The following is a 115,343-nucleotide window of genomic DNA, read 5'->3' as shown; positions in this document are numbered from 1 at the left end:
GTGCAGGCGCTGTTCGCGCTGAACGAGCGCTACCTCTCGAACGAGAAGGGCGCCCTGCCGAGGACGCGGGCGCTCTCGCGGTGCCCCGAGGGCTTCGCCGACAGGGTGGAGGCGACGCTCGCCGCGCCCGGCGAGGGCGCGGACGCGCTGCTCGCGAGCCTCGGGCGCATGGCGGCGATCGCGCGCGAGGTGCGCGAGCTGTGCCGCGGCGACGGGCCGAGCTGGTAGCATCCGCCGCGACGATCGCGGTGGGCGCCGCGGGGGCGGGCCCGGCGGCGGCCGCGCATGAAGCGAGGACGAGGAGCCATGGAGTCGATCAAGCTGGAGCACGGTCCGTCGGAGGAGCAGCTGGCGAAGCTCGGGGCGCGCGGCTGGCCCATCTGGACGAAGGAGGTGTCGACCTTCTCGTGGCACTACGACGAGCGGGAGCTCTGCTACCTGCTCGAGGGCGACGTGATCGTGACGCCCGCGGAGGGCGGCGGCGCGCCGGTGCGGATCCAGGCGGGGGATCTGGTGACGTTCCCCGCGGGGCTGAGCTGCACCTGGGAGGTGCGCTCGCCGGTGCGCAAGCACTACCGGTTCGGCTGAGCGGCGGTTTCACGGCGCCGGGGCGCCCCCGCGATCGCGCTCCTGTGCGCACGGCCGAGGGAGGCCGGGGAGGGGCCGGGGATGAGCTGGGAGCGAGGAGCGCAAGCGGACTGCGGGCGAGCGCTGCCGGGTGGCATGCCGCTCGGATCCATGTAGTTGAGCGCGTTGTCGAGGACGAAGCTGTACGGATTCCAGCTCTGCACGGGCAGCATCGGCCCGTCTCCAACCCCGCGCGAGCTGCTGTCGAGTCGCGACGCCGGCATTACCCGCCGCCTGCGGCCGGCGGGGCCGCCTCGTCGTCGCCGAAGAGCACCCCTACCTGCAGATCCAGCTCGGGAAAAGGCTCCGCGTGCCCGCGCTCCCCGCGCTGGGCGACCAGGATCTCCAGATACCCCCGGGCAGTCCATTGCAGCACTGTCAGGCTCTCATCACGAGGATCGATGAGCCAGTAATAAGGCACCTGGTGCGCGTGATAGATTCGCTTCTTGCGGATCCGATCGTGGGCGGCATGGCGAGGCGAGATGATCTCGCAGACCCAATCGGGCCGCACCCGCACCACCGCATCGTCGTCCTCCGGCGGCTCGGACAGCCGCTCCCTGTGCCAGCCGGCCAAGTCGGGGCGGAGAATCTGGCTGGGCGAGAAGCCGACGAGCTGCTCGGTCAGGAACCACCAGCCCCCGGAGCCAGCGCCGCCGCCTCCACGGCGATACGGCGAGAGCAGGCCCGCCAGATTGAACTGGGCGCGACCGTGGCGGAAACCGGCCTGTTTCTCGACCAGCTCGCCGTCGACCAGCTCGAACCCCCGCCCCTGCTCGGGCAAGCCCAGCAGGTCGGCCTCGGTGGCAGGCGCCGGCTCGTGCTTGCGGGCCGTGGTGCTCATGCGGCATCTTATCACGACGCCGGTGCGGTGTTGCGAGTACCTCGCCGCCCACGTTCGTCTCGTGCCCCGCACCTGGGTGGTGCGGTCACTTGCCCCGACAGGGGCCACACGAAGACCGGAAGGCGGGAAGATTATTCAGGTTTTCTTCCGGCCTTCCCGCCTTCATGTTTGAATGAGCGCACTACCCGACCGTCCAGAAGGGCGATTTGGTGAGAATTTTGGGGCGCGATCTGCAATGCGTTCGTGAGGGCGAATTCGGCCTGTGGGGGATTCAAAGCGCAGGCAGAGCTGTGTTAGGGCATGTCTGCCCGAGGGATGGACGCCGCTCCGGCCGATGCCGAGGCTGAGCTGAAAGGCGGTACCGCGCCGGATTGGGCCGGCGCGGCACCGGTCCCCTTGGTAGGGCCGAGGTGTGCTTTGCTGCGTTCTGCGCTGGTCATCTGTTGGTCGCACGTGGCGGCCGTCGCGATGTTCCTCCTCGCGCTCGAGCCAGCGTTCGCCGCGCAGCCGCCGCCACGGTCGCCGCGCGTGATAGCCATGATCAAGGAGGCAGAGGCCGCCCTGGACCGGCTCGACGTCGCGCGCGCTCGCGACCTGTGGGCGCAGATCTACGATATCGAGCGTTCCACGGTGGGGATTTGCCAGCTCGGGCAGCTCGATCGCCGACTCAGGCGCTGGGTGGACGCCGTGATGGAGCTCACGCAGTGTGTGCAGGAGATGCGCCCGCCGGCCACGCCGAGGGAGCGGCGGCTCCACGACACGCGGCATGCGGACCTGGCGGCGGCGCGGCTCGAGGTGGCGCAGCTCCACGTGTTCGCGCCCGCCGGGGCGGCGCCCGTGATCGTGGACGGGCGCCTCGTGGACGAGAGCGGTCAGATCTACGTGGCGCCTGGGCAGCATGAGGTCGCGGCGATGTTGCCGGATGGCCGCAAGGTACGCTCCACGGTGCACGTCACCGCGAGAGAGTCGCGCGTCGTCCTTCTGAGCGCCGAACCGGCGAGCGTGCGCTCGGTCGCTCCGTTGAAGGCGACGCCGGCGGGCGCGCTCACACGACCAGCAGGTCCCCCAGCACCGTGGCTTCTTTATACAGGCTCCGCTGCGTCTGGCACGCTCCTGGTGTCTGGGATTGTGCTGCACATCGTGGCATCGACTGAGAACAGCGCTCTGAGGGCCGAGATGTGCAGGCTCGAGTGGGAGGAGAACAGCGAGACGCGAAGCGCGATGCGCGCTATCGATGTAGAGCAGCACCTCAGCACGGCAGCCCTCGTCGCTGGTAGCGTGCTCGGGGCCGCGACGCTGGCGATCGCGGTGCTGCCGAGCGGCCCTCAGGTCCGCGCAAGTGCGGGCGGCGCGGAGGTGCGGTTCTCGTGGTAGAGCCTGGTACCGTCTGGGAAGGGCACCGGATCCTCAGCGAGGTTCACAACGGCATGGTCCGCACGTTCCTCGCCCAACAGGTAGGCGGTGAGGGCGCCGCCGTCTGGCTGCACCTGCGCGAGGGCCAGACGATCGACCGGACGGCCTTCACTTCGGAGCTCCAGCGCTTGCAGGAAGTCGGACGAGCGGTCCCGCAGGTCGAGCCTGTGCTCTACGGAGATGCGGGCGGCGTCTCTGCCTGGGTCGCGTGCAAGCGAAGTCATGGGATCAGCATCAGAGATGCCACGCGCGGTGCCGATCTCGGATCCACCGCGCTGCACATGGTGATCGAGATTGCTCTGGCGATCCAGCGGTGTCACGCGCTGGGCTGGTGCCATGGGGCGTTTGGTCCAGACCGCGTGTTCATCACGTCGAATCGGGATTACAGCATCAGCCAGTTCGGCCTCGTCCGGCTGTTCCGGATCGAGCCGCACGAGGCCGCGCTGGAGCCGCTCGTGGCGCCTCCTGAGCTCCTTCGCGGCGACCGGGTGGGGCCCCGGGCTGACGTCTACGGCCTCGGGACCCTGCTGTACGAGCTCGTCTGTCGTCGCCCGCTCGACGTCGGCCACTCAGGTGTGTTGGCGGCACAACGGCACAAGCCTGCGATCCCCATCGACATTCCGCGTGCCGTGGCTGCCGCCATCGAGATGGCTTTGGAAGAGGAGCCGCGCCGTAGGTACAGGAGCGTCGACCACTTCATCACGGTGCTCGAGGGCCTCGCGGATGCATGGCCCACGCTGGACCGGGCACCGTGCCGGAGCGAAGAGCACGCCCCTGTCACCGGCGCGGCGCCGTCGACCTTACGCAGCTCCCATCTGGAGAGTCCGTGTGCGCCAGGGCCCGTGACAGAAGCGTCGGGCACCCGGCCGTCCGAGAGAGGGCCGTTGGCGGCGCCATCGAATGAGGATGAGCTTCTGCTGTTGCAGGTCCCTCCGCTTGACGTGCCATCGCCGACGGAGCCTGCATCGAAGGAGCCCGTCCTGCCGCCCCTCTCGCTCGGCCGAGAGCCAGGGCGAGAGATCATGATGGCCGGGAGCGGCCCTGGCGGTACGCCGCCCCGGAAGCTCGCGAGCCGCGTCGCCGTTTCGCTTGCTGCGACGGCCGCGCTATGCGCAGGCGCTCTCTGGCTTGCGCGCCCGACTACGATGGCGCTCCGCGCGGAGAAGCTGGAGACGGTGCTGGCGGAGCGGGTATCGCCGCTGCGTGAGCAGCAGCGTTTACCGTCGCCGGAAGGTGCGGCGAGGGCCGCCCCGACGGAAGCGGATAGCCGCCCGCGTGTTGCGCTCTCGCAGCGAGCAGGCGCGACGGTGAAGGCCGAACGGCGCCGGCCGTACTGCGAGGACGGCGATTTCAGCTGTGGTCCTGCGTTGTATTAGGAGGGCTTCTGTCGATGCGATGCGTTCTTCTGTTCATCGCCGTGAGCGCTGGGGTAGGTTGCGCTCCAGATCGCGACTGCCCCGGCCGAGGTCCCCGCGAGGGATACCCAGCCGTGTGGCTCTGGAAGGGTGCGCAGAACGAGGCGCACGACTGCGCGGAAGATACGGATGTCCTATGGGACGGATGGCAGAAAGATACCTCTACCGCGTCGGAGTCGCCGACGTTCGCACGTGCTTGTGCCGGCGTTGTTCGAAGCGATATTCCGGAGGGCTATACGCTCTGTGTGATCCCCAGCCTGGTGGACGATGTCTGCTGGGAGGGATACGAGGACAGAACAACGTATGTTGAAGAGGATGGAGAAGAACACGAGATGTGCTGCACCCCCAGGGGGACGCCGCCGACGGTGACCGCTCAAAGCTACGACGGATGCACGACATGAGCGATGGGGGCGCTGGTGTCCTCAGGCGTGCTTGCCGGCTCCTGTTCTGGGGTGCCGTCAGCGCCTCGAGCAGCGGGTGCATCCCCGATCCCGAGGTTGCGGGGAAGGTCACCGTCTCACGGGGCGGCGAAGCGCTGGTGATCGACACCGGCGACGACGGCACGAGGGCCGTGGACGCAAGCGACGATGTTTCAGGGTGGTGCATCGTGCGCGATCAAGGTGAGCTGAGCGTGGCGGTCGCGAAGGATGGCGCGCCGCTTTCCTTCTTCGACGTGATGGACGAGCCCGGCTCGCCTCACACATCCGCGAAGATCGACGGAGAACTGTACCAGGGGGCTTGCGAGATCATCATCGAGGGTCTGCAAGATGACCCGTACGAGGCCGACGTGTCGGCGGGGCCGTGCGACCTGATCCGGCTCTTCGACGGTGCAAAGGCGCGCCTGGAGACGGCGGTATTTCACGTCGCGGACTGCAGCGGGGCCGATTAGGCGGACGGGCTCTCCCGGGGCTATTGCGCCAGCGGTGGCGTCCGTTGGCGGCGGTTGACTACCAGAAGATTCGACCCGCTGCCGCCGGCTCCACGCTGACGCCGGACCACGCGAGCGTCCTGACGAAGCGGACGCCGCACGTCGCCACGATCGCCACATGCTGTGTCGATAGATAGGCCGCGCCGGCCTCCATGGCCGGGAAGAATCCAAGATAACGCAGGCACAACCCCCATGCGTTGCACACAGGGATGCGCCCGAAGTCGAGCCGCGCCGCGAGCTCGAAGGACACCGGCGCACGGAACGGCCTGCCCCGGACGGCCGCGGTGGGCCCGGTCAGCACGCCGAGCCAGCGCGCGTCGCCGCCCAGGCCGAAGAGGCCCACGTCGGCGCCGATGCCGATGTCCACGGCGTTGCGGACGGGCCATCGGCGCAAGCCGGTGACCGACGGCATGATGCCGCCCGTTGCGCGCGTGGCACGCGACCCCAGCACGACGTAGGTCGCCTTGACGTCGATCTCCCAGCGTGGCGGCGCGCTCTCTTCCGCCCGCGCGACCGCAGGCAGGAGCGACAGCGCGACGAGCCCGGCGCGCGACCCCGTTCGAGCGCTACCTGCCCATCGCCGGCGGACCATCGTCGGCCTGCGCCTTCCTTCGAGCGGCGCGGACCGCCGTGAGCCAGTGCGCCCGGTCGGGGTTGCTGTCCCACGGTGGGGCGTCCCGGTAGAGCGCATCCCAGTATTCCCATACTGCTGCCTCGGCCGTCGCCTGCTCGCTCTCGCCCTCGGGCGCGTCCTCGACACGGTCCACGAGAGAGTACCAGGGTTCCTTGGCGAAGGTGTCCACGCTACGCCACGGTCCAGCAGGCCCGCTGCCGAAGCGTCCATCGCTGCTCTGGAGATAACCTTCATAGGCGCTCTGCGCCAGGGCACTTCGCCGACGGTTGTTGACCCACAGCATGCACGTTTCGCGGTACAGCGCTGCCCAGAGGCGGTCCTCCTCCGGCACGTCATCTCGCCATGCGCTCGCATACAGCGCTCTCCGCTCCTGCGTGCGTGCCGCAAGCTCCTTCGGATCGTCCGGAACCGGCAGCGCTCTGAGGGCCCGCTCGCTCGCGGCGCTCGGACCGGGAAGCGCGGGCGCCCCGATCTCCCAGGTCGCAGGAGGCTCCAGCATCGGGGGGATGGGCCTCGTTAGCGTCCTCGGCCTTCCGCGACGTCCGATCCGAAAGCCCCTCTGGAAGGCGCGGAGCGCGTCGACTCGGTGCTCCTGGGCCGTCTCGTCGGAGGTGAGCGTCTGCCAGAGATAGGTCTTGTGGAGGCGCGACATCGGGTCGACCGCAGCAGGCTCGCTTGCGCCGGGGCGCTCTTTCTTGAAACCCTCTAGCATGGCGAAGAACGCGCTCTGAACGGCTTCCAGCAGCATGGGCCAGGGCGACGCGGGCTCTCCGCCGAAGCGGCCATGGCGGCTCCGGAGATACACCGCACTCGCTTTGTGGTCCATGTCAGCGTGTCCAGAATCGTCAATCCACGTGCTGAATTTCTTGCGATACGGCTCTGCCCATGCGCGGTCTTCCTCGGGCAGGCTATCATCCCACGCTTCGGCGCACAGCTGGCCGAGATTCTCGAGGTGCCACTTCCAGAGATCGGGGCTCTTGGTCGTAAACAGGCCGTATCCGTAGCCTGCCTCCTGCACTGCGAGTCTTCCAGGGAGCTTCGCCAGCCACCTCATGGCCGATCTCCCGGCTGTCCGCCCGTCGGGTCCGTGGGCTGTCCGCCTGTCGGGTCCGTCGGCCCGGGCGGGCAGCCCCACCCCGGTCCAACGCCGAGCGGGCAGAGGAGAGGGACGAGCCGAGGAAAGGCCCATCCAGGAGGCGGCGCGGGTAGCGCGATCAAGGTATTGATGATGTCGTCTATGTCGACCGCGTCGGGGTCCGTCAGCTCGGCCGGTCCCTTCTCAGGGTCGTAGCGGAAATCCCACACGAATCGGCACTCGACGATCGCCCCACCGGGGATCGGTAGACTGTTCTCGAGGTCGGTTTTTCTGAGTTGACGCTGCAGCGCTTCCCATTCGTCCTTGCACATTAGGTAATTTACCAAGAAAGGTCGCTTGATGAGACAGTCGCGCATATCGTCGACAATAAACGACGGTTCTTGGTCAGCCCAGTTGGTCCACTGACCGCCTGCCTGGTAGCGGCACTGGATTTTGCCCATTTGATCCCCCGGTGGCCTGCCTTTGAGCCAGTTGATCGCCGCCGAGTTCATCCCCAACAGCCTGAGCCTCGATATTTCGTCGAGCGGCATTGACGCGATCTGGTGTCTCAGCTCGTCGCGATCGCTGGGATCCACGATGGAGCAGCCGCAGGCAAACACGACGAGCAGAACGCCGCGCCGATGGTTCATCGGTTCCCCCCTTGATTCACCGATCCACGTATCCGTAGACGGTGGCCGACCTTACTAGCGGTCGCCGCCGCCGGTCAAGCCGCGACCGACCACCTGGAGGACGGTGATCGGCGCCCAAGCGCCGCCGCTGACCGGGGCCTCGCCTTCGAAGCAGTGGGAGTGACGGTGCCGAACAATTTGCCCAACATCGCTGGGTCGAGGAAGCCCGTCCGAGCCGCCCTTCACCAGCAGCGCATAGTTGCGCCGTTCTTTCGAGCGCGGCTCCGCGAACACTCGCGCCGCTCGACCGGGGTTGAGAGGGCACGAGCTCGGCGCCGTCCACCGCGGAACTCCGGCATCTCTCCGATGCGGGTCTCGACTAAAATATGACCCCATGGGCATTTTTCATCGGTCCGGTCTCTGACGATATCGTCCCAGGCGCAAGCGTCGGGTTTGGGGCGGTGACGCCGCTCTGGCGCGGGGGTGAAGCGCGGTCCTCTCTCTCGCCCGTGCGAGCTCGCTCGAGACCAGCGATGCCCGCAGGTACGCATCGGGAAGGCGCGGCGCGGGGACTGGACGCGCGCATGGCTTGATGCTCACCGCCTCTCCATGGAATCTTGCGCGCGAGCAACCCACCGATCCGACAGGCGGTGAGCCAGGGGATCATCCATGAAGCTGAAAACGTCGCGCGTGTGGTTCTTTATGCGGCGCAACGATGTCGAGGCGGGCACGGCGAGTCACCTATTTTCGCCCCAGGATGCCTTGGGTCGGAACATGGACCTCGAGACCCTGGGCAGGCTGTGCGCCGAAGCATGGCACGACGACCTGCCCGAGGCGGACCGCGCATGGGCCGAGGCGCATCGCGAGAAATTCGGGAGGTGGGTCGACGATTCGCGGCCCGAGGCCATCCGCCCGAGGGTGGATGCGGGCTCTCCCGAGAGCCTCACGGGCAGGTTCGACAAGGAGCCTGCTCCGCCGTGGCCGATGCTGCTCGAAGCCGTCAAGAGCGCGTTTTTTACCTTCGTCGTGGACTTCGGGCAGACGGTCGCGGGTGAGGGCGAGGGCGCGACGGGCGATCCGGCCGCGCGCCTCCACCGGACGTCCGTATGGCGGGCGCTGACGGTCGACGACGCCCCCGAGGTGGACCGGCCCTCGGCGCTCCGCGCCTTTCGGAGGGGGTTTCGGCGCGGGCGCCGCGGGCTCCCGAGCTCCATGACGAGGCCCATCCCTCAGAGGCTGGAGCCTGCGCGGTTCTGGCCGATGAATACGCTGCTCCGCCTCCCCGGGCCGAGCGCGGCGCGCAACCGAGCCCTCTGGGACGCGTCGAGTCACTGCACGGATACCAAGGAGTACCGGGCGCTCCAGCAGGAGCTGCGCGATCTCTATGCGAGCGCCTGGCGAGATGACGTACCGGAGGAGGACCGCGAATGGGCCGAGTCCTACCGGCACTCCTGCGTGGACGAGGTCAACCGTCGCCGGCGAGACGCCGTGGCCCAGAGCGCGTACGAGGGCTATCTCCAGAGCAGCGACGGGCTCTTCGACGGAGAGCCCGCAAGGCCGTGGTCGAACCTGAGAGGCTACGACTCGGACCCATGGCGTGCTCTCGTGGATGCCGTCGAGGACGCGCCCGAAGGCGAGAGCGAGCTCGCGACCGCCGAGGCGGCAGCGCGCGAATTCTGGGACTCGCTCTACCGGGAGGCCCCGCCGTGGGACAGCGACCCGGCCAAGGAGCACTGGCTCGCGGCGGTCCGCGCCGCGCGACGAAAGGGGCTGTCCAGCGATGCTCCGCCGGACGGAGGGGCGTAGCGCTCACGGGCTCCCGTTTGCCTTTGGCACGGAACTGCCGCTCCCTCCGCCCCGGGTCTCGACTAAAATAAGACCCCATGCGCTTTTTTCATCGCTCCGGTGGGATCGTTTTCTTCATGAAGAGCGCTCGCACGCTCGCGCGCGCCGCCGGGGTGCTCGGCGCCGTGCTCTGCGCGGGGTGCGCTGCAGACCCCGAGGCCCCGCCGCCCGAGATCTCGGTCGGTACGGTCGACGGCACGGACGCCGTGCTCGCCCTCGTGCGCGGCGAGGGAACGGTCACGCTGTACGTCTGCGGCGGCGTGAGCAGCTACGCGACCATGACCCGGTGGTTCGAGGGACCCGAGGACCCGAGCGGCGCGTTCTCGCTCGCGAGCGACGGGTGGACGGCCACCGCCGATCCGGGCGGCGAATCCGGCCGGCTGCGCACGCCGGAGGGCGCGGAGCTCGCCTTTCGCGCGCGCCCCGCGGCGCTCGACCGCATCGAGGGCCTCTACGCGGCGGTCGACGGCGGATGCCGCACCGGCGCTGTCGTCTTCACGCCCGACGACGCCGAGGCGCCAGCGCTCCAGGGCACCTGGTGCGGCGCCGGCGATCTCTATGCCCAGGTGACGCCGATCCGCCCGCTGTCGGTGCTCGATCGGCGCGGGATCGAGGTGCAGGTCGAGCTCAGCGGCGCACGGAAGAAGCTGCTCGTGACCCCGCTCGTGCGACCCTGAGCCCCGCCACGCCTCCGCCGTCCCGCCGCAGCTCCGCCGTCCGCCCGCTCTGGCGTTGAATCCAGCCCCCGTCCGATCGAAGGTCGGCCCATGGCGGACGCAGCCCGGTCGCGGAGGCGGCACCTTGCCCTGCCCGCGTCGCGCTTCATCGGCCGGGAGGGCGAGCTCGTCGCGATCGCCGAGCTGTTCCGGCGCGGCGAACGGCTCGTCACCCTCTGGGGCCCGGCCGGCATGGGCAAGACGCGGCTCGCCCTGGAGCTCGCCAGCCGCTGGGCCGAGGCGCACGCCGGCGAGGCCGTGTGGCTCTGCGAGCTCACCGCGTGCCGCGACCTGCGCGCCGTCTGCGGCGCGGTCGCGCGCGCGATCGGGGCGCAGGTCGCGGCAGGGCGCCGGGAAGCGACGCTCGTCGAGCGGATCGGCCGCGCCCTCGCGACCGAGGGGCCGGCGCTGCTCGTGCTCGACAACCTGGAGCACGTGCTCGAGCAGGCCGCGCCGGCCCTCGACGCGTGGGTGCGCGCGGCGCCCGAGCTCCGCTTCCTCGCGACGTCGCGCGAGCGCACCCGCCTGGCGGGGGAGATCAGCTACGAGCTCGGCTCCCTCGGCCTCCCCGCGGAGGGCTCGACCGAGCGCACCGCGGCCGTGGCGCTCTTCCTCGATCGCGCGGCGGCCCACCGCGCTTCCGCGCCGCCGCCGCCGCCCGGCGGCGAGCACCTCGCCGATGTCGCCGCGCTGGTGCGGCGGCTCGAGGGCATCCCGCTCGCGATCGAGCTCGCGGCGGCGCGCGAGGGCGTGCTCGGCGTGCGCGGCCTGCTCGCGCGGCTCGGGAGCCGGCTCGACCTGCTCGCGGGCGCGGCGCGCGGCAGGGAGGCGCGGCAGGCGACGCTGCGCGGCGCGATCGAGTGGTCGTGGGACCTCCTCGACGACCGCGAGCGACGGGCGCTCGCCTGCTGCTCCGCCTTCCACGGGCCGTTCACGCTCGCGGCGGCCGCCGCCGTCCTCGTGGAGCCCGACGCGGCCGCGATCGATCGGATCGAGGCGCTGCGCGACAAGTCGCTGCTCCGCGCGGCGCCCCCGAGGAGCGACGGGGCGACGCGCTTCGCGCTCTACGAGGTGGTGCGAGAGCTCGCCGCCGAGAAGCTCGCCGAGCGCGGGGAGCGCGAGGCCGCGATCGAGCGGCACGCGGCGTTCTACCTGGCCGCCGGCGAGGCCGCGGCCGCGGACTTCGAGCGGCGCGGCGCGCTCGACGCGCTCAACCGCATCGCCGGCGATCTGGAGGAGCTGCTCGCCGTCGCCGAGGGCGCGCTCGCCCTGGCGACGGCGCCCCGCGCCGGCGCCGAGGCGGCGGCCGAGCGCGCGCTGCGGGCGCTCTGCGCCGTCGAGCCGGTGCTCAGCACCCGGGGGCCGTTCGGGGCGCAGCTCGAGCTGCTCGACCGCGCGCTCGCGGCGGCCGAGGCGCTCGCGGCCGATCCGCGCGTCGTGGCCCGCGCGCTCGCGGCGCGGGGGCGCGCGCGGCGGCTCCGAGGGCAGGCGGAGGCCGCGCTCGAGGACCTCGAGCGCGCCCGCGCGCAGGCGGCGGCGCTCGGCGCAGAGGCGCTCCTCTCGGGGATCCTCGCGGATCTCGGCGTGCTCCACCACGGCCGGCGCGACATGGAGCGCGCGCGCGACCACTACACGCAGGCGCTCGCGCTCCACCGCGCCCTCGGCGACCGCCGCGCCGAGGGGCGGGTGCTCGGCAACCTCGGGGCGCTCCACCACGACGAGCGCCGCGAGGGCGAGGCCGCCGCCTACTACGCGCAGGCGATCGCGATGGCGGCGGAGATCGGCGACGGCCGGATGGAGGGCATCTTCTCGACGAACGCCGGCCTGCTCGAGCAGGAGCGCGGGGCGCCCGCGCAGGCGCGGCGGCGCTACGAGCGCGCCGCCGCGATCCTCGGCGAGGTGGGCGACCTCCGGCTGCTCGCGATCACGCTCGGCAACCTCGGCGCGCTCCACCACGAGGAGGGGCGCCTCCCCGACGCGCGCGCGTGCCACGGCCGCGCGGTGGGGCTGCTCCGCGAGGTGGGGGACCGCCGCTCCGAGGGGATCGCCCTCTGCCGCCTCGGGGCGGCGCTCGCGTCGGTCGGCGAGGTGGAGGAGGCGCGGCGCGCGATCGAGCCCGCGGAGCGGCTGCTCGCGCAGCTCGGGGACGAGCCCGACGTGGAGCTCGCGCGGGTGGCGTCCGGCTTCGTCGACCTCGCGCTCGCCCAGGCGGCGCGCCGCGCGGGGCGGGGGGAGGAAGCGGCGGCGCACGCGGGCGAGGCGCGGCGCAGGATCGGGCGCGCCCGGGAGGGATCGCCGTCGAGCGCGAGCCGATCCGACGACGTGCGGCTGCTGCTCCGGATCCTGGAGCGCAGCCTGGCGGCGCTGGGCGGCCTGCCCGAGGCGCGGGCGGAGGGCGAGCTCCTCCTGACCGAGGGGGCGCGCTTCGTCCGCCCGCCGGGCGGCGGCTGGCACGACCTGCGCGAGCGCCACGCGGCGCGGCGCCTGCTGCACGCGCTGGCCGAGCAGCAGCGGTCTGCGCCCGGCCGAGGGCTCTCCCTGGCCGCGCTGAAGGAGGCGGGGTGGCCCGGCGAGCGGATCTTGCCGGACGCGGCGGCGAACCGGATCTACGTGGCGATGAACCAGCTGCGGAAGCTCGGGATGAAGCCGTGGCTCCGGAGAGACGCAGACGGGTACTCGCTGGATCCAGCGCTGCCGGTCCACTACGTCGCGGTGGAGCCGGCCGCGGGGGGAGGGGGCGAGTCGCGCGGGGGGGAGACGGGCGAGGGCGGGGGGGAGCGGCGGTAGGGGGCCTGCAGAATGGATGGGAGAGCAAGGGCGGGGGAGCCGCGGGAGGGCGCGCGAGTCGGTTTAAGGGGGGATTAAGGGGTGGTCCTGCGGCGGGGACGTAGCCTGTTCGGCGGAGGTCGCGCCATGCGTATCATCGCTTCTGCTCTGCTGCTCTTTGCCCCTGCCATCACCCTCGCCGCGTGCGGTGAGATCCGTGTGCTCGATCCGGAGGTCGATTCGAGCAGCGCCCCAGGCGCGGGATCGGGAGGATCCAGCGGCGATGGCGTGGGGGCCGCAGGCGCGGGTGGCGGCGGGAGCGCGGGTGGCGGCGGGAGCGCGGGTGGCGGCGGGAGCGCGGGTGGCGGCGGGAGCGCGGGTGGCGGAGGCGCGGGTGGCGGCGGGGGCGCGGGTGGCGGCGGGGGCGCGGGTGGCGGCGGGGGCGCGGGTGGCGGAGGCGCGGGTGGCGGCGGGGGCGCGGGTGGCGGCGGGGGCGCGGGTGGCGGCGGGGGCGCGGGTGGCGGCGGGGGATCGCCGCTAGCGGAGGCCTGGCACCAGCAGATTTCGGGACCCGGGACGGAGGAGGCCACGGCCCTCGCGATCGATAGCGAGGCAAACGTCGTCCTGGCCGGCTGGTCGGGGGGAGCAGCCGATTTCGGCGCCGGCGCCACGCCGCTCGTCGGCGACGCGGACATCTTCGTCGCCACGTATGCAGACGACGGCGCCTTGCGCTGGGTCCGGCGCTTCGGCGGCGGCAGCCGCGTGATGGCCACGGGGGTCGCGGTCGACGGAAACGACGGCATCGCCGTCATCGGCCACTACGCGAACGGTCCGCTCCAGGCCGGCGACCTCGTCCTGGAAGAGCTGGAACGAGACGACCCGAGGACCTCCTCGAGCGACATCTTCGTGCTCGCGCTCGATCGGGACGGCGCCCCGCGCTGGATGCACCGCCTGGGCGGCGGCGGCTTCGACTTCGGAGGCCGCGTGGCCGTCGGTCCCGGAAACAACGTCAGTGTCGCCGCTCAAGCCGGGGGCCGCCTTACCCTCGCCAGGTTCGCCGCCGACGGGACGACCCGCTTCGCGACGGACGTGGGAAACCTGAGCGGATCCATCACGTACGCGATCAGCGGGATGGCCGTGGATCTCCACGGCGACATCCTCGTCGCAGGGACTTTCTCTGGTGACGCCGACCTCGGCGGGGGCTCCACCACCGGGCTGAGAGGCGCTCAGGCCTGGGTGGCGAAGTACTCGGGGGAGGACGGCGCCCACCTCTGGTCGAGGCACTTCGGCGCCCCCCAAGACAGTAGTGAGATCAGCGGCGACGTGGCGAAGGCGCTGATCGTGGACGAGCACGGCGACGTGCTGATCGCCGGCCAGTTCGCGCGGGGCGCCGATCTCGGGGAGGGGCGAATCGACGGTATACGGGGCAATTTCCTCATGAAGCTCGCCGGCGAGGACGGCGCGATCCGCTGGGTGAACGCGCTCCCGGGCGCACAGTACTTCGGCTCGACCAGCCTCTCGTTCGCGCCCGACGGCAGGGTCGCGCTCATCATCTCGCTCGCGCCACCCTTCGACTCCTTCGACCTCGGCGGCGGCTCGGTGAACACGCGGGGAACCTACATCGCCACCTACGAGCCAGGCACCGGGGCGTTCGTCGCGCAGCGTCGGATCGTCGAGCTCGGCGAGGAGTTCGGGAACATCAGCCTCGCCGCCTCCGTGCTCGACGCGAAAGGACACCTGTCGTTCGTGACGAGCTTCAGTTTCTCCGGGCCGACCGGCTTCGGCGTCCTTGAGAGCGAGGGCTGGGCGACCGACATCCTCCTCGCGCACGTGCCCCTCTGAGACGACATATCCTGCTGCGCGGCGCTGGCGCTCCGCTGCGCGGTTCAGGCGCCGCTGCGGCCCGGCACTGGCGCTCTGCTGCGCGGGCCCGGCGTTCTCCTGCGCGGCCTCCGCACCCCTCCTGCGCGCCCCTGGCGCCCTTACTGCGCGGGCCCGGCGTTCTCCTGCGCGGCCTCCGCACCCCTCCTGCGCGCCCCTGGCGCCCTTGCTGCGCGGGCCCGGCGTTCTCCTGCGCGGCCTCCGCACCCCTCCTGCGCGCCCTCTTGTGTGTCCTCTGTTACGATCGCGCGGGTCCTGCGCGGCTCCGCCGCCCCTCCCGCGCGCCCTCTTATGTGTCCTCTGTTACGATCGCGCGGGTTCTGCGCGGCCCCGCCGCCCCTCCTGCGCCGCGTCAGCGCCCTCCTGCGCGTCCGACGTGCCCTCCTGCGCACCCCCATCCCGCCCGGCGAACACGCTCTCCGCGGGCCTGCGGAATGGATGAGAGAGCAAGGGCGATGGCGCCGCGGGAGGGGCGCGCGAATCGCTTTAAGATGGGATTAAGGGGCGATCCTCGAGCGGGGACGTAGCCTGCTGCGCGGAGGTCACGCCATGCGCATTATCGCTTCTGTTCTGTTGATCCTTGTCCCTGCCATCCTCCTCGCCGGATGCGGTGAGGGGGAGGGCCGTGACGCCGATCCAGCCGTCAATTCGAGCGGCGCTTATAGCGCTGGATCGGGAGGATCCGGCGGTGACGGTGTGGGGGGTTGGGGCGGCGGTCCGGGGCAGGGCGGTGGTCCGGGTGAGGGCGGCGGTCCGGGTGAGGGCGGTGGCCCGAGTGAGGGCGGTGGCCCGAGTGAGGGCGGCGGTCCGAGTGAGGGCGGCGGTGGAGCAGAGCCGTCCGGCGAGCCGGTGGAATGCGCGAAACCACCCCACTTCGCGGCTGGCAAGCAGCCGGTGGTGTTCCTCCACGTGGCTCCCGGAGGGACGGACGCCGCGGGCTGCGGGACGGAGGAGGCGCCGTGCTCGACCGTCGCCGCGGCCGTGAGCGCGGCGACTCCGGGGACGGCGGTGCGGATCCACGCCGGCACGTACGAGCCCGAACAGATCAGCGACGTCGCCGGCACCGCCGAGGCGCCGATCTGGATCGGCGGTGCGCCGGGGGAGGAGCGGCCGGTATTCGCCGGTGGGACCCCGATCCTGCACTTCTCGCGGCTGCGCCACGTGGTGGTGCACGACCTCGAGCTCGCTCATATCGCACCTTCGGGAGAGGATATCCCCGCGTTCATCGTCGATGACGGCGAGGTGTACGCCGATCCGACGGCGACGCAATTCGTCGCCGTCGAGCGCGTGTCAGTGCGCGACGTCGACACATATAACGCCGCGGCTGTGCGCTTGGCCGGGGTCCACGACTTCTGGCTGCTGGACAGCGAGATCGTCGCCCTGGACACGTCTGACGGGCTCGAGATCATCGGCTCGCACCGCGGCGTGGTCGCCGGCAACGCGGTCAACGGGACGAGCGGCGCCGCCGTCGTGCTCGGGGGCGGAAGCTCGGACGTCGAGATCCGCAACAATCGCATCTTCGATACCATCGGGGGCTACGGGGTCAGGCTCGGCACGATCGTGTCGCCCGAGGAGTTTCGCCCGCCGCTCGTGCCGGGGGTCGACAACATCGAGGTGCAGGACGTACGCGTGCTCGGAAACCTGATCGTGGCGCCCGGCGTGGGGGTCTCTTTCAACGGCTGTGTGGGGTGCCTGGTCGCCAACAACACCATCGTGTTCCCGAACCACAGCCTGCTGTCGTACTTCCGCGGGATGGCGGACGAGCTCGGAGGGTACGTGTTCCGGACGACGGAGGACAATCGCTTCGTCAACAACATCACGTACTATCGCCGCAGCGACGTCGGGGCGGTGGAATTTATCCCGTCCTCCACGCCGTTCCCGACGCTGATGACGAATTCATTGCAAACGAACCTATGGTACGCCGTCGACGATCCGAAGGCGTCGAGTCCGGTCGGGTCGCCGCTGACGGAGGAAGGCTCGATCGCGGGGATCGATCCGGGGTTCGTCGACGTCGCCGGCGGGGATGTTCACCTCAAGCCGGACAGCCCCGCCGTGAGCAGCGGGACGCCGCTCGCGGCGCTGTCGACCGATCTCGACGGAGCTTGCTTCGACGACCCACCTTCGCGCGGCGCGCTTCAATAGCAGCAAGGGCGAACCTCGCCCGCAGACGATCGAGAGCCCTCAGAAACGATGGGAGGCGCGGTTCCCCGGAGGCGCCGGGTACGGACGCGAAAGGACACCTGATGACCGTGATGAGCCTCACCGAGGCACAGGAGCGTGAGGGCTGGCTCGGCTTCCTCCTCGCGCGCCTGCCGCTCTGAGACGGACGGCTCGCCTCGAGCGTCACCCGTCCTCCTCCAGCTCCTCTCCTCCACCCTCCGCCTGCCCCTTCTCGGCAGCCTCTCGCGCGAGCGCACCCGCATGAATCGCCCGCACCTCGTCGATCGTGCTGGCCTCCCCTGCAGCCTTGTCAGGCCGGTATCTCCTCACCCGCGCAGACCGCAGCGCGACCCCCCCAGGGTACCGCGGACTCGCCTGCACGCCGTCGAAGGCGACCTCGACGACGATCTCCGGCCGCACGTACACCGTGTCTGCGTCGCGGCCGATCTCGAGCTCCAGCAGCCGCTGCGTCTGCCACGCGAGCACCTCGTCGCTCATGCCCTTGAACGTCTTGCCGAGCAGGACGAAGCCCCCGGCCGCGGGATCGCGCGCCCCGAGGTGGAGGTTGCTGAGCAGCCCCCGGCGCCGGCCGGTCCCCCAGTCGGCCGCGAGCACCACCAGGTCGAGGGTGCGCGCCCGCTTCACCTTGAGCCACGAGCCGCGGCGCCGCCCCGCCTCGTAGGGCGCGGCGAGCGACTTGGCGATCACGCCCTCATGGCCGCGGGCGAGCGCGTCGGCGAAGAACGCCTCGGCCTCGGCCGCCGTCGGCAGCTCGATGCGCGGGACCCGCAGCGACCGGTCGAGCACCTGCCGGAGCGCGGCCGTGCGCTCGCTGCCGGGCCGGTCGAGCAGATCCTCGCCGTCGAGGTGCAGCACGTCGAAGAACAGGGCGCGCAGCGGCAGCTCGGCGCGCAGCGCGGCCGCGTCGTGCGCGCGGCCGAAGCGGCGCATCGTGACCTGGAACGGATGCGGCCCGCCGTCCGCACGAAAGGTGAGCGCCTCGCCGTCGAGCACGACCGAGCGGACCGGGAGCGCCCGGACGATCTCGACAATCTCGGGGACCGCCTTCGTCACCGGGCCGAGGCCGCGGCTGAAGACGCGCACCTCGTCGCCGGCCTTGTGCGCCTGCACGCGCACGCCGTCGAGCTTCCACTCCAGCGCCATCGCGCGGAGCTCGCTCAGCGCCGTCGCGACGTCCTCGGCCGACTGCGCCAGCATCGGCTGCACGGGGCGGAGCAGCTGCAGCGAGAAGCGCTGGAGGCCGAGCGCCCCCTCGAGGAGCGCGGTCTTGGCCACCTCCGCCGCGTCGCCGGCCAGCATCACCGCGCGCCGCAGCGAGGCCGGCGGCACCCGCGCCGCGCGCGCCACCGCGTCGACCATGACCGGCTCGAGCCTCTCCTGGCGGAGCTCGCCGGCGAGGAGCCGCGCGAAGAAGTCGCGCTCGCGATCGGTGGCGCGCGCGAACAGCCCCGCCAGCGCCGCGCGGCGCTCCCCTCCGGCCCCCGGCCCCGAGGCGCGCGCGATCTCCGTGAAGACCGCGTCGGCGTCCCCCAGGGTGAGCGCAGGCTGCGCGACGGAGGGAGAGGCCCGGCGGGCCTCGGCGAACACCGAAGGCCCGAGGCCGAGCCGCCCCTGGCGCAGCCGACCGGTGAGCCAGTCGACGCCGATCTGCACCTCCGCGGGCGAGAGGCGGCGCAGGAGCGCGGCGAACGCGCCGATCTTCTCGACACGGCGAGAGAGCGCGGCGACACGCTCGGTGGTGGCGACAAGGTCGGAAACGAGCACGCGGGCAACCCTACCCTGGCACCTCGAGAGCTCACGCTCGACGGGTCTTTTGACGAGGCCGCTGCAGGTGTCCTCCGCAACCGAGCCGGGGAACTCCGCAGGATCGAACCTGGCCCATGGGCGCCAAGTGTTCTCCGCATGGGCCGAGACAGCCTACCAAAGGGTGTAACGCGCCGGAGCAGAAAAGCGCTCTCCCGCGCCGGAATGACGGTCACTCCCGCTTGCAACCACTTGCGGGGAGGGGCGAAGAATTATCATGTCATCTGCAGGCGAGTGCCTCGCTCGGTCGCCGCCGGCGCCGCGAGCAGGCGAGAGCGCGGTCGCCTTTCAGAGGATCTCGCGCGCCGGATCTCGGGTGCTGCGCCGTCGATTCGCCAGGTGCGAAGCGCCCGACGCGCCTGCGCCGCCGCGCGGGGGGGAGAGCGCGCGCGGAGCTGCCCCGCCGTGGCCGCGGACTGCCGAATACGCCGCGAGATGGCCCCAGCCGCGCCCGTCTCCCTCGACGGCGTGATCGCTCCGTTTAGTTGACCTCCGCCGCCGGCCTTGATACCGGGTTGGCGGTCGGCACGCCGTGGGCAGGTGAACACGGCGGGCGGGCGCGGTTTTCCTCAACCACAGCTCAGGAATAGCGCCCTCCGCTGACAAGGCCGCGGATTTTGGCCTTGGGAGCAGCTGGCTTGATTTTTGCGCAGCACCTCTCCGGCAGCTGGACTGTACTGGAAGGAGCTGACGTGGTGTTGGTGTCCGCACGGGAAGGCGACGGAGGTTCTTCGATGGTGGAGCGGCAAGTCCGGAAGCGGGTGGGCGTCGTGATGGGCGGCTCGTCGGGTGAGCGCGACGTGTCCCTGCGCTCGGGCGCGGCCGTCGCCGAGGCGCTCGAGGCCCGCGGGTACGATGTCGTGCGGATCACACTCGGGGACAGGTTCGGCGCGGAGCTCTGCGCGACGCTGCAGCGCGCGCGGCTCGACGCGGCGTTCCTGGCACTGCACGGACGTCTCGGTGAGGACGGGTGCGTGCAAGGCGTCCTGGAGCTCGCCCAGATTCCGTACACCGGGTCGAGCGTGCTCGGGAGCGCCCTTGCGATGGACAAGCTGAAGGCCAAGGAGATGTTCCGGCTGCACAACGTGCCGACGCCTCCCTACTACACTGTGGGTGCGAATCAGGACCTCGAGGAGCTCGATGCCGTCCATGGCTCGTTCGGGTTCCCCGTCATCGTCAAGCCGCGCGGCGAGGGGTCGAGCCTCGGCGTGACCAAGGTCGGGTCGCTCGAGGAGCTGAAGTCGGCGCTCGCGCTGGCGTTCGAGTTCGACGACGCCGCCATCGTGGAGCGGTTCGTGGCGGGGACCGAGGTCAACGTGGGGATCCTGGACGGGAAGGTCCTTGGCGCGATCGAGATCGTCCCGAAGAAGGGGCTCTATGACTACGAGGCCAAGTACACGCCGGGCATGACCGAGTACCACATGCCGGCGCGCCTCCCGCCGACCCGCTACCGCGGCGTCCTGAACCTGGCGGAGCGGGCGGCCCAGGCGCTCGGGTGCACGGGCGCGGTGCGGGTGGACCTGCTGGTGACCGGCGGAGAGAACGAGTACGTGCTCGAGGTGAACACCCTGCCTGGCATGACCCAGACAAGCCTCCTGCCGAAGATCGCGGAGGCCGCAGGCTACGAGTTCGGCGACCTGTGCGAGGCCATCCTGGCGAGCGCCAGGCTGCACCAGCCGGTGCGGCGCCGCGCGCCCGCCGCCTCGGAGCTGCGGCTCAGCGAGCGGGGACAGGCCGAGAAGCGGCTGCGCCTCGTGAAGTCGGCGATCTGAAGCGCCCGCTCGAATTTTTCGGGAAAATTCACAGGGAGGCGAGGAGACGGGGAGTAAAATCCCGCCGATCTCCCCGTCTCCCTGTTCAATTTCCGCAATCACAGCGAGGACTCCTCGCCGCGTCTGGCGCTGCACCCGACCTCGGCCGCCTGGCTCGGTCCGCCCTGCCCCGGGACAGGCGCTAAGGCACGCGCTTCATCGTGATGAAGTCGGTCGCCATGCCCTCGACGATGGGCTTGAGCTTGAACACGTCGCCTTCACAGCGGTACTCGAAGAGGGTTCCGGGGCGGTCCATGCCTGAAAAGGCGTTGGTCGCGGGCACGGGCATGTCGCGGCCGCCGAGCGTGGCCTTGGTCTCGACGCGCAGCCCGCTCATGTCGGCGCGCGTCGTCTTCCAGCGGCCAGGGCCCGCGGGCTCGTAATCCGCGCTGGAGCGGCCGTTCATCTTGAGCGTGATCCTCAGGGCCATCCCGGCCGTGGGCGCCTCGAATACGTTCTCGACGCCGCCCTCGCTCGTCTCGCACACGTAGCTGCCACGCTCGTTGCCGTTGAACGTGCAGATGTACTTCCCGCGCTCGCTGACGACGCGCGCGCCCGACGAGCTGCGCGCCAGCGTCTCGAGGAACATATCGGCATAGTCGTATTCCCACTTGCCCGCCGGGCAGCTCGCCGCCGGCGCCGCGGCGGACGCGCCGCTCGGGGCAGGCGCAGCCGGCGCGGCCGCGGCGGTCGCGCCTGCGGACGCAGGCGTGCTCGCGGACTCGGAGCGGTCACAGGCTGCGAGCGCAGCGATCGACACCACGGTGAAGGGGAGCAGGTGAGGACGTGCCATGCAGCGAGAGTACGCGTCCAGGCGCGCAGTTGCACGCATCCTCCCCGGCGGGGGCGTGTTGTCCTCGATGTAGGCCCCGAGCCCGTCGCGGTGGGGAGCCGCTCGAGACGCTGAAAGAGCGAGGTGCCGGCCGGCGCCTCGTCGTCACGCTGGAAGCGAGCCGAAGAGCGACGCCCATACGGCGCGCGTCCGGACCGTCAGCGCGCTGCCCGCCGGCACCTCGATGGCGTCGTCGGAGACGAGCACCTTGGCGTAAATCGCCTCGTACACCCGCTTCACCTCACCCGGCCGGACCATGTCGCGATCGTGAGCCGGCATGATCCCGACCAGCGTGTATCTCTGCCGTTCGGCCAGGACCTGCTGATGGGGTGATTTCAACGTCGCGAAGTAGAACGCGAGCTCTGCTCCGATCGCGCGCCCGAGCCTCTCGAGCAGCATGGGGCCGAGGAGCGCGAGGGACGCGCCGCGATGCGCCGGAGCGATCGCGCCCATCCGGCAGGTGATGGTCCTCGCGCTCGGGTTCTTCTCGAAGGTGGTCATCGCCACGATGGCGCCCTGGTGCTTCGCGACGATAGGGAGGATCGGCCGGTCCTCGGCGACGTCCGCGAGCATCGTCTGCTCGTAGTAGAACTCCGGCGTCAGGTGGCATGACTCGGCGCCGACGACGATGTCCGGGTACCACCCGCGGAGGTCCTCCACCAGCGCGGGGACATCGGCTCGCCGGAGCTGCACCAGCTCGTAGCCGCTCGGTGCCTTCGTCTCATTGAGCGTGGCGCGCGCTCCATCCCAGTTCATGTGACATGCCCCTCGGTCAAGTGAGCCGTTCGTTGTTGAAGGAGATACGATTCCGGCTGGACCCAGCCGGCCACGCGAGCGCCCCGCGCCTGTCGAGCTCTTCCCTCGCGCCGGAGCTGCCCCGCGGGTAGAAGCGCGGGCGCGATGCGGAGTCAAGCGCCTCGCCCGGCCGCGGTCCCGGCGCGCCGGTTCGCGGGAGGGCGCCCGCGTGCGATGCACCGCCGCTTCGATGAGCTCCGAGAGCGAATCCGTCGGCGCAGGCCGGCCGTTCACCGCCGCCGAGCTCGACGCCTGCCTGAAGGCGATCGAGTCCCTGGTCGCCGATGGCGCGCTGCTCGCGTCGGCCAGCGCGGAGGCCTGGGTCGCCGTGCTCCCGGCCGTGCTCCCGCGCAGGGGACACCGGCGCCAGGTGTGCGCCACCGGAGGACGAGCAGCTGTTCGCTGCGGAGCCGCTGACCCACAACGACGGCGGGAGCGGGCGCCCTCGCCCACGGGAAAGTCGAGGCGCGCACCTTGCTGGCTTTGCTCTGGATTCAAAAGGCGCTCTGCTCGGAGCCCGGGTGGCGCGGGCGAAGGCGACCTACCTGGCCGCGAGGCTCGCCACGGCCTGTGCGATACGCGGCGCTGCGTTGGGGCGGGCGTACATTCGCTCCATGTAAGAGATAAGTTTGGGGCAATCGCCCAGCAGCTTGACCTCGTTTCCCCAGTCGAGCGTGTAGGCGAGCACGAAGTCGGCGACGGTGACGCCGTCGCCCACAACGAATTGGCGGCCCTGCATGTGCCCCTCGAGCACCGCGGCCATCTCTTTGAACTCGCGGCCGGCGAGGTCGACCTCGGCAGGCAGGCGCAGCGCCTCGGGGTAGATCGACGTGTGCCTGACGATGCGCTGGAGCGGCTGCTCGAGTTCGGTCACGGTGAACAAAAGCCAGCGGTCGACCTCGGCCCGCTGCCGTAGATCGGTGGGCAAAAGGCGCTTTTGCGGGTACTTCTCCGCGAGATAGAGCGCGATCGCCACAGACTCGGTGACCACGAAGTCTCCGTCGACGAGCGCGGGCACCTTGCCGGCGGGGTTGATCTTGCGAAATTCGGGGCGGTTATGATCGCCCGTGACGAGGTTGACTTCGATGGCTTCGAAGTCGACCCCCAGCTCTTGCAGCGTCCAGCGGGCACGAATTGATCGGGTCGGTGCAAATTCGTACAGTTTCATCGTCGGTGCTCCCGTCGAGGTGGGTGCCCCATGCTTCGAGGCACGTTCCCCTTGAGACCGGGTCGGCGGCGAAAACTCATCGGTCGCCCTCGTTTTTTTGACGCGGCCCTGCCTGCCCTCAGCCGGGCAGCAGCGCCGGCGCGCCGTAGCGCTCGAGCTCGCCCGCCGGCAACCATGAAGACGTAAATGGCCGCCACCCCCCGGGCGAGAGCGACGGCGCATGCAGCCCGATGGGGCGGAAGGCGCGGTCGCTCTCGCCCGGTAGACCACGAAGGCCGGCGCCCCGTTGGCACGCACGGGCAGAAGGCGCAGCCGGTCTGCTCCGCCGCAAGGCTTGTGCGCGGCGAAGCTCACGATGGCCTCGCGCCCGCGTACCAGGTTGGCAGGGGTGGCATGGTCAAGAAGGCGTCGTCGCGCAGCACGGCCGCGAGCAGCGTCAGATCGTTGGCCTCCTACGCTTGCACATAGCGCGCGAGCAGCTCGGCCGCCTCACTGTCGGGCGGCTGCCTGGGCGCCTCGCGCGCGAGAGGGGCCTCTGTCTCGAACGTCGCCCGGGCGGTCATGCCGATGACGATCACGTTCTGCTTGGCGCGCTCCCACTGGCAGGTGCCGAGCGCGCGCGCAACGGACTTGTCGAGGCCGCGGGCGGGGTCGCACCACAGGTCCTCCACGCAGGCCTGCATGCCGAGCTTCGCGTCCTTGATGCGCCGGCCGATGCGGCGATTCTCGCGCTCGGTCCATTCGCGATCGACCAGGTAGGGCCTGTCCCCCGACGGCTCCGCCGCCATCGCCTGCTGGTATTCGGCCCACAACAGCTGCCGCGTCACGCCGGCGCGCCGCAGTTCCATGTGCACCCAGTTGAGATCGATCGGCGCCCGGGCGGCCGGCTCTTTCCCGCCGACGCACCGGAACAGGCGCTGCTCCACCTCGGCGTCGCCCGCGCCAGGTACTCGCCCACCGTGCTGCGCGCGATGCCCACCGCCGCCGCGATCTGCCGCTCGCTCCGACCGAGCTCATGCTGAAACCGCAGAACCTCCCGCACTTTTCGCATCGAATGCCGCTCCGGCTGGCCCGGGGCGACGCTGCCGCCCTCGCCGACGTGGGCGCTGAACAGGCCCAAGGGGGCGCCGATTGGGCCCGCGTTGGGCCACACGGGAAGAGGGCCCGGCCGAGGGGCAAGCCGACGCTATTGATACTGCTGATGTTTTTTTTTCTCCTCGTGCGCCGTTGCCAGGAAAGAGGCCCAAGTTCGTCCCTGGCTGTGCGTGAGCGAGGCATGACCGAACCGCCCGGGAGCCTGCCGGACGCGCACGACCCGCGAGAACTCGGTGCGCGGTGGTGGATCAGGCTGCCTTGCGGAACCCCCTGGAGCGCGCGGCGAGCAGCGCGGCGAGGAGGAGCCAGGGCGCGGACGAGCCGCCCGGGTCAGTATCGGCGCTGCGGGCCACGGCGCAGCCGTTGCCGTGCGCGCGCGGCGGGGCGCTCCCCTCCGGAGCAGGCGCCGGAGGCGCGCCGCCGGCGTTGCCGCCGGTGCCGCCGGACCCGCCAGAGCCGCTCGCGGCGTCGTCGCCGCCCTGGCCGCCGCCGCCCTGGCCTCCGCCGCCGTCACCCTTGCCGCCCTGGCCCTCGCCCCCCGCGCCGCCTCCGGAGCCGCTGGCGGCCTCCGCGAGCAAGCAGCCCCCGGCGATGCACTCGCCGCCTGGACAGGGCGCGCCGTCGAGCTTGTAGCGCCTCTCGCAGGCGCCGGTGGCCGGCGCGCAGACGGCGCGCCTGCAGGTGGAGGTGTCGGGCTGCGGGCACACGAAGCGATCGCCGCCGACACAGGCGCCGTTCTGGCAGGTATCGGTCTGCGTGCAGGCGTTGCCGTCGTCGCAGGGGCTGCCGTCGGGCTTGCGCGGGCTGTCGCAATCGCAGGCGTCGCCGACCCCATCGCCGTTGACGTCGGCCTGGTCGGGGTTCGCGACGAGGGGGCAGTTGTCCACCGTATCGGCGACGCCGTCGGCGTCGTCGTCGTCGTCGCAGGCGTCGCCGAGGAGATCGCCCGCCGGCAGGCCACTATCGGTGTTGGCCTGGAGCGTGTTCGGGACCAGAGGGCAGTTGTCCTCGCTGTCGGCGATGCCGTCCTCGTCGGTGTCGAGCTCGCAGGCGCCGGCCCTGCACTGCCCGCTGAGGCACTCCTTCGGGAGCGAGCACGCGGCGCCGACGGGCTTCTTCGGCAGGCAGTCGCCGCCGGTCGCGGCGCAGTAGGCCGAGTCGGCGCACTGGGTGTCGAAGGTGCAGCCCGTGAGGCAGGCGCCGGCGACGCAGCGGTACTCGGCGCAAGAACGCGTGTCGCCCTCGGCGCAGACCCCGCGGCCGTCGCAGAGGGGGGCCTCGACGAGCTCGGAGGCGTCCCTGCACGAGGCCGCGCCGCAGGGGGCGCCTTGCGCCTGCAGCTGGCAGCCGCCGCGGCCGTCGCAGAAGCCGGTGGTGCCGCAGGAGGAGACGGGCTCCGCGGCGCACTCGTCGTCCGGATCGGCGCCGGCCTGGATGGGCCCGCATGCGCCGTCGGGGCCGGCGCCCTTCTTCGCGGCGGAGCAGGCCATGCACGCGCCCGCGCAAGGGGTGTCGCAGCAGACGCCGTCGACGCAGGAAGCGCCGGCGCAGTCCTTGTCGGTGTCGCAGGGAGCGCCGGGGAGGGCAGGGACGAAGAGCTCGCCGCCGGCGAGGATGCCGCCGGGCCCGTCGCCGCCGGTGACCAGGACCCTGCCATCGCTCAGCAGCGTCGACGCGTGGCTGGATCGCTGGAAGTACATCGTCTCTGCCGGAGACCAGCTGTCGGTGGTCTGGTCGTACACCTCCGCCGTCGCGCTACCCTCATAGCCGTAAGTGCCGGCGATGCCCGCCACGATGAGAACCCGCCCGTCCTGGAGCCGCGTCGCCGTGTGGTTCTGGCGCGCGGTGCCCATGGGAGCCCGCGCCGTCCAGCGATCGGTCGCCGGATCATACGTTTCCGCGGCCGCGATGTTGACGTAGTCGGCCCCATAACCGCCTGCGACGAGGACCTGGCCGTCATCGAGCAGCGTGGCCGTGTGGCTCTGGCGCGCGTCGTTCATCGGCTCCGTCGCCGACCAGGTGCCCGCGTCGGGGTCGAAGATCTCCGCGCTCGAGAGGTTGGAATAGTCGGCGCCGACGCCGCCTGTGACAAGGACCCGCCCGTCGCGGAGCAGCGTGGCCGTGTGGCTCTGGCGCGCGGTGCGTAGCGGCTCTGTCTTCGACCAGGTGCCCGTGTCGGGGTCGAAGATCTCCGCGTTTGAGATGTTGGTATAGTCGGCCCCATAACCGCCCGCGACGAGGACCCGCCCGTCGCTCAGCAACGTCGCCGTGTGAAGCTGGCGCGCCGTGATCATCGGCTCTACCGCTCTCCAGCCGCGCGTGTCGGGGTCGAAGATCTCCGCGCTCGAGAGGCTGACATAGTCGATCCCTTGGCCGCCCGCGACGAGGACCCGCCCATCGTTCAGCCGCGTCGCCGTGTGCGCGCTGCGCGGGTCGCTCATCGCCTCCGCCCCGCCCCAAGCTTCCCGCGCCGGGTCGAAGAGCTCCGCGCCCGAGAGGCTGACATAGGAAGTTCCGTAGCCGCCCGCGACGAGGACCCGCCCGTCGCTCAGCAACGTCGCCGTGTGGTCGTAGCGCGCGTCGAACATCGGCGCTGCTTCCGACCATGGGCTCACGCCCGTCAGGTCGTAGAGCTCTGCGCTCACCTCGGACTCCTGGTTGCCGCCCGTCACGAGCACCTCGCCGCCCGGGAGCAGCGTCGCGGTGTGAGCGCTGCGGCCCGCGACCATCGCCGGCACGTTCTTCCACGAGCCTGCCGCCGGATCGTAGATCTCCGCGCCCGCCAGGGGCCCGGACTCGGACGACGCGGACCCGCCCGTGACGAGGACCGATCCGCCGTCCAGCAGCGTCGCGGCGTGGCGAGTGCGCCCGACGCTCATCGGCGGCGTGAGCGCCCAGCTGTCGCTCGCCGGGTCGTAGATCTCCGCGCTCGAGCGCTCTCCCTCTTCCTCCTCCTCCTCCTCGCCCTCGCCGTACCGGCCGTTCGTTGAGCGACCCGTGACGAGGACGCGTCCGTCGTTCAGACGCGTCGCCGCGTGCTCCTGGCGCGCGACGCGCATCGGCGCCGCGGCGGTCCAGATGTCCTCGGCCGGGTCGTAGATCTCGGCGCTGGCCAGCGCGCCCTCCCACTCGGCTCCGCCTGTGACGAGGACCCGCCCGTCGCCGAGCAGCGTCGCCGTGTGCTGGTAACGGCCAACGCTCATCGGCGCCGCGGCGGTCCAGATGTTCTCGGCCGGGTCGTAGATCTCGGCGCTGGCCAGCGCGAGCTCCCCGTCGAGGCCGCCCGTGACGAGGACCCGCCCGTCGCGGAGCCGCGTCGCCGTGGGCCCTTCGCGCGGGGCGCTCATCGGCCGCGTCGGCGTCCAGCGGTCCTCCGCCGGGTCGTACAGCTCTGCGCTCATCAACACGCCGTCGCTGCCCCAGCCACCCACGACCAGCACCTGCCCGCTGGCCAGCAGCAGGGCGGCGTGCCGGCTGCGCGCCTCGCTCATCGGCTGCGCCGGCGCCCAGCTGTCGTCCGCCGGGTAGTACAGCTCCGCGCTCGCGAGATAGCTCTCGCCGCCATAGCCGCCGGCGACCAGGACCCGCCCGTCGTCGCCGCCCAGCAGCGTGGCCGTGTGCCCGGCGTCCCGCCTCGTGCCCATCGCGCCGATGGGGCGCCACAGCGGATCCACGAGCAGGAGCTCATCCGACGCCTCGACAAGCAGCGCGATCGCCGCCCCGCGCGCCTCGAGGCGCGCCGCGATCGGCCGCCCGCTTTCCGCGAACGCTCGCGGCGCCGTGACGCGCAGCCGCGGCGTGCCTGCGGCGTCCAGCACCTCGACGGCCTCGCCGCGCTGCCGCAGCGCCGCGCCGTCGACCTCCCAGACGGCCGCGGGCTCACCCGCCGGCACGGCGCCCGGCGCCACGGTGAGCCATTCCTCGATGCCCCCGGCGGCCGCCCGCCAGAACGACGCGCCGCCCGCGCGGCCGTAGATCAGCGCGCCGTCGACCACCGCCCCCGGGCCGGACGCGCCGGCCTCGCGCACCCGCACCTCGAAGCCAGCGGCGACCGAGAGCCGCATCCAGCCGCCGCCGTCGCGCGGCAGCTCGGCCTGGAGCCGCGGCGCGCGCCCCGAGAGGCCAGGCGCGCCCAGCGCGAAGCCGCCGCCGGTCGCCACAGGCGCGCCGGGAGCGCCGCTGCCCAGCACCTCGGCGGCCTGCGCCGGGAACCGGCGCTGCACGAGCGCCGCTGCCGCCGCGCCGTCGTGCCCTGCCGCGCACCCGAGCGCGCCAATCCACCCCACAACGGCCAGCACCAGGACGGCCATGACCAGCACGCGAAGACCCACGCGAAGACCCGACCCAGCTCGCATGCTGGTGAATGTCTCACGCGGGTACGCCCGCAACAACAGCGCCGCGAGCGCGGCTCACACGAGCGACGTGCAGATCCCGAACCGGGGATGATAGACCCCGATTCGGCGCTTGCCGCTCCGCGTCTCGGGCGTCACGAGGACCACAACGCTCTTGTCGAGCGGCGCGTTCGCGCGAATCCGCACGTGCTGGCCGGCGACGACGACGTGCCAGATGTTCACCGTCCCGTACCTCGTCACGACGGCTCCCTCGTAGATGTGCGCCGCCGACGGCGCGCCGCGGAGCGCCAGGCGGCACGCGGCATAGCTGCCCAGCGCCTGATACAGGAGCACGACCGGCATGACGGCGTACGAGAAGCCGAGGAGCATCGCGACGAGATCGATGTGCCGGAAGAACGAGCCGATCCCGACGAACCCCGCCCAGAAGAGCAGCGAGTACCCCACGCCAGCCAGCTGATGCCGGACGTGCCGCAAGGCCGCCCAGGGGCGCGGGGGCGGCGCGCGGAGCTCCTCGGGCAACTGGCTCGCGTCGGGCGGCTGCATGTCGTACCGCTCCGACATACCCGGGGCGGCTGCGGAGCTCAATCGGACAGCGCGGGAGTCGCCGCGTCCTCCCGCGCTCGTCCAGGCGCCTGGCCGCTCCCGCTGCGCCCGCGCTCGCCGCCGCAGCCCGCTCCCGCCGGCCTGCCAGCGATCACGGCGCGAAGATCACCGCCCCGCCCGGCGGGACGCTCATCGAGAGCACGCCGGTCGCGGAGACGACCTCGCTCGCGCCGCCGAGCGCGTCCCTGAGCTCGGTGCCGGGCGGGAGCCCGAGCGCCTGAGCGACCTCGACCGAGATGAGCTGCTCCGTCCCCGCGCGCGTCAGTGCCACCACGGCGGACTCCCCCCGGCCGTGCCGGCGGCCGAAGACCAGCGTGTCCTCCGTGGCGGTGAGGTTCACGTAGGCGCCGCGGCGGAGCGCGGGGATGTCCCGGCGCGCGGTCCCGAGCGCGCGCACGAAATCGAGCGTCTCCAGCTCGTCCGCCGTGAGATCCTCCTCCGGACGCCACAGGCTGCGGTTGTTCGGGTCGGCGCCGCCCCACTCGCCGTACTCGTCGCCATAATAGAGCAGCGGCGCGCCCGGGAGGCCCAGGAGCCACGCCATCGCGAGGCGCGCCCGCGCGTACACCTCGGGCGACTCGGGCGCTCCCGCGGTGTCCGACCACTGGCGGCCCGGGACCTCCCGGCCGCGAGGCCCCGCCTCGTCGCGGTAGTCGGCGATCGTCGCGAACCGGGCCGTGTCGTGGCTGCCGAGGTACGGCGTCATGATCGCGCCCTCCGGCCACCGCCGCTGCCCGTGCTCGACCCAGTACGCGGCGTGCAGCATGCCCTCCTCGCCCCAGCCGAACGTCCGGTACGAGACCCCGTGATAGAGGACGAAATCGAGCTGGCCGTCGAGCCCCTGAGGGCCGATGTACCTCGCGATCGTCCCGTAGTTCTCGTCGTTGCACGGGTCGGCGCAGTCGCTCCAGCCCATCGCCGTCTCGCCCATCAGGAAATAACGTGTGCCGGCCGGCTCGAACGCCTCGCGGACCTCCGCGGCGAGGTTGCGCGTCGCGATCTCCTCCACGTGCTTCACGGCGTCCACGCGGAGCCCGTCGAGATCGAACGCGTCGAGCCAGTGGATCGCGTCCGCCACGAACGCGGCGTTGGCCTCGGGCACCGTGTGGTCCACGTCGGGGAGGTAGCTCGCGAACATGCAATCGAGCGCGTGCGACGTCCAGTCGCACCCGTCCGTCCCGCAGACGCACCCCGTCCTGAACCACTCCGGGTGAGACGAGACGTACTCGTGATCTTCGTGGACGTGGTTCACCACGAAGTCCTGGAGGACGCGGATCCCGTGCCGGTGCGCCTCGGCCACCACCGCGCGGAGCGCCCCGGCGCCGCCGAGCCGCGGATCCACCTCGCGCGCCTTGATGGGCCAGTAACCGTGATATCCGGTGACCTGGTGGACTCCATCGCTCGCCGGGTAGGCGCCGGCGGGGTTCTCCTGGAACGGCGTGAGCCAGATGGCCCGCACGCCCAGCGCGTCGAGCGTGCCGTCCTCGATCGCCTGCCGCAGCCCCTCGAGATCCCCGCCGGCCCAGTCGCCCCGCGGATCGGCGCCCGGCGTGGCGGGCGGGTTCAAGGCCGGATCGCCGTCGCGGTAACGATCGGTGACGACCATGTAGATGAGCGCGTCCTCCCAGGAGAACGGCTCGGCCTCGACCCAGAACACAAGCCGGAGCGGCTCACCGGCGCGGCCGCTCCGGGTCGCCCCGCGGAGGGTGACGCGGTATTTGCCGTCGCCGAGGCCTCCCAGCTGGATCCGCACGTCGCCGCGCGCGTCGACCGAGAGCTCCTGATCCGTGAGCGGGCGCGCCTCGCCGTCCTGGTCCTGCAGCACCGCCTCGAACGCGGCCGCCTCGGGGCCCGCGCCCTCGATGCCGTCCCGGTAGACGAGCCGGGCCTCGAAGGCGCCCTGTCCGGCGGCAGGCCGCGTCGCCTGGCTGGACGCGACCGAGAACGACGGGAGGCGGCAGTCAGGGACCTTGACGGCCGAGTTCTCGACCCCGTCGACGTACTTGCGGCGCCCCTCCGCCGGGTCGAGCACCCACGAGATCTCGCCGCCGGACCGATAGACGATCTTGTAGCCGTGGAGCCCCGGCGGCAGGTCGACGGTGGCCGTGAGCCGGCCCTGCGTACCGCCCTGCAGCTGCGGGGCAGCGCCGAGATCGAAGCCGCTCCACTCGCCGGCGACGCGGACATCCGTGGCCCCGGGAGGCGCGTTGAACGTGAACGAGGTCGGACAGAGCACGTTCACGTACTGCGCACCGCCGCCCGCCCCGCCAGCGCCTGCCCCGCCAGCGCCTGCGGCCTCGCCGCCAGCGCCTGCGGTATCGCCGCCAGCAGCACCGGCGCCTGCCGTCCCGGCGCCGCTCGTGCCCTTCCCCTGGCCCGCGTCGAGCGCGCGATCGCCCCCACACGCGAGCGGGACGGCAGGGAGCATGACGGCGGAGACAGCGGCGATCATGACGGCAGAACGGCGGCGCGACATGGCCTCGAGCAGTATCCGATCGCGAGAGGCATGTCAGCGCGCGCGTCGCCCTGAACCACCGCAGCCGCTGCGGAGAACAGCGATGCTCCGCCCATGTTGTCGCGTCGCTAACAGGCGCGCGCAGGTTCCGTCGGGGCTCCGCCCCGCACCCAGGCGTTCGCTTCGCGCCTTCTCGGGTCGAACCGCGTGAGCTCACGCGCTCGGAGCGGCCTGGTCTCGCGACCCGATCAAGGCGTGTACCGATAGAGCTCGATCCAATCGTAGGTCGCGCTCGCCGTGCCCGTCTCGGCCGTCACGGCGCCGGCCCAGGCCGCGCTCGACGACGCCCAGATCGTCATGAGCACGTTCTGCGGCAGCACCATGAGGTCGATGCGCTCCGTCCACTCGTGTCGGAGCACGTCGTCGACCGAAAAGCGGGCGCCGGACGGTGTCCATTCGATCTGGTACGTGTGAAAGTCCTCGCTCGGATCGAAGCCGAGGTCCACCTTCTGCGGATGCTGGGTCGGACTGACGGATTGCGTCACCGGGGGCCGTACCGGAGCGCCGGTGTACACCATGGCGTTGAACTGCACGTCATTCGGATCGGCCCCTAGGCACTCGATGTCGAGCTCGTTCCAGTTGTCCGCTGGCCAGGGGGTGTAGATCGTGACCAGGGACGAGATGACCGCCGACCCTCGGGCCAACTTGACGCGAGCGCGCACGCGCCCGTACGTGAGCGAGTCGACGGAGCGAACCTCGGCGCCCAGGAAGGACTTGGCGGCTCCGGAGCTGTCGGTGGTGCCCTGAGGGGCCGGCGTGAGCCGGAGCACCAGCTGACCACGTTCGATGGTCGCGGCGGATCGCGAGAACAGCGCCAGATTCTCCGTCCAGGAATGTGTCATCAGCTGCCAGCGCGCTGCGTCCAGCCGATCGAAATCGTCGCGGAAGAGCAGCGTGAAGGCCTCTTCGGCCGGGGGAGGGCCGCCCGCTGAGCCGCCGTTCCCCGTGGCGCCTGCCGCTGCTGTGCCACCCGCCGTGCCGCTTGCGCCACCCGTGCCGCTTGCGCCACCCGCGCCGCTTGCGCCACCCGCGCCGCTTGCGCCACCCGCGCCGCTTGCGCCACCCGCGCCGGCTCCGGCGCTGGAGGCGCCATCCGCAGCCCCAGCCCCCGCCACGGAGCTACCCGTTCCGGCGCTGGAACCACCGCCAGCCCCCGCGCCGGTGCCGTCCCCACCAGCCCCCGTCGCCGAGCCCGAAGGCTGGCTGGAGTCGTCACAGGCCAGCGCGGTGAATGCGGAGAACAGAAGCAAAGCGACCGTGCAGCGCGTCGAAGACATCATGAGCTCCACGTGGCGCACCGGGTGCGAGAGCGCTTCGCATTTTTTGCTTCCTGTCCGCGTCCCCGCTGCCGCACACTGACCTGGCCTTGAGCGCTCGGCCCGCGTTGTTCCAGCCCTTTCCGATGCTCGCCGGCCGGCGCGCCCAGGTCTTCCGTCACCAGCCGCAGTACCGTCGGCCCCGACATTTTCACGAGGAGCCGGAGATCAACCTCGTCGCTCGCGGCACGGGCATCATGGGCGTGGGAAAGCGCGTGGTGCCGCTCGTGGCGGGCACGCTGCTCTATTTCGCGCCGGGGCAAGATCACGCGCTCCTCGAGGAGAGCAGCGATTTCGTTCTGTACGTCGCGGCGCTCCGCCCCGAGCTGGGGGCTCGCGTCGCGGGGGCCGCGTCGAAGGTCGCGCTCGACGCTGTGCAGCTCGCGCCGGCCGTGCTCGCCGGCGAGCTCGCGCTCCTCGGCGCGCTCGACCGAGCGCGCGACATCTCGGTCGTGGAGCATCGCCTCGCGGAGCTCTTCGAGCGGTCGCTGTCGAACGTGCCGCTCCCCCACGTGGTAAGCCGCCGTATCTTCGAGCTCTTGCGGCTCGATCCGAATCTCCCCGGGGCGGCCCTCGCGGCGCGCCTGCGCACGGGCGAGAGCGGGATCAGCCGGCGTTTTCGCAAGGACGTGGGCGTGAACGTCGTCGAGTACCGCGCGCGGCTCAAGCTGATGCAGTTCATCGCCGAGGTGGATCGCGGCGCGAGCTTCGCGCGCGCGGCGTACGCCGTCGGGTTCGGGAGTTATGCGCAATGCCACCGCGTCTTCACGCGCGCCCTCGGCTGCGCGCCCCAGGACTATTTCGGCGGCCAGCGCGCGGTGCTGACCGAAATGACCGTGTAGATGCACGGAGGGTAACGGTGATATGCCAGGTGACCTGGCGGACTCCATCGCTCGCCAGGGTTGCGCCGGCAGGTTCTCCTGGAACGACGTGCGCCCGATAGCCCGCACGCCCGGGGCGTCGAGCGTGCCGGCCTCGATCGCCTGAGGCGCGTTGAACGCAGCGGCTCTCGGCCGAGGCGGCCTGGCGGCGGCGCCTCGGGCCCGCGCGCGGCCGAGCCCGCCGGCTGACGCGGATCCGCGCCGGATCGTCCGCGACGCTGGCCATGATGCGGGGGCGGGGAATGGTATACGTTGTCCGGGAGAGGGCTTCTGCCGCCGCTGCCGAGGCTGCCTTGCCCATCGCCCGCATGACGAGCCCGTCCCCTCCCTTTCCGTACACGATCTCCGAGACCATTCACGAGGGCCGCGGCACCGCCGTGTACCGCGCTGTTCGAAACGCCGATGGCCATCCGGTGGTCCTCAAGGTGCTCGACCCGAGGAGCTGCCGGCCGAAGGACCTCGCCCGGCTCAAGAGGGAGTACGAGACGGGCAAGATGCTCGACGTGGCCGCCCTCGTCAGGCCCCTCGCCCTCGAGATGTACGACGGGGCGCTCGCCCTCATCATGGATGACCCAGGCGCTGAGCCGCTCGATCGCCTGCTCGGCGCGCCGATGGCGATCGGCAGGTTCCTCGAGCTCGCGGTCCGCATCGCGGATGCCGTCTTCGACATCCACCAGCGAGGCGTCGTCCACAGAGACCTCAAGCCCGCGAACATCCTGGTCATCCCTGCCACCGGCGAGGTGAAGATCGCCGATCTCGCGCTCGCCTCATGGCTCTCACGCGAACAGCACGCCGTGGGGCCGGCGCGCCTCATCGAAGGGTCCCTCCCTTACATGTCGCCCGAGCAGACAGGGCGGATGAACCGTGGGATCGACAGCCGCAGCGATCTTTATTCCCTGGGGGTCACGTTCTACCAGATGCTCACGGGGAAGCTGCCCTTCGACGCCCGCGACCCGCTCGAATGGATCCACTGCCACGTCGCCCGCGCGTTCGCGGCGCCGTCCGAGGTGGTCCCCGACGTGCCGGAGGCGGTCGAGCGCATCGTGATCAAGCTCCTCGCGAAGATGCCCGAGGAGCGCTACCAGACGGCCCGCGGCCTCGGCCATGACCTGAAACGGTGCTTCGACGCATGGCGCCGCGACGGCAACGTCGCGCCCTTCCCGCTGGGCGAGCAGGACGCGTCGGGCCGCCTGCGCATCCCGCAGAAGCTCTATGGGCGCGACGAGGCGATCGCGGCGCTGCTGCGCGACTTCGAGCGCGTGGTCGACGCCGGATCCCCGCAGCTCGTGCTCCTCTCGGGCTACTCCGGCATCGGCAAGTCGACGCTGGTCCACGAGCTGGACAAGGTTGTCGCCGGCGAGCGTGGGTTCTCCGCCTCGGGGAAATTCGATCAGCACAAGCGCGATATCCCTTACTCCACCATCGTGCAGGCCGTTCAGGAGATCGTGCTCGAGCTCCTCGCCGACAGCGAGCGGATCGCGGCCTGGAAGCAGCGGTTGCTCGAGGTCCTCACGGTCAACGGGCAGCTCATCGTGGACTTGATCCCGCAGCTCGAGCTGGTCATCGGCCCGCAGCCGCCGGCTCCCGAGGTGCCGCCGGTCGAGGCGCAGAACCGGTTCCGCACCGTCTTCCGGCACTTCATCGGCGTGTTCGCCCGGAAGGAGCACCCCCTCGTCCTCTTCCTCGACGATCTCCAGTGGGCCGACTCGGCGAGCCTCGCGCTCTTGCAGGATCTGGTGACGCACCTCGACACGGGCCACCTCCTCGTCGTCGGCGCGTACCGCGACAACGAGGTGACCCCCTCGCACCCGCTCATGACGGCGCTGCACGAGGCGAGGAGGGAGGGCGCGCACGTCCAGGAGCTCGTGCTCGGCCCGCTCTCCCGCGAGCACCTGTCCATGCTCGTCAGCGATATGCTCCAATGCCGCCCCGAGGACGCCGCGCCGCTCTCGGCCCTGGTCCACGAGAAGACGGCCGGCAACCCCTTCTTTGCGATCCAGTTTCTCCTCGCCCTCCACGAAGAGCAGCTGATCGAGCTCGACCCGCGCGCGGGCGCCTTCCGGTGGGACATGGCGAAGATCCGCGCCAAGGGCTTCACTGACAACGTGGTCGAGCTGATGGTCGACAAGCTCGCGCGGCTCCCCGCTGGCACCCAGGAGGCGCTGAAGCAGCTCGCCTGCCTCGGGAGCGCCGCGGAGGTCGGCGTCTTGACGATAGCGTGCGACCGCTCGGAGGAGGCGCTGCACGCGGAGGTCTGGCAGGCCATCCTCGCGGGGCTCGTCCTCCACCACGAAGGCACCTACAAGTTCCTCCACGACCGCGTCGAGGAGGCGGCCTATTCGCTCATCCCGGAGGCCCGGCGGGCCGCCGTGCACCTCGAGATAGGCCGGCGCCTCGTGTCTCGTTTGCCCGGCGGCGCGGTCGAGGAGCGAGCCTTCGACGTCGCGACCCAGCTCAATCACGGCGCCCACCTCATCACCGATCCACGCGAGAGGGAGGCGCTCTGCCGGCTCAACCTCCTGGCAGGGATCAAGGCGAAGGCCTCGGTCGCCTACGCCTCCGCGCGCAGCTACCTGGCGCAGGCGACGTCCCTCTTGCCGCAGGACGCCTGGAGCGCGCGGTACGAGGACACGCTCAAGCTCCACCTGGAGCTCGCCGAATGCGAGTCCATCGCCGGCAATTTCCAGCCGGCCGACGAGCTGTTCGATCTGATCCTCCAGAACGCCCGCTCCAGGCCCGACCGGGTCAGGGCCCACCGGCTGCGCATGCGGCTCTACCAGATCGCCGGACGGCACCGCGACGCCATGACGATCATGATCGAGGCCCTGCGGCTCTACGGGGCGACGCTCCCGGACGCTGACGAGGAGATCCAGGCGGCCATGGAGGCCGAGATCCGGCAGGTCCCGATCTCCCTGCGCGGGCGGCGCATCTCCGATCTCGTCGACGCGCCCGTGGCGACCGACGAGGACGTGCGGGCGTTCATCGCGCTTGTCGCCGAATCGAGCCCCCTCGTCTACGGTGTGCGACCGGCGCTCTGGCCGCTGATCACCGCCAAGGGGGTGAACGCCTCTCTGCTGCACGGGCACGCCGAGGAGTCCTCGTTCGTCTACAGTTGTTACGCCGGGGTCATGGTGTCCATCCTCGGGGACGCCCCGTGTGCGTTCCAGTTCTCCGAGATGGCGCTCAGGCTGAATGAGAGATTCAAGAGCGTCACCGCCGTGCTGAAGGGGAGGCTACTCTTCCACCACGCGGGCGTCATCAGCATCTGGCACAGGCACTACGCGACGAGCCTGCCGCTCATGGACAGGGCGTTCCTCGATTGCCTCGAGGTCGGAGACTTCATCTTTGCCGGCTACCTGACGTACAACATGGTGTGGGTCGTCCTCGAGAACGGCGATCCGCTCGACCGCGTCATCGAGGTCGCGCGGAAATACACCGCCTTCGCCCGCCAGACCCACAACGACGTGGTGTACAACGTGGTCCGGCTCGAAGAGCAGCTCGCCGCGAGCCTGAAGGGAGCGACGCGGGCGCCCACGAGCTTCGACGGCGGCGACTTCGACGAGGCGAGCTCCCTCGCGGTCCTCCAGAAGGCGGGCTTCGGCCTCGGGATCGCGATGGTTCATATCATGAAGCAGGTCGCCGCGTTCACGCACGAGCGTCACGCCGAAGCGCTGGAGTCCGCGGCCACCGCCGCGCTGATGCAGGGGCAGGCGGCGTCTCTGGTCATGGAAGCGACGCACCACTTCTACCACGCGCTCACGGTGACGGCGCTCCACGCGGAGGCGCCGGCCGAGCAGCGGCAGCGGTTCGCCGAGACGCTCGAGCAGGCGCTCCGGAAGCTGAGGCGCTGGGCCGAAAGCTGCCCCGAGAACTTCCGGAGCCGCTATGTCCTGGTGTCCGCCGAGGCCGCCCGCATCGAGGGCCGGGACCTCGACGCGATGCGCCTCTATGAAGAGGCCATCCGCGCGGCGCGCGAGAGCGGCTTCGTCCACGTCGAGGCGCTCGCCTACGAGCTCGCGTCTCGGTTCTATCGAGCGCGAGGGTTCGAGCGCTTCTCCGATGCGTACCTGCGCGAGGCCCGCTCGTGCTACGTGCGCTGGGGGGCTGACGGCAAGGTGAAGCAGCTCGAGCAGCGGTATTCGCAGCTCCTCGAGCGGCGGCCGCTCGAGCCGACCGCCACCTTCGCGGCCCGCACGGAGCTGCTCGACGTGCTCGCGGTCGTCAAGGCGTCGCAGACGATCTCGGGCGAGATCCTCTTCGAGAAGCTCCTGCGAACCCTGCTCGAGTTCGTCCTCGAGCAGGGAGGCGCCCAGAAGGGCTGCCTCATCCTGGTGCGGGACGGCGACCTGACGATCGAGGCGGAGGCCGCGATCGAGGAGCGACAGGGCACCGTGACCAGGGTCCTCCAGTCGTTGCCGGTGTCGTCCTCTCCGCTCCTCCCTGCCTCGCTCCTCCATTATGTGCGGCTCACCAAGGAGCGCGTGCTCCTCGATGACGCCGCCGCGAAGGCGGGCAGGTTCTCGGGGGACGAGTACATCGTCCGGCACACTCCGAGGTCGGTCCTCTGCGTCCCCATCTTGCGGCAGGCCGAGGTGCTCGGTCTACTGTACCTCGAGAACAACGTCACCACACACGCGTTCACGCCCGAGCGGCTCCTCGCCCTCGAGCTGCTCGCCACGCAAGCGGCCATCTCCCTCGAGAACGCGCTCTTGCTCGCCAGGGAGCGCGAGGCGCGGGCGGCGGCGGAGGCCGCGGAGCGGCGCACGGCGTTCCTCGCCCACGAGCTGAAGACGCCGCTGACAGGCCTCCATCTGAAGCTCGACGCGCTCGCGCGATCGATCAAGCAGCAAGAGACGGTCTCCTCGTCCTGGCTGTCGTCGTCCCTCACGTCGTTCAAGCGCCAGCTCGGCCGGCTCAACCTGCTGATCGACAGCCTGCTCGACCTCTCGCGCGTCCAGAAGGGGCGGCTCGCCCTGACGCGTGAGCCGGTGGACCTGGCGGGCCTCGTGCGGGACGTCGTCGGGCGGCTGAGCGAGCAGGCCGAGCTGGCTGGATGTGCGCTCCACGTGCAGGCGGAGCGCGCCGTCGTGGGCCAGTGGGATCGGCTGCGGCTCGAGCAGGTCGCGACGAACCTGCTCACGAACGCCATGAAGTACGGCGCCGGAAAGCCGGTCCTGATCGTCGCCGACGGGGACGGGGCCGTCGCTCGCCTCTCGGTCTCCGATCAGGGCATCGGGATCTCCGAGGCCGACCAGCGGCGCGTGTTCGAGGCGTTCGAGCGCGCGACGGGGCTTCATCAGGCGCAGAGCCTCGGTCTCGGGCTGTACCTCGTCCGGGAGATCGTGCGAGCGCACGGAGGGCGCGTGGATCTGCGCAGTCAGCTGGGCTCAGGGACCACGTTCATCGTGGAGCTGCCCGTCGATCCGGAGGGAGAGCTCGGCCCCGCGCAGCCGTCCTGAGGAGGGAGGCGCGCGGGACGAGGGATAGCTGTCGCGCATGAAGATCGACTCGCTTACAGGCACGCTCGAGCTGGAAAGTGGTCTGGTGTTGTCGCCGGCGCTGAGTCGCTCCCAGTTCCTTGCGTCATGCTCGGCGCCCACGCGTGTCCAGAACACCGATCCGCTTGGCAACCATGAGAATGGGACGCCAGAAGACGCCAAGACACGCCAGAAGACGCCAAGAAAACAATAAAATTCTGGCGTCTTCTGGCGCATTTTTGGCGTCTTCTGGCGTCCCAACTTCTCGCTGTTTGCGCGCGGCTTCAGCCCGTCCGTCGCTCTAGCGATCGCTCAGCGGCTCCTTGTCGCGCGCGTCCGCGGCGAGGTACTGGCGCAGGTGCCGGCGGAGGGAGACCCGCGTGATCCCGAGCGCGCTCGCCGTGCGGGTCACGTTGCCGTTCTGAGCCGCGTAGACCGCGAGGATGTGGCGGCGCACGGCCTCCCCGAGCGACGCGCTGCCGCGCGCGGGCGGCGACGGCCGCGGCGCGCCCGGCGGGCCCGAGCGCGGCGGAGCGCTCGCCGGCCGCGGCGCCGCGATCTCCGGCGGCAGGTGCTCCAGATCGAGCGGCGCCCCGTGGGCTCGGAGGAACGCGCGCTCGACGACGCCCCGGAGCTCGCGGACGTTCCCCGGCCAGGGGTACGCCTCGAGCTGCGTGAGCGCGCGCGGGGTGACCCCGGCGCTCGCGAGCCCCGTCGCGCCGCTCTGGCGCTGGAGGAAATGCTCGACCAGCCTGCGCACGTCGCCGTCGCGCTCGCGCAGCGGGGGGAGCGAGAGCGCGAGCCCGCCGACGCGCCGGTGGAGCGCCTCGTGGAACGACCGCCCGAGGACGCGCGCGGCGAGATCCTGGCTCGTCGCGGCGATGACCCGCACGTCCGCGACAAGCGCCTCCCCGCCGCCGATCCGGCAGAGCGGCTCCCCGTCGAGCACGGCCAGGAGCCGGGGCTGGAGATCGAGCGGGAGCGCGCCGATCTCGTCGAGGAACAGCGTGCCCCCCCGCGCGAGCTCGAGCAGCCCGGGGCGCGCCGTCGGCCGCCCGTCCGCCCCGGCCGCCACGCCGAAGAGCTCCTCCCGGAGGCGCTCGGCCGGCAGCCGCGCCGCGCTCACCGCGACGAAGGGGCCGCCCGCGCGCGGGCTCGAAGCGTGGAGGCGCCGCGCGCAGAGCTCCTTGCCCGTGCCAGGCTCGCCCGTGATGAGCAGCGGCGCGCGCTCGTGCTCCGAGAGCCGGCGCAGCTGCTCCATCGCGCGCGCCCAGCGCTCCGAGGCGCCGATGAGCCGCACCTCGCTGTCGTCCTCGACCCAGACGACGCGCGTCATCCCGCCGCCGGACGAGCAGAGGTGTTCCGTGCGCCGGGAAGGGGCCGCGCTTTCTTCCACATCGCATCTCCTCGATTCATGGGCAGACGGCGAGCGACGCGCCTGCCGTTGTCTGGATTACCGAGCTTTCCTCGGCGCAGGCGGCGACCGGGGATGGGCCGCCATGAGCGAAAATGGGAACGACGGTGGGAACGACAGATGGACGATGGATGGACGATGGCGGATGAACGTCGGCCACGAGGCGGCGACGAACAACGAGGGATGATGGCTGACACATGCCGGGTGATCTCACCCGGTCAGCGACATCGACTCTACCGCGAATCACGGTCTCTTGGAAGGGAGATCCCGACCGGCGGCGGGGGGGGCGCCGAGGAACTACGTGCTCAAAATTTGTGCGTACGCGCGGACCTGGGTTAGTCGACCCGTGTACCCGAAAGGAGAGACGACGAGATGAGCTCGAAGCGCAAGACCCCGGCCCGCACGAAGACCACCCGGGCAACGAGCCCGGTCGCCTCGGCGCAGCCCGAGAGCGCGGTCTCTGCCCCCGTCGCCGTCGAGATGCCCTCTGCGGCCGTGGAGCGCGCCGCAGAGCGCGCGAGCGCCGGCGCCCCGAAGGCCGCGCCTCCGCGCCCGCGGCTGTCGCGCGAGGAGCGCCACGGCCTGATCGCCAAGGTGGCGTATGGATATGCCGAGAGGGCCGGCTTCCGGAACAACCCCGTTGAAGACTGGCTGAACGCCGAGCGCGAGGTCGACGCGCGGATCGAGCGCCTCGCCAGCTGAGGTCTCCGCCGCGGCGGCGCCGGCGGCGCGAGGCCGCGCGCCCCTGCGAGCGCGCCCCTGCGGGCGCGACAGGCGCGCTCGCGCGGGCGTGAGCGGCCCCGCCGGCCGGCGAGGGCGGGCCGCGGCCGCGCTCCCGCCGCTCCCGCCGGCCCGGCGGCTGCGCCCGCGGGCCTTCGAGGCTCGTAGCCGCGCCGCGGGATGAGTATCCTCGCGCTCCGCGTGGGCGGTGGGCCCACGGTTCGCGGTCCACGCGCGCCCCGGCCGCCTGGACCGCGGAGGTCTGCACACCGATACTTGCGCCATGCATTCAGGTCACGTCCTCGCCAACCGCTTCCAGCTGGAACGCCTCGCGGGCTCCGGCGGGATGGGCGCGGTGTGGCGGGCGCTCGACCGGCAGAGCGGCCACGTGGTCGCGCTCAAGGTGATCTTCAACCAGGGCAGGGAGCACGTCGTGCGCTTCCAGCGGGAGGCGCGCCTGCTCGCCGAGCTCGAGCACCCCGTCGTCGCTCGCTACATCGACCACGGCGTCACGGCGGACGGGCTCTACTACCTCGCCATGGAGTGGCTCGAGGGCGAGGACCTCGGCGCGCGGCTGTCGCGCGGGCCGCTCGGGATCGAGCACAGCCTGATGCTCGTCGGCCGCGTCGCCGAGGCGCTCGCCGCCGTCCACGCGCGCGGCATCGTGCACCGCGACCTCAAGCCGACCAACGTGTTCCTGCCCGGCGGCGACATCGGGAGCGCGAAGCTCATCGACTTCGGCATCGCGCGCCAGGCCGACGCGACGTACGAGCTCACCCTCACCGGATCGGCGATCGGCACGCCGGCTTACATGGCGCCGGAGCGCGTCCGCGGCGACGTCGACGTCGACGCGCGCGCCGACCTCTACTCGATCGGGTGCCTCCTGTTCGAGTGCCTCACCGGGCGCTCGCCGTTCGTCGCCCAGCACCCGCTGTCCGTCCTCGCCAAGGTGCTCTTCGAGGCCGCGCCGCGCCCGAGCACCTTCTGCCCGAACATCCCGCCGCCGCTCGACCTGCTCGTGGCCCGGCTGCTCGCGAAGAACCCCGCGGAGCGCCCCGCGGACGCGGGCGAGGTCGCCGCCGAGCTCCGGATGCTGAGCGTCGTGGAGGGCAACATGTCCACGGGCAACGGCCTGCCGACGCCCGCGCTGACGAAGAGCGAGCGGCGGCTCGTCAGCGTCGTGCTCGCCGCCGAGATGAGCGCCGGCAGGCGCGGCCCACCGTCGGCCCGCCCGCAGGCGATCGCGGGCCCTGAGCGGGCGAGCGACACGATGCTGTCGGGGCACCACGCGACCGTCGTCTCCGGCAGCAAGGACGCGCTGCCCGAGGGCCTGCTCGCGCCGGCGCCGCCGGCGAGGCCCCGGCCCGCGCCGCCGCCGACCACGCCGTTCCACGAGGTCCGGCAGGCCGCGCAGGCGCACGGCGCGGTCCTGGAGGTGCTCGCCGACGGCTCGGTCGCCGCGGTCGTCGCCGGCGCGGGCTCGCCGACCGATCTCGCCGGCAAGGCCGCCCGCTGCGCGCTCTCGATCCACGCGCTGCTGCCCGGGGCGTGGGTGGCGCTGGCGACGGGCTGGGACGTCATCGCCGGGACGCAGGCGGTGGGGCAGGTCATCGACCGCACGGGCGCGCTGCTCGACGCGCGGGTCCGCCACGCCGCGGAGGATCCGTCGTCGGGCCGGCCGGTGCTCATCGATCAGATGACGGCCGCGCTGCTCGGCGATCGCTTCGAGATCGCGGCGGGCAGCCAGGGCCCCACGCTGCTCGGCGCGCGCGAGCCGCAGGACGGCGGGCGCAAGGTGCTCGGGAAGCTCACGACCTGCGTGGGGCGCGAGCGGGAGCTCCGGGCGCTGGAGGACGTGCTCGACGAGTGCGCGACCGAGGGGGTGGCGCGCGTGGTGCTGGTCACGGCCGGGGCGGGCGTCGGCAAGTCGCGCCTCGCGCACGAGCTGCTCCGGCGGGTCGAGGCGCGCAGCGAGCCGGTCACCGTGTGGCGCGCGCACGGCGATCCGATGTGCGGCGCGGCGCCGCTCGGGCTGCTCGCGCAGACGGTGCGGCGCGCGGCGGGCCTGCTCGACGACGAGCCCGCGGAGGCGCGGCGGGAGAAGCTCGCGGCGCGGGTCGCGCGGCACGTCGGCGAGGCCGCGCGGGAGCGGGTGACGGAGCTGCTCGGCGAGCTCATCGGCGCGCCGTTCCCGGAGAGCCCGGCGCTGCGCGCGGCGCGGCAGGATCGCGCGGTGATGGAGGAGCAGGCGCGGCGGGCGTGGCTCGATTTCCTGCGGGCCGAGTGCGACGCGCGGCCGGTGCTGATCGTGCTGGACGACCTGCACTTCTGCGATCGCGCGACGGTGGACACGCTCGACGCGGCGCTCCGGTTACTGCGGCACCAGCCGCTCATGGTGCTGGCGCTGGCGCGCCCCGGGGTGCGCGAGGCGTTCCCGGGCCTGTGGGAGGATCGCGAGGCGACGGAGATGCGGCTCGGGGAGCTGTCGCGCCGCGCGTGCGAGCGGATCGTGCGGGAGGTCCTCGGCGACGCGCCGCCGGAGGCCGAGCTCGCGGCGCTCGTCGACCGGTCGGCGGGCAACGCGTTCTTCCTCGAGGAGCTCGTGCGCGCGACGGCGGACAGGCGGGCGGGGGAGGTGCCGGAGACGGTGCTCGCGATGATGCAGTCGCGGATCGCGGCGCTCGAGCCCGAGGCGCGCCGGGTGCTCCGGGCCGGGGCGGTGATGGGCGAGGTGTTCTGGCGGGGCGGTCTGGAGGCGATGCTCGGCGGGGGCGCGCAGGTGCCGCAGCTCGAGTCGTGGCTCTTGACGCTCGAGAAGCGGGAGCTCCTCGAGCCGCGGCCGGAGTCGATGTTCCGCGGGGAGCCGGAGTTCGCGTTCCGCCACGCGCTCGTGCGGGACGCGGCCTACGAGATGCTGACGGACGCGGATCGGGCGCTCGGCCACTGGCTCGCGGCCGAGTGGCTGGAGCGCGTGGGCGGGGACGATCCGGCGGTGCTCGCGCTGGTCGACTGCCACCTCGGCCGCGCCGTGGACGGGGCGCTCTCGCTCGGGAACGCGGACGGCGCGGCGGGGCACCTGGCGCGCGCGGCGGGGGTCCGCGTGCGCCGCGGCGAGTTCGACGCGGCGATCGCCGCGATGACGCGGGCGTTCGAGCTCGCGGACGTCGCGCGGCGCAATCCCGACGAGCTCGCCCGGTGGGTGGAGATCCTCTCGAAGGCGGTCGGCCACGCGCGCCGCGCGCCGTCGCTGCCGGCGGCGTCGGACCGCATCCTCGCGCGCGTCGATGCGGTCGGCTCGCTGGAGCTCCGGGTGAAGCTGCGCATCGAGCTCGCGCGCGCGCTCGGGGCGACCAACCTGTTCCGGCTGTCGCACGACCTGCTCGACGACGTTGTCGAGATGGCGGTGGGGCGCCGCGAGCTCCTGCAGGAGGCGCTGACGGTGGACGTGGAGGTCTCGTGCCTCCAGGGGCAGCTCGCGCGCGCGCGGCGGGCCGCGCTCGACCTCGCCGCGCTCGGGCCGCTGGACGATCCGCGGGCGCTCCAGTCGGTCGTGCTGGCGCGGGCGACCTCGGGGGATCGGGCCGGGGCGCTGGAGGCGCTGTCGCGCTGGGAGGCGGCCGCCCCGGGCGATCGGGTCGCGGAGGCGGTGCGGGCGAAGCTGCTCGTGACGATCGAGCTCTACGCGGGGGATTTCCGGGCCGCGGCGGCGGCGTGCGAGCGCGCGATCGCGCTGGACCGGGCGCTAGGGCTGCGGTTTGACGGGGTTGTGAACCTTCACAACCTGGCGTACGCGTGTGTGCGGCTGGGCGAGCACGAGCGGGCGCGGTCGCTCTTCGCCGAGTCGCTGGAGCGGGCGGACGAGGCGGGGTACGATCGGGTGGCCGCCTCGAACCGGATGTACCTGGCGTACCTGGACGGGGTGGCGGGGGCGGGGGACGCGCGGGAGCGGCTGCAGGCGCTCATCGCGCGGGCGGAGGAGCAGGGCTACTGGCACGACGTGCTGCAGGGCCGCTGGGCGGCGGCGATGCTGCTGAAGAACGCGCGCAATGACGCGCTGGCGCGGCGGGAGTTCGAGGACCTTCTGGAGCTGTCGGTGCGGCTCGGGGATCCGCTGCTGGAGAAGGACGCGCGGGCGTGGCTCGACCGCGTGGAGCGGTGAGGGGAGGGGGCGCGGCATTGGTGTTAACCAAGCGCGTTCAGGCCCCCAAGCCGCGCCCCCAGCAGTCACCAACGCCGTCGTGGTCGTGAACGTGGTCGTGAACGTGGTCGTGGTCGTGGTCGTGGTCGTCAACGGCTAGGTCGTGAACGTGAACGTCTCGCTCCGGCGTTCCTCCGCCTTCCGCGATGTCGAGCAGAATGGAAAGCGCTGCTCGACGCAGCTGAGCAGCCAAATCCGTCAGCACGCGAGGAGCTCGATGTTGCGACAATCGTCGACCACGGTACCGGACGGAACGTCCACGTCTACGATCGTGTCGTCGACGACCACGACCACGACCACGTTCACGTTCACGTTCACGTTCACGTTCACGTTCACGTTCACGTTCACGTTCACGTTCACGTTCACGTTCACGTTCACGTTCACGTTCACGTTCACGTTCACGTTCACGTTCACGTTGGTTACCGTCTTCAGTGCGACATCGGGAGAACCGGACAGTCTCCTATCTCTCTCCTCCCCGTCTCCCTGTGTACTCTCGCTCTGTGGTGCTAGCCTCCACTCCCGCCGCACGCGTCGCCGGTGGCGACCCACTGCCCCTGTACGCAGTCATAGAACTGGTAGTCGGCGCCGCAGACGCTCTGTCCGCACGAGGCCGACACGGGGTTGCCGAGGTAGTCCGTGCCGCCCGTACACTGGCACGAGCCTGCGCACGCGATGCCGGCGGCGACCCACTGTCCCTGTACGCAGTCATAGAACTGGTAGTCGGCGCCGCAGACGCTCTGGCCGCACGAGGCCGATCATGATGGCAGGTGCACGGATGGGGCCGCGCTTCGAGCCTCCCCCTGTCACGTCCAGCGGGCCCACGCGCACCACCAGCCAGGAGTGCCGACGCGCCCGCGCCCGCCCGCGAGCAGCGGCAAGGCGACGGTGAGCCCCGCGGCCCCCTGGCCGCGAAGGCCGAGCTCCGCCTCAGGATTCGACGAGGATCGCGGTCCGGGAGCGTCCCGGCGATTTGTGACGGCTGGCGGGGGCGCCGCGCAACCTGAGGGAAAGAAGCTTGGCTTCCATCACCCGCAGAGGAACCATGCCCCACGCGTATCGACTCGCCTCCTTCTCGATTCTCGGCTTGCTGATCGCTTGCAGCTCGACGGATCCCGACGTCACGCCCGGCGCAGGCGCGAGCTCTGGAGGAACCTCCGGCGCGGGGGCGACGACCAGCGGCGGCGGGGCGACGGCGACGGGCGGTTCCGGTACCACAACGGGTGGAGCAGGCGGCGCCGGAGCCACGACCGGCGCAACGGGCGGCGTCACCGGGGGCGCGGCCGGCTGGGGTGACGCGGGCGCTGGCGGCGGGGATACGGGTGGAGCGGGCGCTGGTGGAGGGGACACGGGTGGAGCGGGCGCCGGTGGTGAGGGTACCGGCGGGTCGACCCCGGTTGGGGACCTCCACATCACGGATCCCGTTCCGGGCTTCGCGAGCGTCGCTGGCGGCACGACCGGCGGCGGCACGGATCTGAGCTCGGCCATCACGGTGGACTCGATGAGCGAGCTCCAGGACGCGGCGAAGGGCTCGACCCCGGCGATCATCCTCGTGAAGCCCGGGAACTACAGCGGGACGCTCGCGCCGGGCGCCAACAAGACGATCATCGGCATCGGCCCCGGCGTGACCATCACCGGCAACATCCGGATGAGCGGCGCCGGCGTGAACAACATCATCCTCCGCAACCTCGCCGTGCGGGGCGCGCGCTGCGCCAGCTACGACGAGTGCAAGGCCGGCGCAGACGCCGTCTACACGGGGAACGGCGCGCACCACGTCTGGCTGGACCATCTGGACATCTCCGACGGCCAGGACGGCAACTGCGACATCACCCAGGGAGCCGACTACGTCACCGTCTCCTGGTCGCGCTTCTACTATACATACGACAAGGAGCACCGGTTCTCGAACCTGATCGCCGGCAGCGACGACGAACCGGCGAGCCAGGGCAAGCTGCGCATCACGTACATGAACAGCCACTGGGGCGAGCGCGTCGATTCACGCCAGCCTCGCGGGCGGTACGGCAACGTCCACATGCTCAACAACTACCACAAGACCGGCGGCAGCCAGATCCACGGCGTGGGCAAGGACATGGCGCTCATCGCCGAGAACTGCGTCTATGATGAGAACAGGTCGATCTGGACGGACATGGGCAGTCCACGAGGCTGGAAGGGGATTGGCAACCAGGGGACCGGCGACGACTTGAACGACTCGAGGGGCACCGTCTTCGAGATCCCGTACCGCTACACGCCGATGCCGGCGTCCCAGGTCGTCGCGGCGGTCACCTCCAAGGAGTGCGGAGCCGGCAACACCTGCACGTTTGCTTACTGAGAGCTCCCCCCGGCGGGTAGGCCGGAGAGGGCCTCTTCGATTTCGGTTCGATTCCGGTTGGTCGAAAAGAGCGATGCCCTCGGTCTGAAATATCCATGCAACAAACGGCGTCCGCCTCAGCCCGGCCGCGCTCTCCACGCCAAGGCGAGCCCGGCCGTGAAGCGCGGGAAGCGAGGCGTCCAGGTGAAAAGAAGCCAAAAAATCGCGCATGAGCACGCTGCACGCGCGATTTTTTTGTCATCATTCCCTCAGGAAGGGGATGACCATGGATAGCATTGGCGAAATCCTCAACAGGAAGGGTCGGAACGTCTACACCATCTCGCCGGACGCAACCGTCTTCGAGGCCGTGCAGTCGATGTGCGTGCGGCGCGTGGGCGCGCTGCTCGTGAGCAGCGACGGATCGCCGAGCGGGATCATCAGCGAGCGGGACGTGATGACGCGGGTGATCCTGGCCCGGCGCGATCCGGCGGACACGCCCGTCGCGGAGGTGATGACGTGCGGCGTCGTCTGCGTCGAGCCGAGCACGCCGGCGCGGCAGGCCATGGCGGTCATGACCGAGCGACGCTGCCGCCACCTTCCCGTGGTCCAGGACGGGCGGGTGATCGGGATGATCTCGATCGGCGACCTCGTGCACTGGGTGAGCCGCGAGCAAGAGGCCGAGATCAAGATGCTGACCGAGTACGTGCAGGGGGTCTACAGCTGAGCGCCCGGCAAGCGGCTGCCTCCCCTCCGGGCTGCCTGTGCCATCGTCCCGCTGGATGGCCCCGGACGGAAAAAAAGATACGCTGTCCGCATGCGCCAGCTTGCTTTGTCCCTTGCCGCCCTCTCCCTCCTGCTCTCGTTCACCCCGCCAGCCCTCGCCGAGGAAACCGTCACGGAAGCGCAGTGGGCGAAGTCCTACGGCTTCCGTCTCGGCGTGGAGGCGGACGTGCTCACCAGCACCATCGAGGCGAACCTCCCCGACTGGGAGACCGTGAGCAGCGACGGGGCGAGCGGCGCGTGGGAGGGGAACTCCTTCGTGGCGTCCTTCGCGGCGGTCGCCCAGATCAAGCTCATCGGGGGGCTCCACCTCGACGCAGAGCTGCCGTTTGCGTACGGGAGCAGCCAGGCGAGCACGTCCGAACCGGCGGAGGGCGACGCCGCGACCGTCGCGCCGGAGCTCGAGGGGTTCTTCTTCGGCAATCCCTCGATAGGACTTCACTACGCCGGGAACATTTCTACCATGCTGATGCTCGTCGGCGGGCTCTCGGCCTCCATCCCCATCACGCAGGATCCGTCCGACGACACGAAGGCGGCCGCGGCGGCGGCGCTGGCCGTGCGGGGGTACTTCGACACGCAGCGGGCGCTCCTGGAGCACGTCCCGCTGCGGGCCCGCGGCGGCATCGAGCTGCGCCCGATCGAGGCGCTCTATGTGCGGAGCGATCTCGTGGCGATGTTCGCCATCCCCACGGGCGGCGGCGAGACCGAGTTCTTCATCGAGCAGAGCAACGAGGCGGAGCTGCGCAGCGTGGGCGGGTTCGGGGTCGGCGCGCGGCTCCAGGCCGCGTTCCCGCTCACACAGACCGACAAGATGCAGCTCGCGGCCGAGCCCTTCGTCGGGGTGGAGCCACCCGCGTCGGGCCTGTACTTCCGGGCCGGGCTGCTCGTGGCGCTGGACGAGCCGCTCGGGTTCGGCCTGGAGCAGGGCAAGCTCGCGACGCTCCGTCTCGCCGTGGGGGCCAGATTCTGAGTTGGCTTCGGCCGCGTGGCGCGAAGGGACAGGGCCTGCGCGGGATGGACCTGTGCTGGCGCGGGGGGGCTGCTAGATATCCCTGTGAATGAAGCGACGGACAGCAGAGCTCAGCGCCGAGGATCTGCAAGCGCTTGCGCGCTCCCCCAGCGAAAGTCTGCGCATCAAGGCGGGGCTGCACCCGCGCACGCCGCTCGCGACGCTGCTCTCACTCGCCACCGACCAGGCCATCAACGTTCGTCGCGCCCTCGCCCGCCGCACGGGCGCTCCTCGCGAGGTCCTCGCGCAGCTCGCGCGTGACGCCTCGCGCGCCGTCCGGTGCGCTGTCGCCGCCCATCCAGGCTGTGACGAGCCGCTCCGCCGCTTGCTCTGGACCGACGGCGACGGCAACGTGCGCGCGATCGCGAGACACGCCGCGGCGATTCCGCGTCACTTTGGCGAAGACCTCGCGCGAATCTCGCGCAACGAGCCGGTGGCCGCTTCCGTGCTCGCCGAGTTCGCCGAGCTCGGAGGCCAGGCACGCCGCGCCGTCGCTTCGCATCGCGAGTGTCCGCGCGACTGGCTCGAACGCTTCCGTCACGACGCCGACGCAGCCGTGCGGCTCGTCGCCGAGACGCGCATGGGTCTCTCGCTCGACACACTGCGTGCCTTCGCGCAGCACCGACTGGCTTCTTATCGCGCCATCGCCGCCGCGTCGCTGCCTTGGGACGACGCGAGGATGCCCGAGCTGCTCGCTGATCGGAATGAACGCGTCTTGCTCGCGCTCTTGCGACGGCCGGACTTCCCCGCCGCGTTTTACCCCCAGATCACAGACAGTCCGCCGCCCGCCGTGCGTCTGCTGCTCGCAACCCACGAAGCGCTCGATGCCGCGCACCTGCAGGGCCTGCTGCGCGACCCGCTCTCGGGTGTTCGTCGACGTCTGGCGCGGCGCCGCGCGCTGAGCGCCGAGCAGTTCGAAGTGCTTGCGAGCGACGACGACACCTGGGTGAAGCTCGAGCTCGTGAAGCGCCCCGATTGTCCCGAAGCGTGCCTGCGCCAATGGAGCCGTGCCTCGAGCGAGCTGTTGCGTCGCGCCGTGTTCGCGCATCCAGGCGTGACGCCCGACATCCTTGTCACCGCGAGCGCCCTGCGCGACAACCACTGCGAGATCGGAAAGCACCCGCTCACACCGGAGCATATCCTCGTCCAGCTGGCCGACTCCGCCGACCTCTTCGTCCGTGGCGCCGTCGCGCAGAATCCGAGCACGACCGAGCGCATGCTGTCGCAGCTCGCGCGCGACCCCGACTCGTATGTGCGCTTGCTCGTTGGCAGAAACGAGGCCTGTCCACTGTCCCTGCTGCTCGACCTCGAACACGACCCAGACTTCGTCGTGCGCCGTCACATCGTATGGCGCGCGGACTGTCCGCTCGATATCCTGGAGCGGCGCGCCACCGACGAGAACGCGCATGTCCGCTACGCCGTCGCGGACCACCCGCGAGCCACCGCCGCGGTGCTGTCGGTGCTGGCGCGTGACGGAGCGATGTTCGTGAGTTCGCGCGCCAAGGAGCGTCTCAGCGGCTCCTGACGACGCGGCTGGAGCGGGGGTAGGACGATTCGGAGGGGGCGCGTGCTGATTCGATCGGGGCGAGCGGGACGGGGGGAGCGCGCCTCGGGGAGGGGGCGGGGGCGCGGACGGGCTCGGATGCCGGTGCCCGCCCCCCTTGAACCCGGCGAGGTTCGCCTCCACGCTCGTGCCCACACCGCGCGGCCGCTGAGCGCGGCCGCTTTGCTCGGAGATGATCATGCCCCTCGAACGCCCTGCCCTGAACCCCAGCGATCTCGAGCCCCGCACCGGCTCGACGTACCCCGAGCCGTTTCCCGCGCGCGTCACGCCGCGCGAGAAGCGCGCGCTCGGCGACGCGCTCGGCCTGACGAAGATCGGCGTCAACCTCACCACGCTCTTCCCGGGCAAGGAGTCGGCGCTGCGGCACTACCACTCTGACGAGGACGAGCTCGTCTTCGTGCTGGAGGGCGAGGTGGTGCTGCGCACGGACGACGGCGAGCAGGTGCTCACGGCGGGTCAATGCGCGGGCTTTCCGGCCGGCGCGCGCAACGGGCATCACTTCGTCAACCGCAGCGCCGCGCCAGCGCGTTACCTCGAGATCAGCAACCGCGATCCCGAAGACGGTGTCGAGTATCCCGACGAGGATCTCGCCTTCCGCAAGGTGGGCGGCGAGTACGTCTACACGCACAAGGACGGAACACCTTACTGAGTGGATGAGGTGAGCACGCCTCCGAGGAGCGCGCTTCATCCAGAGAGGGCTTGTCTAGATCTCCAGCTGCGGTCCGTCGTCGAGGACCAACAGGTCGAGATCGCGGAGCTGCTCGCGGTCGCCCACGACGTCGATCCGGGCGATCTTGCCCTGCGCGAGGGTGAAGCGGAGCACCCGGAAGAGCCGCCCCTGCGGGGCGACGACGATGCCCACCGTGCCGTCCACGAGGGCGGGGCGGGCGAACCTGGCGCCGCGCGCGGCGGGGATCGCCTGCTTGGCCCAGGCGCGCGCGCCGCGGACCTCGCTCCCGGCCGGGGGCTTGGCCGTGGCGTCGGTGTGGATCACGACGTCCGGATCGAGGATCGCCACGAGCGCATCGAAGTCGCCGCCGCGCATGGCCGCGATGAAGGCGTCGACGACCTCGCGCTGGCGGCCCACGTCGGCGTCCGGGGACGGGGGCGCGCCCTGCACGCGGCGGCGGGCGCGGCTCGCGAGCTGCCTCGCCGCGGCCGGGGAGCGGCCCACGATGGCGGCGATCTCCTCGAAGGGCACCGCGAACAGGTCGTGCAGCACGAAGGCGAGCCGCTCGGCGGGGGTCAGCGTGTCGAGCACCACGAGCAGCGCGAGGCCGACGGAGTCGGCCAGCACCGCCTCGCGCTCGGGGTCGGTCCCGGCCTCGCGGTCCGCGGCGGGGTCGGGCGCGGCCATCGGGTCCTCGCGCCGCGCCTTGCGCGAGCGCAGCATGTCGAGGCACACCCGCGCCACGACCGTCGTCAGCCACCCGCCCAGGTTCTCGACGCCGCTCGTGTCGGCGCGGCTCAGGTGGAGCCAGGACTCCTGCACGGCGTCCTCCGCCTCGCTCAGGGAGCCGAGCATCCGGTACGCCACGGCCTGCAGATGGGCCCGGTGGGCCTCGAACCGCTCGGCCAGCCAACTATTTTCATCCATCGGTCACACTCCCTCGTCGTGCTTCGTCATGGCTGTGACGGACGAACTCTAGCCGATGTGACGACGCGAACGGACGTTCAGCGCCTCGTCACGGTTGGCGAGCACACCCGAACGCCTCGGGAGGAGCACGAACATGCTGAAAGCACGGATGAAGAACCCCGCGATGGTCATCCCCGACGTCATGCAGCCGATCTACGCCCTGATCGGCGCGGTGAAGAAGAGCGGCGTGCCGGCGCGGACGCTCGAGCTCGTCCACCTGCGGGTGAGCCAGATCAACGGGTGCGGCTTCTGCGTCGACATAGGCGCGCGCGAGATGAAGAAGACGGGCGAGACCGACGAGCGCATGTTCGCCGTGGCGGCGTGGCGCGAGACGCCCTATTTCACCGAGGCGGAGCGCGCCGCGCTCGCGCTCGCCGAGGCCGCGACGAGGCTCAGCGACCGCGCGGATCCGGTGCCCGACGCCGTCTGGGAGGAGGCCGCGCGGCATTACGACGAGCCGGCGCTCGCGGCGCTGACCCTGCACATCGGGCTGATCAACCTCTTCAATCGGTTCAACGTGACAACGAGGCAGATCGCCGGCTCGATGAAGTTGGATACGCGCGCGGACAACCGCTGACGGGGAGAAGCCGTGGGATTAGCGTCCTAGGAGCGACCAGAAAGGGCGCTCATGTCCCGGCGCGCGGTGAGCCATGCGGTCCCGGCGGCGGCCAGAAGCGCGGCGGCGCCGAGGACATAGAGCCGGCGCAGGGCGACCCTCGTCTCGTCCGGATCGAAATCGGTGAGCGAGCTCCGCGCGCCGCGCGGCAATACCCAGGCGTCGCTCCCGCCGCCGATCGCGCGCACCGCGCGCCCGAGCGTCTTCTCGGGCGCCATCCGGCTCTGAACGTACAGGATCCAGCGGCCCAGCGGCGTATGCCCCTTCGGCTTCTGCTCCATCGACGTGATGACGCGGCGGAGCTCGGCGGCCGTCTCGGCCGCGCTCCCCTCGCCCGGCAGGCGGGCCCACTCCCCGTGACCCGGCAACACCCACGCGAACCTCAGCCAGCCGGCCTCGGCCGCCGCGAGCAGATACCGCACCCAGCGGATCTGGCGCTCCCAGTCCTCCCAGCATTGCAATCGATGCGCCACGAGCTGACCCAGGAAGCGCGAGTAGCTCAGGTGATCGCCGGTGAACAGGAAGCGGCGTCGGTACAGGAGGCATAACGAGCCCGGCGTGTGCCCGGGCTGCGGCAACAGCATGATCTCGGCCTCTTTGGCCGCCTCTCTCGAGAGCGACTCCCCCTCGAGCGAGAGCGGGCCGAGCTCGTTCCCGGGCTTGATCTCCACGTCGCCGGTCGAGGGCATGTACTTGTTCTCACGGAGGTTCACGTCCGCGGCGCCGAGGATGCGGCGGCAACCCGGGAAGCGGCTGGCGAGCTCGGCGTGGTGGTTCGTATGGTCCCGGTGCGTCAGAAAGAGCCATCGCACGCCGCCGTGCTTCGCGAGCCAGCGGTAGTCGGCGGCGGCTCCGGGCCTGAGGCCCCCGAGGTACCGCGCCTCCCGGCCGTTCCGGCTGGCGATGGCCGAGAAGCCGCTGGTCTCGATGCTCCCGCAGGTTCCGGCCAAGACGGGCGCGAGCGCGAGCGAGAGCGCGAGGACGCGACCGACATGATCTGATGAATCCTTGGCGGCCCCCTTTCATACCAAGGATGGCGAGGGATGCGGGATGCGCCCGCGACGAAATCACCTCAGCGCGCCTGGGCGCTGCGAGGTGCCGCGGGCCGCGATTGTGGACAGGCGAAAACCGGGCCAGCGTCCGGCGGGCGAAGCCGGCGGTCGGCGAGACGCGACATGGTTATGCCTCGGCCCGGCGAGGGCGACTAAGGTAGTATTGATGGCCGCCGTGACGAGCTCCAAGCCCATGTCTGCCACGGAGAGGGATCATGGATCGTTCCGTCTACATCACCAGCACTGGCGCCTTTTTGCCTGGCAAACCGGTCCCCACCGAGGAGATGGAGCAATACATCGGCAAGATCAACGACAGACGCTCCAGGCTCGGGCGCCTCGTCCTTCGGCAGAACGGCATCAAGACACGTCATTATGCGTTGACACCGGAAGGCGTGCACCTTCACAGCAGCGCAGACATGGCGGCTCGCGCGATCCGGGACGCGCTTTCGCGCAGCGAGATCGCCGCGGAGAGGCTCTCCTTCCTGGCGGCGGCCACCACCCAGGGCGACCTCCTCGTCCCCGGTTTTGGCAGCGCGGTCCACGGCGAGCTCGGCCTGAGGCCCATGGAGATCGCGAGCTTTCAGAGCGTCTGTGCCAGCAGCATGATGGCGTTCAAGTCCGTCTACCTCCAGCTGAAGGCGGGCGAGCACGACTGCGGTGTGGCCTGCGCCGCCGAGTTCTCCAGCCGCTTCTTCCGCCCTGGCTTCTATGCCGGTCGGGAGCAGGAAGGCGAGGACTCCTCCGCCTTGATGGAGACCGAGTTCCTCCGCTGGACCCTCTCCGACGGGGCCGGTGCCTGGCTCCTGGAGTCCCGGCCGAACGAGGGGCGCCGCTCCCTGAGGGTGGAATGGATCGATCTCTGCTCCTACGCCGACCGCTTCGACCCCTGCATGTACGCGGGCACCTCCAGGAACCGGGCGGGTGAGAGGAAGCCCTGGAGTCACTACGACAGCCCTGCGCTCGCGGCGCAGCAGGGCGCCGTCGTCCTCAGGCAGGACTTCGATCTGCTTTACCGCATGTTCCCCGTGTGGGCGAAGCACTACCTCGAGCTCGTGGATCGGCGATGTCTGAGGCCCGAAGCCATCGACCACTTCCTCGCGCACTACTCGTCCCACTCTCTCCGCGGAGAGATGGTCAAGCTGCTCGCCAAGACCGGGGCGATGGTGCCCGAGGCTCGCTGGTTCACGAACCTCTATTCCCAGGGGAACACGGGGGCCGCATCCATTCTCCTCATGCTGCACCAGCTGATCGAGGAGCGGGATCTTCAGCCGGGCCAGCAGATCCTCGGCTTCATCCCGGAGAGCGGCCGCTGCGTCATCGCCTTCATGCTGCTCACGGTCGTCTGATCCGCCGTCATCACCAGGGAGGTTCAGGATGCTTCCAGAACGTACATCGCCTCGAGACGAAGATTCACCGCAGGCCGTCCTGCGCGGGCTGTCGTCCATCTGGCTGGATTTCGAGTCCCAGGTGCATCACATCCCGATCGTGCGGCGCGTGATCGATCGTCGCGTTCGCCTGGCCGATTACCACGAGCTCCTGCTGAACCACCGGGCGCAGGTCATGAACGGGGCGCTCTGGATCGCGCGCGCCGCCTCCAACGTCGGCCACGAGTTCGCCGAGCTGCGCTCGCGCTTCATCCGCCACGCGGCCGCGGAGCATCGCGATTACCTCATGCTGGAGCAGGATTACCTGAAGAGCGGCGGCGACCCGGCCGGGCTCGCGCGGCACGAGCTGAACATCGGCAGCGAGGCCCTGTCTGCCTGGATCTTCCATCGAGCCGATCAGCCGAACCCCTTCGATCTCCTCGGCGCCATGTACATCATCGAAGGCCTCGGCAAGCGGGTCGCGGCCCAGTGGGCCGAGCATGTGCAGTCCGCCCTTCGCCTGGAGGCGCAGGCGGTCAGCTTCTATCTCTATCACGCGAAGGCCGACGAAGATCACCTGGGCCAGCTGGAAGAGGCGCTCCGCTGTGGCATCTTGAACCTCCCGCGGATGGCGCCGAGAATCCTCAAGACCGCCCGGATCACCGCGCGACTCTACCGCCTCCAGCTCGAAGAGATCGGGAGCTACTGACATGGATTTTCAGGGCTTTTTCAGGAAGATGAAGCACGACCCCAGGGATCCCGATCCGTGGCTGGCCTTGTACCTGGACCGGTCCTTGCCGATCGACGAGAGGGCCAAGGCCGCCTTGCTGAAGAGCCAGCGCAGCTACGCGCGCAGGGTCGTGATGCCGATCGTCAGGCCGTTCGCCCGCCTGTCGATCTCCGGCATCAAGCTCATGAAGATTCTTGTCCCGACGAGCTGGCAGTCTCCGTGGTTGTTGCACCGGTCCATTTACTGGGGTCTGAGGTTCTTCGTCGCCCCGGAGGCCAATTATCTTATCCTACGTCACTTCACCATCGGTACGGAGATCTTGAAATTCATCGAGGACAACGTCCCGGGCATCGATATCGAGACGACCACGCCGCTGAGGACCAGGAGGCTGGAGGACCTCTTGAACAACACGTTCACGGTCCACGATCTGACCTTCTACAACTTCATCATCGAGCTGAACGAGAAGCTTCGCGCAGAGGGGCGTGAGATCGAGCCCCGGAAGGAGGTCGACCTCTCTGCCATCACGGACGACGACGCGAGCATCGACGACCTCCCGAACACCTGGCTGAATGTCGTCGACCTGCAGACCGCCATCGAGATCTACACGCCGCTCTATGCGCTGTTCCTGTCTGACCACCATTTCTGGCGGGCGAGCAACTCGCTGCAGCTGGACGAGATCATCGCGCTCTACATCGGCAAGATCCTGAACGACCCGCTGCCTGTCGCCCTGGTGCACAACCATCATCCCATGGTGCCCAGATCGACGCTCGACGCCGGTTTCCGGTTGACGCTACACGGCCTCGACTCCGAGACCCTGCACGGACACCTGAGGAAGCTGAAGGCAGAAGCGAAGAGAGCGGCGGCCCAGGGAACCCTCGCGCCGTGACGATCTCCTGAATCCTCCTCCTCGAACCGAGGCTTCTTCGGTCGGCGCGAGCTCTCGATGCACATGACGCTCGGCCCGGGTGCAGCAGGAACCCGCTCGGTCGCCGGGAAGCGCTGAGGCGACCACGGCCTCGTCGTGCAGCAGAGGTCGTCCGAAATAAATTCCAGAGGCAGGATCGCTGGTCGCATTCCGTCCTGCTCGACACTACGATGAGGCTCCGACAGCAGCGCCCCTGCGAGGGGGGCAACGATGGAGCTGCGGGATTACACGCTGGAAAAGGTAATCTACGACGGCAACGAGACGCGGGTATGGCGCGCGGTTCATGCCCCCTCGGGGGCGCGCGTGGCAATCAAGATCCCGGTGGCCGAGGTGGCCAGTCCGCGCGTGATGGGGCGGCTGATCCACGAGCACCAGGTGCTCATGCAGCTCGCCGAGGTGCCCGGGGTGGCGCGCGCGCGGGCGCTGGAGCAGCGGGGCGGCACGGCGGCGCTGGTGCTCGAGGATCCCGGCCTCGGGTCGCTCGATCGCCTGCTCGCCAGTCAGGGGCGCGTGCCGGTCGGGGCGGCGCTGCGGCTCGGCCGGCTCCTGTCACGGGTGCTCGAGGGCGTGCACGCCGCCGGCGTGATGCACAAGGACATCAAGCCGCAAAACGTGCTGGTGGACGAGGCGTGCGAGAGGGTCACGCTGCTCGACTTCGGCATCGCCTCGCTGCTGTCCCAGGAGGCGACCGAGGCGAGCATCCCCGAGGCCCTGGAGGGGACGCTGGTCTATATTTCCCCGGAGCAGACGGGGCGCACGGCGCGCGCGCTCGATACGCGCACGGACCTTTACTCGCTGGGGGTGACGCTCTTCGAGGTGACGTCGGGGCGGCTGCCGTTCACGGAGCGTGATCCGCTCTCGCTGGTGCACGCGCACCTGGCCAAGGACCCGCCTCCGCTCGATGCCGTCGCCCCGGAGGTGCCGAGGGCCGTGGCGGCCATCGTGGCGAAGCTCCTGGCCAAGGATCCCGAGCGGCGCTACCAGACGGCCCGCGGCGCGGCGGAGGATCTGGAGGAGGCCCTCCGTCAATGGGACGAGCGGGGCACGGTGGAGCCGTTCGGCCTGGGAAGAAAGGACTTCTCGCGCAAGCTCCGGTTGCCGCAGGTGCTCGTGGGGCGGGAGCGCGACGTCGAGCGGGTGGGTGAGTCGTTTGCGCGCGCCGCGCAGGGCATGACGGAGCTCCTGCTCGTCGGCGGCCCCTCGGGCATCGGCAAGACGGCGCTCGTGCGCACCGTCTACAGGGATATCGCGCAGGCGGGGCGCGGGCTCCTGATAGCGGGAAAGCACGATCAGCTCGCGCGGTCGACGCCCTATGCGGCGCTGGCGCAAGCGTTCGGGGCGCTGATGCGCCAATGGCTCTCCAGCTCGGAGGCGGTGCTCGAGGCCTGGCAGGAGCGGATCCGGCGCGAGGTCGGGGACAACGCGCGGCTCATCGCCGACGTCGTGCCGGAGCTCGATCTGGTCATGGGCAAGCTGCCGCCGGTGCCGCCGGTGGAGGGCGAGCAGGTGCTCAACCGGCAGAAGCTCACGTGGCTGAATTTCGTGCGAGCCGTCACGGCGCCGAACCCGCCGCTCGTGATGTTCCTGGACGACATGCAATGGGCCGACAGCGCCACGCTGATCATCCTGCAGACCTTGCTGACGGACGTGGAGCGCAAATCGCTGCTGGTGATCGCGGCGTACCGCGATAACGAGACGCCGCCCGAGCACCCGCTGTGGAAGCTCGTGGAGGCGGTGGAAAAGAGCGAGGCCAACGTCTCGCGGATGACGGTGGGCCCCCTGTCGGCAGAGCAGGTGCAAAAGTGGTGCTCGCGGACGCTGGAGAGCGAGCCCGCGCGGGTGGAGCCGCTGGCGCGCGTGCTCTCGCGCAAGACCCGTGGAAACCCCTTCTTCCTGGAGCAGCTGCTGCTCTCCCTGCACCGGCAGAAGCAGGTGGTGAGGGACCCGGAGACCGGGGCGTGGCGGTGGGAGCAATCGTCGCTGGAGAAGGCGAGCGTCACCGACAACGTGGTGGCGCTCCTGACGAACAAGGTGCGTGAGATGCCCGAGCCGACGCAGCAGCTCCTGGGGCTCGCGGCCTGCGCAGGCCACACGTTCCATCTGCACGACCTGGAGCGGCTCAGCGGGTGGGAGCGCGCCCGCGTGACAGGGGCGTTATGGCCGGCGCTGGACACAGAGCTGGTGGTGCCGGTCGATGGGGCCTACCGCCCCGCGCAGGCGCTCGGGGTCATCGGCGCGGCGGCGATGGACGCCGCCTACGGCGCGGCGGCGATGGACGCCGCCTACCGGTTCCTGCACGACCGCGTGCAGCAGGCGAGTTACGAGCGGATCTCGCCGGAGCAGCGGGTGCTCGCGCACCTCGAGATCGGCCGCCGGCTAGAGGCGCGCCATCACGCCGAGGGGGGGACGGCCCAGCAATTCCTGGAGCTCGTGCGGCACCTGAACCTGGGCGCGGCGCGGCTCGAGTCCGTGGAGGAGCGCAAGGAGCTCGCGCGGCTGAACCTGGAAGCAGCGCGCGCCGCGATGGCGGCGAGCTCGTACCGGTTGATGACCAACCTGCTGGACAGCGCCCAGGCGCTCCTCGGCGAGCGGGCCTGGGAGCAGGAGCGCGCGCTGTCGGTGGAGATCGGGCTCGAGCGCCTGGAGGCCGCCTATCTGCTGCGGGAGTTCGACGACGTCGAGGCGCGGGCGCTCGCCTTGCTGGAAAGGCCTCTGCCGGAGGTCGCCTGGCTCTCGGCGCAGGAGATCCGCACGCGCTGCTGCGTCGCCACGGGCCAGTACACGCGGGGAATCGGGCTCGGGATGGCCGCCCTCGCGAAGCAGGGCATCACGTTCCCCGACACGGACGAGGCGTGCCAGGTCGCGCTCCTGCGCGAGTCCACCGCGCTGGATCGATGGCTCGATCGCGAGCCGGACGGGTTCGATCGAATGCAGGTCGATCCGTCGCTGGAGCACCGGCTCATCGATGCCCTGATGACGCAGGCGCAGCTCTGCGCGATCTACGGTGGCCGGCCGATGCTGTATTCGCTCGTCATCGCCCGCATCGTGTCCGAGGCGATACGGCGGGACGCGCTCACGCCCGCCGCCACCCTCATGATCTGCAGCTTCGCCAACGCGTGGTCGGTGGCGACGGGCATGTACCGCCGCACCATGCGCTGGCTCACGCCCGGGGTGCGCGCCGCAGAGCGCGTGGGCTCCGCGATGCTGCCCGAGTGCCTCGCGCTCAAGGGGATCTACCTCGGCCACTCGAGGCCCATCGATGAAGCGTCCCCCGTCTATGAGCAAGCCATCGCGGCCGGCCTGAAGATCGGGTCGTTTCAAGGCACGAGCTGGGGGCTCCTGTGCGACTTGCTCTACTACCGGCTGTGGCGCGGCCTGCCGCTCGGCCAGGTCGACGCGCAGCACAAGGCGCGCTGGGAGCTGGTGCAGCGCGCGGGGGACGCCGTGGGGCGACACCACTTCGAGCTTGTCGCGTCCTTTTGCGAGGTCTTGATGTCCCCTGACGGCGAAGGGCGCCTCCTGGAGGAGGAGCCGTTGCCGCGAGGTTCTCGCTCTCTCCTTGCCGACGGGGACAGGTACACCGGAGGGTTCGCTCGTACGCTGGAAGGGTATCTGTTCTGCGCCGTCGGGAAGTGGGAGCGGGCGCTGTCGAGGATGCGGGAGGCGGAGCAATTCCAGGCGGACCTCCTCGGCATCCCGATGGTGACGGACATCGCGCTCTTTCTCGCGCTCGCGGCGGCGAAGCGCTGGCCCGACGCCGTCACGGACGAGGAACGGGCGCGGCTGCGGCAGCACATCGAGCGCAGCCTCGCGCGATTGCGCTACTTCACCGAAGGCTGCGAGGCCAATTTCCTCCACAAGCTGCGCCTCGGCGAGGCGGAATACGCCCGCGTCCTGGGCAAGCGCGACGAGGCAGCGGCCAGATACGACGAGGCCATCGAGCTGGCCCGCGAGCACCGCTTCCTGCACATCGAGGCCCTGGCAGCCCAGCTCGCCGCCGAGTCTCGGCTGGAGGAGGGCAAGGGCCACGTCGGGGCGATGTACCTGCGCGAGGCGCGCGAGGCCTACGCGCGCTGGGGTGCTGACGCTGTGGTCGCCCATCTGGGCGCGAGGTATCCCGCCGTGCTCAAGGCGTCCATGCACGAGTCGGCCTCCGAGCGCACGACCGTGACGGCGACCACCACGACCACGGGCGGGTCCACGGGCGCGCATTTCGACGTGAAGACGGCGGTGCGCGCGGCGCAGGCGCTCTCGGGCGAGCTCGACCCGGGGCGCGTGGTCGGACGGCTGATGGAGCTCACGCTGGAGAACGCGGGGGCGCAGCGCGGCGCCCTGGTGCTCAGCGAAGGGGAGGCGCTCTCGGTCGTCGCTCGTTTATGGGTGGAGGGGACCCGCATCGAGGCGGGCCTGTCGGAGCCCCTCGGGCAGAGCCACGACGTGCCGGTGGCGGTGGTGCAATATGCGGCCCGCACGGGCGAGCCGGTGGTGACGGGCGACGCGCGGTCCGACGCGCGCTTCGCCGGCGACCCGTACCTGACATTGCACGCGGTGCTCTCGCTGCTGGCGCTGCCCTTGACGCATCGGGGCCACGTGGTGGGCGTGCTGTACCTGGAGCACCGCGACGTGCCGTCGGCGTTCCCTCCGGCGCGCGTGGAGCTCCTGTCGGTGCTCGCCTCGCAGGCGGCGATCGCCGTCGAGAACGCCGTGCTGTACCGGGACCAGGAGGTCAAGATCCAGGAGCGGACGGCGGAGCTGCGGATCGCCAAGGAGGCGGCCGACCGCGCCAATCGCGCGAAGAGCGATTTCCTCTCGAGCATGAGCCACGAGCTGCGCACGCCCCTCAATGGCATCCTGGGATACGCCCAGTTCCTCATGCGAGCGCCCGAGCTCTCGCCGAAGAGCCGCGAAGGGGTGCAGATCGTGAAGAGATCGGGCGAGCACCTGCTGGCGTTGCTCAACGACCTCCTGGACCTGGCGAAGATCGAGGCGGGCAAGATGGAGCTCGTCCCCCGGAGGTTCGACTTTCCCTCCTTCGTGCGCAACGTGGTGGATCTCTGCGGCGTGCGCGCCGAGCAGAGGGGCATCGCCTTCACCCACGAGGTGCGGGGCCCGGCGCTCGCCGCCGTGCACGCGGACGAGAAGCGCTTGACGCAGGTGCTCCTGAACCTGCTCGGCAACGCCATCAAATTCACCGAGCGCGGCGCGGTCACCCTGCTCGTCGACGTTCTTGATGAGGGAGGAGCTGGTCCGCGCGACGTGCGCTTCCGGATCGAGGACACGGGCACCGGCATCGCCCCGGAGCACCTCGCGCGCATCTTCGAGCCCTTCGAGCAGGTGGGAGACCAGCGGGTGAAGAGCGAGGGCACGGGGCTCGGCCTCGCCATCAGCAAGAGGATCATCGAGCAGCTGGGCGGGACCATCCATGTCGAGAGCGAGCTCGGCAAAGGCAGCGCGTTCACGGTGACGCTCGCGCTCGCCGAGGCGCCCTCTCCCGCGGCCGCCGACGAGGCCCCGGCGTGGGCCACGATCACCGGGTATCGCGGCGAGCGCCGCAAGGTCCTCGTCGTGGACGACAACCCTCGCAACCGCGCCTTGTTCTGCGATCTGCTGGTCCCCATCGGCTTCGACCTCGTCGAGGCCGACAGCGGCGAATCCGCGCTGCGGCTCGCCCTGGAGCACAGGCCGGCGCTGATCCTGATGGACCTGGCCATGCCAGGCCTGGACGGCTATGAGACCACGCGCCGCCTGCGGCAGATGCCCGAGCTCGACGGGGTGGTGATCCTGGCCTCGTCGGCGAACGTCACCGCCGCCGAACAGCCGAAGGGGGCCCACGCCGGCTGGGACGATTTCTTGCCGAAGCCGGTGCATGCCAGCCTGCTCTTCGAGAAGATCGCGCGTTTTCTGCGCGTGGAATGGACGCATGAACCGGTGAACGCCGCCGCCCCCGCGGTGGTGAAGGGGGATGACGCGCTGGCGCCGCCCTCGGCCGAACAGCTCTCGCTGCTGTCGCGGCTGGTGGCGTCGGGCCGTATCCGGAAGGTGCTGGCGGAGGCGGAGCGGATGCAGCAAGTCGAGCCGCGGCTCGGCCCCTGGCTCGATCAGCTCCAGACGCTGGCGCGGACGTACCAGATGCGGAAGCTGCAGGAGTTCGTCGAGGAGCACGCCGCGGCAGGCCAGGTGGCGGCCGACGGTCGGCGATCATGAGCAGAGCCTCCGCGCCCGGCGCTCGTGAGCCCACGATCCTCATCGTGGACGACATGCCCACGAACCTGGCCCTGCTGGTGGATCATCTGGAATCCGCGGGTCATCAGGCGCTCGCCGCCGAGGACGCGGAGGCGGCCCTGAAGCGAGCCAGCCTCATGAAACCCGACCTGATCCTGCTGGACGTGGTGATGCCCGGGATCGACGGGTTCGAGACCTGCCGGCGCCTGAAGGCGGCCGAGGGCACCCGAGACATCCCGGTCATCTTCATGACCTGCCTCGGAGAGGTGGCGGACAAGCTCGTGGGGTTCGAGGCGGGCGGCGTCGATTACATCACCAAACCGTTCGAGATCGAGGAGGTGCTCGCGCGGATCAGGACGCATTTGAGCTTGCGCGAGGCGCAGAAGGAGCTCGAGGCGAAGAACGCGCAGCTCCTGCGTGCTCACCAGGAGCTCGAGCAACGGGTGCGAGAGCGCACGGCCGAGCTGGCGAGCTCGAACGCCGCCCTCGAGGCGGAGAACGCCGAGCGCCGGCGCGCGGAGGTCGCTTTGCGCGAGAGCCAGCGCCTGCTTCAGGCCATCATCGACAATTCCACGGCGGTCATCTTCGTCAAGGACCTCGAAGGACGGTATTTGATGATCAACCGCCGCTACGAAGAGCTGTTCCATGTGACCGCGCGGTGGATCGCCGGCAAGACCGACTATGATTTGTTCCCCGCGGAGTGCGCCGACGCGCTCCGCGCCTTCGACCGGCAGGTGGTGGCGGCCGGGGGGCCGCTGGAGATGGAAGAGATCGTGCCCCACGACGATGGGCTCCACACGTACATCGCGATCAAGTGTCCGCTCTTCGACGAGTCGGGCCGGGCGTATGCGGTCTGCGGGATCTCCACGGACATCAGCGATCGAAAGCGGACCGAGGCGGAGCGGGAGGTGCTCCTCTCTCGGGAGCAGGCGGCGCGGGCGGATCTCGAGCGTACGGGGAGGCTGAAGGATGAGTTCCTGGCGCTCTTGAGCCACGAGCTGCGGACGCCGCTCACCGCGATCCTCGGCTGGTCGCAGCTGCTCCGCCTGCGCGGCCCATCGGACGAGATCCTGGGCCGGGCGCTCGGGACGATCGAGCGGAACGCGCGGGCGCAATCCAAGCTCATCGACGATCTCCTCGACATGTCGCGCATCATCGGCGGGCGGCTGAGCCTCGACGTGGAGGTGGTCGATCTGGGCGAGATGCTCGAAACGCTGCTGGAATCGGCGGAGCCGGCGGCGAAGGCGAAGGGGATCCGCCTCGATCTCAGCGTCGAGTCGGCCGGAGAACAGGTCATGGGGGACCCGAACCGCCTCCAGCAGATCGTGTGGAATCTGGTCAGCAACGCGATGAAGTTCACGCGGCAAGGCGGGCAGGTGAAGGTGTCGCTGCGCCGCGAGGGGTCGTATGCGCGCCTCGCGGTGAGCGACACGGGGATCGGCATCGCGCCGGAGTTCTTGCCGTACGTATTCGAGCAATTCCGGCAAGCAGACGCCTCGACCACGCGCGAGTACGGCGGGCTGGGTCTGGGTCTCTCGATCGTGCAGCACCTGGTGGGGCTGCACGGGGGGACCGTGGAGGCGGCCAGCGCAGGGAAGGACCTGGGGGCGAGCTTCACGGTGACGCTGCCGCTTTCGGCCAAGAACGCCGAGGCGCTGGCCAGAGGAGAGCCGCCGTCGATGCCGCAGCGCCGGCCGTCATGGCACCGCGCCGGGGAGCTCTTGAGCCTGAAGGGGGTGCGGGTGCTCGTGGTGGACGACGAGCCGGACACGCGAGAGCTGCTCCTGCGGATACTGACGGAGTGCCAGGCGGAGGTGCGGACGGCGGGTTCGGTCGTGGAGGCGCTGGCGGAGCTGGAGCGGGACCAGCCGACGGTCCTGGTGAGCGACATCGGTATGCCGCACGAGGGCGGGTATGAGCTGATCCAGAAGGTGCGGCAGTTGCCGGAGGAGCGTGGGGGGAGCGTGCCGGCGCTGGCGTTGACCGCCTTCGCGCGCGCCGAGGACCGCGCGCGGGCGCTCATGGCCGGATACCAGATGCACCTGGCCAAGCCGGTGAAGCCACCGGATCTGGTGGCGCACGTGGCGACCCTGGCCGGGCGAATCCATGGCGGGGCCAGATGAGGATCGACGCCGCCTGCTCCGATCCGTTCGCCGCGCACGCCGGGCACGGCGCGCTCCGAGATCAGCTTCACGCCCGCACATTGTGGACGGGCTGCACCCGGGTTGGAGAGCACGGCGGCGCCGCGGCGGATTTCCCTCGAATGGCCGTGCGGACCGCTTGATACAGCGCACAGAAGGGCTCTACAACTGGTCCATGATCGGTATCCCCGGGTATACCCTGACAGGCATCATCCACGAATCCGCTGCGTCGACCGTGTACCGAGGATACCGCAACGAGGACCGGGCCCCTGTCGCGGTCAAGCGCCTCAGGAACGAGCGCCCAGCGCCGGCCGAGGTCGCGAGGCTTCGCTACGAGTACGCCATCGCCAAGGAGCTCGCGCTGCCCGGCGTGGTTCACGTCCTGGGCATCGTGAAGATCGGGGCGAGCCTGGCGCTCATCATGGAAGACGCCGGGGGCTGCACGCTCCATGAGCTCATCACGGCACGCTCCCTCACCCTCGAAGACGCGCTCCGGATCGCGGTATCCATCGCGCGCACGCTCGAATCCATTCATCGGGGCGGGGCCGTTCACATGGACATCAAGCCGCAGAACATCATCGTCGAACCGTCCACGTGGAACGCCAAGATCATGGACTTCGGCAGCGCCACCCGCCTCTCCCAGGAGGCGCAGCGGCCGAGGAGCCCCGCCGCCTTCGAGGGCACCCTGGCGTATATGTCGCCGGAGCAGACCGGGCGGATGAACCGCGTTATCGACCTGCGCACGGACCTCTACTCCCTGGGGGTCACCCTGTACGAGATGGTGACGGGCAAGCTCCCTTTCCCGACGAAGGACCTCCTGGAGCTCGTGCATTGCCACATCGCCAGGCTCCCGCCGCCGCCGGCGCGGGTCTCGCCCGACGTACCGCGCTCCGTCTCTGACATCATCATGAAGCTCCTGGCGAAGAGCCCCGATGATCGGTACCAGGGCGCCTACGGGCTCCGGATGGATCTCGCCGATTGCCTCACGCAGCTCGAGGCGGCGTCGGCGATCGAGCCGTTCGTGCTCGGGCGCCACGATTACGTGGACGCGCTCCGGATCCCGCAGAAGGCCTACGGCCGCGAGGCGGAGCTCGCGGTCCTCGAAGGCGCGTGGCGGCGCGTCAGCCAGGGCGCGAGCGAGCTGCTCCTCGTGTCCGGCCACGCCGGTATCGGCAAGTCGCTCCTCGTCGGCGAGATCCAGAAATCGATCGCGCAGGGCAAGGGGTACATCGTCGCTGGCAAGTTCGACCAGATCAACCGGACCGTCCCCTACGCGGCCGTGGCGCATGTCTTCCGGGAGCTCGTCCGAGCCCTCTTGACCGAGCCCGCCGAGGCGCTCGCGCTGTGGAAGGAGCGCATCGCGAACGCCGTCGGGCAGAACGGCCAGCACCTCGTCGACCTCATCCCCGAGCTCGAGCTCCTCCTCGGCCCCCAGCCCGGCGCCGAGCCGCTCGGACCGACCGAGGCGCAGGCTCGCTTCCACCTCGCGTTCCGGAAGTTCTGCAGCGCCATCCCCGCCCAGGAGCACCCCCTCGTCGTCTTCCTCGATGACCTGCAATGGGCGGATCCGGCCTCGCTCAAGCTGCTCGAGCAGCTCCTGATCGAGCCGGAGATCAAGCATTTCCTCGTGATCGGCGCGTATCGCCACAACGAGGTCGACGAGAGCCACCTGTTTTCGATCACCCTGGGGGAGCTGCGCAAGGCCGGGGTCGCCGTCGGCGACATCGACCTCAAGCCGCTCGAGCTCCCCGTCGTGACGCGGCTCCTCGCCGACACGCTCTCCTGCGATCCCGAGCGGGCCGAGCCGCTCGCGCGCCATGTGATGAGCAAGACGCACGGCAACCCGTTCTTCATGAACCAGTTCATGAGGGCGCTGCACGCCGAGAAGCTCGTCTCCTTCGATCCGGCCCGGCGCGAGTGGACCTGGGATCTGCCGCGCATCCAGCGGATGAAGGTCACGGACAACGTCGTCGACTTCATGGCGGGCAGGCTCCTGGAGCTCGACGGACGCGCCCAGCGCACCTTAACGCTCGCCGCGTGCATCGGCTATCGCTTCGACCTGAAGACGCTGGCGAGGGTGGCCGACAGGCCGCGCCGCGAGGTGGCAGGCGAGCTGTCGGCGGCGCTCCGCGAGGGGCTGATCCTCGCCGTCGGCGCCGACTCCAGGTTCTTCGACGCGGCCCTGGGCGGCGCGATGACCGGCGAGGCGGACGAGCCGGAGCTCGCGCTCGACGCCGCCTACCGGTTCTTGCACGACCGGGTCCAGCAAGCGGCCTATCGGCTCCTCGACGAGCCCCGCAAGCAGGAGATCCACCTCCAGATCGGGCGGCTCCTGCTCGCGGACAGCGACCCCGGCGGCATGGAGGGTGAGGTCTTCGAGGTCGCGACCCACATGAACCTCGGTATGCCGCGGATCACCGATCCGGGAGAGCGCGTCGCGCTGGCGCGCCTGAACCTCGAGGCGGGCAGGAGGGCGAAGGCCGGCGCGGCGTACGAGGCGGCCGCGAGCTACTTCGAGGCCGGCACGAGCGCGCTCGGCCCGGAGCGCTGGGACGAGCGGCACGAGCTCACCTTCGCGCTGACCACCGGGCTCGCGGAGTGCCTTTGCCTGACAGGCCGGTTCGACGCCGGCGAGCGGCTGTTCGACGTGCTCCTCGAACACGCGAGATCCCCGCTGGACGGCGCGCAGGTCCGCAACCTGCGCATGTCGTTCCACCTGATGCGCGGCGACCTCGCCGAGGTCGTGCGGTGCGGCCTCGAGGCCCTCGCGCTGCTCGGGGTCGACATCCCCGCGGCGGCCGAGGAGCAGCGCGCGCTGCTCGGCAGAGAGCTCGAGGCGATGCAGGCCCACCTCGCGAGCCGCCCGATCTCCGCTCTCCTGGGGCTGCCCACCGTCGCCGATAAAGAGAAGCTGACCATCCTCCGTCTCCTCGCCGACCTGACGCAGCCCGCCTCCGCGCTCGGGCTGCCGGTGCTCGGTCCGCTCACGCTCATCATGCAGATCAACCTCGCGGTGGAGTGCGGCACCTCGAGCACCACGGCGTACGCGTGCGTGCTCTATGCGGCGCTCCTGATCGACGGCGTCTTCGAGCCGAGGACCACCGGCGACCGGTACAAGGAAGCCTACCAGTTCGCCAGGGTCGGTATCGAGCTGAACGAGCGCATCCCCAACCAGCGCATCACGTGCATGCTCCTCATGACCTTCGCGTGCATTCTCCATTTCTTCGAGCCGCTCCGGGACACGGTGAAGCTCCTGGCCCGCTCCCGGCAGGCCGGCCTCGAGTCGGGCGATCTGGCGTACGCGTCGTACTGCTGCATTCACATGATCTCGGCGAGCCTGAGCCTCGGCGACGATCTCGGCGCGGTGGCCGGCGAGATCGAGCAGGATCTCGCGCTCATGCGGAAGACGAACGACAAGCTCACGACGCTCATCCTCACGTGCGCAAGGCAGGTCGTCGCGAACCTCACGGGGGGCACCGCCGGGACGCACACCCTGAGCGACGACACCTTCGACGAGGCCGCCTTCGCCAGCACGGTCTCGGTCCCGGAGCTCAGCTATGTGGCTGCGTGGTACCACACGCAAAAGGTCCAGCTGGCCTATCTCCACGGCGACCACGGCGCCGCGCGATCGCTCATGGCCGCCGCGGAGAAGATGACCGCCGGCTGCGTGAACAACTTCTGGGCGACCGAGCTCGTCTTCTATTCGTGCCTGATCCTCGCCGCCTCGTGCGACGGCGCGCCGGCCTCCGAGAAGGAGCGGCTCGTGGCGGCGCTGTCGGCGCACCGGGAGAAGCTCGCCCGCTGGGCCGAGCTCTGCCCCCGGAGCTACGCGCACAAGCATCTCCTCGCCGAGGCGGAGATCGCGCGCATCTCGGGCGGCGACCGGCACGCCGTGGCGCAGCTCTACGACAGGGCGATCGAGGGCGCCGAGGAGGCCGGGTTCACGCGCGACCAGGCGCTGGCGAGCGAGCTCGCCGGGAAGTTCCACCATGCGAACGGCCTCACCCGGAGCGCGCGCGCCCACCTGACCGACGCCCACCACGGTTACATGCAGTGGGGGGCGATCGCCAAGGCGGAGCGCCTGGCGGCCGAGGCGCCGCAGCTCGTGCAGAAGGTCGCGCTCACGTCGGCGCCGCCTGGCATGCTGGAGCACGCCCGGGCCGCGGTCCAGACCACCTCGACGACGAGGCTCAGCACCAGCGTGCTCGACGTCGAGGCGGTCATCCGGGCCGCTCAGGCGATCGCCGGCGAGGTCGTCCTCGAGAGCGTTGTCAGCCGGCTGCTCGACATCGCGATCCAGAACGCCGGCGCGAAGAAGGGGGTCCTCGTCCTGGAGCGCGATCATCAGCTGATGATCGAGGCGTCGATCACCGTGGATCCGAGCGCTGTGCGGGTCGGCCTGCTGCTCCCCGTCGAGGGCAGCGACGAGGTCCCCGCCTCGATCGTGCAGTACGTCGCGAGGACGATGCAGCCGGTGGTCCTCGCGGACGCGAGCCATGAGCCTCGCTTCGCCGCGGATGCGTACGTCGCCGCGCACAACCCGAGATCGATCCTCTGCCTGGCGATGGTGCACCAGGGGCGCGCGAACGGCGTTCTTTACCTGGAGAACGACACGGCGACCAACGTGTTCACGCCGGCCCGGCTGGAGCTCTCGAAGCTCCTCCTGGCGCAGGCGGCGACCGCGGTGGAGAACGCCGTGCTCTACGCGAACCTGCACAGGCGCACGGAGTCGCTGCGCCTCGCCGAGGAGCAGCTCAGGGTCGAGTTCTCGGCGCGGGAGCGGAGCGAGCACGCGCGCGCCGAGCTCCAGGAGGAGATCATCCGCGTGCAGAGCGCCCGCCTGGCGGAGCTCTCCACGCCCATCATCCCGATCACCGACCGGATCATGGTCATGCCGCTCATCGGGATGATGGACCGGCAGCGGGCGGAGCAGGTCCTCTTCACGGCGCTCCAGGGGGTCGAATCGAGCGGCGCCGAGGTCGTGATCATCGATATCACCGGCGTGAGGACGGTCGACGGCGACGTCGCGTGCACCCTGATGAACGCCGCCGTCGCCCTCCGGCTGCTCGGGGCGCAGGCGGTGATCACGGGCATCCGCCCGGACGTCGCCCAGACGCTCATTCGCTTGCAGATCGACCTCGGCGCGGTGGTCACGCAGGGGACGCTCCAGAGCGGCATCGCCTACGCCCTGCAGCGGGTGGGGGGCCGCGGCGCGCCCCTCGGAGCGCGCGCGCGGTGAGGAGCGGCCGGGGGGCGTGATAGCGCGTTGCCCCATCCAGGATCGATTTGGTGCCAAACCGGCGCGCTCGTGCGGATCCCCGGGATTTGGAGGGGCGTGACGGCGTATCGCATCGCCTCAGAAGGCATCGCCCCAACGTGCGCCCAACCGGCGAACCCGGGTGCCGGGGAGCTCGCGCCGGCCGACCCATCGCCTCGCCGTTGTTGGGCCGCCTTTGCGCGACTTCAACCTCCTACAAACTGCTTCTGCGCTTCCGCGATAAGTGCAGAGATATGCGCAGCATCCGTCGCTACACCTTTTGGATCCGGAGACGTTGGAACGCGACCACCGGACGTCGCATAGCGGTAGGTCGTCGCATAAGGCGTATACTTATGCAAAGGTGCCAGTTTGGTCTTCCGGGGCTCGGTCTCCGGGAGCTTGGCGACGAGGACATCGAGGTGATGATCGAGGCCAGGCTCAATGTTGTGGAAGAGGAGGAGCACGCGGATAGGTTTCTCGGCCGCCTGCTGGCAGTGGTAGGCCGCATAATGGTTGTCATGCGCGGCGAGGAGCTTCGCGGCCTTCGTATATTCCTCCGCGAGGTGGAGGAGTGCCTTGAGCCTCTCCTTCTTCCGGTCCGTGCCGCGACTACGCTCGCCGCTCATAGATGCGCCTACCTCGATGATATGCTGCACGTGCGAGCGTGCCGACCTCGTCCTTATCCGCCTCGAAGTCTGATCTGGTGCAGGGGACGAGATCAGCCGGGACCCCCAGCCCGCACGTAAGCTCCCATGCCTTCATGAGATCCAGGGCCGAATCGGGCGCGTCATCGGAGAGCACCGCGAGCAGATCGTAGTCGCTGTCGGGGCGCGCACGCCCCTCGGCCCGGCTGCCAAAGAGCCAGATTTCTTCGGGCGCCAAGCGGGCGTACGCGTTCTGCGGACCACATCCTGTCTTCGAGCCTCTGCGCCGCTTAGAAACCCGCGCCGGAGGTACCGATGGACGAGAGCACACGCACCTGGCGCGACCGCGTGGCGCGCTGGCACAAGAGCGGGCACTCCGCCCGCGTGTTCGCGGAGCAGGAGGGGGTCAACGCCGGCACACTGTACTCCTGGAGCCGCCGACTGGGCATGAAGCGGAGCGAGCACCGGCAGCGCTCGGAGAAGGCGACGCTTCCGGCGCTGCTGCCCGTGGTGGTCGCCCCGCCTGCAGCCACGACGCCCTCTTCGGGCGCGGCGCTGGAGATCGTCTTGCCGGACGGGGCGGTCGTCCGCGTCCCGCCGTCGTTCGACGAGGTTACGCTGGCGCGCGTTGTTCGTGCGCTCGGGGGGGCACGATGATCCCTGGCCGCGTCTCGATCTACGTTGCCACCGAGCCGCTCGATCTACGGCGCTCGTTCGATGGTCTCGCTGCCGTCGTGCGCGAGGTGCTGCGACAAGACCCGCTCTCCGGAGCGCTGTTTCTCTTTTTCAACCGGGCGGCCGATCGCTGCAAGGCCCTTTGGTGGGACCGCAGCGGATACTGTCTACTTTACAAAAGGCTCGAGCGTGGGGCATTTCGAGCCCCACGTGCCGTCACTCCGGGAGCCACGAGCGTCCTTATTGACGCCGCCGAGCTCGCGAAGATCCTGGAAGGCATCGCCCTGTCGCCCTCGAAGTTGCGGCGAGCGGTCCCGTTCGCCGAGACCGCACCGCCGCAGGTCCCCTGATCTCGCCTGACAGCCTCGCACGCTCCTGGGTAGCCCCCACGGTTGCATTGCCTCGAGCGACATGAATTTTCCTCCACAAGCCCCTTCAAAAAGCAAGAGCTCACGAGTACTTACCGCGTCGTGAGCAAGCCGGTCGAAGAGCAGATTCGCGAGCTCAAGGACAAGCTCGCGCGCGCTGCCCACGAGCGGGACGAGTACCGCAAGCTCTACGAGCTCGCCAGCATCGAGCTGGAGCGGCTTCGCCGGCACATCTTCGGCCAGAAGGCCGAGCACGTCGACCCCGGGCAGATGCAGCTCGCCTTCGATGCGATCGTGCAGATGCTCGCGGGCACCGGGGCGCAGCCGGATGCGGGCGCGACCGGCTCACCCGACGGTGGCGATGGCGCGGCGCCGAACGGCTCCTCCGGAGGCGGGGACAAGGGGCGCCAGGCTCGCCCGCACGGGCGGCAACGGCTGCCCGAGCATCTGCCGGTCGAGCGGATCGAGCTGTTGCCGCCGGAGGCGCAGGACGAGCGCGCGACCGCGCTTGTCCGCATCGGCGAGGAGGTGTCGGAGACGCTGGAGTGGCGGCCCGCGAGCTTCGTGCGACTGCAGATCGTGAGGCCGAAGTTCGCGGTCAAAGGTGAGCCCGAGCAAGGCATCACGATCGCCGACGTCCCCGACAGCCCTGTCCCGCGCAGCCTCGCCGGTCCGGGGTTGCTCGCGCACGTGCTGGTCAGCAAGTACGCCGACCACTTGCCGCTCCACCGGCAGGAGAAGATGTTCGAGCGCTGGGGCCTTCACCTCTCGCGCTCGACGCTGTGCGGCTGGGTCGAGTCGTGCGCCGACAAGCTCGCGATCCTCGTCGGGGCGATGGCCAAGGACGCCCTGAACGCGCACTGCATCGCCATCGACGCCACCGGCGTGCTCGTGCAAGCAAAGGACAAGTGTCGGCGGGGCCACTTCTGGGTCCTGGTGGCGGACCGAGATCACGTCCTGTTCCGTTTCACGCCGCATCACAACCAGGATGGCCCGAAGGAGTTCCTTCGCGGCTACAAGGGCTATGTCCAGGCCGACGCCTCGAACGTCTACGAGCAGCTCTTCCGCACCGAGGGGGTGACCGAGGTCGGTTGCTGGGCCCATTGCCGGCGGAAGTTCTTCGAGGCGATGACCTCCGACCGGGACCGCGCGACGGTAGCCATCGGCTTCATTCGCAAGCTCTACGCGATCGACAAGGCGACCAAGGAGCTGGCTCCGAACCGTCGAACCGAGCAGCGCCGGACGGATGCCGAGCCCGTGCTCGTGGCCTTCCGCGCGTGGCTTGAGACAGAGGACCTGCTCGTCCTGCCGAGGAGCCCCATCGCAGGCGCCATCGGCTACGCGCTCAACCAATGGACCGCACTCACTCGCTTCCACGAGGATGGCCGGCTCCGCCTCGACAACAACCGGAGCGAGCTTGAGCTCCGCCGTGAAGCCGTGGGCCGTAAGAACTGGCTCTTCGTGGGCAGCAAGGACGGCGCCGAGTGGAACGCCACCATCGTGTCGCTCATCGCCTCCTGCGCGCTGCACGGCATCGAGCCCTGGGCCTACTTGCGCGACGTGCTGATCATGCTGCCCACCTGGCCTCCCGAGCGGGTCATCGAGCTCGCTCCGAAGTCCTGGAAGCAGACCCTCGAGAACGCCGACGCTCGGCAGCGGCTCGCGGCCAGTCCGTGGCCCCGGGCGCCGGACGCGACGCCCAGCTGATCGATCGTCGGCGTCGCCGTCCGCTGCCGTGGGCACGGACGCATGCTTTCCGGCTGCCGGGCGCGCAGCTCGCCGGCTTTGGCGCGCTGGTGCCGGCTCTTCGGCGCTTGCGCGGTCGACGCGTGGCTTCCGGCGCCTTGTCGACGATTCGGGCCCGGCAGAGGCATCGGCGGCACGCGGCTTCGCCGCCGCGCGCCTGCGGGCGACGTGCACGCGGGCGGTGACCTCAGCGTCGACCGCCGTTTCCTCCGCTCGCTGCTGGGCCCAGCCACCCTTCGCCGCAGACCGCTCTTCCTCTCGCATCGGGTCGCGAATCTACGGCGACGCCACGCACCACGCGAGGATGGGGTCTACAGGACGGATACACCCAACGGGTTGGCGAACAGTCCTCACCCGGAAATCCGCTGCGCCGCAACGATTATTCTTGACCATGGCGACGGTACCGTGCTCGCCGGCATGCTCCGCGACTCTGCGGCCGCAACGGCGGAGCGGGCTGCGCCGAGCTCGCTCCCATGCTCCGTGTCGCCCGCGCGGCTCGCGCGTGCGGCCAGGTGGATGAGGTCACCATCGACCGTCCGAGCTCGTGCTCGCGGACCTCGGCGCCGAACGCTGCCGCCGGCCGGCGTTTCGTAACGACCCGACCAACGCCATCGTAACCGGCCCCGACGGGGTGGTCACGATGGCGTTGGTCGGGCGGTTACCTGGAATACAAAGATAGGTTGTGCCCTGCAACTGATCGACTTGGGCCTCAGTCGCGGGGCGCGGTGCCGAGCGGAGCGAGGCTCCGCGCTCCGCCGGCTGCGGGCCCTTATTGGGCCGTAGAGCGCCATTCAGGGGTCCCAGCCCGCTCCGATGATGTACTGATTCGTCGGTGCAGTGGCCTGGACGGCTTGCGTAACCTGCTGATCTACGGTTGCCTCGAAATTGGCGCTCGCCCCGATCTGAGTTGTGAGTGCCTGCTCAAAAGCCGCATCGCCCTTGAGATCAGCAGCAATGATCCTTATAATATTCGACTGTGACTGGCCCGAGAGCTTGACCACCGCGATCGATCTACGCACAGCTCGACCCAAGGCCTGATCGTGACAGTTGGGGTTGCCTTGGAACTCAAGATATTTTCTATTCTTCAGCGCGTAGATAGTCGTGTCGAACTTCATGGACTGAGAGAAGGCCGCGTTTGTCGCACGTTTGTAAGATGCGTCGAGATTCGCACCGAGACCGAAGGATGCGCCAAGGTTCGTCTGGAGCGCAGTCCTGAGCGAGTTATTCTCGTCGTTCTTGAGATCTACGGTCCCGTTGGCGGTTATGGAGAACGTGTCGACATCGGTGGAAGCACTGACATCGCCGCAGGGTTCCTTTGCAAAATACATGAAATCGTTAGGGTGCTCAGCATGTAAGTCGATTACACCGATGTGCTCCACGGGGTTTGCCGTCAGAATTGGATCTCGTGCCACGGTGGCAAACGTGCCCCCAATGAGTCCACAGTTCTTGGTATCGCCACAGAACGTCGCCCATTCCACAGGTTGTGGCACGCCTGGAAAATGGATTACCTTCGTTCCGCATCCAAACAGCGTTGCACTCCCCAGGAGCAACCAACAAATCCTTAGAGGTGTCATGCAGCATCTCCGTTCGATTATGGATCGGCCGCCAGAGCCTTCACGGCGGCAGGAGGATCGACCGCGCGCCAACGTCGCGAACCGTAGCCGAGTAACTTGTTGTCTATGGTAACACACGCCCAGTCTTGGTTTCAACCTTGTCTAGAAGAACGGCGTCGTCACGCAGCGACGCCGACCCAACGTAAGCGCCCAGCCATCGCCATGGGCGCGACCCTTTGCGGTTCTCGCCGGGGGCGACGATGCTCGGCGCGGGGCGGCCTCTGCCCAAGGCCCGCGCGGACGCGGGCCGGCACGAGAGGGCCGGCGAGGTGCTCTCCGCCGTAACCACCCGGCCATCGCCATGGGCACAGCCCCTTGCGGCTCTCGCCGGGGTCGACGATGCTGGGCGCGGGGCGGCGTCGGCTCACGACCCGGCGCGGGCGCAGGCGGTCCTGAACGAGGGCCCGGCGAGGCGGCATCCACCTGCGTCGCCGGCCGAGGCTCGCGTTGTTCAGATCGCGTCGGCGTCGCCGGCGCTCGGAGCAGCGCGCGACGATTTCGCCCAGGCGTCGGGCAGCAACTCGTCCAGCCGGTCGCGCGGCCAGCCCGCCTGCAACTTGCCGATGACGTCTGTCGCCCAGGCGAGCGGGTTGACGCCGTGCATCCGACACGAACCGAAGATCGTGTAGCCGATGGCCAGGCGCTGAGCGCCCTTGTCGGAGCCCGCGAACAAGTAGTTCTTCCTTCCGAGTGCGACGACCCGATCATTCTGCCCATGTCGACCTGCGCTGCGTAGTGCACTACCGGTGGCACCCGGCCTATGGCGAGCGGGTTCAGGTGGCCTACCGTGAGCACCGCCAAGGCGAACTCGTCGCCGTCTGCGAGATGGGCGACGGCCCCCCGTGTCTGAGAAGTTGGCGCCCGATCTGATCCGCTTACGCACGGTCAGGTCACGGCGTTCGGGGAGCGGAGACAGGCTTTGAGGTGAGAGAGTACTCAGAATCCTTCAAAAGAAAAATCGTCCAACGGCTGCTCGCCCCAGGAGGACCGACGGCGGTGGCGCTGTCCGTTGAGACGGGGGTGCATCAGACAACGCTCTCGCGCTGGCTTCGCGATGCTCGTAGCCTCGCGCCCATGTCCGACGACGCTCGCCGCTCCGCGCCTACGCCTCCTGCCGCCGCTCGCCGCCCGGAGGACTGGACGCCGGAGCAGAAGCTGCGCGCGGTGACGGAAGCCGCCGCGCTCTCCGAGCGGGAGCTGGGCGAGTTCCTCCGCCGCGAGGGGCTGCACGAGGCGCAGCTGACCGAGTGGCGCAAGGCCGCGCTGGAGGCGCTGGGCGGGCCGGCCAAGCCAGGGCACGGCACGGCCCCGTCGCGGCGGGTTCGGGAGCTGGAGAGGCAGTTGCGGCGCAAGGACAAGGCGCTGGCCGAGGCGGCGGCCATTCTGGTGCTCCAAAAAAAACATCTCGGGCGGCGCCCCACCTGTAGACGAGAAGCTCAAGTACGCATAAGGCTGTCAACGGGCTCGGAAGGGAGCGGCCGGTAACTTTTTGGCGACCTCAATCCCGTAAAAAAACATGGTCCAGGGACTGCTATGGACTTGGCAGTGGTGACGCTTCGCGCGATCCCGTTTAGGAAAGTGTTCTGACGTGCACTCCCACCTTCCGACCCACTTGTGGAGGCACTCATGGCGAGCAACGTATCCGTCCTGTAGACCCCATCCTCGCGTGGTGCGTGGCGTCGCCGTAGATTCGCGACCCGATGCGAGAGGAAGAGCGGTCTGCGGCGAAGGGTGGCTGGGCCCAGCAGCGAGCGGAGGAAACGGCGGTCGACGCTGAGGTCACCGCCCGCGTGCACGTCGCCCGCAGGCGCGCGGCGGCGAAGCCGCGTGCCGCCGATGCCTCTGCCGGGCCCGAATCGTCGACAAGGCGCCGGAAGCCACGCGTCGACCGCGCAAGCGCCGAAGAGCCGGCACCAGCGCGCCAAAGCCGGCGAGCTGCGCGCCCGGCAGCCGGAAAGCATGCGTCCGTGCCCACGGCAGCGGACGGCGACGCCGACGATCGATCAGCTGGGCGTCGCGTCCGGCGCCCGGGGCCACGGACTGGCCGCGAGCCGCTGCCGAGCGTCGGCGTTCTCGAGGGTCTGCTTCCAGGACTTCGGAGCGAGCTCGATGACCCGCTCGGGAGGCCAGGTGGGCAGCATGATCAGCACGTCGCGCAAGTAGGCCCAGGGCTCGATGCCGTGCAGCGCGCAGGAGGCGATGAGCGACACGATGGTGGCGTTCCACTCGGCGCCGTCCTTGCTGCCCACGAAGAGCCAGTTCTTACGGCCCACGGCTTCACGGCGGAGCTCAAGCTCGCTCCGGTTGTTGTCGAGGCGGAGCCGGCCATCCTCGTGGAAGCGAGTGAGTGCGGTCCATTGGTTGAGCGCGTAGCCGATGGCGCCTGCGATGGGGCTCCTCGGCAGGACGAGCAGGTCCTCTGTCTCAAGCCACGCGCGGAAGGCCACGAGCACGGGCTCGGCATCCGTCCGGCGCTGCTCGGTTCGACGGTTCGGAGCCAGCTCCTTGGTCGCCTTGTCGATCGCGTAGAGCTTGCGAATGAAGCCGATGGCTACCGTCGCGCGGTCCCGGTCGGAGGTCATCGCCTCGAAGAACTTCCGCCGGCAATGGGCCCAGCAACCGACCTCGGTCACCCCCTCGGTGCGGAAGAGCTGCTCGTAGACGTTCGAGGCGTCGGCCTGGACATAGCCCTTGTAGCCGCGAAGGAACTCCTTCGGGCCATCCTGGTTGTGATGCGGCGTGAAACGGAACAGGACGTGATCTCGGTCCGCCACCAGGACCCAGAAGTGGCCCCGCCGACACTTGTCCTTTGCTTGCACGAGCACGCCGGTGGCGTCGATGGCGATGCAGTGCGCGTTCAGGGCGTCCTTGGCCATCGCCCCGACGAGGATCGCGAGCTTGTCGGCGCACGACTCGACCCAGCCGCACAGCGTCGAGCGCGAGAGGTGAAGGCCCCAGCGCTCGAACATCTTCTCCTGCCGGTGGAGCGGCAAGTGGTCGGCGTACTTGCTGACCAGCACGTGCGCGAGCAACCCCGGACCGGCGAGGCTGCGCGGGACAGGGCTGTCGGGGACGTCGGCGATCGTGATGCCTTGCTCGGGCTCACCTTTGACCGCGAACTTCGGCCTCACGATCTGCAGTCGCACGAAGCTCGCGGGCCGCCACTCCAGCGTCTCCGACACCTCCTCGCCGATGCGGACAAGCGCGGTCGCGCGCTCGTCCTGCGCCTCCGGCGGCAACAGCTCGATCCGCTCGACCGGCAGATGCTCGGGCAGCCGTTGCCGCCCGTGCGGGCGAGCCTGGCGCCCCTTGTCCCCGCCTCCGGAGGAGCCGTTCGGCGCCGCGCCATCGCCACCGTCGGGTGAGCCGGTCGCGCCCGCATCCGGCTGCGCCCCGGTGCCCGCGAGCATCTGCACGATCGCATCGAAGGCGAGCTGCATCTGCCCGGGGTCGACGTGCTCGGCCTTCTGGCCGAAGATGTGCCGGCGAAGCCGCTCCAGCTCGATGCTGGCGAGCTCGTAGAGCTTGCGGTACTCGTCCCGCTCGTGGGCAGCGCGCGCGAGCTTGTCCTTGAGCTCGCGAATCTGCTCTTCGACCGGCTTGCTCACGACGCGGTAAGTACTCGTGAGCTCTTGCTTTTTGAAGGGGCTTGTGGAGGAAAATTCATGTCGCTCGAGGCAATGCAACCGTGGGGGCTACCCAGGAGCGTGCGAGGCTGTCAGGCGAGATCAGGGGACCTGCGGCGGTGCGGTCTCGGCGAACGGGACCGCTCGCCGCAACTTCGAGGGCGACAGGGCGATGCCTTCCAGGATCTTCGCGAGCTCGGCGGCGTCAATAAGGACGCTCGTGGCTCCCGGAGTGACGGCACGTGGGGCTCGAAATGCCCCACGCTCGAGCCTTTTGTAAAGTAGACAGTATCCGCTGCGGTCCCACCAAAGGGCCTTGCAGCGATCGGCCGCCCGGTTGAAAAAGAGAAACAGCGCTCCGGAGAGCGGGTCTTGTCGCAGCACCTCGCGCACGACGGCAGCGAGACCATCGAACGAGCGCCGTAGATCGAGCGGCTCGGTGGCAACGTAGATCGAGACGCGGCCAGGGATCATCGTGCCCCCCCGAGCGCACGAACAACGCGCGCCAGCGTAACCTCGTCGAACGACGGCGGGACGCGGACGACCGCCCCGTCCGGCAAGACGATCTCCAGCGCCGCGCCCGAAGAGGGCGTCGTGGCTGCAGGCGGGGCGACCACCACGGGCAGCAGCGCCGGAAGCGTCGCCTTCTCCGAGCGCTGCCGGTGCTCGCTCCGCTTCATGCCCAGTCGGCGGCTCCAGGAGTACAGTGTGCCGGCGTTGACCCCCTCCTGCTCCGCGAACACGCGGGCGGAGTGCCCGCTCTTGTGCCAGCGCGCCACGCGGTCGCGCCAGGTGCGTGTGCTCTCGTCCATCGGTACCTCCGGCGCGGGTTTCTAAGCGGCGCAGAGGCTCGAAGACAGGATGTGGTCCGCAGAACGCGTACCGAGCAACAAAACCAAGGGGACTCGCACGCCGGCAGCGTTGACCCCGATCCATCGTCGAGCCGCTGGCATCGACATCGGATCGAGGTTCCATCTGGTGGCCGTTCCACCAGATCTCGACGCGGAGCCCGTCCGGTCGTTCAGGGGCTTCACTGCCGACCTGAACCAGTTGGCCGACTGGCTCGTGAGCCTGGGCATCACCACCGTTGCCATGGAATCGACAGGAATTTACTGGGTTCCGGTATTTGAGATCCTGGAGGCGCGTGGTCTCGAGGTCGTGCTCGTCAACGCGCGCGACGCAAAGAACGTGCCGGGTCGCAAGACGGACGTGAACGATGCGCAGTGGATCCAGCAATTGCACAGCTATGGCCTGCTGCGAGCGAGCTTCCGTCCTGGCGCGGAGATCGTCGCTCTTCGTGCCTACCTCCGGCACCGCGAACGGCTGATCGAGTACGCCGCGTCACACGCGCAGCACATGCAGAAGGCGCTGATGCAGATGAATCTGCAGTTGCACCATGTGGTCAGTGATATCACGGGCGTCACCGGCCTGAAGATCTTGCGGGCGATTATTGGTGGGGAGCGTGATCCCGAAGTGCTTGCGGCTCACCGTGACGTGCGCTGCAAAGCATCGGTCGAGACGATCTGCGAGGCGCTGACGGGCAATTACCGGCCGGAGCACGTCTTCGCTCTCCGGCAGGCGGTCGAGCTCTACGACGCCTACCAAGCCAAGTTGCAGGACTGCGATGCCGAGATCGAGCGAACCGTTCGCGCGTTACCACAGAGGGAGACTGTCGCGCCACCACCTCCTCCGCGCTCACGCAAGGTCCAGAGGAATGAACCGCGTTTCGACGTCCATGCCCTGCTGCATGCGATGCTCGGCGTCGACCTGACGCAGATCAACGGCCTCGGCCCGTCTTCGGCGCTGCGGATTGTGGCGGAGTGCGGTACCGACATGACGCGCTGGCCGACCGTAAAGCACTTCACGTCGTGGTTGACGCTCGCACCGGGCACCAAGATTTCGGGCGGCAAGGTACTCAGCTCTCGCACGCGCCCATCGGCGAATCGTGCAGCGGCCATGCTGCGCCTTGCAGCGGTCTCGGTGAGTCGAACGAGCACAGGGCTCGGGGCGTTCTTCCGGCAACTCGCCGCGCGTATCGGCAAAGCGAAGGCCATAACGGCCACGGCCCGCAAGATCGCCGTCTTTTTCTACAACACCCTGCGGCACGGCTCGGCCTACGTCGATCCGGGCGCGAACTACTACGAAGAGCGCTACCGGCAACGATCGATCGCCAATCTCCGCCGACGGGCCGATGCGCTGGGCCTGACGCTCGTCGAGGGGCAGGCTGCGGCAGGAGCTTCTTAGGAAAGCCCAGGCCCTCTGGGGGGACGGGGGCGACGACACGGACCCGGAGACCGACAGGTGACGCTCGAGCTCATCGACGAGGCCGTCCGTGGCGGCGCCACACTCGCAGCGGCCTGCCGTGCGCTCGGGCTCAGCGAGCGCACCGTGGCCCGCTGGCGAGGTGAAGCCGGCGGCGAGGACGGTCGAGCCGGACCGCGCCACGCGCCGGTGCACAAGCTGACCGAGGCGGAGCGTCGGCGGATCGTCGAGACGGCCAATAGCCCCGAGTTCTGCAACCTCTCGCCCAAGCAGATCGTCCCGCGTCTGGCCGACCGCGGCGTGTACCTGGCATCGGAGTCGAGCTTCTACCGCGTCCTGCGCGAGCAGGGGCTGTTGGCGCATCGCAATCCGGCGCGACCGGCGAGCGCCCGTCGTCCTCGCGCGCTCGTCGCCAAGAGGCCCAATCAGGTGTGGTGCTGGGACATCACCTACCTGAAGAGCGCGGTGCGCGGAGCGTTCTACTTCCTGTATCTGATCGTGGACGTCTACAGCCGCAAGATCGTCGGCTGGTCGGTCGAGACCGACGAGTCGATGCTCGCTGCCGCTCGTCTCGTCGAGCAGACCTGCCGTCGCGAAGCCGTGGGCTCCGGCTGCCTGGTGCTGCACGCGGACAACGGCGGCCCGATGAAGGGCTCGACCATGCTCGCCACCCTCCAGCGCCTGGGCGTCGTGCCGTCCTTCAGCCGCCCTCGCGTCAGCGACGACAACCCTTACGCCGAGGCCCTCTTCCGCACCCTCAAGTACCGGCCCGAGTACCCACGCCGCCCGTTCGCCACGGTGGAGCAGGCACGCCACTGGGTAGAGCGTTTCGTCGCCTGGTACAACGGCGAGCACCTGCACAGCAGCATCCGCTTCGTCACGCCCGACGACCGACACCGGGGGCGCGACGGCGCGCTGCTCGCCGCCCGCCATGCCCTCTACCAGCGGGCGCGCCGCAGGACGCCCCTGCGCTGGACCGGCCAGACACGCAACTGGACGCCCATCGGCCCAGTGACCCTCAACCCCCACACGCACGAGGCCAAAGCACTCATGAGGCTGTGACCAAATCAACGGCCAACTATCTTGACACCCGCCGCTCGTCGTGCCCGGAACAATGGCGGACGACGGCCGCGCCGAGCTCGCCGGCGTCCGCCTCGACCTCCGCGACCGCGCTGCGGAGGGCCGCGGCGAGCTCGCGCTCGAGCTTGTTGGCGCCGTGCCCGAGCTCGACCAGGTGGGGTCCCGATAGCAACGGGACAAAAACCGTCGCTAAGGGCTGATGCCCTAGGTTTGTAGGGGGCGGTTCCGGGGCTTGGAGGCGGCCGATCGTGGTACGCCGGCCGGCATGGAAAAGCGCGCGGCGATCTACCTGCGCGTCAGCTCGGAGGAGCAGACGTACGAGAACCAGCGGCCCGAGGTGAACCGACCGAGCTCAGCCATGTGGATGTCGACCGCGCCGAGCTGGCCGACGTGCGCCTCGACCTCCGCGACGGCTCCGAGCTCGCCCAGGGGGACGACGGCGGCCCCGAGCTCGTGTGCTCGAGGACCTCGATGCGAGCGACCGCGCCGATCGGCTCCGGCGCCGGGTATGCCGCGCAGACGACGGGCGCCGAGCCGGCCGACGTGTGCTTCGACCTCCTCGGTCGTTGCGGTGAAGACGGCGCCGAGGTCCAGCTCGAGGTACTCGTTGCCGGCGTCGCGAGCGTGGCAAAGCACGGCCAAGAAGCCTCAGCGGCCTCCATCGGATCGCGCCATGTCGACCCAGGCAAGCAAGTACCTCCGCAAGACGACGAGAAAGGGTTTCCGCGGCTTCCCGGTCGCCACCGTCATCTACTACGGACCCGACGACCAGCGGGCCACTACTGAGCTTGGCGACTCTGCCTCGTCGATGCGAAGCGCCCGTGCCCAAACATTCGACAGAGCTTGCTGCGCTCCGCCCTCCGGCCCGGCGCGGTTACTCCGCCGCGTAGTAGCAGACACCAAGGCTCGGCCTGCGCGCGACCGACGTATGTTCGCTTGCCCGAAAGTCGGTTCTGCCGCTCGTGTCAAGCAGCGCGATGCCGTGGTTCGCCTGAGCGTCGTCCACCCAGGCTTGGACGAGCGGCGCCACATCGACCGACACGGTCGCGTCCGCCTGCGCGAGCGTGGTGAGCGAGGCAAAGGCCGGCTCGTCGTACCCAGGTAAATTGGCTGCATTGAGGGTCGATTCGTCCCACGCGCCGCTCATCCGGTGCACCTCGACAACGCTGCTGCTCGACTTCCAGCTATGAGAGAGCGACAGGGGCGCAGACGTGATGCGGGACCCGAGCGGGATGAACGACACATCGAAGGCAAGCGCCGCCAGCTGCGGTGCTTGCGCGTCCCATCTCGTGATGAGGTACGGATACGCGCCATACGCCCAGCCCGAGACCTGGGGCTGTACATGCGAGTCCTGTACGTTCCCATAGGTGCCCCGCTGCACGACCACGCACTCGAGGTCGCACGCGTTTCCAGCGCCGTCACCGTCTGAGTCGAGCTGGGTGGGGTTCGCCACGGTCGGGCAGTTGTCGCACGCGTCGAGGACGCCGTCCGCGTCCGTGTCGGCGGCGACCAGGGAGACATTGTCGAGGAAGGTGCCTTGGGTGCTCGGAATGCCATGATCTTCGAACTGCACGCGCGTGGTCGCGCCGGAGGCGATGACCGGATAGGTGTAATAGGCCCACGCAGCGCTGCCCGTAGAGAGGGTGTCGATCAATTGACCGTCCCAGACGACGGCGAGGACGTTCTCGTCCGGGCCGCTGCCGGGGCGCGCGGCGAAGGCAAACCTGAGCTGGTAGGTCGCGCCCGGGACCGTCGCGATCTCTTGATAGATGGCGCTGGGACCTTGGGCGTCGAGCTCCACATGCTGGTTGCCGCTCGCGGCGCCGCCCACAACATGATTTTGGACCTCGATCGCACCGTACGCCGCGCTCCAGCCAGGGATGGACGGCCGGGTGGCCCAGCTGCCCGACCACAGCGCCGGCGACTCGAAGCTTCCGTTCGTCACGCGGTTGCCGGTCGGCACGTCGCACGTCACGAGCGCAGCAGATTGTTCGCCTATCGCGTTGTCGAGCTCGTCGGTCGGGCCGCTCGCCGCTACGCAGCCGGAGGTCATGCAAGCCAATGCAAACGCAGGGACGATGGAATGGTGCGCCTTGATATTCATTCGAGATCTCCTTCGTTAAGTCGCCGGGGTCGCGGGCACCTCGGCCTGCGACTCCCCGGCATTGGTTGGCACTAGGACGTGCGTGCCGGCCGTGCGATCTCATCGCCTCACCGATTTTTGCGGAGCTGAGCAGATCCCCGGCAAATACGCCCGTCGCCACGGGCTGAACGGCGCCGCCGCGTGCGGTCCGTGGGCGCTCCGAGCTGGCGGTCCGCGTGCCGTGGGTGGCGCCGCTGCCCGCCTCGACGCGGCGGCGCGCTCGGCCCCGGGGGGATGGACAGGTCGACGCGCAGGAGCACCCCGAACCCGATCGGTTCCTGGCTCCCCGGCCCGTTTGCCTGCTTGGTGCCAAAAAATCGGAAGTGTTGCAACAGCAATCGGAAGTGATGACGGTAAGCGCTGCACGAAGCGCCGTCGGCCCCAACCTCGGTCAGCTGGTGCAAGATGGGGGCAATGGAACCGACTCGGTCAGCCCGTCACGTGCTGCTCTTCCGCGGGAAGCGGGGGCGGGACGGTGATCGGCCCGAGGGCGAGCTTCAGCTCGTCGGCGACGAGCCGGGTGCGGATGCGCGCCCAGTACCTGGGGGCGAGCTCGAGGTAGCGGTCCCGCGGCCAGTAGGGCATCACGCGGATGACGTCGGCCAGGTAGGCCTCGGGGTCGAGGCCGTGCAGCTTGCAGCTGGCCACGAGCGAGAAGAGGTTGGCCGCGGCCGAGGCGTGGTCGTCGCTGCCGAAGAAGAGCCAGGACTTTCGCGCAACGGCGATGGATCGCAGCGCTCGCTCGCTGGCGTTGTTCTCCAGGCGCAGCCGACCGTCGTCGAGGAAGCGCCGCAAGGGCTGCTCTTGGTTGAGGGCGTAGCCGAGCGCAGTAGAGACGAGGCCGCGCTCGCGGGGACGCGCGTGCTCGGCCCTCGCCCACGCAAAGAACGCGTCGACCAAGGCGCGCACGACGGCGTCACGGCGCACCTTGCGCTGTGCGGGCGCAAGATCCGCGAGCTTGCGATCGACCGCAAAGATGGCGTTGATGCGACGCAGCCCCTCGACGCCGAGCTCGTGCTTGCAGACCGCCGCCTCCCAGAAGTTGGTACGGCAATGCGACCAGCATCCGACTTCGGTCGGGGGCGGACCGCGCTCCTCGTCGGCAGCAGCGCCTCTTGGTGGTGTGCCGCGGAAGAGGGCGTCATAGATGGCGTGAGCGTCGGCTTGAATGTACCGAGAGAAGCCGCGGAACATCTCGCAGACCGCAGCGCTGGTATGCTTGGGCTGGTACTCGAAGAAGACGTGATCCTTGTCCGCGAGGACGACGAAGAAGTGTCCCTTGCGGCACGGCCCGGGCTTCTTGTCCTTGCGCTCCTGGATGGGCCCAGGCTGGATGGAGACCCCGGTGGCGTCCGTGGACAGGCAGAAGGCGGTCTCGAAGGCTTCTTTGCGTGCGGCCTCGACGATGGCGCCCAGGGTCGCGCCCGCGTCTTCGGCGTAGCGGCACATCGTGCCGCGATCGAGCGACGCGCCCTGAAGCTCCAGCTGCTGCTCCAGTCGATAGAACGGGACACCGAGCAGGTACTTGCTGGTGAGGATGTGCGCAATGATGGACGGCGCGAGAAGCGACCTCCGGAACAGCTCCTTCGGAAGCGGCGTCGTGATGAAGACCGTGCAGGTCTCGCCCTTCGGCGCCGGCGGCGGCGCGTCGAGCGAGGGCGCGTCGAGCGCTGTGGAGGAAGCGCTCGGCTCGCCGGCCGCTGCCGTGCCCTCCGGGCTGACGCTCGCTGCGGGCGTCGGCGCCGGGACCTCTCTCGCGACGACCTGGAGCGGGGCAGCTTCCCCCTCGCCAGCGCTGCTCGCATCCGTGACGGACCGCTCGGCCTTGTACACGACGCGTGCGAGCACGATGCGGCGCATTCCGCCGCGCTCGTAGCCGAGTCGCGAGGTCTCCTCGACCCCGATGCGCGTCGCCGTCGCATCGAGCTCAGGACAGGAGAGCTCAATGCGGACGACGGGCAGGTCCGACTCGGACAGGTCGCGACGGCCCTTGCTGCCGGTCCTTCGTTTCGGCCCCTTGGGGTCGTCGTGCTGCCGCTCGTCGCCCGTCTTGCCCTCGGCGTCGTCGAGTGCCTTCTGGAGACGCTGGACCTCGAGGAACATCGACTCGAACGCGAGCTGCTCCGCGCTCACCTCGGCGCGCTCCGCTTTCGCCACGAACAGTCGACGTTGCAAAAGCTGGAGTTGCTCGAGCGCACGGGTGTAGGCGCGCCGAAGCTGCACGAGCGCATCGCGCGCTCCGACGAGCTCGCTCTTGGCCGCTGCGAGCTCCGCTTCGAGCTGCGCGATGCGCTGCTGCTCGGGCGTCGGCGTCGGCTTCGCGGCAGCGTCGTGCACGACGCCGCTCTACGTAAGCCGATCGTACTTGTCGAGTGAATTCGTGCGGCTCAGTGGACGCGGCGCGGTGCACGCCTTCGCGGTTTGGACGTCGGCGCGATCTCGATGCCGTCGAGCAGCGTCTCGAGCGTCGCGTCGTCCACCTCGACGTGCGTGGCGCCCTCGGTCGGGGGGTCGGGCAGCACGAACGCCCCGCGATCAAGGCGTTTTGAAAACAGGCAGAGTCCGCTGCCGTCGAAGAAGAGGATCTTAATGCTGGTCCGCCGCTTGCCGATGAACGCGAACAGCGCTCCGCAGCGCGCCTCATACCCCACACGCTCGCGAATCAGCCCCGAGAGCCGCTCGAAGCCGTAGCGCATGTCCACCGGCTCCAGCGCGACGAACACCTGCACGCCGGCCGGGATCATCGCGCGCCTCCGCCGAGGGCGCGGACCACGTCGGCCAGCAGCGCGGCGTCGAAGCCCGCTGCCACGCGCACGCGCGCGCCACCGACCTCGACGACGAGCTCCGAAGCGCTGCTCGTCACGGCGGGCGCCTTCGGCACCAGGCGCAGAAAGCGCGGGGGCTCGGCCCGTGACAGCCGGCTCGACCAGCCGTGCAGCGTCGAGGCCGCAAATCCGCGGCTCCGAGCGAACTCCTCCGCCGTTTCACCACTCTCGCGCCACGCCCGAACGCGCTCGGACCACATCACTTCGGTCGCCTTCGTCCTTGTCATGCACGCCATCATGAACTGGACAGCGCAGCCGGGGGGAGACGGCGCTTCGCGCAGCGCTTACTGATGACGGCCGTGCTGGGCTCGATGTGCCCGGAACGCTACCTCCCGATCCCTCGTGTGCCCTGGGGCCCCGGCACCTCAACCCCCCATCGGCCCAGCCGCGCTGTCTGCTCGGGCGCCATGTACGCTCGCGCGATCGCCGGGACGCTCCAGAGCGGCATCGCCTACGCCCTGCAGCGGGTGGGGGGCCGCGGCGCGCCCCTCGGAGCGCGCGCGCGGTGAGGGGCGGCCGGGGCGCCTCGCTCAGTGCGACGGCGGGCCGCTCTCGGGCCCGCTCTCCGCGCCGAGCGGCCTGGCCCTCGACCTCCGGAGCGCCCGCCCCTCCAGCGGGTCGGCGAGCGCGGGCCTCACCGTGGCCGCGATGCGCTGCTGGATCGCGCGGGCGACGTGCGCGACGTGGGGCGGATCCATCATCGTGAAATGGTTGCCAGGCACCACCTGGAGCGCAAACTCCCCTCGCGCGAGGTCCATCCAGGCATGGACGGCGACCGCGTCTTCCGGGCTGATCTGCTCCCGCGCGCGCAGGAACAGGACGCTGGCGTCCGTCGGCTGCGGCGCGTAGCTCGTGAGCGCCTGCCACGTGCCCGTGACCTCGGCGCGGAGCCGCGCGTCGTCCTCCATGGCCGCCATGAAGCCGCGGTATCTCGGCGACGCGATCGCCTGGATCTTCGCCATCTCGTGGGCCAGGGCGCTCGCCGGAGAGCGGTCGCTCGCTCCCTGCACGCCGCCCGTGTCCAGCAGCAGCAGCAAAGGCACCTTGCGCCCCTGCGCGAGCAGCTGCTGCGCCATCTCGTACGCGACGACGCCGCCCGCCGAATGCCCGCCCAGGAGATACGGCCCCTCGGGGCGAACGCTCAGGATCTCCTCCACGTACCGGGCGGCGATCGCGGGGACGGACATTGCGCTCGCGAAACCCGGCTCGCTCGGATCCGCCCCGGTGGGTTGAATCCCGTGGACGGGCTGCTCGCTGCCCAGGCGCTGCACCAGGGGGCGATAGAGGTGGACCGTGCCGCCGAGCGGCGGGATCAGGAACAGCGGCGTGGCGTCCGGCGCCCCCGCCTGCAGCGAGACGAGGAGCTGTCCGGCAGCGCGCCTCGCCGTGAGGACCGCCGCGCTCCCGCTCCGCTGCGTCATCGCGGGGCTCAGGGGCGCCTGCGAGCTCGGAGGCAGCGCTTCCCGGACGCGCTCGGTGAGCACCGCGACCGAGGGAGGACCGGAGGACGCCGGCGGATTCCAGATCTTCGGCGGCAGGGATCGCACCGTGGCCGGGCCCACGGTGCAGGGGGTGTCGAGCACGTGAGCGACGCGCTCGAACGGGTACGTGGGGAGCGGCACGCGCCTCCGGCGCTCGTCCCGGGAGAACGCGGCCCAGTCCACGTCGACGCCGGCGCACCAGAGCCGGCCCACCGCGGCGAGCAACACCTCGAGGTCGCCGGCGCCCTCGCCAGGGCCCGCCAGGGTGGTCGCCACCCGTCGCTCCGCGTCCGGGTGCCGCGACGCCACGGAGGCCAGGGTGGAGCCGGGCCCGACCTCGAGGAGGGCGCGGTCGGCCGACGCGAGCAGCGCGGTGATGCGATCGTCGAGTTCAGCGGAGCTCGTGGCCTCCTCCTCCGCGCGCCCGCGCAGCGCGACCCGCGCGACCGCGTCGTCGAGCGAGAGCGCGCCGCCGACGCACGCGGCGGCGACCTCGCCCACGCCATGCCCGAACAGCGCGGCCGGGCGGATCCCCCACGACATCAGGAGCTGCGCCAGGGCGACCTCGGTCGAGAAGAGGGCGGCCGCGGCCGCGCTGAAGCGCGGAGCGCCGATCTCCGCGTCGCGGCGGGCGCGCCCCTGCGCCTCGGGAAAGAGCCAGTCGCGGAGGTCCACCGACAGCTCGCGGCGGAAGAGCTCGGCGCATTCGTCGATGCTCTCGCGGTAGGCGCGCTCGTGCAGGTAGAGCTCGCGCCCCATGCCGGCATGCGCCGCGCCCGCGCCGGGGAACATGAAGACGACCTCCGGCGGCCGCTTGCCGGCGACCTGCGTGAAGACGCGGGCGGGGTCGCGCCGATCGAGGCAGGCCGCGCCCGAGGCCGGATCCGCGCACACCACCGCGCGGCGGTGCGCGAAGGGCACCCTGCCGCGCTGCAGCGTGAACGCGACGTCGGCGAGCGAGCTCTCCGGCGCGCGCCGCAGGTGCTCGGCCAGCCGATCGGTGCTCCTCTCGAGCGCGGCGTGCGTCTTCGCGGAGACGACGAGCAGCTGGCAGCGCCTGGACGGGCCGGACGGCGCCCTCTCCGGCGCCTCCTCGAGAACGGCGTGCGCGTTCGTGCCGCCGATGCCGAAGGCGCTCACCGCGGCGCGGCGCGGGGCTCCGCCGCGCTTCCACGCGCGCGGCGCGGCGTTGACGAAGAACGGGCTGCTCGCGAGCTCGATCTCGGGGCTCGGCCGGCGGAAATGGAGCGTCCCGGGGATGAGCTCGCGCTCCAGCGAGAGCGCCGCCTTGATGAGGCCGGTCACCCCGTTCGCCGCGCGGAGGTGGCCGAGGTTGCTCTTCACCGAGCCGAGCGCGCAGAAGCCGACCTTATCGGTCGCCTTCCGGAACACCCGCGCCAGCGCGGCCACCTCGATCGAATCGCCGAGCCGCGTGCCCGCGCCGTGCGCCTCCACGTACGTGATGCTCTCCGGGCTCACGCCGGCGGCGGCGTGGGCCCGCGCGAGGGTCTCGATCTGCCCCTCCAGGCTCGGCGCCGTGTAACCCACCTTGAGCGCGCCGTCGTTGGTGACGGCGGAGCCGCGGATCACGGCGTGGATCGTGTCGCCGTCGTCCAGCGCGTCCTTCAGCCGCTTGAGGACGACGAGGCCGACACCGCTGCTCGCCACGATGCCGCTCGGCTCGGCGTCGAAGGGCCGGCAATGGCCGTCGGGCGAGGTGACCCGGCCTTCCTCGTAGAGATAGCCGATCCGTTTCGGCGTGAGGATGCCGACGCCTCCCGCGAGGACCATGTCGCTCTCCCTGGTGAGGAGGCTCTGGCAGCCGAGGTGCACGGCGACGAGCGACGTCGAACAGGCCGTCATGACGCTCACCGCGGGCCCCCGGAGCCCCAGCTTGTAGGCCACGCGCGTGGTCAGGGAGTCGGTCACGTTCCCGGTATAGATCCGGTGGTGCTCCGAGTTCGGCGCGGCCGGAAGCGGCCCGACCTGCTCGATCCAGTAGCTCGGCGCGTCGCTCCCGGCGAACACGCCGATCGGCTTCGGGTGGGTGAGCGGGTCGTAGCCGGCGCTCTCCATCGCTTCCCAGGCGCATTCGAGGAAGACGCGCTGCTGCGGGTCCATGAGCACGGCGTCCTGCGCGCCGTAGCCGAAGAACGCCGCGTCGAAGCACATGGCGTCCTCGATCACGCCGGCCGCCGGGATGAACCCGGGCGACCGGTAGAGCTCCGACTCCACGCCGAGCGCCTTCAGCTCCTCGGGTGAAAGGAAGGAGATCCCCTCGCCCCCGCCCTCGAGCATCGACCACAGCGCGTCGACGCTGCGCGCCTTCGGGAAGCGACCCGCCATTCCGATGATGGCGATGGCGTTCTCGGGGAGCGCCTCCCGCGCGGGCGCTTCGGTCGCGGAGGCCGCGGCGCCGCGCTCGCGCCCGGAGGCCGCGCCCTCTCCCGGGGCGGCCGCCCGAGAGCCCCTCTTCAGACGTGCAGAGAGGCTGCGGATCGTCGGGTACTGGAACAGCTCCATGAGGGGCACGTCCTCGCCGAGCCGCGCCCGGATCCCCGCGCGGACCCGGGCGAGGAGCAGCGAGTGACCGCCGATCTCGAAGAAAGGATCGTCGAGGCCGACCTCCTCGACGCCGAGCACCTGGCGCCAGATCTCGGAGACGATCACCTCGATGTTCGAGGCGGGCGCGGGCGGCTCCGCCCGCGGCTCGGGTCTCGCGCGATCGTCGGCCGGAAGGGCCGCGATATCGACCTTCCCGTTCGCCGTGAGCGGCAGCGCGTCGAGCTTCACGAAGGCGGCCGGAACCATGTAATCGGGGAGCTTCGCCGCGGCGAGCTCGCGCAGGCCTTCAGGCATGACGCGCGCCTTCTGCCTCCGGAGAGGGCTGTTCGCGAGCGACAGGGTCGGCGAGATCTCCCCGGGCCGCGCCTGGACCCAGGCGCGCGGCCGCGGCGCGCCGCCGCCGCCCTCCGAGCGTTCGACCGAGCGTTCGACCGAGCGTTCGACCGTACGCTCGAAGAGCACGTCCATGCAGCCTGGGCCCGAGGTCCTCGACGCGGTGATCCGGACCGAGCAGCCGAGGCGCGCGCCGAGCGCCCACAGCGCCTCCGGCTCGATCGCGGCCGCCGCGCTCCGAGCAGCGATAGCGGCGCGGTCCAGCTCGGCGTCGCCCCCTTCCCGCAGCCGGCTCGCGGCGACCACGTCGGCGACCACGCGCGCGTTCGGGATCCCCAGGACCAAGAGCGCGCCGGAGCCCGCCTCGCGCAGCGCTCGCTCGACGCCCGCGAGGCCCTCCGAGGGCGCCCAGTCCAGGGATCGGCCGATGGCGATGGGCTCGGGCGCCACGCCCACGTGCAGGACCACGTCATAGCGAAAGCGCGTCATCTCGTCGGCGCCCGAACCCCGCTTGAGCCAGCACTCCACGTGCTCCACGCCCGGGACCTGGCCGGGCAGCGCGTGAAAGAACTCGGGCGCGAGGACGAGCTCTTCCTCGCCGAGGGCCGCCCGCCGCACCCGGGCAACGAGCTCGGCCGAGGTCACGCTCGCGGGCGCGCGGTGAAGCTGCACCGAGGTGTGAAACGCCTCGAGCAGGGGAAGGCTCCTGATGTCGCCAAGGAACACGACGCCGCCGGGCGCCGCCGCGCGCACGGCGCCCTCGATCACCGCGCGCAGGTAATCGGCGCTGGGGAAATACTGGACGATCGAGTTCAGGACGATCACGTCGAAGCTGCCCGGCTCGACACCGCCGAAGTCGTTCGCCTCCCGGCGCTGCAGCGACACATGCGAGAGCGTGCCGCGCGTGAGCTCGGGGCGGAGCAGCGAGATCGCCTTCTCCGAGAAATCGGTCCCCAGGTACGCGGCGCACTGCGGGGCCAGCTGCAGGAGCAGGAGCCCCGTCCCACAGCCGATCTCCCATGCCCGGCGCGGCTGGAACGAGAGGATCCGCTCGACCGTGTGATCCCGCCATGCGCGCATCGCTCCGGCGTCGATGGGCTCTCCGGTGTAGCTGCTGTTCCAGCCCGTGATGTTGAAGTCCGGATCCACGCCGGCGCCGGCCTTCCCGTAGGTGCCGTCGTACAGCGCCTGCCACGCCGAGACGTGCTCCTCTTGCAGGGCCGGGGCCTGATCCGCGGCGCCGCCCTCATCGAGGCGAGGGATGACGTAGGCGACGAGCCGCTTGTTGCCCGGCGCATCTTCCCGCGCCACAACGACGGCCTCTTCCACGGCGGGGTGCTCTCGCAGCACGGCCTCGATCTCGCCGAGCTCGATACGGTAGCCGCGGATCTTCACCTGGTTGTCGACCCGCCCCAGGAACTCGATGTTTCCGTCAGCGAGCCACCGGGCGCGATCGCCGGTGCGGTACATGCGCGCGCCCGGCTCGTCCGCGAATCGGTCGGGGAGGAACCTCGCTTCGTCGAGCTCGGGCCGGTTCAGGTACCCGCGGGCGACGCCGGCGCCTCCCAGGTAAAGCTCGCCGGGGACGCCCACCGGCACGAGCTCGCCGCGCGGATCGAGGAGGTAAACCCGCATGTTGTCGATGGGGCGGCCGATCGACGGGTCGAGGGTCGCAGCCCCGCCGCTCGGCCGCGCCCTCGGCACGACACAGGAGGTCGCGACGACGGTCCCCTCGGTCGGACCGTAGTTGTTCACGACCTCGAAGGGGAGCCCCGCGCCTGGCCAGACGCGGAGCTTGTCTCCTCCGGTGAGCAGGCACCGGAGCGCGGCGGAAGCAGGCCAGTCGAGGCGCAGGAGCTCCTCGGCCACCGGCGTCGGCAGGAACGAGACGGTGATCCCTCGCGCGAGGAGCCACGCCTTCAGCTCGTCCGGGGAGCGGCGGAGCGGCTCCCCGGGGATGAACAGGCACGCTCCCGCGCACAGGTACGGCCAGAGCTCCCATACCGACGCGTCGAAGCCAGGGCTCGCGACGAGGGTCGCGCGATCCGCGGAGGTGACGGCGAAGCGCCGCACGTGCCACGCGACCAGGTTCATGAGGCTCCGGTGCTCCACGAGCACGCCCTTCGGGCGGCCGGTCGAGCCCGACGTGTAGATGGCATAGGCCAGATCCCGGGGGCCCGCGCACACCGGAGGGGGCGAGTCGTCGCGCGCCGCCATCTCCGGCCAGTCGGCGTCGACGCGGATCACCGCGCCCGCGAACGGCGGGAGGCGATCGGCGATGTGCTCCTGCGTGAGGAGCACCGGCGCCCCGGAGTCCTCGAGGAGGAACGCCAGCCGCTCTCTCGCGATCTCCGCGTCCACAGGGAGATACGCCGCGCCCGCCTTGAGGACCCCGAGGATCCCGACCACCATCTCCAGCGAGCGCTCCGCGCAGATCGCGACCAGGGTATCGGGCGCGACGCCCAGCTCGAGAAGGCGGCGCGCGAGCTGGTTCGCCCGGCGATCGAGCTCCCCGTACGTGAGCGAGCCGCGATCGGAAACGACAGCGGCGGCGTGCGGCGCGCGCGCCGCCTGCTCCTCGAACAGACCCAGGACGCAAAGGTCGCGAGGGAAATCGGCGCCGGTGTCGTTCCAGTCGACCAGCAGCCGGCGCCGTTCGCGCTCCGGGAGCAGCGGCATCGACGAGACGGAGCGCGCGGGGTCCGAGGTCGCGGCGGCGATGAGCGTGAAGAGGTGGCTCAACATCCGCTCCATCGTCGCCCGCTCGAAGAGGTCGGTGCTGTACTCCAGCATCCCGGCGACGCCGCCGGCGCTCTCCCAGGCATAGAGCGAGACGTCGAAGATCGTCTTCCTCGTGTCCGTGGCGATGGCGCGCGCCTCGATCCCGCCGAGGTGGAGCTCGCGCTCCGCGGGCGGCTGCGGCGCGAACACGATCTGCACGAGCGGGCTGTAGCTCGGGTCGCGCTCCGGCTGGAGCTCCTGGACGAGCCGCTCGAACGGGAGCCCGTCGTGCGCGTAGGCGTCCAGGCACACGCCCCTCACGCGGCGGAGCAGCTCCTCGAACGACGGCCCACCGGAGACGTCGATCCGGATGGGGACCACGTTGACGAAGAAGCCGATCGCCGCCTCGAGATCGGCGTGATCCCGGCCCGCGCTCGGCAGGCCGATCAGGAGGTCGTCGCGTTGCGTGGTGCGGTGGAGCAGGACGGCGAACACGGCCAGGAGGACCATGTTCACGGTCACGTCGTATCGCGCGCCGAGGTCCCGGACCGCCCTTCCGACCTCCGGATCGAGCTGGAACGGGAGGGTCGCGCCGCGGAAGGTCTGGACCGCGGGCCGGACGTGATCGCTCGGCAGCTCGAGCAAGGGCGGCACGTCGAGGAGCCTCTTCTTCCAGCCGGCGAGCAGCTCCGACAGGACCTCTTCGGTCATCTGCTCGCGCTGCCACGAGGCGAAATCGGCGTACTGGAGCGGCGCGTCCGGCAGCGCCGCCGGAGCCCCCCGGCAGAAGGCATCGTAGAGCGCCGCGATCTCACGGTAAGCGACCTCGAGCGACCAACCGTCGACGGCGATGTGGTGAATGTGCAACCAGAGCACGTGATCCCGGGGCCCGAGCCGGAGCAGCCCTGCGCGGAAGACGGGGCCGCGCTTCAGATCGAAGATCCTCTGGGCTTCCGACGAGAGGTGCTGCTCCGCCTGGGCCTCGCGCTCCTCCCCGGAGAGGTGCTGGAGATCCGCGACCTCGAGCCGGAAGGAGGCGTCCTCGGCGACGATCTGGACGGGCTGGCCGTCGAGCTCCGTATAGACCGTGCGCAGGATCTCGTGTCTGCGGACGAGCTCACGGAGGCTCCTGTCGAGCGCAGGGACGTGGAGGTCTCCGGCGAGGCGGAAGGGACAGAAGCAATTGTAGGCCCTGCTCTCCGGCGCGAGCCGGTGGAGGAACCACATGCGCTCCTGCGCGAACGACAGGGGGATCGCTCCCGTTCGGGCGCCTCTCGGAATGGCCTGATCGCCCCGAGCCGCGGCGCCCTCCTCTCCGCTGATCAGCGCCGCGAGCGCGGCGATGGTCGGGTGGGCGAAGAGCTGCTGGAAGGTGACGTCGATCCCGAAGGCACCGCGCAAGCGGGAAAACAGCCGGAGCGCGTGCAGCGAGTCGCCGCCGAGCGCGAAGAAGCTGTCGTGCACGCCGGCGTGATCGACGCGCAGGAGCTCCTTCCAGAGCTGCGCCAGCTCCTCTTCCAGCTCGGAGCGCGGCCCGAGGAGCGCGCGGCGGAGCTCCGGACGAGCGCCGCTCGGCGCGGGCAGCGCCTTGCGGTCGAGCTTCCCGTTCGGCGTGGTGGGGAACGACGCGAGCAGCACGATCGCGGAAGGGACCATGTAGCTCGGCAAATGGCTCTCGAGAAAGGCGAGGAGCGCCGGAGCCAGCGCGCGCTCGTCGCTCGCCGGGTCGCCCTGGCTCGTCCGGTGAGGGACCGCATAGGCGACGAGCGTCGTTTCCCCGGGCGTGTCTTCGCGCGGCACAACGACGGCCTCGCGTACCTCGGGGTGCTGGGCCAGCACCGACGCGATCTCGCCCACCTCGACGCGGTGGCCGCGGATCTTCGCCTGGTCGTCGACCCGACCGAGGTACTCGAGGTCTCCCGACGGGAGGTAGCTCGCGAGATCACCTGTCCTGTACAGGCGAGCGCCTGGGTCGTCGCTGAACGGGTGCTCGATGAACCGCTCCTGCGTGAGCTCGGGCCGGTGGAGGTAGCCGCGCGCGAGGCCCGCGCCGCCGACGTAGATCTCTCCGGGGACGCCGACCGGGACGAGCGCGCGGTTGCGATCGAGGAGGAGCACCTGCGTATCGGGGACCGCGCGGCCGATCCTGCTCGACCAGGGCCGCTCGAGATCGGACAGGCCGACAGGGCGGTAGGTGACGAACATGGTTGTCTCGGTGGGTCCGTAGAGGTTGAGGATCGCGGGCACCCTGTCGCCGTGGCGCTCCCACCACGGCTTCAGCGCGGTCACGTCGAGGGCCTCGCCGCCGCAGATCACGAGCCGGAGCGCGAGTCGCTCTCTGGCCTCCGGCTCGATCGTCTCCTCGGCGTGGACGAGCAGGCGGAACGCCGACGGCGTCTGGGTGAGCACCGTCACCCCCTCCTCGCCGAGGAGCCTGTAGAACAGCTGCGGCGCGTGGATCACCGGCCGCGGCACGACGACGAGGCGGCTGCCGTGGAGGAGCGCGCCCCAGATCTCGAAGACGGAGATGTCGAAGGCGAACGAATGGAACGTCGTCCACACGTCCTGATCGCCGAAGCGGAACCATCCGGCGGTGGTGTCGAACAGGCGAAGGACGTTGGCGTGGCTGACCATCACGCCCTTGGGCTTCCCGGTCGATCCCGAGGTGTAAATGATGTACGCGAGGTTCTCCGGACCCTCGTTCGGCGCGGGCGCTACCTTGTTTACCGGCTGCCGGTCGATCATGGCCTGATCCGCGTCGAGGCACACGACCCTCGCGCTCCCGCTCCGGAGCCGGGAGGTGAAGCGCTCCTCGGTGAGGATCACGGGGACGCCGGCATCTTCGAGCAGGAAGGCGAGCCGGTCCGCCGGATAAGAGGGATCGAGCGGGACGTAGGCGCCGCCGGACTTGAGGACGCCGAGCAGCGCCACGATCATCTCGAGCGATCGTTCCAGGCAGATGCCGATCGGGACCTCGGGCCCCGCGCCGCTCTCCCGGAGGAGGTGGGCTATCTGGTTGCTCCTTCGATCCAGCTCGGCATAGGTGAGACGCTGCCGCTCGAACACCACCGCCACCGCGGACGGGATGCGCCGGGCGTGCGCCTCGACCCGCTCGTGCACCCGATCGCGCGGCGCATCGAACACCTCGCCGCGGTTCCACGCGAGCAGCGTGCGGCGCTCCTCCTCGGTCAGGACCGGCAACTCCGAGACGCGCAGCTCCGGGTCGCCCGCCGCCCCGCGGAGCAGCACCGCCCAGTGCCCGAGCAGCCGCTCGACCGTCGCGCGCTCGAAGAGGTCCCGATTGTAATCGACGCGCGCGAAGAGGCCCGCGTCGTTCTCGTCGACACGGACGGCGAGCTCGAAGGCGACCTCGGTCGCCTCGAGCGGCACCTCCGTCAGTGTGAGCAGCGCGCCTCGCTTCGGCTCCGGCGTGCTCGGCGCGCTGGAGAAGATGACCTGGACGAGCGGTGCGCGGCTTGGATCCCGCGGCAGCGAGCGCTGCTCGACCAGAGACGTGAAGGAGAGATCCCCGTTCTCGCTCCCCTCCTGCAGCGAGCAGCGCACCTGGCGCAGGAGCGCGCGAAAGCTCGGATCCGCGCCCAGCCTGCCCCGTACGGTCACGAGATTGCCGAATGCCCCGATGAGGCCCTGGGTCTGCTCGCCTCGTCCGGACAGCGGAACGCCGATGAGGATGTCGTCCTGGCCGGTATGGCGGTGGAGCACGGCGTGCATTCCCGCGAGCAGGACCGCGGACAGCGCCACGTCCTCCTCCCGGGCCAGCGCGCGGAGCTCTCGCACGAGCTCCCGATCGAGCGCGCGCTCCACCGAACCTCCGGCGAAGGTCCGCACCGCGGGCCGCGGCCGATCCGTCCGGATCTCCAGCGCTTCGGGGGCTCCCGAGAGCTCGCGGCGCCAGTGCGCGAGCTGCTTGTCGAGGAGCTCGGCGGTCCTGTGCTCCCGCTGCCGCCGTGCGTGGTCCTGGTAGCTTATCGGCGGCGTCGGCAGCTCGACGCCATGATAGCCGTCGAATAGCTCTGAAAAGAACAGCGCCACGCTCGGTTTGCCATCCGAGAGGAGGGGATGCATGGCGAGCGCGATGAGGTGGCGCCCTGGATGCACCCGGATGAGGCTCACGCGCCAGAGGGGGCCGCGCTCCGGATCGAGGGGTAGAGCGATCTCCCGGCGGGCCATCGCGAGCGCGGCTCCATCCGAGGCGGGCTGCCCTTCGGCGCCGAGATCCACCTCGAGGAAGGTGATGTCCGCCCGCGGCGAGACGACCTGCACCGGCTGCCCCTCGTGCTCTGCAAAGGATGTCCTCAGGATCGCCTGACGCCTCGTGAGCTTCTCGATGGCATGGACCAGCCTGGGCACATCCAGCTCGCCGTCCAGCCACGCCGCGCCCCCTTCGTTCAAGCTCGGCGTGGCGTCTCGGCCCCGGGCGAGCACCCACGCACGTTCTTGCTCGAGAGAGAGCGGGGAACAGGAAATTTCGTTCATCGCGGATGACCTCCTTGTTGCTGATAGGGGTCGATTGCATCGATGCGCGTGGAGCAACCGCGCGCCGCGTCGGACGTTCGACGCGTGCACACCTGCGCGCACACCGTGCTTGCTGATCTGTCGTACGCTCTTCAGACATCAGGGCCGCCTGGTCACCTGGGCACGAGGAGCAGGCGCCAGGCTGGGCCAAAGCTTGTAAAATGCAGAAAAACGCTAAATCGATGTCGGCCGCATCGCGAGGGGCGCGGTGCACGCGCTACGCAGTATGAAGTATGGACACCACCACGCCAGTTTGTATTTGGGAGGATGCGGGTGCTGGCGATTGATGGACCTTGTCTGGATTCCGGGATCCCGACCTCGCGCCTGCTCTTGTGGGCCGATAGACAAATCCGGCTTCCGTCTCACGCTGAGTTGGTCCTCTTCCCCACCTTCGGGGTAGCTTCCAGCGCATCACGTCAGAATCGTGCTCGCGGCAGCCGTCGACAGGCTCGGTCCTCTGCTGCACCGCTGCCTCTCAGGGAGCCAGGGACGGACATGACTGGACGACGCGCGTGGGACAGGCAGGGCGCAATCCAGTCATCCCGCACCGTGAAGGCCTGTCATGCCTCCGACCCGCCGATGCTCGCAGCCTGGCGGGAGCGCCCCCGTCAAGGGTAGCGGAACGCCTTGCCGGGCTTGAACAGGTTCACGCTCCACGCTCCGATGCCCGTGAAGCCGTAGCTCGTGGCCGTGTTCCACTCCGTGGTTGCCCACGGATCGAAGGCGCTGAAATTCGCCCAGCCCAGCGGATCGATCGAGTTGTGGCCGCCCGTGTTGGTGCCGGTATCGTCGTTGTTCGCCTGGAAGTTCACGTGATAACCGAGCTCGGGCGCTGCGGCCGTGTGCGCGTTCGTGTTGCTCAGGCGAAATACGCCGGTGTGCAGGTGGCCGAACCCGCCGGTGCAGCCGCCCGCCCCGACATAGCCGAGGATCTGGCCCGATTTCACCGTCTGCCCGTCGACGACGAGCCGCTTGCGCACGTGCGCGTAATACACGACGAACGATTCGCGGTACGTCGCGCTCGAGCCGACGCTGTATTTCACGTAGAGCTCGCCCTGGTTCGGCGTGCCTCCGCAGCCAAACTGGCTGACGTCGCGCACGCGCGAGCCGTTCGTGATCACGACGCCATTCGCGGGCGCGTACAGCGGGCGGCCCTCGTCGAGCGGGTTATCGTACGCGGGCTCGCGCGGTCCGCCCATCTTGGCGCCGAAGCGGTCGACGAACCCCGTGCCGGTGTCCCCATTGCCGAACTGCGCGAGCGGCACCGCCGTGCGGTTGTGCACAAACGGATTCGCCAGGCGCGGCAGCGGCAGCTCGTGGATGAACATCCTGTCGAACAACGGCAGCGCGCCGGCCGACACCTGGAAGATGCACGCGTTCGTGGTCTTGCCGACCGCGCTGTACACCGCCTGGAGCGGCGCCACGCCCGCCGAGCCCGACGGACCGACCCACCCGTCGTTGCACGCCGCGAACACGTGGTTTGCCGCGTTCGTCGAGTACAGGCCCGCGCGCACGATCTTGCCGTTCGGCTTCTGGTTCAGGAGCGTCGTGCACGGCGTCGAGCCGGTCCAGTTGAAGCCCCACGAGCCATCTGGCCAGTGCACGTTGCAGTAACGGCCGGTGTTCGGCGGGTCCGCAGGTGTAAGCGACGCGAGCGACGGCAGGCTGTCCGCGTTGGTGATGGACGTGTTGGGATTGCGCCTGCACACGCCCGGCGTGATCGACGTGGCGACGCCGCCCGAGCAGTGGACGAGCGACGCGTTCTGGTTCGACTGATCGAGGAAGAAGCTCGGCTGGAAGCGGTCGGCGCAGTAGTCGCCGGCGGAGCGCGTCGAGCAGAAGGTGTTCGCCACGGTCTGCACGCACGCCGGATCCTCGCCGTCCGTGAGCCCGTTCCGATCGTTGTCCACGCCGTCGGAGCAGCTCGTCTCGTCGATGCGGATCCGGTTGATCTGCTTCACGCCGTTCCTGTCCTGGATGCCGAACAGGATGTTCGGCGCCGCGGCCGTCAGCGTCAGGTAGCGCTCCGACCCGGTGTTCATCCCGGTCCACAGGTTCTGGCCGTCGAGCAGCGTCGGGTTGGTGCTGATCGTGCCGTTCGTCTCGAGCGCGAACGCGCGCCGCGACCACGCGAGCGTGTTCCCGATCGCCCAGTCATCGGTCCCCGTGCGCGTCAGGCCGGTTCCCGTCACCTGCGTCGCGCCGATGTTCGCGATCGGCGACCCCCAATCGAGGGGCGCGTTGATCGACCTCGCCGACGCCACATAAACATCCTTGCCCGACGCCACGACCTTCACTCCATAGATCGAGCCGTCGCCGCCCTGGATGCGATCGACCTTCACGCTGGTCAGCGCCTGCGACCATGCGCCGATCACCCCGTTCGCCTGCAGCGGCGCGACCCACAGGTTCTTGCTCGCGTCGAGCGTCGCGATCTGCGCGTGGTCGCACGCGATCTCCTTGCTCTTGCCCGCCGTCGCTTGCTTCTTCCAGCTCTGGCCGCTGTCGTTGCTGAACCACAGCGCGTACGTCGGGCCGGCGTTCTGCTCCACGGCGTAGAGCGCCTTCGGGTCGCACGCGGTCAACCCGACGATCTTCGTCATGTCGATGCCGGTGATGTTCGTGATGTTCTCGAACGAGACCAGCGTGCCGTTCTGAAAGATGTTGCCGAGCAACACGACCGAGCGCTGCGTCGCCTCCGACGTGGTCTCCTCGCCCGCCTCGCCGCTCTCGGCCGCGCAGCCGCTCGCCGCGATCGTCCCCAGGGCGAGAGTCATCAGCAGGCCACCACGGCCTTGTCTTCGCGTCGTCATCGATGTTCTCCTTGACCATTGCGCTCCGGCGACCTCGCGGCCTGCGCGTCGCCAGCGCGCTGCGGTGACGGGCGCCACAGCAACGCGTGTGCCGGAGCAATGGGTCGCGAGAGCAGCGCTCCTTCAACGCTCGTCGCAGGATTGCTCGTTTTTCGAGGAGATTTCGTTGTTTGCTCAGGGGGCCTGGCGCGGCCGGCACGCATATCTCTTCTACCGGAAGCAAATTGGTATCGTCCAACGCGAATCAGGTAGGGTCAACCTGTATCCGGCACGGGAGAGGTCGCGAACCTCGCCGAGGATCGAGCCCGCCGTTCGCTCCGATCTGCCGGGCTGTCGTGTCCGGTTCCTACCGCGCAATCCCATGGAAGCGGCGACCGCCGGCAGGTGGAGGCTGCAACCGCCGGCAGGTGGAGGCTGCAACCTCCGGCAGGTGGAGGCTGCAGCCTCCATCACGCACTGCCGTGGAGCTGGATTCGTTGCCGTCCCATGGAAGGGCTCGCTGGCGGCACGGAGCGCTTCTGTGAAATGTCGCTTCAAATCAGCACGGCCCTGTCCACCGCGGCGGACAGGATGCCCGCATTGATGAAGTGACGTGCTCCCGTGCCATCCCTCTTCGACAGATGGCCGCCGGCGTGGTGAATCGCGGCCACCTCCCAGCGGTCGTCGAGCACCGGCGAGCCGCTGGAGCCCGGGAGCGTGTCCGTCGTGTACTGGGCGATCTCCTCCTGGACATCCACGACCTGGTTCTCGCTCAGCGCTCCAGCTCGTTGCCCCCGATCAGATCCCTGAGTTCGTCGAAGAATGTATTATCCATGGGTCTCATCCTTCCTCGAAGGGAAGATCGCGATACCGGCCCGCGAGCCATCGATGCGCGATGGTGACCGCGGCGAGCCATCCGCCGATCACCGCGTAGACGATGCTCATGTGCGACGAAGAATCATCTGCGTTTCTAGATCGATGCGGGTTCCATCCAGAGTTTTATCTCTCTGATCTGGTTAAATGAAAGCTCCATCCAGAGTTTTTCCTCTCTGATCTGGCCAAACAAGGACTATGTCGAGAGAATCATCTCAAAGAACCAGATAATCGCACCCTGAATCCAGAGAATCAGCTCAGAAATCAAGCGAAACGGGCGGGGCGGCGTGCCCGCTCGGTGGCGCGCACGGTCCGCCTCGACTTCCGGTGGCCGGCGTCCCACCACGCGCCTGTCGACGCGCCGCAGCGGCGGTGCTCGAAATCCTCGCGCGCGGCTCTTCGGTCACGGTGAGGCTGGATGGCGCCAGGGAGAGGGCGTACCCGGGCGATTCGGGGCAGGTCGGGGTCGCCATGAACACCGAGCCGGGGCAACGTGTGCTCTCGGCCGATCGACGCACCGCGTCTCGCGCGCTGCGCCGCCTCCGAATGCGCTCCAGCGCCTTCACGACCTCGCCATCCGACGCCCGCGACGCCGCCCGATCCGCGCGCCGCGCACACCTCATCGCGCAGCGAGCCGGCTCCTTCTACTTACGCGCTGCGCCGCGCTCCGGCCGCGGCTCGGCCACGGCCCGCCGCGCGTGCATCCGGCGGGCCAGGTTGGCGGCGCCTCGGCCCGGAGCCAGGGGCTTGCGCAAATTTCGGTGCCAGGCATTGTGCCGGTGCGACGGGCCCTTGGCACCGGGCGAAACCTTCCCGACAATCCCGACCCGTTCAACCCTCGAGAAAACAGTGGAAACGCAAAATTCTACCATCATCTACACGAAGACGGACGAGGCGCCGGCCTTGGCCACCTATTCGCTCCTCCCGATCGTCGAGGCGTTCACGAAGGCCGCCGGGGTCCGGGTCGAGACGCGCGACATCTCCCTGGCGGGCCGCATCCTCGCCAACTTCCCCGAGCGCCTGACGGACAACCAGAAGCTAGGCGACCACCTGGCGGAGCTCGGCGAGCTGGCCAAGACGCCGAACGCCAACATCATCAAGCTACCCAACATCAGCGCCTCCATCCCGCAGCTCGTGGCCGCCATCAAGGAGCTGCAGCAGCAGGGCTATGCCGTGCCGGACTATCCCTCCGAGCCGAAGACGGAGGAGGAGAAGGCGATCAAGGCGCGTTACGCCAAGGTGCTCGGCAGCGCCGTGAACCCCGTCCTGCGCGAGGGCAACAGCGATCGTCGCGCCTCGCCCGCCGTCAAGGACTACGCCAAGAAGCACCCGCACTCGATGGGCGCGTGGAGCCGCGACTCGAAGAGCCACGTCGCTCATATGTCGAGCGGCGACTTCTACGGCAGCGAGAAGTCGGTCGTGGTGGACAAGGCGCAGGAGCTGAAGATCGAGCTCGTGGCCGGCGGCAAGACGACCGTGCTCAAGCCGAGCGTCAAGGTCCAGGCGGGCGAGGTCGTCGACGCCAGCGTGATGAGCGCCAGGGCCCTGCGCGCGTTCTACGCTGAGCAGGTGGCGGACGCGAAGAAGCAGGGAGTGCTGTTCTCGCTGCACCTCAAGGCCACGATGATGAAGGTCAGCGACCCGATCCTCTTCGGGCACGCCGTCAGCGTGTTTTACGCCGATGCGCTCGAGAAGCACGCGGCCACGCTGGCCAAGGTCGGCTTCGACCCGAACAACGGCATCGGCGACCTGTACACGAAGATCCAGGGCTTGCCGGCCGACGAGAAGGCGGCGATCGAGGCGGACATCAAGGCCGTCTACGAGCAACGCCCGACGCTGGCCATGGTCGACTCCGACCGCGGCATCACCAACCTGCACGTGCCCTCGGACGTGATCATCGACGCCTCGATGCCGGCGGCCATCCGCTCCAGCGGCAAGATGTACGGCACGGATGGCAAGCTCTACGACGCCAAGTTCACGATCCCCGATCGCTGCTATGCCGGCATCTACCAGGCGACGATCGAGTTCCACAAGCAGCACGGGGCGTTCGACCCGCGCACGATGGGCACCTCGCCGAACGTGGGGCTCATGGCGCAGGCCGCGGAGGAGTACGGCTCACACGACAAGACCTTCAAGATCGCCGAGAGCGGCACGGTGCGTATCGTCGACGCCTCCGGCAACGCCCTGCTGGAGCAGCAGGTCGAGGCCGGCGACGTCTTCCGCGCGTGCCAGACGAAGGACATCGCGATCAAGGACTGGGTCAAGCTGGCCGTCTCCCGCGCGCGCGCCACGGGCGCCCCGGCGGTGTTCTGGCTCGACGAGAACCGCGCTCACGACAAGAACCTGATCGCCAAGGTCAAGGTCTACCTGTCCGAGCACGACACCAAGGGCCTGGAGCTCCCGATCAAGAGCCCTGTGGAAGCGATCGAGTTCACGCTCGGCCGCATGAAGGAGGGCAAGGACACCATCAGCGTCACCGGCAACGTGCTGCGCGACTACCTGACGGACCTGTTCCCGATCCTGGAGCTGGGCACCAGCGCCAAGATGCTCTCCATCGTGCCGCTGCTGGCCGGCGGCGGCCTGTACGAGACCGGCGCCGGCGGCTCGGCGCCGAAGCACGTCCAGCAGCTGCAGAAGGAGAACTACCTGCGCTGGGACTCGCTCGGTGAGTTCCTGGCGCTGCAGGTGTCGATCGAGGACCTCGCCACCAAGACCAACAACGGAAAGGCCAAGGTGCTCGCCAAGGCGCTGGACACGGCGATCGGCCTGTTCCTCGAGAACAACAAGAGCCCGGCGCGCAAGGTCGGCGAGATCGACAACCGCGGCAGCCACTTCTACCTCGCGCTCTACTGGGCGCAGTCGCTCGCCAAGCAGACCGAGGACAAGGAGCTGGCGGCCAAGTTCGGCAAGCTCGCCCAGACCCTGACGGACAACGGGTCCACGATCGACGCCGAGCTGATCGGCGCGCAGGGCAAGCCCGTCGACCTCGGCGGGTACTACCATTTCGACGACAAGAAGACGTTCGCCGCGATGCGGCCCAGCGCCACGCTGAACGCGGCCATCGACGGCTTCTCCTGAGCCGCGCGGGGCCCCGCCGAGCGCGCGTGTCAACAGGCGACGCGCTCGGCGGCAAGGCCGCTGCCCGCTTCGCGCAGGGCGAGGAGCCCGAAGACGTCGCGAGCGTGATCGTCGAAGCCGTCACCGCCTCCACGCCCAGGCTCCGCTACCAGACCTCCGCGCTGGCGAGCACGAGCGGGCGCGTTCGCTGTTCGCGGAGTCAGGGCTGCCGCAAAGGTCGGTACGCGTGTCGGGACGCGTGTCGACCGCCGCGGCGTCCCGGCACCGGACGGAGTGACACTACGTGTGCCCGGACGTTTACAGGAGAGCATCCGAAATGACACTACGTGTGCCCGAACGTTTACAGGAGAGCATCCGAAATGACACTACGTGTGCCCGGACGTTTACAGGAGAGCGTCCGAAATGACACTACGTGACCCTACGCGTTCACAGCGCGGGGTGCTGGTGAACCTGCGCGCCTGATCCGAGAGGTGCGGAGCCTTCCTGCCGAGGACGCCTGCGCTGCTTTCTTGCTTTCGACGGCGGCCAGCCCACGCCGAGGTTCACGGCCGAGCTCGGCTGCGGGTACAACGTCAGGATGGCCAAAGCCAAGACCAACAACAAAGACACGGGGAAGGCGCCTGCGTCGCCTCCCACGGGGAAGCACTCCTACCGCGCTTGCTACAAGCGCTTCGCCCCGGAGGCCCTCGCGCTTCCGGACCGGGACGTCGAGCTCTGTCGCGCCGACGTCCGGATCGCCTTCGCCAACGTGAAGCAGGGCGTCGCGGCGGCCTGCGCCGATCCGGCGCGGGTCCGCAGGGCGCTGCCCGAGCTGCCGCTCGATGACGTGCTCTCGCTGCCGGATCTCTGCCGGGCGCTCGTGTTCGCCTCGACCCGCGTCACCGCCAGGCCGGCCAGCAGCCGCGAGGTCGAGGCGAAGCTCAAGGTCGTGGCCGAGCTGCGGGAGCCGATGCTCTCGCTCGCCGAGACCCTCGCCAGGCGAGGCCTCCTGCCGAGGGACGTCGTGGCGGAGATCCGTGCCGGCAGCGGCAAGTACGATATGGCCAGCGACGGCATGGCGCTGGCTCATCTGTACGATGAGCACGCGGACGCGCTCCGCGGCAAACACCCCTTCACCCGGGAGGAGTTCGACCAGCTGCGGGAGGCGAGCGAGTGGCTGCTCGACAACCTCACCCCCGACGGCGCCCGCCGGCCCGCCGCGAAGCAGCGCGGCGAGGCCGAGGCGATGCGCGACCGGCTCTGGACGCTCCTGGTCCGGCGCCACGCGGACCTGCGGAAGATTGGCTATTACCTCCACGGCGATGCCTTCGAGGACGTCACTCCGAAGCTCCAGTCGCGGGTCGTCAAGGCCGCGGCGACGGGAGAGGCCGACGAGGAGGAAGCCGACGAGGAGGAGGCCGACGAGGAGGAGGCTGGCGAGGAGGAGGCCGGTGAGGAGGAGACCGCGGAAGCGTCGCCGTGAACGGCCCGCGACCTGAGGTCAGGGTTCCTTCCGCCTGATCGTCCACCGAGGCGGGCCGCGCTCCGCCGCCCGCCTCGGGATCTCGCCGCCGCCTGCCTCGGCCGCGAGTGCATTCCAAGAATCAGCTGCTCTGCTCGACGCTGTGGAGGTGGCACCGCTGCCAGCAGACCGACAAGCGCTTGCGCCTCGCAGGCCGGTGCGCGATGGCGCACGCTCTGGACGGTACGACCCGCGTCCGTGGTCGTGTTCTCGTCTAGATTCCGTTTGACGCCGGATCCCTGTCATCAGAAGAATCGCCTGCGTCGCCACGTTGCTCGCGTGGTTCGGAAGACGGGGAAGAAGACGATGAGGACGACAGACCGGCCGATATCATCGTCGGCAGTGTTCGCTCTCCTGCTCAGTGTCGTTCCGGCGCAGGCAGACGCATCCGAGCTGAGTGCCGGAATTAGCTTCGGGGGGATCCAGGCTGGCACCGTGACGCGCCTGGCGGTGAGTCCGCACGCGGGAATATCGTGGCGCATCAACGGCAACATCCTATTCAATGTTCGCGATCTTCTCAGCGTCGTGCCTCCAATCCAGATAGGTGGGGCCGGTGTCTACAATAGCACCATTGCCGCTCTCGGATATGGCTGGAAGAATGGCGATTTTAGCGCTGGCCCATCCGTTGCGATCTACTTCATGCCGGCTTGCGGAACTACATTGTGTGGGCACGTCGCCGGGATGGCGGTAGGCGCGCATGCGCAGACCAACGCGTACGTTGCAGGACCCCTCGGCGTGTCGGTGAGCGCCAATGTGGATTGGGTCGGCGGGAACAGTCTCGTGCTCCCAGGTTACGTGTCCGTGCTTGTCGTCGTCGGTCCCGTGCTTCGATGGAGTATAAAATGAACGCGAAGTTAATTCTGTTTCCGATTCTGGCTGTCGCCATCTACACGCTGGCGGCCTGCAACTTGACGGTAGGAGAGTGCTATCCCCGCGAGGAGTGGGTGAAGGGCGAAGGTGCAGGGGGACCAGTCGGGCCGCCCGTTCCTGTCTATACCTCCGTCGCGTCGGGGGACTTCGGGGCGGAGCCGCCGAGCGGACCGGAGTACGGCAGCGAGCGCAAGATCCAGTGCAATAAAACGGACGGCGAAGACGAGGACGACGAGGAGAGCCCGAGCGACAGCTCGGAGAGGCCGACAGCTAGCCCGACGAGCCCGCCAGACCCCTGCCAGCAGAGCGGCGCGCCGCAAATGAGCTGCAACATTTCGGTGTTCGAGCCGTCGATGTTTCAGTTTGTTACGACCTTAGCCTACGACGGCACCGTGGCAGGTGGGTGGCAGGAGGCGACGGCGGGGTTAGTGTTCAGACGCGGTGACCGAGGCGTCGACGCGTGTACGGTTCAGATCGGGATGCCATTACGAACGGTGGCTTGGGGGGCGATCTCGGCGGAGAGGGCAGCGCTCATCAGTGCCGATTTGGCGAATCAGATCGCTGCGAAGTTCTACGAAGAAGGACTTACCGATCTTCCGCCTGGTATATTTTGTTCGAAATACAAAAAAGAGATGTATGAACGGTTCGAAAAGCACGAGCAGTATAAGGGCCTCGGCGCAAGGGTTATGAATCCATGAAGTGCAGCGCGAAAGAACTGCTGGACGTCGTCTACAAATATTACCCGCGCGGAATTGATCTTGTTGATGAAGTGGATGTTCAGCGCTACAAAGAAAGCGAAGAGTATGCCCGGATCGTGCAGGCACGGCGGCGCGCGGCAGCGGACGAACGTTGGCCTGCCTTGCTGCGCCGGATCGAAGAGCGGTTCCCTGATACCATTGTTATGAACGATTCGTTCCACCTGCCTACGGGGGCCTTGGACGCTTCGTACTCCTTTTCGGTCTCGCTGCCAAACACGACCGACAGCCGAACGCTGTGGTTTCACGTGAGCTTTCTGGTTCCTTACTATCTCGTCTACAGCTGGCGCCTGGTGCGGTTTGTGAGGCGGCCGGAGAAATTTAGATTTGTGTTTGGTGGTGTGAATTTCTTTGTTTCGCGAAGTCCGCTCGATCCGGAACTTGTATCGGACCTGCGCGATGAAAAGCTACATAGTGTGACATTTTCGGAGGCATACGTCAGCTTCGATTTGTTGGCGGACGAGCTTCCGTACGCAGAGTGGATCGCCCGCGACGTCGAAATGTCATTTGGTTGCGAACGCATGCCGCCGGAGATTGGAACTATCCTCGTTCCAGATGTAGCAGTGAACCTGCGGAATCTCGGGGAGGCTACGCTCTACGATTGCCTGTTTGCGGACAGGCATAGGTGGGTGAATCCATCGCCGTCTGAAGTGCGGACGCCTGGCGTAGAGGTCGATGCGACCAGCCTGACAGGTCGGTTCGTCGCGGTTCTCAATGTGCTGGCGGCGCTCTATAACATCCTGTGGAGCCTGATGCCAGAGGCGCAGGGGGCCTTCTTCGGGGGGGTGACAACAGATGGGGTCCTGCGCAAAGAGGAAGTATTGAGAGTGCTCGCAAAAATTCGGGGGCTCATGGATCCGCCGAAGACTCCCCGAGGCGTCGCTTCGAAGCGCGAGCTCGAAGCTGCCATCCGCGAGCTCGAAGCGCTGGTCGCTTCGTGGGACGGTGAAGGCGCGCCGCCGGTCGCCATGGTCGCCTGGGCATCCAGCTTCCTGGCGAGTTGGCTCGTGGACTCGGCCCTCAAATCCTCCTCGTAGCCGTCGCCGAGATCCGTGCCGTCCTCCCGTGACGTGACTTCGGCTATTCAGGAAACCGAAGCGTCTCGTGGGCCTCGCCGCTCTCTCCCACCGTCATGCTGCCATCGTGGTTCCAGCTGGTGCCCCCCTTGCCCGGCTGTCCGGTCTCGATGGTGACACCCTCGAGCGTGAGCTGGTCCTCGTCGAGGTAGGCGATGCCGATCGAGTCGCCGCCGCGCCCCGGGCCGCCGTATCCGCCGGGCCCTCCTTGGCCGCCCCGGCCACCCGCACAGCCCTGAACGGCGTCCACATCGGCGGCGCCCTGAATGCCTCGGCCGCCTCGGCCGCCTTCCTGGGGTGGCCCTCCGTCGCCGCCCTTGCCGCCGGAGACCGTCGTGATCACGCTGTCGCGCACGGTCACACGGGCGTGAACCGCGAGGACGCCGATGGTCGGACGTCCGTTCGATCCCCCGCGGCCCCCCCGGCCTCCGCAACCGCCGGCACCGCCCGAGCCTCCTCCTCCGCCTCCCTTGGAAGCCGCGCCGCACACGGCCAGCCCGCCCCGGCGACCGCCGCCGCCGCCGCCGCCCTGGCCCGGCGTGCCCCACGTCCCCTCGCCCCCCGTGTCGCCCACCCACCCGGCCTCGGTGAGGCGCCCGATGCCCTTACCGGGCAGGCCCTGCATCCCCGGAGCTCCCCGGCCGCCGTCGAGTCCGTTGTTGCAGAGGGCGTTGTCCTGCTCCCCGGCACCACCGAACCCTGGTTGCGGAGGGTCCCGCGACGGAGCGGGCTCACCATCGCCGCCGTCCTCGGCGCTGTCGGGCAGCCCGTCGCCGCCCTTGCCGCCGGTGCTCGTGTGCCCGCTCTCGCACCGGTTCACAGGCGCAGGCCCGCCGGCGACGACGGCCGCCGAGCACCCCTCCGCAGCGAACATGCCATTCGGCCCGTCCGGTGGGCTGTAGTGAGGCCACATCTCGCCAGCGATGCCTTCCACTGCACCGCCTGCGCGGATCTTACTCCGCAGGATCTCCACCACCGTGTTGGACTGAACGAGCACGCCGAGCGGGCCAAACGCCCGGACTTCGAGATCCGCGAGCATCGATACACCGTCCGCGGCCCCCACGTCCTCGGGGCCCGCGGGCTCGACGACCACCATGGGGTCGGCGATGTCGACGATCGGATCGTGAAAGAATGTGGATCGCGGGATTTCAGGGTCGCGATCCCACCGCCGGCAGTGGAAGCCTCCCAGGAGGTCCACGCCGGAGGGCAGCGTGATCTGATGCACCCTGAATCCATCGTTGCAAATGAACACGCGCCCTCGCCCGGTGCGCGCGAGCTCGACGGCGCGCTCGACGGTGAACACCGGCTTCGCCTTCGTGCCGGGGTTCGCGTCGTCGCCAAAACCGTAGGCTCCGGCGACGAACACGCCGCAGCCGTCGTCGAGGATACCGGCCGCGACATGCTCGACGCAGACCGACTCCGGCGGCGGCTCGTTCTCGCATGAGGTGCCTTCACAAGGCGTCACGCCAGGGTCGTTCACGCCAGGCGCAGTTCCGCAGCCAGTCGCCCACGGGGACAGCAGAAGAACCAACGCAGCCGCGGTGCTCTTTTTCATGTGCGTCTCCTGACGGGGCTTGCCAGCACGGGGCGGTTCATTGAGGCGGCTCCGGGTCTGGCGCATCGAACCGGTACCAGAACTGCGCAGTCCCCTCTCGCCCCTGGCCGAGCCCGCTTTCCCCGGATTCATTGCCGCCGCGGCCACCCTTGCCGGCTTGTCCGGGCAAGACCTTCGCGTCCTCCAAGATGGCCACGGAGGCGCCCACGGAGCCGATGCCGAGCGAGTGGCCCCCGAGACCGCCGCCGGCATCGCCCCCGCGACCGCCGTCGCCGCCAAGGCCGCCGTCGCACCCTGGCGACGTGTCGATCACAGAACCGCGTCCACCTTGGCCGCCGGCCCAGCCAAGGCCTCCCCACTGGCCCGTTCCGCCGACCCCGCCGTTGCCGCCTCTGGCCCCGAGGACCGTGCTGGCATTGACCGTGAGGTCGCTCCCCTGCAAGGCCACGATCGCGATGCTCGCGCCGCCATAGGCGCCGCCCTGGCCCCCCTTGCCACCGCAGCCGCCACTGCCGCCCGATCCGCCGGCCGCACCGGCCTGGGGCTGACCTGCCCGACACGCGTTCCTGGTGGAGTCGCGTCCTCTGCCTCCGCCGCCTCCACCGCCGCCCTGGCCGACACCGCCCCTCTCCCCGTCTTCACCACGGACGCCGACCCATCCGTCAATGTCCAGGAGGCCGGCGCCAGACGCTCCGGCAGCGCGCTCCGCAGGGGCGCCGTCTGCTCCCCGCTGCCCTGCGTTGCACGGCATGCTGGACGCGCCGACGCCACCCAGCCCGCGGTTCTCCGGAGTCCCGACCGGCTCCGGCAGTCCTGACGTCCCGTCGCCGCTCGCCTCGAGGCTTCCACGACCCCCCTCGCCACCCGTCGACTCGATCCCATCGCCGCACACAGTCACGACCGGAATGGCGCCCCGCGCGGCGTCCGCGGTGCAGGCGTCCGCGCCGTTGTTCCCGACTACGCCGGCCTTCGCGCGGAAGCTCGGCGCGTCCTCGCCCGGCTCTCCGTCCTTGCCGTCGCCTGCGAGGATCACGCTCGACTGCACGATCGCCCTGGCCCCATGCTCCAGGAGCATCGCGATCGACGACTTGCCATCCCTCGCGGAGGCGTCGGCGGCCTCGACGCGCACGCCGAAGATCACCGACGTCGCATCCTCCTCCGCGATGACCGCATCGTCTCCTCCGAGGACCCGCACCGGGATCCCCACCGGCGGCGCGATGACGGTCAACGCGTTCTGCTCATCGAGCGGTCCTCCGTAGGACCAGTCGCCGCCGGCACACAGACGGCCGCCCCAGAGGTCGACCCCCTGGGGAAGCGAGATGGCCTCCTCGAACAACCCGCTGCACGCGTACACGCGCCGGGTCGGCGCTTGGCCGTTGCGTCGAACGTGCGCGGCGAGGCCGATCGCGTGTTGCAACGTCCTCACCGGCGCGTCCTTCGTGCCGGGGCTGTTGTCGTTGCCCTCCTCGCTGACGAACACGCCGCACATGTCGAGCGCCATCGCCGTTTTCGGATCCCCGTCACAAGGAGACGGCTCCGGCTCGCACAGATAGTCGTCGGCGCAGGTGTCCGAGTAGCACCCCGTATTGCCGGCCGCGCCGGCCAGACCGAGCGCGACGGACGCCAGCGAGCGGAGGACACCTCGACCGCGACCCACGGATCTAGAACGCATAATCTCGCCTCCGCCTCACCACGCTCCCTCGAGGAGCACCCCCGCCTGTTCGCTCGTTGCCATGGGTACGACGCGGAGGCCAGTTGCTCGCGGCGCGGCACCGAAGACGGCAACCTCGGTGAAAAAAGAGGCCGCCGTCGCCACGCCGAACACGGCGCTGGTCACCAGCGACACCTTGCCGAGGGTCGCGAACAGGTCTCGCTCGTTCACCTGGTCGTGAATGTCGGCGCACGCCGCGGGGGCGCTCGCGTCCCGGCAGGTGTGCGACGTCCATCCCTGCGCGCGGCGTGTGGTGTCTGCCTCGCGGAGGTCGCCGTGGACGACGTGAGCGCGCAGGAGGAAGACCGCACCGGCCGCCGCCGTGGCCGTCGTCACCGCGATGCCGCCGATCCGCGCCGTCCCCGGCCAGGAAGCCCACGGGCTGGGAGGCCGCGCCTGCGCAGCCGCCGGAGAGCGCGGGGCGCGCGGCGTTTCGCTCGGTGAGACCGGAGCGTCCTCCTTGGCGCTGCTCACTGACGCGCGCGGACAATGGAGCGAAATCTCGTGCTCCGCCTTCGGCACGGTGCGCACGGTCTGGAACGCATCTTCGCGGCCCGGTGCTCGGGCCCGCACCGTGTGCAGGCCGGGCTCGACGAACAGCGTATAGACGCGTGCGACGCGGCCGATGGGCTTTCTGTCGACGATCACCTCGGCGTCCGGCGGGTCGACGGAGACACGGAGCTTCGCGACGTGCTGTATTGCCTTGCGCTGCCCTTCCTCGAATCGCTTCTGCAGCGCGCCCGGCAGCGCCTCGCGCTGCTCGAGGCTCCAGGCGAGGAGTTCGGCAGCATCGCGGTATTTGCCCAGCGCGAGCTCGCAGAGGCCGAGCTCCCCGGCGATCTCCGCCCGCTCGCGCTCCGTGGTGGACGCCGGGTCTGCTGCCTCAAGGGCCGCCTTGTAGGCGGCGTGTGCCGCAGTCAAATCCCCCGCTGCGCGCGCCCTCTGGCCACGGCGAACATGCTCCTTCACCGTCGCGTGCTCTCTCGAC

At 69.9% G+C, this 115,343-nt stretch carries 73 protein-coding genes and 1 pseudogene (1 of these 74 running past the window's edge); 38 read left to right on the top strand and 36 right to left on the bottom strand.

Annotation, left to right across the window (positions count from 1 at the left end; all coding sequences use genetic code 11):
* Positions 1-228: the end of a nucleotidyltransferase domain-containing protein gene (locus WMF22_RS37010; protein ID WP_438032814.1), read on the top strand. Its footprint begins 675 nt before the window's first position; 228 of the gene's 903 nt are visible here — the last part of the coding sequence; its start codon lies off the left edge, out of view; its stop codon occupies positions 226-228.
* Positions 229-306: 78 nt separating this feature from the next.
* Positions 307-588, top strand: a complete 282-nt coding sequence (locus WMF22_RS37005; protein ID WP_438032813.1) for a cupin domain-containing protein — start codon at positions 307-309, stop codon at positions 586-588.
* Positions 589-850: 262 nt separating this feature from the next.
* Here WMF22_RS37005 and WMF22_RS37000 read toward each other — a convergent pair whose 3' ends face one another.
* A complete protein-coding gene (locus tag WMF22_RS37000; RefSeq protein WP_437294647.1) occupies positions 851-1,468 on the bottom strand; it encodes a Uma2 family endonuclease in 618 nt (205 codons plus the stop codon).
* 453 nt (positions 1,469-1,921) lie between these two features.
* On the opposite strand from WMF22_RS37000, the gene WMF22_RS36995 reads away from it, so the two are divergent.
* From WMF22_RS36995 to WMF22_RS36985, 3 genes are all read left to right on the top strand, one after another.
* Complete coding sequence (locus WMF22_RS36995; RefSeq protein WP_438032812.1) at positions 1,922-2,842, top strand: hypothetical protein; 921 nt, start codon at positions 1,922-1,924, stop codon at positions 2,840-2,842.
* A 53-nt stretch (positions 2,843-2,895) separates the two neighbouring features.
* Positions 2,896-4,257: a protein kinase domain-containing protein gene (locus WMF22_RS36990; RefSeq protein WP_438032811.1), complete on the top strand. Its 1,362-nt coding sequence runs from the start codon at positions 2,896-2,898 to the stop codon at positions 4,255-4,257.
* Between the two features lie 436 nt (positions 4,258-4,693).
* Complete coding sequence (locus tag WMF22_RS36985) at positions 4,694-5,185, top strand: hypothetical protein (RefSeq protein WP_438032810.1); 492 nt, start codon at positions 4,694-4,696, stop codon at positions 5,183-5,185.
* A gap of 58 nt (positions 5,186-5,243) precedes the next feature.
* Here the strand turns inward: WMF22_RS36985 and WMF22_RS36980 are convergent, their stop codons facing one another.
* Genes WMF22_RS36980 through WMF22_RS36970 form a run of 3 tightly spaced genes read right to left on the bottom strand, consistent with a single transcriptional unit; the run spans position 5,244 to position 7,583 of the window.
* Positions 5,244-5,816 (bottom strand): hypothetical protein, encoded by a 573-nt coding sequence (locus WMF22_RS36980; protein WP_438032809.1) that lies wholly within the window; start codon positions 5,814-5,816, stop codon positions 5,244-5,246.
* Positions 5,791-6,876 carry a hypothetical protein gene (locus WMF22_RS36975; RefSeq protein WP_438032808.1) on the bottom strand — a complete coding sequence of 362 codons (1,086 nt, stop codon included), beginning with the start codon at positions 6,874-6,876 and terminating at the stop codon, positions 5,791-5,793. The genes WMF22_RS36980 and WMF22_RS36975 overlap by 26 nt, the downstream gene beginning before the upstream one ends.
* A 32-nt stretch (positions 6,877-6,908) precedes the next feature.
* A complete protein-coding gene (locus WMF22_RS36970; protein ID WP_438032807.1) occupies positions 6,909-7,583 on the bottom strand; it encodes a hypothetical protein in 675 nt (224 codons plus the stop codon).
* A 753-nt stretch (positions 7,584-8,336) separates the two neighbouring features.
* On the opposite strand from WMF22_RS36970, the gene WMF22_RS36965 reads away from it, so the two are divergent.
* The 5 genes from WMF22_RS36965 to WMF22_RS36945 all read left to right on the top strand — a co-directional run bounded on the left by WMF22_RS36965 (position 8,337) and on the right by WMF22_RS36945 (position 16,912).
* Positions 8,337-9,368, top strand: coding sequence for a hypothetical protein (locus WMF22_RS36965; protein WP_438032806.1), 1,032 nt, complete (start codon positions 8,337-8,339; stop codon positions 9,366-9,368).
* A gap of 116 nt (positions 9,369-9,484) precedes the next feature.
* Positions 9,485-10,084: a hypothetical protein gene (locus tag WMF22_RS36960; protein ID WP_438032805.1), complete on the top strand. Its 600-nt coding sequence runs from the start codon at positions 9,485-9,487 to the stop codon at positions 10,082-10,084.
* A gap of 90 nt (positions 10,085-10,174) precedes the next feature.
* Positions 10,175-12,910, top strand: coding sequence for an ATP-binding protein (locus WMF22_RS36955; protein WP_438032804.1), 2,736 nt, complete (start codon positions 10,175-10,177; stop codon positions 12,908-12,910).
* A 126-nt stretch (positions 12,911-13,036) separates the two neighbouring features.
* On the top strand, positions 13,037-14,731 hold the full coding sequence (locus WMF22_RS36950; RefSeq protein ID WP_438032803.1) for a hypothetical protein: 1,695 nt from the start codon (positions 13,037-13,039) through the stop codon (positions 14,729-14,731).
* A gap of 936 nt (positions 14,732-15,667) precedes the next feature.
* The gene (locus tag WMF22_RS36945) at positions 15,668-16,912 is read left to right on the top strand and encodes a hypothetical protein (RefSeq protein WP_438032802.1); all 1,245 of its coding nucleotides are present in this window, start codon (positions 15,668-15,670) and stop codon (positions 16,910-16,912) included.
* Between the two features lie 201 nt (positions 16,913-17,113).
* On the opposite strand, the gene WMF22_RS36940 is transcribed toward WMF22_RS36945, so the two are convergent.
* Positions 17,114-18,715 (bottom strand): ATP-dependent DNA ligase, encoded by a 1,602-nt coding sequence (locus WMF22_RS36940; RefSeq protein ID WP_437294629.1) that lies wholly within the window; start codon positions 18,713-18,715, stop codon positions 17,114-17,116.
* Between the two features lie 773 nt (positions 18,716-19,488).
* Here WMF22_RS36940 and WMF22_RS36935 point away from each other — a divergent pair.
* Positions 19,489-20,526 carry a D-alanine--D-alanine ligase gene (locus tag WMF22_RS36935; protein WP_437710644.1) on the top strand — a complete coding sequence of 346 codons (1,038 nt, stop codon included), beginning with the start codon at positions 19,489-19,491 and terminating at the stop codon, positions 20,524-20,526.
* 181 nt (positions 20,527-20,707) lie between these two features.
* On the opposite strand, the gene WMF22_RS36930 is transcribed toward WMF22_RS36935, so the two are convergent.
* The 8 genes from WMF22_RS36930 to WMF22_RS36895 form a co-directional block, all read right to left on the bottom strand.
* Positions 20,708-21,358, bottom strand: coding sequence for a hypothetical protein (locus WMF22_RS36930; protein ID WP_438032801.1), 651 nt, complete (start codon positions 21,356-21,358; stop codon positions 20,708-20,710).
* 144 nt (positions 21,359-21,502) lie between these two features.
* Positions 21,503-22,153: a hypothetical protein gene (locus WMF22_RS36925; RefSeq protein ID WP_438032800.1), complete on the bottom strand. Its 651-nt coding sequence runs from the start codon at positions 22,151-22,153 to the stop codon at positions 21,503-21,505.
* A gap of 580 nt (positions 22,154-22,733) precedes the next feature.
* A complete protein-coding gene (locus tag WMF22_RS36920) occupies positions 22,734-23,360 on the bottom strand; it encodes a glutathione S-transferase family protein (protein WP_438032799.1) in 627 nt (208 codons plus the stop codon).
* A gap of 452 nt (positions 23,361-23,812) precedes the next feature.
* Positions 23,813-24,286, bottom strand: coding sequence for an ATP-binding protein (locus WMF22_RS36915; RefSeq protein WP_438032798.1), 474 nt, complete (start codon positions 24,284-24,286; stop codon positions 23,813-23,815).
* Positions 24,287-24,703: 417 nt separating this feature from the next.
* Positions 24,704-28,786: a kelch repeat-containing protein gene (locus WMF22_RS36910; protein WP_438032797.1), complete on the bottom strand. Its 4,083-nt coding sequence runs from the start codon at positions 28,784-28,786 to the stop codon at positions 24,704-24,706.
* A gap of 78 nt (positions 28,787-28,864) precedes the next feature.
* Positions 28,865-29,350, bottom strand: a complete 486-nt coding sequence (locus WMF22_RS36905; protein WP_437294622.1) for a hypothetical protein — start codon at positions 29,348-29,350, stop codon at positions 28,865-28,867.
* Positions 29,351-29,501: 151 nt separating this feature from the next.
* A complete protein-coding gene (locus WMF22_RS36900; protein ID WP_438032796.1) occupies positions 29,502-31,862 on the bottom strand; it encodes an alpha-amylase family glycosyl hydrolase in 2,361 nt (786 codons plus the stop codon).
* Between the two features lie 251 nt (positions 31,863-32,113).
* The gene (locus WMF22_RS36895; protein WP_438032795.1) at positions 32,114-32,767 is read right to left on the bottom strand and encodes a glycoside hydrolase family 16 protein; all 654 of its coding nucleotides are present in this window, start codon (positions 32,765-32,767) and stop codon (positions 32,114-32,116) included.
* A gap of 542 nt (positions 32,768-33,309) precedes the next feature.
* Between WMF22_RS36895 and WMF22_RS36890 the strand changes: the two genes are divergently transcribed.
* From WMF22_RS36890 to WMF22_RS36880, 3 genes are all read left to right on the top strand, one after another.
* Positions 33,310-34,083, top strand: a complete 774-nt coding sequence (locus tag WMF22_RS36890; RefSeq protein WP_437294619.1) for a helix-turn-helix domain-containing protein — start codon at positions 33,310-33,312, stop codon at positions 34,081-34,083.
* A gap of 347 nt (positions 34,084-34,430) precedes the next feature.
* A complete protein-coding gene (locus WMF22_RS36885; protein WP_438032794.1) occupies positions 34,431-39,581 on the top strand; it encodes an AAA family ATPase in 5,151 nt (1,716 codons plus the stop codon).
* Positions 39,582-39,618: 37 nt separating this feature from the next.
* Entirely contained in the window at positions 39,619-39,813 is a 195-nt protein-coding gene (locus WMF22_RS36880) for a hypothetical protein (protein ID WP_437294617.1), read from the top strand.
* An 87-nt stretch (positions 39,814-39,900) separates the two neighbouring features.
* Here the strand turns inward: WMF22_RS36880 and WMF22_RS36875 are convergent, their stop codons facing one another.
* Positions 39,901-40,995: a sigma 54-interacting transcriptional regulator gene (locus WMF22_RS36875; RefSeq protein ID WP_438032793.1), complete on the bottom strand. Its 1,095-nt coding sequence runs from the start codon at positions 40,993-40,995 to the stop codon at positions 39,901-39,903.
* 390 nt (positions 40,996-41,385) lie between these two features.
* On the opposite strand from WMF22_RS36875, the gene WMF22_RS36870 reads away from it, so the two are divergent.
* Together WMF22_RS36870 and WMF22_RS36865 are read left to right on the top strand one after the other, a co-directional pair.
* Entirely contained in the window at positions 41,386-41,715 is a 330-nt protein-coding gene (locus tag WMF22_RS36870) for a DUF2934 domain-containing protein (protein WP_438032792.1), read from the top strand.
* A 301-nt stretch (positions 41,716-42,016) separates the two neighbouring features.
* Positions 42,017-45,892 carry a protein kinase domain-containing protein gene (locus tag WMF22_RS36865; protein ID WP_438032791.1) on the top strand — a complete coding sequence of 1,292 codons (3,876 nt, stop codon included), beginning with the start codon at positions 42,017-42,019 and terminating at the stop codon, positions 45,890-45,892.
* Between the two features lie 237 nt (positions 45,893-46,129).
* On the opposite strand, the gene WMF22_RS36860 is transcribed toward WMF22_RS36865, so the two are convergent.
* Positions 46,130-46,345 carry a hypothetical protein gene (locus WMF22_RS36860; protein ID WP_438032790.1) on the bottom strand — a complete coding sequence of 72 codons (216 nt, stop codon included), beginning with the start codon at positions 46,343-46,345 and terminating at the stop codon, positions 46,130-46,132.
* A 670-nt stretch (positions 46,346-47,015) separates the two neighbouring features.
* Here WMF22_RS36860 and WMF22_RS36855 point away from each other — a divergent pair.
* The 5 genes from WMF22_RS36855 (at position 47,016) to WMF22_RS36835 (ending at position 52,235) form a co-directional block, all read left to right on the top strand.
* A complete protein-coding gene (locus tag WMF22_RS36855) occupies positions 47,016-48,254 on the top strand; it encodes a pectate lyase family protein (protein ID WP_438032789.1) in 1,239 nt (412 codons plus the stop codon).
* A 265-nt stretch (positions 48,255-48,519) separates the two neighbouring features.
* Positions 48,520-48,957, top strand: a complete 438-nt coding sequence (locus tag WMF22_RS36850; protein WP_437294611.1) for a CBS domain-containing protein — start codon at positions 48,520-48,522, stop codon at positions 48,955-48,957.
* 90 nt (positions 48,958-49,047) lie between these two features.
* Positions 49,048-49,983 carry a hypothetical protein gene (locus WMF22_RS36845; protein WP_438032788.1) on the top strand — a complete coding sequence of 312 codons (936 nt, stop codon included), beginning with the start codon at positions 49,048-49,050 and terminating at the stop codon, positions 49,981-49,983.
* A gap of 88 nt (positions 49,984-50,071) precedes the next feature.
* Positions 50,072-51,547: a hypothetical protein gene (locus WMF22_RS36840; protein ID WP_438032787.1), complete on the top strand. Its 1,476-nt coding sequence runs from the start codon at positions 50,072-50,074 to the stop codon at positions 51,545-51,547.
* A gap of 217 nt (positions 51,548-51,764) precedes the next feature.
* Positions 51,765-52,235 carry a cupin domain-containing protein gene (locus WMF22_RS36835; protein ID WP_437294608.1) on the top strand — a complete coding sequence of 157 codons (471 nt, stop codon included), beginning with the start codon at positions 51,765-51,767 and terminating at the stop codon, positions 52,233-52,235.
* 54 nt (positions 52,236-52,289) lie between these two features.
* On the opposite strand, the gene WMF22_RS36830 is transcribed toward WMF22_RS36835, so the two are convergent.
* Positions 52,290-53,183: a sigma-70 family RNA polymerase sigma factor gene (locus WMF22_RS36830; protein WP_438032786.1), complete on the bottom strand. Its 894-nt coding sequence runs from the start codon at positions 53,181-53,183 to the stop codon at positions 52,290-52,292.
* Positions 53,184-53,319: 136 nt separating this feature from the next.
* Between WMF22_RS36830 and WMF22_RS36825 the strand changes: the two genes are divergently transcribed.
* The gene (locus WMF22_RS36825; RefSeq protein ID WP_437301657.1) at positions 53,320-53,799 is read left to right on the top strand and encodes a carboxymuconolactone decarboxylase family protein; all 480 of its coding nucleotides are present in this window, start codon (positions 53,320-53,322) and stop codon (positions 53,797-53,799) included.
* Between the two features lie 26 nt (positions 53,800-53,825).
* Here the strand turns inward: WMF22_RS36825 and WMF22_RS36820 are convergent, their stop codons facing one another.
* Entirely contained in the window at positions 53,826-54,788 is a 963-nt protein-coding gene (locus WMF22_RS36820) for a hypothetical protein (RefSeq protein WP_438032785.1), read from the bottom strand.
* Positions 54,789-55,105: 317 nt separating this feature from the next.
* On the opposite strand from WMF22_RS36820, the gene WMF22_RS36815 reads away from it, so the two are divergent.
* The 6 genes from WMF22_RS36815 (at position 55,106) to WMF22_RS36790 (ending at position 71,511) form a co-directional block, all read left to right on the top strand.
* On the top strand, positions 55,106-56,236 hold the full coding sequence (locus WMF22_RS36815; protein ID WP_438032784.1) for a beta-ketoacyl-ACP synthase III: 1,131 nt from the start codon (positions 55,106-55,108) through the stop codon (positions 56,234-56,236).
* A 28-nt stretch (positions 56,237-56,264) separates the two neighbouring features.
* Positions 56,265-56,963, top strand: a complete 699-nt coding sequence (locus tag WMF22_RS36810) for an iron-containing redox enzyme family protein (RefSeq protein WP_437294604.1) — start codon at positions 56,265-56,267, stop codon at positions 56,961-56,963.
* A gap of 28 nt (positions 56,964-56,991) precedes the next feature.
* Complete coding sequence (locus WMF22_RS36805) at positions 56,992-57,870, top strand: DUF6999 family protein (RefSeq protein ID WP_438032783.1); 879 nt, start codon at positions 56,992-56,994, stop codon at positions 57,868-57,870.
* Positions 57,871-58,119: 249 nt separating this feature from the next.
* The gene (locus tag WMF22_RS36800; protein ID WP_438032782.1) at positions 58,120-64,113 is read left to right on the top strand and encodes an AAA family ATPase; all 5,994 of its coding nucleotides are present in this window, start codon (positions 58,120-58,122) and stop codon (positions 64,111-64,113) included.
* Complete coding sequence (locus WMF22_RS36795; protein ID WP_438032781.1) at positions 64,110-66,254, top strand: response regulator; 2,145 nt, start codon at positions 64,110-64,112, stop codon at positions 66,252-66,254. Before WMF22_RS36800 ends, WMF22_RS36795 begins: the two co-directional genes overlap by 4 nt.
* A gap of 193 nt (positions 66,255-66,447) precedes the next feature.
* Positions 66,448-71,511 carry a protein kinase domain-containing protein gene (locus WMF22_RS36790; RefSeq protein WP_438032780.1) on the top strand — a complete coding sequence of 1,688 codons (5,064 nt, stop codon included), beginning with the start codon at positions 66,448-66,450 and terminating at the stop codon, positions 71,509-71,511.
* A gap of 224 nt (positions 71,512-71,735) precedes the next feature.
* Here the strand turns inward: WMF22_RS36790 and WMF22_RS36785 are convergent, their stop codons facing one another.
* On the bottom strand, positions 71,736-72,185 hold the full coding sequence (locus tag WMF22_RS36785; RefSeq protein ID WP_438032779.1) for a HEPN domain-containing protein: 450 nt from the start codon (positions 72,183-72,185) through the stop codon (positions 71,736-71,738).
* Positions 72,139-72,504: a nucleotidyltransferase domain-containing protein gene (locus WMF22_RS36780; RefSeq protein ID WP_438032778.1), complete on the bottom strand. Its 366-nt coding sequence runs from the start codon at positions 72,502-72,504 to the stop codon at positions 72,139-72,141. The genes WMF22_RS36785 and WMF22_RS36780 overlap by 47 nt, the downstream gene beginning before the upstream one ends.
* Here WMF22_RS36780 and tnpA (WMF22_RS36775) point away from each other — a divergent pair.
* The 3 genes from tnpA (WMF22_RS36775) to tnpC (WMF22_RS36765) all read left to right on the top strand — a co-directional run bounded on the left by tnpA (WMF22_RS36775) (position 72,489) and on the right by tnpC (WMF22_RS36765) (position 74,923).
* Positions 72,489-72,830: an IS66 family insertion sequence element accessory protein TnpA gene (gene tnpA / locus WMF22_RS36775; RefSeq protein WP_437296051.1), complete on the top strand. Its 342-nt coding sequence runs from the start codon at positions 72,489-72,491 to the stop codon at positions 72,828-72,830. The two genes, WMF22_RS36780 and tnpA (WMF22_RS36775), sit on opposite strands and share 16 nt — an antisense overlap.
* Positions 72,827-73,198, top strand: a complete 372-nt coding sequence (tnpB, locus tag WMF22_RS36770) for an IS66 family insertion sequence element accessory protein TnpB (RefSeq protein ID WP_437296052.1) — start codon at positions 72,827-72,829, stop codon at positions 73,196-73,198. The genes tnpA (WMF22_RS36775) and tnpB (WMF22_RS36770) overlap by 4 nt, the downstream gene beginning before the upstream one ends.
* A gap of 120 nt (positions 73,199-73,318) precedes the next feature.
* Entirely contained in the window at positions 73,319-74,923 is a 1,605-nt protein-coding gene (gene tnpC / locus WMF22_RS36765; RefSeq protein ID WP_438032775.1) for an IS66 family transposase, read from the top strand.
* Between the two features lie 830 nt (positions 74,924-75,753).
* On the opposite strand, the gene WMF22_RS36760 is transcribed toward tnpC (WMF22_RS36765), so the two are convergent.
* Positions 75,754-76,536 (bottom strand): hypothetical protein, encoded by a 783-nt coding sequence (locus tag WMF22_RS36760; protein ID WP_438032777.1) that lies wholly within the window; start codon positions 76,534-76,536, stop codon positions 75,754-75,756.
* 490 nt (positions 76,537-77,026) lie between these two features.
* Positions 77,027-77,278 (bottom strand): annotated as a pseudogene (locus WMF22_RS36755) (transposase domain-containing protein); the annotation flags it as partial.
* A gap of 371 nt (positions 77,279-77,649) precedes the next feature.
* On the opposite strand from WMF22_RS36755, the gene WMF22_RS36750 reads away from it, so the two are divergent.
* On the top strand, positions 77,650-78,060 hold the full coding sequence (locus WMF22_RS36750) for a transposase (RefSeq protein WP_438032776.1): 411 nt from the start codon (positions 77,650-77,652) through the stop codon (positions 78,058-78,060).
* Between the two features lie 518 nt (positions 78,061-78,578).
* On the opposite strand, the gene tnpC (WMF22_RS36745) is transcribed toward WMF22_RS36750, so the two are convergent.
* The 3 genes from tnpC (WMF22_RS36745) to tnpA (WMF22_RS36735) form a co-directional block, all read right to left on the bottom strand.
* Positions 78,579-80,183, bottom strand: coding sequence for an IS66 family transposase (tnpC, locus tag WMF22_RS36745; RefSeq protein WP_438032775.1), 1,605 nt, complete (start codon positions 80,181-80,183; stop codon positions 78,579-78,581).
* 120 nt (positions 80,184-80,303) lie between these two features.
* Positions 80,304-80,675 (bottom strand): IS66 family insertion sequence element accessory protein TnpB, encoded by a 372-nt coding sequence (gene tnpB / locus WMF22_RS36740; protein ID WP_437296052.1) that lies wholly within the window; start codon positions 80,673-80,675, stop codon positions 80,304-80,306.
* Positions 80,672-81,013 carry an IS66 family insertion sequence element accessory protein TnpA gene (tnpA, locus tag WMF22_RS36735; RefSeq protein WP_437296051.1) on the bottom strand — a complete coding sequence of 114 codons (342 nt, stop codon included), beginning with the start codon at positions 81,011-81,013 and terminating at the stop codon, positions 80,672-80,674. The genes tnpB (WMF22_RS36740) and tnpA (WMF22_RS36735) overlap by 4 nt, the downstream gene beginning before the upstream one ends.
* A 49-nt stretch (positions 81,014-81,062) precedes the next feature.
* On the opposite strand from tnpA (WMF22_RS36735), the gene WMF22_RS36730 reads away from it, so the two are divergent.
* Both WMF22_RS36730 and WMF22_RS36725 read left to right on the top strand, forming a co-directional pair.
* Positions 81,063-82,445, top strand: coding sequence for an IS110 family transposase (locus WMF22_RS36730; RefSeq protein ID WP_438032774.1), 1,383 nt, complete (start codon positions 81,063-81,065; stop codon positions 82,443-82,445).
* A 57-nt stretch (positions 82,446-82,502) separates the two neighbouring features.
* A complete protein-coding gene (locus WMF22_RS36725; RefSeq protein WP_438032773.1) occupies positions 82,503-83,525 on the top strand; it encodes an IS3 family transposase in 1,023 nt (340 codons plus the stop codon).
* A gap of 16 nt (positions 83,526-83,541) precedes the next feature.
* On the opposite strand, the gene WMF22_RS36720 is transcribed toward WMF22_RS36725, so the two are convergent.
* The 9 genes from WMF22_RS36720 to WMF22_RS36680 form a co-directional block, all read right to left on the bottom strand.
* Positions 83,542-83,715: a hypothetical protein gene (locus WMF22_RS36720; RefSeq protein ID WP_438032772.1), complete on the bottom strand. Its 174-nt coding sequence runs from the start codon at positions 83,713-83,715 to the stop codon at positions 83,542-83,544.
* Positions 83,716-83,828: 113 nt separating this feature from the next.
* Positions 83,829-84,179, bottom strand: coding sequence for a hypothetical protein (locus WMF22_RS36715; RefSeq protein WP_438032771.1), 351 nt, complete (start codon positions 84,177-84,179; stop codon positions 83,829-83,831).
* Positions 84,180-84,417: 238 nt separating this feature from the next.
* On the bottom strand, positions 84,418-85,647 hold the full coding sequence (locus tag WMF22_RS36710; RefSeq protein ID WP_438032770.1) for a DNRLRE domain-containing protein: 1,230 nt from the start codon (positions 85,645-85,647) through the stop codon (positions 84,418-84,420).
* Positions 85,648-86,115: 468 nt separating this feature from the next.
* On the bottom strand, positions 86,116-88,023 hold the full coding sequence (gene tnpC, locus WMF22_RS36705; protein WP_438032769.1) for an IS66 family transposase: 1,908 nt from the start codon (positions 88,021-88,023) through the stop codon (positions 86,116-86,118).
* A 50-nt stretch (positions 88,024-88,073) separates the two neighbouring features.
* A complete protein-coding gene (gene tnpB / locus WMF22_RS36700; protein ID WP_437591334.1) occupies positions 88,074-88,430 on the bottom strand; it encodes an IS66 family insertion sequence element accessory protein TnpB in 357 nt (118 codons plus the stop codon).
* Entirely contained in the window at positions 88,427-88,738 is a 312-nt protein-coding gene (gene tnpA, locus WMF22_RS36695) for an IS66 family insertion sequence element accessory protein TnpA (protein WP_438032768.1), read from the bottom strand. Before tnpA (WMF22_RS36695) ends, tnpB (WMF22_RS36700) begins: the two co-directional genes overlap by 4 nt.
* 303 nt (positions 88,739-89,041) lie before the next feature.
* Positions 89,042-100,108 (bottom strand): amino acid adenylation domain-containing protein, encoded by an 11,067-nt coding sequence (locus tag WMF22_RS36690; protein ID WP_438032767.1) that lies wholly within the window; start codon positions 100,106-100,108, stop codon positions 89,042-89,044.
* Positions 100,109-100,755: 647 nt separating this feature from the next.
* The gene (locus WMF22_RS36685) at positions 100,756-102,957 is read right to left on the bottom strand and encodes a peptidoglycan DD-metalloendopeptidase family protein (protein ID WP_437294594.1); all 2,202 of its coding nucleotides are present in this window, start codon (positions 102,955-102,957) and stop codon (positions 100,756-100,758) included.
* A 533-nt stretch (positions 102,958-103,490) separates the two neighbouring features.
* Positions 103,491-103,760: a trypsin-like serine peptidase gene (locus tag WMF22_RS36680; protein ID WP_437301656.1), complete on the bottom strand. Its 270-nt coding sequence runs from the start codon at positions 103,758-103,760 to the stop codon at positions 103,491-103,493.
* 898 nt (positions 103,761-104,658) lie between these two features.
* On the opposite strand from WMF22_RS36680, the gene WMF22_RS36675 reads away from it, so the two are divergent.
* From WMF22_RS36675 to WMF22_RS36660, 4 genes are all read left to right on the top strand, one after another.
* Complete coding sequence (locus WMF22_RS36675; RefSeq protein ID WP_438032766.1) at positions 104,659-106,887, top strand: NADP-dependent isocitrate dehydrogenase; 2,229 nt, start codon at positions 104,659-104,661, stop codon at positions 106,885-106,887.
* Positions 106,888-107,464: 577 nt separating this feature from the next.
* On the top strand, positions 107,465-108,349 hold the full coding sequence (locus tag WMF22_RS36670; RefSeq protein ID WP_438032765.1) for a hypothetical protein: 885 nt from the start codon (positions 107,465-107,467) through the stop codon (positions 108,347-108,349).
* Positions 108,350-109,230: 881 nt separating this feature from the next.
* Complete coding sequence (locus WMF22_RS36665) at positions 109,231-109,956, top strand: hypothetical protein (RefSeq protein WP_438032764.1); 726 nt, start codon at positions 109,231-109,233, stop codon at positions 109,954-109,956.
* Positions 109,953-111,050 carry a hypothetical protein gene (locus tag WMF22_RS36660; RefSeq protein ID WP_438032763.1) on the top strand — a complete coding sequence of 366 codons (1,098 nt, stop codon included), beginning with the start codon at positions 109,953-109,955 and terminating at the stop codon, positions 111,048-111,050. The genes WMF22_RS36665 and WMF22_RS36660 overlap by 4 nt, the downstream gene beginning before the upstream one ends.
* A 43-nt stretch (positions 111,051-111,093) precedes the next feature.
* On the opposite strand, the gene WMF22_RS36655 is transcribed toward WMF22_RS36660, so the two are convergent.
* From WMF22_RS36655 to WMF22_RS36645, 3 genes are read right to left on the bottom strand one after another with little or no spacing between them, the layout of a single operon-like run.
* A complete protein-coding gene (locus WMF22_RS36655; RefSeq protein WP_438032762.1) occupies positions 111,094-112,644 on the bottom strand; it encodes a hypothetical protein in 1,551 nt (516 codons plus the stop codon).
* 37 nt (positions 112,645-112,681) lie between these two features.
* Positions 112,682-114,316, bottom strand: coding sequence for a hypothetical protein (locus WMF22_RS36650; RefSeq protein ID WP_438032761.1), 1,635 nt, complete (start codon positions 114,314-114,316; stop codon positions 112,682-112,684).
* 15 nt (positions 114,317-114,331) lie between these two features.
* Positions 114,332-115,276, bottom strand: a complete 945-nt coding sequence (locus WMF22_RS36645; RefSeq protein WP_438032760.1) for a hypothetical protein — start codon at positions 115,274-115,276, stop codon at positions 114,332-114,334.
* Positions 115,277-115,343 lie beyond the last annotated feature (67 nt).

The sequence above is a fragment of the Sorangium sp. So ce204 genome, from assembly GCF_051526795.1.
Lineage (GTDB): Bacteria > Myxococcota_A > Polyangia > Polyangiales > Polyangiaceae > Sorangium > Sorangium cellulosum_B.
This window is presented reverse-complemented; position numbering and strand designations above follow the sequence as displayed.

Bases quoted from the DNA above. Each gene is read 5' to 3' on its own strand.
- WMF22_RS37005 (WP_438032813.1), top strand. From the start codon at position 307: ATGGAGTCGATCAAGCTGGAGCACGGTCCGTCGGAGGAGCAGCTGGCG.
- WMF22_RS37000 (WP_437294647.1), bottom strand. From the start codon at position 1,468: ATGAGCACCACGGCCCGCAAGCACGAGCCGGCGCCTGCCACCGAGGCC.
- WMF22_RS36990 (WP_438032811.1), top strand. From the start codon at position 2,896: ATGGTCCGCACGTTCCTCGCCCAACAGGTAGGCGGTGAGGGCGCCGCC.
- WMF22_RS36985 (WP_438032810.1), top strand. From the start codon at position 4,694: ATGAGCGATGGGGGCGCTGGTGTCCTCAGGCGTGCTTGCCGGCTCCTG.
- WMF22_RS36980 (WP_438032809.1), bottom strand. From the start codon at position 5,816: ATGGTCCGCCGGCGATGGGCAGGTAGCGCTCGAACGGGGTCGCGCGCC.
- WMF22_RS36970 (WP_438032807.1), bottom strand. From the start codon at position 7,583: ATGAACCATCGGCGCGGCGTTCTGCTCGTCGTGTTTGCCTGCGGCTGC.
- WMF22_RS36965 (WP_438032806.1), top strand. From the start codon at position 8,337: ATGGACCTCGAGACCCTGGGCAGGCTGTGCGCCGAAGCATGGCACGAC.
- WMF22_RS36960 (WP_438032805.1), top strand. From the start codon at position 9,485: ATGAAGAGCGCTCGCACGCTCGCGCGCGCCGCCGGGGTGCTCGGCGCC.
- WMF22_RS36955 (WP_438032804.1), top strand. From the start codon at position 10,175: ATGGCGGACGCAGCCCGGTCGCGGAGGCGGCACCTTGCCCTGCCCGCG.
- WMF22_RS36950 (WP_438032803.1), top strand. From the start codon at position 13,037: ATGCGTATCATCGCTTCTGCTCTGCTGCTCTTTGCCCCTGCCATCACC.
- WMF22_RS36935 (WP_437710644.1), top strand. From the start codon at position 19,489: ATGGTGGAGCGGCAAGTCCGGAAGCGGGTGGGCGTCGTGATGGGCGGC.
- WMF22_RS36930 (WP_438032801.1), bottom strand. From the start codon at position 21,358: ATGGCACGTCCTCACCTGCTCCCCTTCACCGTGGTGTCGATCGCTGCG.
- WMF22_RS36925 (WP_438032800.1), bottom strand. From the start codon at position 22,153: ATGAACTGGGATGGAGCGCGCGCCACGCTCAATGAGACGAAGGCACCG.
- WMF22_RS36920 (WP_438032799.1), bottom strand. From the start codon at position 23,360: ATGAAACTGTACGAATTTGCACCGACCCGATCAATTCGTGCCCGCTGG.
- WMF22_RS36905 (WP_437294622.1), bottom strand. From the start codon at position 29,350: ATGCAGCCGCCCGACGCGAGCCAGTTGCCCGAGGAGCTCCGCGCGCCG.
- WMF22_RS36900 (WP_438032796.1), bottom strand. From the start codon at position 31,862: ATGATCGCCGCTGTCTCCGCCGTCATGCTCCCTGCCGTCCCGCTCGCG.
- WMF22_RS36895 (WP_438032795.1), bottom strand. From the start codon at position 32,767: ATGACACATTCCTGGACGGAGAATCTGGCGCTGTTCTCGCGATCCGCC.
- WMF22_RS36885 (WP_438032794.1), top strand. From the start codon at position 34,431: ATGACGAGCCCGTCCCCTCCCTTTCCGTACACGATCTCCGAGACCATT.
- WMF22_RS36880 (WP_437294617.1), top strand. From the start codon at position 39,619: ATGAAGATCGACTCGCTTACAGGCACGCTCGAGCTGGAAAGTGGTCTG.
- WMF22_RS36870 (WP_438032792.1), top strand. From the start codon at position 41,386: ATGAGCTCGAAGCGCAAGACCCCGGCCCGCACGAAGACCACCCGGGCA.
- WMF22_RS36865 (WP_438032791.1), top strand. From the start codon at position 42,017: ATGCATTCAGGTCACGTCCTCGCCAACCGCTTCCAGCTGGAACGCCTC.
- WMF22_RS36850 (WP_437294611.1), top strand. From the start codon at position 48,520: ATGGATAGCATTGGCGAAATCCTCAACAGGAAGGGTCGGAACGTCTAC.
- WMF22_RS36845 (WP_438032788.1), top strand. From the start codon at position 49,048: ATGCGCCAGCTTGCTTTGTCCCTTGCCGCCCTCTCCCTCCTGCTCTCG.
- WMF22_RS36840 (WP_438032787.1), top strand. From the start codon at position 50,072: ATGAAGCGACGGACAGCAGAGCTCAGCGCCGAGGATCTGCAAGCGCTT.
- WMF22_RS36835 (WP_437294608.1), top strand. From the start codon at position 51,765: ATGCCCCTCGAACGCCCTGCCCTGAACCCCAGCGATCTCGAGCCCCGC.
- WMF22_RS36830 (WP_438032786.1), bottom strand. From the start codon at position 53,183: ATGGATGAAAATAGTTGGCTGGCCGAGCGGTTCGAGGCCCACCGGGCC.
- WMF22_RS36815 (WP_438032784.1), top strand. From the start codon at position 55,106: ATGGATCGTTCCGTCTACATCACCAGCACTGGCGCCTTTTTGCCTGGC.
- WMF22_RS36810 (WP_437294604.1), top strand. From the start codon at position 56,265: ATGCTTCCAGAACGTACATCGCCTCGAGACGAAGATTCACCGCAGGCC.
- WMF22_RS36805 (WP_438032783.1), top strand. From the start codon at position 56,992: ATGAAGCACGACCCCAGGGATCCCGATCCGTGGCTGGCCTTGTACCTG.
- WMF22_RS36800 (WP_438032782.1), top strand. From the start codon at position 58,120: ATGGAGCTGCGGGATTACACGCTGGAAAAGGTAATCTACGACGGCAAC.
- WMF22_RS36795 (WP_438032781.1), top strand. From the start codon at position 64,110: ATGAGCAGAGCCTCCGCGCCCGGCGCTCGTGAGCCCACGATCCTCATC.
- WMF22_RS36790 (WP_438032780.1), top strand. From the start codon at position 66,448: ATGATCGGTATCCCCGGGTATACCCTGACAGGCATCATCCACGAATCC.
- tnpA (WP_437296051.1), top strand. From the start codon at position 72,489: ATGGACGAGAGCACACGCACCTGGCGCGACCGCGTGGCGCGCTGGCAC.
- tnpB (WP_437296052.1), top strand. From the start codon at position 72,827: ATGATCCCTGGCCGCGTCTCGATCTACGTTGCCACCGAGCCGCTCGAT.
- WMF22_RS36760 (WP_438032777.1), bottom strand. From the start codon at position 76,536: ATGACACCTCTAAGGATTTGTTGGTTGCTCCTGGGGAGTGCAACGCTG.
- WMF22_RS36750 (WP_438032776.1), top strand. From the start codon at position 77,650: ATGTCCGACGACGCTCGCCGCTCCGCGCCTACGCCTCCTGCCGCCGCT.
- tnpB (WP_437296052.1), bottom strand. From the start codon at position 80,675: ATGATCCCTGGCCGCGTCTCGATCTACGTTGCCACCGAGCCGCTCGAT.
- tnpA (WP_437296051.1), bottom strand. From the start codon at position 81,013: ATGGACGAGAGCACACGCACCTGGCGCGACCGCGTGGCGCGCTGGCAC.
- WMF22_RS36730 (WP_438032774.1), top strand. From the start codon at position 81,063: ATGTGGTCCGCAGAACGCGTACCGAGCAACAAAACCAAGGGGACTCGC.
- WMF22_RS36710 (WP_438032770.1), bottom strand. From the start codon at position 85,647: ATGAATATCAAGGCGCACCATTCCATCGTCCCTGCGTTTGCATTGGCT.
- tnpB (WP_437591334.1), bottom strand. From the start codon at position 88,430: ATGATCCCGGCCGGCGTGCAGGTGTTCGTCGCGCTGGAGCCGGTGGAC.
- tnpA (WP_438032768.1), bottom strand. From the start codon at position 88,738: ATGACAAGGACGAAGGCGACCGAAGTGATGTGGTCCGAGCGCGTTCGG.
- WMF22_RS36690 (WP_438032767.1), bottom strand. From the start codon at position 100,108: ATGAACGAAATTTCCTGTTCCCCGCTCTCTCTCGAGCAAGAACGTGCG.
- WMF22_RS36685 (WP_437294594.1), bottom strand. From the start codon at position 102,957: ATGACGACGCGAAGACAAGGCCGTGGTGGCCTGCTGATGACTCTCGCC.
- WMF22_RS36670 (WP_438032765.1), top strand. From the start codon at position 107,465: ATGGCCAAAGCCAAGACCAACAACAAAGACACGGGGAAGGCGCCTGCG.
- WMF22_RS36665 (WP_438032764.1), top strand. From the start codon at position 109,231: ATGAACGCGAAGTTAATTCTGTTTCCGATTCTGGCTGTCGCCATCTAC.
- WMF22_RS36660 (WP_438032763.1), top strand. From the start codon at position 109,953: ATGAAGTGCAGCGCGAAAGAACTGCTGGACGTCGTCTACAAATATTAC.
- WMF22_RS36655 (WP_438032762.1), bottom strand. From the start codon at position 112,644: ATGAAAAAGAGCACCGCGGCTGCGTTGGTTCTTCTGCTGTCCCCGTGG.
- WMF22_RS36650 (WP_438032761.1), bottom strand. From the start codon at position 114,316: ATGCGTTCTAGATCCGTGGGTCGCGGTCGAGGTGTCCTCCGCTCGCTG.